This is a genomic window from Oligoflexus sp., from assembly GCF_035712445.1.
In the GTDB taxonomy this organism is placed as follows: Bacteria; Bdellovibrionota_B; Oligoflexia; order Oligoflexales; family Oligoflexaceae; genus Oligoflexus.
Window position 1 is genome coordinate 1 of sequence record NZ_DASTAT010000108.1, and the last position, 115,343, is coordinate 115,343.

A 115,343-nucleotide genomic window follows, 5' to 3' on the forward strand; every position below is an offset into this window, starting at 1 on the left:
AAGATCCGTCGGGAATACTGGCTACTGGCTCGGGAGGCGGAGTTCCAGCAGAAAATGATCGCCATGTACAAGGCCATGCAGGGGCCTCGAAATATCACACAAACCTAACCGATTTCATACGAGTTCAGAAAAAGCATGACACAAGAGTAGTCGAACTCGCAAACTATTTGAGTTGTCTGGAAGCTTCTCAGAGTTTCCATGTGGGAATCGCTAAAGATAACGTAAATGAACTTACAGCGAGCCGTGACCTGATCGAGCTGGGGCAACCCTCAGTCCTCCTTGATCTCGATAAACAGCGATGGAAAAGGAATTCATGCTTTCTATTCCCAAAGGTTCATCTCTACCAGTTCTCTGGAGTGAATGTGAAACTAGGGGAAGCCATTGAAGGACCTGATGGGCAAGAAGTTAAAAGCTTCTATACCGATTGCTTCGTTGTCGCCAAAGACCCCCATGCTGCTTGGGAAAGACTGTCGGTATATCTTCGCGAACAAGGCAATGCCTGCGACGACGCGGGAGAAATACATCAAGTTGAGTTTCCTGATATCTTTGAGGGCGAAATGATGTGGTACAGTAGCCGCTTGTTTTACTCGAAGGAAACTACCTGAGGCCCAACCCAGTGCGGCTTGAAATTCATAAGCTTGTACACTTAATCAACGGCGAAACACTTGTAGAAGGTGACACAGGACTTGGATTTATCTCGGGTGTTTGGAAATCCAAACATCCGCCTGTCATAGGCGAAGACTACGATGTTGAGCTGACTCTTCCCGATCCAGCGGTGATCCGGTTGCTTTCTGATTCTAAAGAGCATCAGCCAAGCGTCACAATCACAGGGGTAGCGGACTACCAATTCCGGGGTGAGTGTGAAGTGGTTTATGAAGATGGCGTGATTGCAGTCCGATTCGCAACCAATTGGATCGATTTGGGACGCAGAAAACTTTACATGCATGGTTGGAGATTGGGTGGAATTTATGATTCCACAGAATCAAATAGAAATTTATGCCATTGGCAGTAGAAGCGCGAAGAGAGATATGGGGCCAAAGGGCTTACCAAATCCCTCTCAAGTCTCAAAAGTCGAGATCGAAAGTTTCAGCGGGCAAAAATCGTCGTAGAATAAACTTCGCGGCTATAGTTGCCCTCGTTGAAGCGTACTTCAAGGCGGTATGCCAGACGAAGACTAAGCGTCTGATTGATATTCACAGTCACTTGATTGTAACCCGGAGACAATGTCAGGTACTGCTCGGCTACAACAGTGTAGTTTCCGCCATCCTCTTTGACATAAACAACGGCATTCACGCTGTTACTCTGATTCAAATAGATATCCAGGGAGAAGCTGCCAGACTGTGGAACAGCGGCCGGTATAATAACGTCCACGGCCGAGCCACCATTCACGGGGGCAGGTGTGCTAACTACTGAAACTTTACAAGATGCGTTATTTTCCCAGCCCCAGCCATCGCCGTCAGGATCCACACTCGAACTTGAACATACTGGAGTATCCGTAGGCTGAACAGGCAAAGGGATGGGGCCATCATCGTTCGTATCGGATGAACCATCTTCCACACTGCCTGGTGCGGCGGGACAATCGTCTTGACCGCGTGACAGTGAGCCTTTTAAATCGCCGTCAACGTATTCCCAACAGTAACTCTCTTTAACCTGTAGAATTCTTGAGGCCTTGCCGCAATTGGAATTCGGTACTTTGGCAAAATTCGGCTGACTGTAGCAGTAGCTGTACTCTTCATTCCAAACGTAAGTTGTTGGGGGCGGTGTACTCGAGCTGTAAACGACAGGGCAATCTTCCTGCCCGCGATTGAGAAGACCTTTATAAACACCGTCAACTGTCAGAAGGCAATAGCTCTCCTTGATTTCGAGCTGCCGCGAAGCTTTCCCACAGCGGTAGTTAGCCACCTTTGCAAACGGGGAAGTCTGGTAGCAGTAGAGGCCTGTTTCGTCCCATTTGTAGACAGGAGCTGGGGTCGTTGTGCCTCCAGAATTTGATGAGCAGCCTCCACTAGCGGGACATGAATGAGTTGCCCAGTACATGGATTGGAATCCGCACCGGAGTTGCGCATCAACCTGGGTCAAAGCCCGGTCACGTAGAGTAGGAGTGTATTTTGTATAGCTGCCGCCACCCAGGCACGAAAGGTTTTCCGTTTCGCAGCATACGAATTTGGTTCCGAAAGTCTGGGCGCTCACTCTTTCCGTGAAGCCCAAAATCCCCAACAGACATAGGAAGAAAATACGAGGCATCATCATGCAAAGCTCCTAATTATAGCAGATTACGTAGCAATGACGTGTTTTGCGAGGCGTCAAGATATAGCCGAATAGTTTTTTTGAAGCAACTTAAGTTTTGTGTAGAAACAAACAAAAGCGGGCAAGGACGATCAATATAGAGATTAGCTATTCAATCATGAGGTACTGAATTTTCTGCAATATAGTCGCTTCTGGTGGTTCCATAGCATGGTTCATTGGATAACTGTTTCAAATTCCTGGAAATATTCGGGGATCGCACCAACTTTTCACTACAAGAGAAGACCATGTCCTGGAAAAACAACGTTCTTAAAGCGGTATGTTTGGCGGCTCTTATGAGCTGTGATGGCGCCACTGAAAGCGGCTCGGAGCTCAAGCGGGAGGCGACGCCCGAGAGCCCAACGTCCAACCTTGTTAGGGTTCGTGATGGAAGTCGCATTGATTTTGTTATGGTTTCGAACAACAGGGGCTACAAGTTGGCCTGTGACAATCCACTCAAACTCAACAGATTGATTGAAGCCACTGGCTATCCCGCAAACCTGATTTCCACGACTCAGGTCCTCGAAATGGACTCGCAGGCCTACCTGGACCTGGCGCCCAACGAGCAGCCCGTCCTCAGCTGCGTGTCTGATAAAAAGGTCCTCTATCGAGCCAATATAGATCAAACCACAAAATACTTCTTTTCAGACCCCGTCAAGGGCAAGACTCGACTTTATATGTTTGGGTGCCAGGCTCTGGTGGATGCCATGGGGTTTCAATTGGCTAATGCCACGGAGTTGAGTGCCAATTTCATCGACGATCTGAACATTTTCTCGGTTGCTAATGATGATGACATCAGCTGTATCAGCGGTGTGCCTGTTGGCGCCGGGGTGAAGTGGAAATCGGGAGCAAATACAGAGAAGCTCGTCGCTCAAGGAACGGACATAGGATTCACCAGCTTTGAAGCCCTTCTCCCCAACGGAACGACCGCGCCTTTGACGATTACCAAGGAGGTCGGCCGTTGTGATTGGATTCAGAAAATCTTCTTGGGTTCGGGCCTGCTCGTGACTGGGAAGTCGCCAGACGATTTTTACAACCAATCCTGTGAATTGACCATTACGGCCGCAGCCAAGACTCCGCTCGAGACTAGCCTGAAATTTAACGCCGCTACGGCTAAGGTCCAGCCCGTTGTAACAACGGATTGTTCGTTGAACCGTAAGTATTCCAAACCTTCAGAATTTAATCCCTGCAGCGTGACAGCTGATAAAGGGACCGTGACCTTGACGGTCAAACCTGAGGCAAACTGCCAGGACGTATTCAAGTTTGATGCTTCGACCCGCAAGCTCAGTCTAAGCGATTTGCCGCTGCTTGGAGTATCGTGTCATGCAGAATTCAGTGCAGAACTCAGTGGAGTTGTCTCCGAACCTAAAACTGTAACTGTGGAGCGCGTATGCGCGTTAGGGACTAAACCTAATGCTACAGGGACATGTGAAGTCGTAGCGTGTGATTCCGAGCATAGGTATCAGGATTCCTGGACCGTTCCATCGGATGAAAGCAAGGGGTACCGTTTGATGTATTGCCCGGCTACAGGGATTGCGGAAGATCGTGGACTTGGTTCGTGTTTCGCTGGATATGAAAAGCGCATGGATCAGTGCCGTAAGGCCTGTGCTTCCGATTTCCTTGAAGGCGATGTGCGGACGTCCGGAATTGCGAACGGATCTTTGACTGAGATCTGCAAGAATGGTGATATTTCCAGTATCAGAACCTGTAACGCTAATGCACTTTTGCGGGATAATGTTTGTCTTTTGACCTGTGACAAGGTTCATGTGGATGGCAATAGTTGGGACGTTGGGATTACGAATGGTACGCAGAAAAATAGCTGTGTGGGTACGACTTTGACGGCTGGGCCTATCACCTGCTCGAGCGGGTATCTCCTGAGGGCCGGGAGTTGTAAGATTGCTTGTGATTCGCAGCATGTGGAAGGTGATACATGGTCAGAACCTATCGGTTATGGAAACAGAGACAATCTTTGTAATGGCCAAGGGCAGATTGTAAGTTCCGTCTCGTGCATTGCTGGCTATGAATTTAAAGAAGGTGCATGCAAAGCCAATTTGCCTCCGCCCCCTAAAAACTGTGGAACTCGACTTCACGATACAACCTGGACGATTACAGATTGTGGGACGGGAGGTGAATACCGTGTGCGTCAGCGCTGTGACAATGGAAACGTAGTTGTCGTTTCATCGACCAAAATCGGCAATATTTGTCGTTAACATTGAGAGCATGCCAAGGACGGCGTGCTTGTCTATTTGCTATGAGGAAGCAGCATGTCTCGGAACATCAAAGTAGGGATCTTCTCCTTATTGCTTTTTTTTCTTGGCTTATCCTGCGGTCGGAACGATGATGCGAAAAAACCTACTGGAGAAACGAACGAATCCTGCTTAGCCAAGCAAATGATGCTCCTGGGTGAAGAGTGCATTCCCCGAAACGGTGATCCGGGAAAATCTTACCAGACATATCTCGGAGCATATGCTCCATTCATCCAGTCGCTGCAAAAGGATGTGATTGATGTTTGCGTCCTTACGCAATCTGACAGCAGTTCTCTTCGCGATCAATTGGAAAGTGGTACGAAGAAAGCTCTTGCTGCGTGGATGGAGCCTCTTCAATTTGTCGCAGATAGGCTTCCTAAGCTCATAAATTTTCACTTCGCGCTAATCACAAGAAGTGTGACCTCGACAGACTTGCCAACAGGCGAGCTGTGCCCGAAGAGTACAGATTTGACAATCGTCCACCTTGATACTCTCAAACAGGTCTTCAGTGAAAATCGGGCATTCGTAACATACGAAAAGATTTGGCTCGGTAAAGGGCAGGATGCAGATATTGTCATACTTCATGAACTTGGTCATATCATGGGTCTTAATGATACCTATATCGAAGGCGGATCTGGCTGTCGTAAAGGCTTTCGCGATTCCGTTATGTGCCAAGCCTACAATTGGCAATCTCTTCAGGCTAACGATTGGGTTGGTGTTCAGAGGAGCTATTGCCTGCAGACTGATGGTGTCCATCCTAACTGTTTCAATCATCAAAAGGCAGAGCTTCTGTCATTCCTTCCGACGCGAGGCGAGGTTAAAGACTATACGTCTTACAATTCCTATTTTTATTGCCACAACAAAGATTTTGATTTGGAATTTTCGCCATTTGGCTTTTACATTGCACCCAATAGTGCCTTAGCTTATTCAGCTCAGGAAGTATTTGGATTGCTTTCCACTGATCGCGGATCTTTAACAGAAGCTTATTTCGATAAAGTTTTTCAATTCACTTTCAAGATCGACGATCGAAAACTGAAAGAGTTTAAGGATCACCGAGAGAATTCCGTTGTGCTCACATTGGAAGATAACTCTTTAAAGGCCCATTTTCCTTACAAAGGAGAGTGGCATGACCAGATCTTCACGTCTTGCATTTTTGATGATAGAGCAGCTGAGTATTTGGCCACTAGGAGTATTGATGTTAACAACGTCTTTACCAATCAGACTTATATCCGCCTTTTGAAGGGCTCAAAGAATAAACTCGCGACCACCGATTCCGGAACTGGGATTTTCACAGTCGGCATAAAAGCCAAAGCCGACACGAAACCCGACAGCATCTCCGTTTATGCGGGAGCCGAGCCCGTCCTTCTGGCAAAAAAACCATTTGATGAGATCGCGCGAATTACAAAAATGCTGGATGACGGATACTTGATAGAAGTTGATATGAGCCTCGTCCCACCGAGCACGGAAGATCTTGAGCTTTTCGTTGAAGGACAAGGCAAAGTCTATGTCCACGCGAAATTGAAAAAGCATAGGTCAGAACCTTCGCTTTGACCGTACGAACCCACAAAGGCAGCCAGGCCGCCAGTTCCGACCCTCATTATTGGTGTCATTTTGGCTGTATTATCCTCAAGTTTTTCTGCCCTACCCTGCAGGTAATCGCTCACCAATGCGTTCTACCTGTGACCCTCTATTTGTTTTTTTGAATCATCGTCACAGGAAGGATCCGAACCCCTATGAAATCACTGTCTTCACTTATCTCAGGCGCCCTCGTCCTCAGTGCCATGCTTGTGGCCTGCGGGGCAACGGACGAAGATTCCCAGGTTAAAATGAATGCGGTTCCGACTTACGAAAGCAACAGCGTCGTGAGGGTTCGCGACGCGGAGTCGATCTTCTTCGCTTATGTGACAGTGAATCCTCAGAGCGGGGCGAGAAAAGGCTATCGCTTTGATTGCGATACTATTCCGAAGTTGAGACGCTTGATTTCATCTACGGGATTTCCCACTGATTTTCTGAGTTCGACTCCTATCTATGACTTCGATAGCAAGGATGCCCAGGATCTTAAACTGGATGAGCAGCCACGACTCAGCTGCAGCAATCCGGACAAGGCCTTATATAAAGTCGACTTTGCCGATAAAACCCGCTTCTTCTTTGCCGATACCAGCAAATCCAGGACCCGTCTTTACAATCTTGGTTGCCAAAGCCTTGTCGACAACATGGGCTTTCAGATCGATGCCGCGACGACCGTAACTCCGGATTTTATTTCAAATCTAAAGATATTCTCGGCGGATGATAACGACGATATCAGCTGCATCGGTGGCATTGAGATCGGGGCCAAACTCCAGTGGACCACTCCGACGAACAGCATTCTGACCCTGAAGAAGGCGGATCGTTTGCCCTTGACGACATTTGCGGCCCGGAAAGCCGATGGAACGCAGGCGGCATTAACCTTGGCCCGCACGGGAAAATGCGACTGGGTGGAGAGCACCGCAGTGAACGGCGCTCTTCTGATCACAGGTCAAACTCCTTATGATTTCCAAGGCCAGGTGAGCTGCACTCTGGAAATCAAGGCCGAAGAAGGAAGCTCGCGCGCCGAAAGCAAAACATTCCAAATCAATGCACTCCCCCTTCCGGTTGAAAGCAATGGTTGGATCCGTGATCCTCTCTCCGATACTGGTGTCGGCGGTGCTTTGGGTGAAGCTGGTGATGGCCTTTGCAACGGCAAGGAAAACTGCGTGTATAATGACCCACGTGGCCGACTGTGGTCGAGAGTTGATAACACCTACCGCAATTTCGATGATGCGCAAACCTTTTGTTTCAAACTGGTCTACGGCGGCTACAGTGATTGGCGACTACCCACCGTCGCAGAACTCAAGCAGGCCGTCACGGACAAGGTCTATGACCTGGCGCCCATCGACAAGTTGGATCTCTATTCCTATTCGTGGTCAGTCAACGTTGTGCCAACGGATACCACCCAGGCCTACTATGTGAGCCTAATCGATGGAACGGATCGTCCCCTCACCAAGAAGACAGTTCTCATGCATAACTGCATTCGCTGAGGGCGGGAATTAGCCCAGCTTATGGTTTCGGCAGGGCCTGGGCCCTGCCCGGTTTGCCAGACGGCCAAACTCCGATAAACATTGGCCTGAACTGTCTCCAATTGCCTACTGTTAACTCTTGCTTCGCTTCCGATTAGATGATATCGGTAGGTCGCTTTGTTTCCTATGTATGGCATGGACTGCAGGCTCTTTCCAAGTAAGGGACCTAACGTGTTGCGATCACCATTCCTTTTTATCGTCTCAGCTTTAATGTTTTCCTGCGGTAAAGATTCCAACAGTGAGCTGAAAAGATCCGCCACCCCCAATGATCCAAACGTTCGCGTTGTTCGCGTGATGGACGGCTCTGTCATGAAATTTGTGATGGTGTCCGGCAATAAAGGCTACGAACTTTCCTGTAGCGACCCTCTTGGTTTGCTTCGACTTGTCGATGCCACAGGCTTTCCCAGCGTGCTTCTGAACGCGTATCCGCCCATTTCAATGGATAACGCTGCCGATTTGAAAATTGACCAGCAGCCTAAGATGACCTGTAAATCGGACGACAAGCTGCTTTATAAAGCCGACCTGGATGGCAGGACCAAATATTTCTTTGGGGCCAAGGGTTCGACCAAACTGTACATGTTCGGTTGTCAGGGCCTCGTCGATGCCATGGGTTTTGATATCATGAAAGCACGGACCCTTGATCCCATGCTGATCGATGAAAACCCTATTTTTGATGTTTCCGACGAACAGGATCTGAACTGCCTTCAGGGTATTGCGATCGGCAGCAAATCCAGCTGGGACACAGCCCGCGAAGGATCCATCGTCGTGACGCCAGGCAAGGAATTGCCGGTCCTGACCTATTCGGCGAAGGACCCCAATGGTGTGAATGCACCCCTGACTTTGACGCAGGAAGGCAAGTGCGATTGGCTGAATGTTGTGAACCTGCCGACGGCTCTGGTGATCAACGGCACTGTTCCCCTTGAGTTCACAGAGCAAAGCTGCAAGCTCAAGGTCACTGCAGCGGCAGGCACTATCACAGAAGATTCCAAAAACCTTGTGATCGAGACCTGTCGACCCAATACCATCAACGTGGGCGGCGTGTGCAAGGGAATCGCGGCAATACCCAAGGTCTATAAATGGTCCGCTACAGAGAGCGTCTATACTCCGGGCGTTGATTTTGCCAGCGAACAGCTCGGTTTCCGCGCTGCCATGGACCGCATCTATAGGACGACCGATGGCGGACAGAGCTGGACCAGCATCATCAATGCTCGGGCCGAAACCATGTCCTTCAGCAGCCCTACATCGGGTTGGTATTCAGGCGAAGGCAACGGCTTTGTCTATCGGACGAACGATGGCGGCGCGACCTTCAACCCGGTTGCCATTCCCTTTAAGGTGATGTGGAAACAGCTTTTTGCGCCCGGTGAAACCAATGTATGGGTGACGGGCTATTACAATCAGATGGTCCGGACGCGTGATGCGGGCTCCACATGGCAGGAAGTCCGCCTTCCCATATTCCCCGATTACAGCATTCGCTCTTTGGAGTTCGTTTCTCCGTCCATAGTCTTCGTGTATGTCAATACACCTGGCTCGAACGCAGCCAACCAGGTCTGGCGTTCTTTGGATGGCGGTGAATCCTGGCAGCAGGTCTTGACCCTCGACTACAAGGAAGGGCTCAACGACCTTCATGCCCGCACGGCGAACCATGCCTGGGTCGCAAACCGCTTCACTATTTATCGAACTGCTGACGGGGGCAAGACCTGGGAAAAACCCAAGTTTATGCCTGCTGTAAGCGGCGTAGATCAGGTGGCCTTTTACGATGAGCAGGTCGGTTGGGCCATCGCCACCCTTCCCGACGCAGCCTATAAAAGTCTGCTTGTCACCCGCGATGGGGGTGTCACTTGGACTGTTTCCAGTCAATCTAAAATTGAAGGGATGACGAACTTTTTGAATCTGAAAGTTCTGAACCCGTCTCTCGTGGTCGGCTATGACGACCGCGGTAATACCCTACGTATCTCAGCTGATTAGCATCGGCCCCCGGTTGTCTCAGTGCATGGGTGTGTTGCGACCCGGAAACGCTTTAGCTTATTTTTTAGCGTTTCCCTGCAACATCTTCATGAGCTGAGCATCCGTATTAAGCCAAGCTTGACCATTATATCGAGTAGCCAGGAGTGTATGCGTGTTTAAAAGGAAAGATTTCTGTGGATTAGGCTTTGTTGCAGCCCTCTTGTCGGCATGCAGCGCCGCGCCTTCGGACAGTGTGCTGTCGCAAAATGCCAAGGCCGAAGATCCCAACACCACTGTGATTCGGGTGCGTGACAACGATTTGATTCGTTTTGTCATGGTATCCAACGGCAAGGGTTACGAGCTGACCTGTAAAAACCCCAGCGGTCTTCTCAAGTTGGTGGACGCTACGGGCTTTCCAAGCAGCCTTTTGAGCAACTACCCTGCGAAATCCATTGATAGCGAAGAAGTTCTGGCGCTCAAGATTGATGAGCAACCGAAACTTGACTGCGAAGCCGGCCCTCGGATCCTCTACAAGTCAAATTTGGGTGGTCAGGACAAATACTTCTTTGCTGAAAAGCGCGGCTCCAACACCCTTTATATGTTCGGTTGTCAGGCACTCGCTGACGCCATGGGCTTTGATCTGAGCAAGGCTCGTGCTCTGGATCCGACCCTGATTGAAGACGGAATCTTCGACGCCAGCGATGAATTCGATATCAATTGTCTTTCCGGTGTTTCCATCGGCGCTAAAGCCCGCTGGGACCTTGGCGATGACAAACAGGTTTTCGTAGCTCCCAAACAGAAAATCCCAACGTTCTCGTTCAGCGTCCGTAATCCGAATGGCACCCAGGCTCCTCTTACAATGACAACCGAAGGCGCCTGTGAATGGATTCAACCCACACAGCTTCCTACTGTTCTCTTGATCAATGGCGAAGTGCCGCTATCGTTCCGCGGCCAGCAATGTAAAGTCACAATCACCGCCTCGGTGGGTACTGTGATGGAAGATAAGAGAGTCCTGGAATTCAAAACCTGCGCGAATAATGCAATTTTGGGCTCCAATGGTCAGTGCTACGCGTTGGTCAGCCGCTTGACCACCGACAGCAGCCCTGCCGACAAGGGCGGAGTGATTTATTCACCAGCACTTGATATGGCTGATGCTCAGAACGGGTGGTTCGTGGGCATGGTGAATAACGATGGCGTCGTCTTTGGGACCAAGGACGGAGCAACCTGGAGCCAGATCCTGAAAACTCCAGAATCCATCGATGACGTCGCAGCTGTAAACAAGGACATCGTATGGGTTTCCGGCGGACAGGGCCTTGTGGCCAAAACCGTGGACGGTGGTAAAACCTGGACGACCGTGAAAACCGGCTCCAATGAATTCACGCCTTTTGTCTCCGCAGTCGATGCAGACTCGGCCTGGGCAGCTACTTATAACAATGTTTATAAGACTGTGAATGGCGGTCAAACCTGGAGCAAGCTCAATCCTCCAGTCGGGACAGGGTTTGGTAATATCAACGACATGAAATTTGCCGATCGCAGCAACGGTTATGTGCTGACGAAAACTGGTATTGCGGCTTTGTCTACTCTGTTTGCGACAAACGATGGTGGTTTGAGCTGGCGCGCCCTTCAAATCCCACGTAATTCGCCTAACAATGCGGCGGAATTCCTTTCGATGCACGTCCTTGACGCCAACGTGATCTCTCTGATTTCGTCTGCTGGTTATGTTTACCGTTCGGAAGATGGCGGTCTCACGTTCAGCCAGTCGAAAGTTTTTGGTCAGGGTGAAGGTAGCATCGGCTGTTTCAATTTCGTCGATTCTCAGACGGGTTTTCTGGCACTGGGTACTCGCATCCTTTCCACTCGCGACGGTGGGCGGAGCTGGGGCCAGCTTCTGACCGGCGAAAACGCGGACAATCTTGTTGTCTGTGATTTCGTCGATCCATCGAACGGTTGGTTTATCAACAACTGGGGCACTGTTACCAAAGCATCTGCGCTTTAATTGCTTAACAATAGGTTTGAGACCATGATGAAAACGCTGAAGAAATTAAGCTTCGCCCTGCTTTGCTTAGGAAGCCTGGGCGACGCACAGGCTGCCTCCGAGCAGTTCTGCTCGAGCAGCTATCTGGCCAGCTGCAGCTCGTTGAATAACGATGAGTGCCTGACCAAGTATCATGCATGCGGGCAGTACGATGCGATTATCCAGCATTTCGCGGCCGAAGATGGCAGCGGCGGTGCGGTTGCCAGGTATTTCAAAGGCGTTTCCTATCATGGTCTTTATGTTCGCAATCGGGCCAAGAGTCTTCAGTGCCAGTTCGCGAAGTCGGCCCGGACTGAGCTGGCCGCTTATCTTTACATGATGAAGGACAAAGGGTTGGCCGATCCTGTTGATTTCGATCGGGTCTATCTTGCTTCCAAAATCATCGACAGTCTGCGCACCGTCTCCGGCTGTTTGGAAAATGGTGTGACCGAGGATGAGATTCGCTTCCGCGTGGCTGACTATGCGGATAAGCGCCTCAAATCACTCTTTATCGGCGGATCGTCCAACGACGCACTCGGTGTTGCGATCCAAAACACCAAGTCGAATCTTCAAACGACCATCAGCGGTTTTGTCACCAAAGCCGTAAAATTGGAAACTCAGGTGGAGCTGCGCAGGACGGCACTGGTGGCGTCGCAGGAGCGCCTGGGCTTAATCGCCAAAGCCTTTGAGGAAAACCTGGGTACAATTCAGGTGACCCGCAATGAGAGGGGTGACGTGAATGGACTCGGATTGAAGGTCGATTCCTCCCGGGGCCTTGTCCAAGCCCAAATCAAATCCGGGGCTTGGCGGGAAAAAGTCGAATCCATCGAGCGTCAGCTTCTTGCGGCCTTTGACGGCGTCAACGTCAATGACTACGAAAAAGCTCGTCAGAACTTCGTCATTCGCGGCCGCTATACCCGCGAGGAAGCGACGAGCAATCTGAATCTGAACACAAAAATCACACAAACTGCGCCCTTGGCCGCAATCAAAACTGAAATCCAGAGTCCTCTGGATCAGAATGGACCGGCTGCCACCATAGCTCGAATCGAAAAAAGCCTTCGTGAGTCGGCTAATGGTTCCGCGGAGTGCGCCTTCTATAGTCCCTGGTACTGCCAGGAATCCGCCGAGTTGATGCGAGCGATCCCTAATACTGGAGCATTCCCATGAGATCAAAAATTTCGAAAGCCTCAAAATCGCGCCTTTTGCTGTGGCCGGTGGTAGGCGCGAGCCTTTTAGCATCTCATATGGCCTTCGCCTTCAACGGTCGGTATACGTTCAATGATCTTGACGTTTTCTGGAAAAACACCTTGAAAGGTGAGCAGGGTCCTCGTTTGGACCTTTATCAAGGCGTGCTGAAAGATATGGACAACACGCCACCTGAGCAAAGATCACGGCAGGAAGGATCCTGGCAGAAAGATCAAAATACTGTCGTCAAGGTTCCTTACTTCGTCGAACCCCTGCCGTCCGACAGCGCGGCTGAGCTATCGCGTCGTGAGTTGACGCTTCACCTTTACATGAACCGCGAATCCGCCTATGAGGCGCCCGCTCCTGCGACACCTACTGAACTTTTGGCTACCAAGGCTTTGGTGCGGAAGCAGCAGGCGACACTTGCCGGCCGGCGTCTGCAGGCGGCTTATGAACTCTTCGTCATCAAACTCATTCGCTATCGCGAAGGTGGAAGTTTGATCCAGAAATGCCAGGCTTTGGAAGAGGCCGAGCGCTATCTGAAGCTGGGCGATGGCCAGGTGGTTACGGACACCAGCAGCTACGACCCGACGGCTTTGAAGAATTATGCCGATCTTTTGGCCAACCGCTATAACAACGATCTGAGCACCAAATTGGTGTGTCTTGCCAAGCCGGCTCAGGACCGAGCGGAATCCCTGGCTCGTATTGAAACTCAGGTGAATCGCCGGATTGTTGCTTCGCTTGAAAAAGAATCCACACAGACCCTTGCCCCTATTCAGGCGATGGTGGCGGAGACCTTTGAGCCCATTCTGGACCGTGTTTATAAAATTGATCCTTTGACGGGACCTCTTCTGCAATTCGAGCAGGATGTCCGGGCCGCAGGAGCCAGCCTTACCCTGGTCAACGACGATCTCTTCAAAATTCAAAGCGTGATTCCGACTCTCGATAAGATTGATTTCAATCTGATTCGTCAGACTTCCAAGGTGGCTTTTGTTCCTGAAGCCATCGAAAAGGTGAATGCCAAGCAGAAGATGTTGAATGACTTCACTCGGCAGTTCCTGGTGAATCTGGAGAAGCTTCAGGACCTCGTGCCCACTACCGAAAAATCCAACTTTGCAGGTTGTGCGGGACTCAGCCAGGAATTCGATCGCATCCTGCCCAAGACGCCGACCAGCTGGGGTGCCCAGACTCTTTATCCCGGGCTGGGGCCTACGGATACACTTTTGACCAAACTCGATGGCTGCTTGAGCAAGTCGCGCGAATACCTTCTTAGGCTCAATCAGAAGAATAGTCAGGAAAAGATGGTTGAAGTTTTTGCCAAGCACCTGGAAGCGCTGACCCAGGAATACATCCGTGTATCGAACTAAAAGGACAGGAAGAACCAAGATATGAAAAGCTTGATCAAAATGAAGATTGTCCTGGCTCTCGCGCTTGCCTTCGGCCAAGGTGAAGCTTTTGCGATCTGTAAGCGGGCCGATATCGATATCGCAGCCGCTCAAAATATGGCCGCAAAGTTTGTGCAGAATATGAAGGTTTCGAAGGCTCGTGGTGATATCGAGACGATGACTTCGTCCTATCAGACCTTTGGCGAAGCCTTTTATAATCAATGCCAGCCCGAAGAAAAGTTGAAGTTCTGCGGTTTCGATTGCCACATTGAATTGGCGGAATACAATCTCTTCATGGCCAATGACTTGGCGTACTATTACAAGTCGTCAAATTCGGCCTTGAAGACAGAAGGCTTCCTGGCCTTTGCCCAAAATGGCATTTCGATCGTGGAGACCGCCAAAGAGCTTCTGAATAAACAGAAGTCCTCTGATTTCCGTGACTACGTATTCCAGAGCGGCCGATACACATTGATTTTGGCTCAGCTCTATATGACTGCGGGCGACCATTGGTACCAGTCGGTCTCGGAGACCAAACTGGAAAGGCTGCGCTTTCTGATTGGCAAGACACTGAAAGACTCGGAAAACGCTGAGTCGGAATCCGATAAGAAGACCAAGACAGCATCCGAATTGGCGCGCGATAACTATGAGAAGGCTAACTGGGTCCTTCAATCCGCAGCTCTTGAGATCCCCGAAGATGATCAGCAATTCAGTTCGCTTTCAGCCGATCTTTTCTCGAAGCGCTATGCTATTGAACAGCGACTTACTTCACTGGATAAGGGCTATATTTTCCTGAATATCGATCCTGAAGAATTTTCTCAGATCTCGTTTGAGAAATTGAAGACCGAACTCGATTCCCTCGTCGGTCGTATCAATGAAGCGGAAAAGAACATCGAAAACCTCATGGGCAGCTGGAAGCAGTCGAAGCTCGGCCGTGACACAGAAGAGATCAACGAAGAAGCTCGTCGCAAAGACATCTCGATCGCTCAAAGCTCATATCGGATCGCCAAGTTGGAGCAATCCGCTCAGGCCATGAGCAACACCATCGAAGCCAAGCTCCTGGAAGTGGGAAGTCAAAAGCAGACGTTTGAATATGAGCGTCAGAAGTTTGAGTATGAATTCGGTTTGAAAATGAAGCTTCAGGAGCTGAATGACCGTCAGACTCTTATTCAATCCAGGAAAGAAGCGGACATCATCCAATTCGATCTCTCGGACCAGGATCGCAAACTGAACGATCTTCGTTGGCTCATGGGCTGGGAATTGTCCAAAACCAACCTTGAAATTCAGGTGAGTCAATTTGAATCTGAGATTGCCCGTCTCGAGTCTGATATTACGATCAAGTCCAATCAAAAAGATCAGACCGGCAACCGGAAGACCATTAACTCTGAACAGATTAAGATTGCGAACGCAAATATCCAGACTTCGAAGAACAACCAGAAAAGCCTGGAATTTGAGCGTGACGAGTTGAATAAGCAGCAGATCGGCTCCCTTGAAGCCCAGCTTTGTTCAGTTCGTAACCGCATGGCCTTTGTAGGAGAAGCCCTGCCCGCTTATGAAGCGAAAGTATACTCCTGCCAAGTGAGTACCGTCGGTCAAACAGAAACGTCATATCGTGAGAAGATGTGCGGACCAAACGGCTTGCGTCAGCGCGTCAATGCTCAGAATATCAACTCAGTCGCTAAGGCTCTATGTGCGATCGGCTATGATTCTTTGCCCCCTGAGCTGAAAAACGATTCCATAGTCAAGCAGAGCCTGACCCAATGCGAGGGCGTCACTCCCACGACTGAACTGGCATTTGCGCGCGAGATCTTCAAAAAAGAGATGGAATTGGCTGATAAGGAAATCGAGGCGTCGGAAGCCAATCGCGCTCGTCTGTATGCCTTGCTTACGAACTTTTTAGCACAAACTTCGATCGCGGCAACTACGCAAGCAACCATGGAAACTGTCGTCAAGGCGCTCGAGGCTTCTCTTTCAGTTGCAGCTTCAATACCGACGACTTCAGTGTGTGCCTGCGGTTTGTCATCCGGGGCCATCACGACCATCGATGTTAAGGCTTCGATGAGTGTAGCAGTGGATTCAGCGCGTGAGTCGGCGAGCAGATTTATCACCTGGTCGAAGTTCGTTCTTGAAAACCTTGAGAAGGCTCAAGAGCTCGAGATTCGTATCAAGAACATCCTCGCTGCCATCGAGCAACAGAAACTTGCGAAGGATATCAAGAATTTCCACGCCATGCAGGCAATTGCGGGCATTATGGGCCGCAGCGAGCAGTTCCAGCAGGATATCATCAGCAAACTGATCGAACGGGAAACCATCATCGTCGACTGTGATCGCGAAGGAACGAATTTGGACGAAACCAAAGCCAGCCTTCGTATCGAGCATGATCGCCTTGTGACAGAGATTAAGAGTGTGGATCTTCGCGCAAACAACATCAATCGCTCGATTCAGAATGAAGTGCTGTCTCAGCAAAAGGAACTGTCCAGTATTTCCGTTCTGAATGCAGAGAATGCCAACCTTAATATCGAATTGAACTCAATTGATACGGAATTGGCCACTCTACGTCGACTTCGCGAAGATACCAAGACCCGCAAGGATCTTGTTGCGAATCTTCAGATTAAAATCAACGGGTTGGAAAGGCAAGCGACGGCTGCAGAAGAGGCGGTCGCACGTTTGACCAAGATCAAGAATGATAAGTTGATTGCGATCGCTGATGATGAATACGCTCAGGTTGAACGCGTTATCAATCAGAACAATACCTTCACCAAGAAGTTGGTGGAATACTCGGACAAGCTGCAAAAGCTGGATGTTGTCGATCAAGGTCTGCGCACCGAAATCAATCAGTTCAAGATCAGTATGGACAAGCAGGTTGCGGATGAGCGCGAGAAGTTGATGAACACCTTATATCTGCAGGCTGCTGATGCCTCGAATGGCCAAAAAGAGAAAATGTTCATGGCGACCCAGGAGCAGATGGCCGCGTTGAGCAAGAGCGTGCCCAACTTCATCGAGGAGAAGCGTGAGCTCCTGCAACAGGCAAACCGGATCCTTATCCTTATGCGCAATCAGATCAAGTCGTTGACGGCTCTCCAAGGTGAAAGTGCTCTCTCGCTCGGCACTTCCAAGAGTGCTCCCTACGTGAGGACCCTTGATGACCTTTCCAAGCTGAAAGAGGTCATTAAAGCGCCTCTCTTGGCTCAGCAGCAGCCAATCACGATTCAGACGACCCGCATCGTGATTCCGTCAGGCAGTGGATTGGCTCGCACTTTGGCAACTGAGCGCAAAGCCAGCTTTGAAATCAATCCCTTTGCCCGTGGGCAGATGGAGCGTCTTGGTTATTTCTCGCTTTGGTCCTCCAGCTTTGATGCTGACACCCTGAATGGTCTGACACAAAATCTTTTGCTCGTTGACGTCAACATAGTGGTTAACTTTTCGGCTTGTCAGAACGCAGAATCCAAAGTTTACGTACTCAAGCATACTGGAAACGGCTTCGTGTTCAAGGAAACGTCGGAACTCGATGCCACACCAGTTCCCATTATGGTTGTAGCTCAGGCGCGCAAGGATCTTGCTAATTACGATATCAAGACCACAGGCTCGATTGCTGAAGCTTCGGAAGCCTTCTGGATGAAAAAGTGGCGCTTGAATAACTTCCTGTCGACTGCCATACCCCCCAATGTGGGTGACGGCGGGACATTGCCACCCCTTTTGGGCTTGCCACTGTTTGGAACTTATGAGTTGACACTGCCACCGCCCAGCGAGGGCTGCGGCTATGATAACGCAACCTACGTCCTGTACCTGACTTATTCAACAAATCAGCGTCCTTCATAGGTACGGATAAGGAACCGATCATGAAAATTTCAAGACCTCAAAGAGGAACGCAAAATATGAAGACGTGGGTTCGCCTTTTCGCAAGCGTCCTGATCATAGGCACCTCAGTCGCGCAAGCTGAGACCCCCGAGCTTTCCATCGAGCAAAGCTGGGTGGAAGGGATCGGTGGAAACTGCGCGGGGCTTCGCGCAAATCTCGTGCCGGCCGAAGCGGATTTCCGTGAGGGGCTTTGCCAATATCATAGCGATTCGCGCCCCAGTGCGGCGGATGAAGTCACGGCCCGTGTTGAACGCTGGCAGAGACTGCAGAATCAGGGACTCGATGCTCCACGGCAGGTCGTTGCGAGTTTGATGGAAGGCCTTGCTCACTGTCAAAGAGCACGTCTGGCCTTGCCTCAGATCAACCGCGACGTGAGTGAGCGCGCTGCTTTTTGCCAGGCCCGTGAAAACGGACTGGCGTCTCTGCGCTCGATTCGCTGGGAATATGCACGCGTGAATTATGCGGCGGATACTGGTCGCGATGTGACGCAACTTATTGAAGAGGTCGCCTCGTGCCAGGACGTGACCCAGGGTCCCTTGAACTCCCGCTTCAACTCCATCTGCGGTATCGTCGAAGGGGTCACCGCGGAACGTGAGCAGGCCGTCGTGGACGCTACTTACGCCGAGGTATCGAGAAAATATTTCGGAGGAACCTCCCCGATCACTCAGCTCCTGGTCGAAAAGAAGACCATGACCGAGAAAGTGGTCGAAGGCATGGAAGGCCGTGTACAAGCCGGTGAAGCCAAGGCTGCCGCTACTGCACAAGCCTATCAGCCTGCCCGGGCTTACTTTGACATCAATGTTGCTCCTGCTCTCGACAAAGTCGTTGAAGATTACAAGTGGTCCTATTCCACAGCTAAAGCCATCCTCGCGCGTTACGATGAATGGCAGAAGGGTCTGCTGACGGACAAGGATGACAAGGGCAACACAGTGGATCTCAGCAATGTTCTCGCCGGCGATGCACCGACTTCTCTGGCCAAGCTTCTCGACAGCCGCATCGACGATATGGGCCCCATTACTGGCTATGCAGGGACCATCAAGCTGGCTGGTGAGCGCATGCAGAAGCTCCAAGGGCTCAAAGCTCAGAATACCCAGCTCGCCAGGAAAATGTGTGCGATGTACTACTGCTACATCGCAGTCGGTCCGGAATCGGACAGCTTTTACAAGCGCGCTTGCAATACTCCGGCTCTTTTCTCGCAGCAGAAGAACCCTCTTTGCGAGAACACCAAGCAGAAGCTGGTGGTCGACGGAACGAGTCAGACAGCACGGGAATTCTGTGCAGCTTATGGATTCGATGTCGCGAAATACGGAACGGTCGGCCTGAGCTTCGATCAGGTCAGCAGCTGTGAAATCAAATGAGAAGGATGCATGATATGAAAAAAATTTTTGCTTTGAGCGCGATTCTGGTCGCGGGTTTTCTGAGTGCATGCCATTCGGAAGAAACGAGTCAGTTGAATGTGATTCAGGTAGGTGATGCCGGCGGCGTGGCTGAAATCCGGGTTGTGGGTTACGACACCTTGGATTCCAAGAAGCGCTATTTCGTGGCTGCTGGCCGCAATCTTCATGTGGTGACGGGTTGTCAGTCCCTGGGCGAGCTCGACGCGCTTTTGGATACCAAAACTGGCGCTGATCTTCCCAACAAGGATCTTTTGACCCTGATCTCTCCATTGGAAGATAACAGCCAGCTAATCTTGCGAAGCGAACTGTCGTGCCATGGTGAATTTCTGCCTAGGAACTATGATTCGAAGACCCCAGATGATCCCATTCTTTACATCGACGATAACCGTTATTTCCTTGGTACCGGTGAAGCCGGTGAATACTACAGCATCGACAGTACGGCCGCGGGCTGCGTCTATAACTTCGCCAATCAACTTTTTGGTTTTGAAAAGCGAACTCCTTATCTGGCTTTTGGTCGTCCCGAAGATGCGAACCAGGTACTTGATCTGAGCTGCGCCAGCGCTGATACCACCAAGTATCGCCTGTCCGTCTTCAAACCTAACCCTGCCCGTCCTCTGCCTTTTGGAGCTTTGGTATTCCTCGGCTATCAGGATGTCGATTCGAAGAGTACGAAGGTTGACACTATCCTCCGCTTTCATCGGGTCAATGGGCAGCTGATCAAATATGCGAGTCCTGAATACGATGCTTTGATCACCGAGCTGTCAACGCAATACAAAATCAAGCCGGAAGATATCAAGTCGGTGAATATTTCTGAGGTGAATCTTAGTGCAGACAAGGTTTTCTTCGATTACTGTCAGGGAACCTGTACAGCTTTTCAACCCAAGATCGAAACGCTCGTCGTTCGCCCCGCGCCCCGTCTTGCAGCGTTGCCTGCAGCACCTGTGGTCAATACACTGGCTGATGTTGAACTCGATGCCCAGCAGGCAGCAGAAGCGAAGCTGGACAAGTCGAACAGCTATCGTTTCGTGGGCTGTGATGACCTGATGAAGAAGATCGGCCTCGCGGGAAGCAGTCGGGAATGGTTCAGTACAGTTCGGGCCCAGCTGATGGGTCAGCGCAAGGTGAATGGCAGTGTCTTCGCTTGCCCCAAGGTGGCCCAGCAGGTTTCCTGTGAAAAGATCCTGGATCGTTCGCTGTACACCGTTGCTGATTTCAATAAGGTTCTGGAAGATAAGACCCGTTGTCCGAGCGGAACCACGCAACAGATTATTAAACTGGATTCCAACGTGGTCGTGGAAGGGGTGGATCCGATTCGTATCGGTTCCAACGTGGGATATTCCGATACCCGCTTTCAGCCTTTGGTTCCTTCGGACACTCGGGCTTTGACCTATCGTTTCCTTTGTACCAGCAAAGACAAGTGCATGCCGGCCTCACCTACCGACGTAAGGACGTTTACGATATCCGGCCGCAAGAACGTGCTGATACAGGGCGTGGAGCTGAAAGCAGCTATTAATAGCGGGAGCTTTCTGTCGGACAATGAAAGCAGCACGCTACGATTCAGCGGCATTGAAGTCAATGATGGGGCTGTCCTGACTCTTCTCAAGTCGTCTATCAAACGCAGTGAATACAAGAGCCGGAACCTTTGGAACATGGGCTCCAGGATCCTTACGACCCTGACCGATGAAAACGGTTTCCCCATTCAAAACGTGGAACGTTCGAAACTTTACTGTCTGGATTGCGGCATTGAAGTGGAAAACATTGCTGTCGACGCCACCGACAGTCAGGTCTTCATCCAAGGCCGTGAGAAAGAAGCTACTGTGCAAGGCACCAACGTAGCCCTGGCGCTGCGTGGTTCGGCGGAAGTGCTGACAGCCAAGACCAGGCTGCAGGGTGATAATCTTTCGCTCATGGGCGCGACAAGCCGGCAGTTCATCAAAGACAGCCAGCTCAAGATCACGGGCAATACACTTGTGAAACCTGTGGCCGCCTTTAAGTTTCTGAGCCGCAGTGTGACTCAGCCCTTCACTCTGGAGCTGCAGAACAACGCGATCTCGGGTTTGCCTGCTGAACAGGTGAGCAACTTCCAATTTGCAGACTTCTCCGGTTCCGATGGATCGGCTGTTCTGCAGATGGGTCCAGGCCAGTTCTCGCGCCTGAGCGAGGATCGGAAGCAGGACTTGCCCATTTCTGATGATGAGGTGGGATATTTCCTGCGCTGCTCGGGCAAGGGCAAACTGATTTTCAAATTCAAGAACTATTGTCTTTAAGGATCTGTGATGAGAGCGAAGCGATTCATTGGACTGTTTCTTCTTTGCAATGTGTGGACCTCGCTTTCAGCACAGGACAAGTCCGGTGCCCGCTCGGGTCTGGTGAAAATACCGGAAGCGGGCGGAACGGTCGGGACAGAGGGTGGCTCGTTCAGCGTCAGCAACAATAAAGGCGCCAGCCAGTATACTCTGCCACTGCCGGATCTTCCAACGCGTGCGGGCTTTGGCCCGTCCGTTCAGCTTATCTATGACCAATTCACAGGTGATCGTGGCCAGGGCTTTGGTATTGGCTGGTCTCTTTCCGTGCCCTCCATCGACGTGTCCCTGGAACTGGGCATTCCTTTGAAGGGGCAACTCGAAACGGGTGAATTCCGCAATTACCTCACAATGCAGGGCCAAAAGCTGGCCTTCATGCGCCGCGACGCCGATACGTTGATTTATAGGCTGGAAGCGTCGGAGGAGGAAGTACGGATCACCTGGCACAAGAATGCGTATAGCCTTCCCTATGCGAAGGGTGATGCTTCGATACCCTCAGGTTTTGAGGTTCTCTATTCGGATGGCCGACGTCAGCTCTTCAGTGGTGATGTCTCTGTGGCGGAAGGCAGTGCTGAGGTGATCACGCGCTATCCCCTGGTTGCGGAAGTCGCACCTTGGGGTGAGGTCATTCAGTATTCCTATCTTAAAGACGGTGGCCGGAGTTATCTGTCTGATATCACCTTCGCTGGTGGCGCGTCCCGTTATCATTTCGAGATGTTTGATGGCCTCGGTCACCTGACCTCCTATATGATGGGCTATCCGCAGCAAAGCCGTAAGCTTTACAGCAGGCTCGTGGCCAGCTTCGGCGATGCCGTCCAGGCCCAGTGGTGCTTCGCGTATGTCGGACGCAATAGTCTGGATCGCCTCGACTTTGCTGTGAAAGCGCATCCTGATTGCTCCGCCCAGGCGGCTCGTGATCTCTTTCCCGCGATTAACAACGATTCCTTGTCCGTGCTCGATGAGATGCGAGCCATCTATCGGTTCGGCAGCGACTCGAAGCTTCAGAGCAATACCGATCGTCTTCCTTCCATTACTTTTCAGTATTCATCCTGGACCGAGGACAGCCTTGCCAAACGGGATCTGGTCTATCCGATTCCGCAGCTGGTGAGCGAGACAGGGTTTTCTGTCGAGAATTATGAGCTGGCGGATGTGAACCATGATGGACTGGTGGATGCCCTTCGTCGCAATAGCAATGGCACCAGCGATGTGTTTTATGCGACAGGTGATCTGAAGCAGCCTTTTTCTGCCCCAAGTTTCTGGACAGTGAAACGCGGATCGGTACAGGTTTCGCCGGATCTTTCGTCACCTGGGTTTCACTTTGCTGATTTCAATGGTGACTCCTATGTGGACCTTCTGCAGATCAATGCCAGCGGAAGTGACAGCGCTATTTATTTGGGCGAAGTCGGCGGAACTTTCCAGTGGACCGGGCAGATGTTGCGTTTGAGTCAGGACAATGCCCTCGGTGTTTCCTCGTTCGAAAGAGGTCGCGCTCAGTTTCACGACATCAATGCTGATGGTCTGACTGATATTCTGACAACGGATTTTGACGCATCCGGTGCCACCGTTTGGAAAGTCTATCTGAATACGTCCACGAAAAATGGCAATCGCTGGAACTTCCGCTTTTTGCCCAAGACATTTCGCTTTCCCTTCAGCCGCACAACCATGAACCTCGCGGATCCCAATTTCCGTTTGGTCGACGCGAATGGTGACCAGCTTCCGGACGTTATCTATCTTAGCGCGTCCCCTGAGGCTGATAAGAGTGGACTTTGCCTGTATATTAATAACGGGCGCCTTTATGCCAACAAGGCTCAGGATCTGCTCTTCGGCACTCAAGAGGACGCCGATCCGCGCTGTGGAGAAGGCGGTCGTTTCCTGGGTTTGAAGGGACTGCGCGGGCAGCCTAATCTGTCCGGTCTCTGGCTCATCGATGTGAACGGCGATGGCATCATGGATGTTACAACTCTTGGGGAAGCAAGCACAGAACTCCTTGTCTGGCTGGGTTATGGTGATCAGACTCTGGCTGACGTGCCTTTGAATTTGCAGTTGAATCTGCCCTTGACCGTATCTGGCGGTGTGGATGCCTCGCGAAGCCGCGTGGCAGATATTGATGGGGATGGCCAGCTGGAAGTCCTTCTGTTCGAAGCTGGAGCCGACGCCAAATCCAAGGCCGTCATGATAGATTTCAACCGTCAGGCAGATCGTCAACTCATCAAATCGAACCTTATGACTACCGTCGCCTTCGAATCCGGCCTTCGGTATGATATCCGCTATGCGACTTCGACGACCGAGCGTCTGCGTGATCAGCGACTCGGATTGCCGGTCTCACCTCTGCATTTTCCGGTTGTATTGGCCAAGCAGCTAGTCATTTCGCAAGGCGTGCCGTCGTTAGCTCGGGAATCTGTGGAAGTTCAGGAATTTTTCTATCACAAACCCTTTTACGATGCTGATGCCAAAGAATTTCTTGGCTTCAGCGATCTGGAGATCCTGCGTTACGGCGATAATTACGCTGAAGAGTCTTCACTGATCCGAGAAAGCTATTATACTTTCGGCGAAGATCGGGCCGCGCGGAAGCTTGCCGGCAAGCTTAAGGAAAAGCTGGTATTCCGCGTCGGAGACGATGCGCAGTATAGGGAAAAGGCGGCGCGCAGCAATCGATTCGATCCCACCGATCCGGCCACTCATTCCTGGCTGGATGAATCACAGCGCCAGGGGCTTCCTGTTGGCAAGCAGCTGGTGAGTCGTGAGAGTTCCGTATGGGAGACTGTGCCCCAGAGTGGAAGCTGGCTGTTTTTAAGGCTTTTGGAGCAAAACTCCCAGCGCAATTCAGACGAGGAAGGGGAAGGCACGGCTTCACCTTATAAGAAGAAGGTCGTGTATGAGGACTTTGATTCCTACAATTTTCCCAAGATGATTCGTGAAAGCGTGAGCGCAGTCAAGGCGCCTTTTGATCAGACTCTGCCCGAAGTCGTGACGGAAACCGCCCTGGATTATGAAGACTCGCGGCGCAAGTTAAAGGATCTGGGTATTCTGTCTTTGCCTGACTATCAGTTGGTTCAGCGCGGGGGTGAAGTACTTTCATACCGGCGCTATGCCTATGACAATCGCGGGCTGACTGAGCAGGAGACCGATTATGTTCAGAGTCGCCTGACCCAGGATATACCCGCTTTTTCTGGTGAACGTTTGAAGGAATACGACCGAATTGTGAACTTTAGCTACGATGACTTCGGCAACCGAGCCAGCGTTCGCGATGGTCTGGGTCTCGTGGAGTCCGTGGATTACGATCCCCAGGGGATTTTTGCCATTCGCCGCACCCTTCCAAAAGCCAGCCCGAATGCGGACGACCTTGTCTGGAATTTTGACTATAAGAATGGTCGACTCGACTCTTTCACTAGTCCGCTCGGCTATAAAATGTCCATAGCCTACGATACCCTCGGCCGTCGTACTCAGTTTCTAGGGTCGGATGGCAGTGAACAGCGCTATGAATACAGACAAGGCCTGAAGGGGCAGCCGACCTTTATCAAAACACGTGTGCGGCGCTATGCAGATCAGGCGAAGCCAGACATTGGCGAAACCCCATGGATTGAACGACTCGAAGCCTATCGGGCAGACGGTCAGCGAATCGCGTCTGTGGAAGATGCCAGCGAAGGTTTCAAGAACGGCCGCAAAGGTATTCGTGTGAAAGAATATGCGGCCTATGATCGTAATAAGCGCAAAATCTTCACCTGGACGCCTTATACGATTTTCGATGGCAGTCCTTCGGTCACCAAGCTGTTTGCGAGCGGTGCAGCTATCCCCATACCGTCTGATCAGATTGGTCTGCGCACTCGTTATGATTATTTGGGGCGCGTGGCCCAGGAAAGTTACCCGTCGGGCATGGAAGTCCGTTATCAGTATGCACCTTGGGGTTTTCTGACGAAGCAAACCTACGATCGTCGTGGCAAGGCGGTGGAAACTGTCAATTATCAAATTCAGCATGGCCTTGGCCTCTATGCTTCCGTTGAACAGGATTCCAAAGGTGGTGAGACACAGGTTACACGTGTCGAGCGCGATGCCCTTGGCAATCTCACGAGGATAAGCCTGCCGGGGGACGTGGCGCGGACCCTGGTCTATGACAACCGTGGGCTTTTGGAGCAGCAAGTCATCCCGGGCCTTGGGCAAACCTTTTATCTTTACGATCAAAGGGGGCGGATGACGGCCACGGTGAAGGTCGACGAGTCCGGGAAGAGCACGAGGACCGTGGAAAACGTTTACGACAATCAGAATCGCCTGACTTCGCAGATCCAGGACGGCCAGTTAACAGTCAGTAACACCTATGATGTCTATCCAGATCAGGCCGTACCTCAGAGCCGCTACCACATAGCCGTTCCGCGTCCCTTGGGTTTGATCACCGGCAGCAAGCGCTTTGATCACGAGCATAAGCTTTTTGATCATGAGGAAAGACTGTCTTATGCAGCGAACGGATTGATGGTCGCCAAATCAGTATCTGTCGGAGGCCGTGCCTTTGCTGAAGAATATTCGCATCTGCTCGATGGCACTGTAAAAGCGGTTCGCAATCCGAGTGGGACAGAGGGTTTCTACACTCTGGATGAAGCCGGCCTTCTGAAGACCGTTAGAATCCGGCTTCCGGGTTCCAATGCCCTTGAGTCTGTCATTGATGGCATTGGCTACAATGGCAAAGGTCAGCTGGATGAAATACTTTATCGTCCTGTGAATGGAACGCATTCCATCACAGACCTGGAGTACGACCCGAAAACACTGCTGATGAAGTCCATTCGCTCACAATATAGTGCGAACGGACAGGCGATCGTCCTGCAGGATCTGGCTATTCAGATGGATGGTTATAACAATATCCTCGAGATCGACGATCGCAATACAGAAACAAGCTACGGGCACATCAACCGGTCGGCTCGCTTTGATTATGACTGGAAGAGCCAGCTGATCATGGCCGAACGCTATAAGAAAACCCTGCAGTATGCCTACGATGTCGCAGGGGTCATGACGCGAAATGATGAGCATGGGCCAGGCGAGATTCTGCCCCAGGCTGCTTCACCGCTGATCCCGCAGGGTCCGGGTATGCTTCACTATCAGTTTGATGGCTTCGGCCAGCTCATCAAGAGTCCCAAGGTCCTGAACGCGGAGTATAACGCTTTGGGCCAGCTCGTGGGAGTTGAAACGGCCAAATACCGTTCAGTCTTCGGTTACAATGCCCAGGGCGAGCGGATTTATAAGCAGGTTACGGATAAGGCACGCGGTGAGGTTCGCCTTTCGCTTTATCCCATGGAAAGCGTCGCGGTCGAACCTGCCGGAACTCAGTCCTATATTTTTGTCGGGAACTCGCGGCTCGTCCGGTTGGAAGAGAGCACGGGTGAATGGTACTATTATCTGAAGGACCATATCGGCTCGTCGGATATCGTTATGCATTCCAGTGGGAAGCCGGTGGAGCAGATGCTCTATCAGCCTTATGGCAGTGAAGAGGACCCTGATACCATGTCGAGCGCATGGCGTGAGCATACTCAGACGAATAAAGCCATTACGCCCAAGGAGAAGACCCATCACCGGTTTACGGGGCATTATTTGGACGATGATTCGGGGCTTTATTATATGAAGGCTCGATTCTACGATCCGTTGCTGGGACGATTTGTGCAACCTGATCCTTTGTTTTTGGATCAGCCTCAGCTTTGTCTGAAGAATGTTATTGAGTGTAATCTTTATTCGTATGCGCGGAATAATCCGCTGAAGTTCAGCGATCCGACGGGGCAGGATGCGGTATTCATTGCTTTCCCCGAATATAAAGTGAGTGTGGAGCAGCAAACAAAATGGGTTCCCAGCGCCCTGCGGAGTATCGTGGGCCTTGATAACAAGGGACGATTGAGCGGCCTTGGCCACGCTGGGGTTCTGCTGATTGAGCCTAAGACAGGCAAGACACGCTATTATGAGTACGGACGTTATAAAAGCAGCCAGGGGAATGTGAACGATACTTATCCTACGCCGAACGTGAGATTTGATAAGGATGGTAATCCAACTCCTGAATCGCTTAAAAATGTCCTGAGTGTGATATCAAAGAAGTCAGGCCAGCAGGGGCGTGTGGAAGGAGCCTACTTCAAGAATGATAATTTCAAAGCTATGAATGATTACGTTAAAAACAGGCAGGCGCAAGACAAGGACCCTAACCGCGAGCCCTATAGTCTGAACTCCAATAACTGTGGGACGTTTGCCCGTGATACCGTTGCAGCGGGCGGGGTGGACATGCCAACGCAGGTCGATCCTCGTCCGAATAGTTATATCAATGAAGCGCAAGGAGCCGCGGATGCGGCCGTATCCTATGATCCTAAGAAGAATGAAGTCACATACAAGAGGAACTGAAAAATGAAGCCATTTCTGAAAAAGAGTCTCATTGGCATCGTTGTTGGGATCTCGATTCTGGCTTTGGCTTTCTTGTTTTTGCTGAGACAATTCTCTAAGCCTTACGATCCCAAGGATATCGTTCCTCCAGAGCGCGCAGCTGGGATACCGGCTGACCATGAATGGATAGGTGGCCCTGACGGTGGCACTTGGATTCATTGCAAACCTGAGAAGGAATATAAGGAATTTCGCTGCTCCGTTTACGGGGAGTCAGGGGAACTTTACGCGAAAGGCCTCTATTTGCCCTCGCGTCCCGTCGTGCCGCCTTATGAGCTCATGCATGGTGGAATGGGGCGAATCATCCTGAAAGATCAGCAGCAGGGCTTGATGGTGGAAATCAAAGCTGAGGGCTGGATTGAATACGCTGACGGGACGTCGCTGTACAAGGATGGCGAGCCCGTTGACGGCCCTTAAACCTAAGGCTTGCAGTCCGTTTGAAACTCCACGTGATAATGCTCGTCGTGCCGGACCCAGACTTTATTGGGATAAAGCGGAAAGCTTAGCTTCTTCCACGCCGGCGCAGCGCGTAGCATACCCTGATACTCGGGCTCAAAAATCACATGCCGAATGCGCAGGCCCGCTTTTTGTGCGGCTTCGTCGAGAGCCTGAAGATGCAGAGCCACAGCATTGAAATCGATCGTCAGATCACCCAACCGCCCTTTGGCATCGAACTCCAAACCATAGCCCCATTTATTCATTACGCTGGATGGGAATTCCACAGCTTCGCCTTGGGGATTGCGAAGCGGAACCATGAAATCCACAGAAAGACCATTCTGGTGTGTCTTATGCGGGGCGAAATCCCCGCCCTTGGGCCATCCCGTTTCCCCGTAGACAAAGGTTTGGTCCGGAAGTTTCTTTTCCAGAAGGGCATAGGCAGCGACGACCACATCCCGCACCTTTTCATGGACATAGTTGCGTCGCAAAGTGACACCAACCAGGCTGTAGGCTTTAAAGTTTGGACCATCTGTCGGAAGAGCGACTGCCCCTTCAATTCGACCTTTCCTGGGCGTGCCAAAGCAAGTGCTGGCCTCAATGGACTGCGAAGTCACGCTTAAAGAGGCCAGCAGAAGCAGTTGGAATGAGCATATGTTAGGCATGATGCTGTCTCACGATAAAACATGGATCACCCGATCATACCCTGGAATGCCCTCCACCTGGCAAGTATTGAGGATTATCCCTCAGCGCCGATTCCAACAGCTCAAAGGATACTGCTGGCCGCGCCAGGTGGTTTTGCCAACTGCCGTGATATTCTGAGAGTTGAAGTCGAGATACCAGTTGTCGGGCTCCTGACCCATGTAGCGAATGCCGAGGCGATTGCTGTCCCAGCCGTAGTTGATGCCGAGGCGAACCCAGGGGCCGCCGTTGTCGCTGAACCAGCCGATGGTTTTGACGCCGGATGTGGTCGAGCAGATATCACCGCTGCAGGTGGTCTTGGAATCATCGACGACTTCCCAAACCATCCTGGCTGGACGTCCATCAATATTGCAATCCCACCAGCCGTGATACCACTGTTTGGCCACCAGACCGGCGAATGCCGAGGAGGATGCGGAGAGAGCGAGCACAGGGAGTAAAAGAAAACGTCCATAAGGGATTTTGATCATGGTGTGGTTCCTTAAGATTTGCATACCGACATCCTGAAAACGTTCCTTGGTCTCGCTTGCTGCATTAATTTTTTGGCGCGGGAGTACGGGCCTGACTATCATCACGTCCGGTGCCCTTGCACTATTCTTGAAAAATAAAGCGGTTCTGAATGAAGTTCGGAATGGAGAAGGATTGGGGAAAAGGCTGGTGAGAAGCATGCGCTTCTCAGCAGGTAAGGCCTTTGCGACTGGCAAAAGCCCTGGGGTTCACTTGCCGTTCAGTTTATCTAGACCGTCCTGAACGGATTGAATCGTGGATTCATCCGCACCGAATTGCTTGGCCAGATCAATCAGAGCGCTGGGATTCGACATCACAGTCATCAGAATCTGCTGCAGCACTTCAGGGGGAATGCCGAGTTCCTGGACTTTGGACATGGCTGCAAAAGGGTTGTCCTGGGCAGCTTTCGCCAGTTCCTGCAATTTATCGGGAGACACATTCAACTTTTGGATCAATGAGAGCAAGTCTTGCATGGGAAACTCTTTCCTGAATTAAAAAATACCGAATCGCTTGGGACGACTCAGTGATTTCAGATCCTGGGCCAAACGCCCTTTCGCCAAGGGTGGAGTGTAGATGACCTGCCATTTCCCTTCCGGGTTGATCACATAATACTGAGGATTATGGGCCATCGTATAGATGCCGACCTCTCCCTGGCCTTCCTTGGAAAATGTTGCATGAACCAGGCCAGCGAATTGTTTGATATCGTCCAGACTTCCTGTGACAGGACGAATGGCTGTGTGAAAGGCCTGCACGTAGTTTTTCAGAACTTCCGGAGTATCGCGCTCGGGATCCACAGTCACGAAGACGAATTGAATCCGATTCCGACTGTTGAGCGGCAGAGCGTTCAGTTCATCACGGAAGTTGGCCAGCGTCACAGGACAGACATCCGGACAATGAGTGAATCCGAATGACAGAACAGTCCATTTGCCAAGGACATCGGCTTTCCGAAAGGGCTGGCCATAGACATCGACCAGATTGAAGTCACCAATTGTCTGAGCCGGGATCAATTCCGTGCCGCCGATGGCAGGATCATTGCGCGAGCCGTTTTGAAAGAACAGGTAGAGAAAGAGGGCGATCAGGATACCCGCAAGTGCCAGCGTCCGATGGGGGATTTTTGGCATTCCAAACTCCGTCAAAAACCGTTAATGAGCGACCCAGAGGTCGTAGCATAGCGTCTGATAAAGACCAAGTTGATAATTGACGCCGAGCGGCATCCAGGCAAGTATAAGGGCCACGTAACACGCAAAAGGAGTCCCTTATATGCAAAGCCGCCAAATCAAAAGCCGTCTGATGCTGCCTGTCCTGCTCTTTTGTGGTCTCCAGACGGCCTGTGTCACGCGTGGCCGCGATTTTTCTTCCGACCTGAGCTGGGTGAAGAAAGGCCAAACGACTCAAACTGACGTAACCCGTCTCCTGGGCGAACCGACGGCCATTGGCAATACTGGCGGTATCCCCACCTGGACCTATGGATACTATGACTATCGCCTCTTCGGTGATAGTGATACGAAAGAACTCAAATTCTATTGGAACGGGGACAAGATCCAGGACTTTTCTTTCAACTCGAGTTTTCCGCAGGATCGTAAACGTCTGATGTTTGGCAAGTGACCCGAAAGCCCATCGAGGGAGGACGCCATGGAAGCCACTTCAGGTTCTCATTTCCGCATGATCGATGTCAGTCCCAAGGCGATCACGCACAGGCGTGCTTTGGCCGAAGGACGCATCTACTTGAGTCCGCTGGTATTCGAGAAAATCAGCCAAAAGACGCTGCCCAAAGGCGACGCTCTTGTGCTCGCTGAGGTGGCTGGAATCATGGCTGCGAAGAATACGGCCCTGCTGCTTCCGCTCTGCCATCCGCTGCCCATCGAAGCCGTTCAGGTGAAGTGTGAGCTGGAACCTGAATCTCAGGCTGTCCGGGTGCGCTGTGAAGTGACCACGTCGGCGAAAACCGGCGTGGAGATGGAAGCTCTGGTCGGTGTGCAGGCGGCGCTGCTGTGCATCTACGATTTAAGCAAAGGCACCGATCCCGTGCTGCAGATCGGTGATGTCGCGCTCCTGGAAAAAGAAGGCGGCAAGTCCGGTTTCTGGCAGCATCCGCAGCACGCGAAACGCGTGATGAAGGAGCGGGAGAAAAAGCCGGAGACGCAGCTGAATAATATTCGCGCCACCATCGTCACCATCAGTGACAGCTGCTATGAAGGCTCGGCGGATGATACGTCGGGCACCTGGCTGACGGAACGCTGTGAAGCCGCGGGCGCGATGATCAGCAAACAGTATCTTGTGCCCGATGAGGTCGATTCGATTCGTCAGGTGGTGATGGAGTCCGTGGAAACCCATCGCGCGGATCTGATCGTGACGACCGGCGGAACCGGCCTTTCGCCGCGTGATATCACGCCCGAAGCTTTGAAAGGCATTTGGGATCGTGAGGTGCCTGGCTTCGGCGAGCTTCTGCGCAGTTCCGGTGCGCGGCATACGCCCCTGGCTTTTTTAAGCCGCTCGGGTGCGGGCATGATTGGATCGAGTCTTGTCATCATGCTGCCAGGCAGCTTGAAAGCCGTGAAAGAAGGATTGGAGGCACTCCTGCCTCTTCTGCCGCATGCCTTTCATGTGACGCGCGGTGGACGCCACGACAACCAATCTTGACGAGGATACGCGCATGCTGAGCTATACCAAAGCCCGGGCGATGGTGGAAGAACGCGGTCATGAGCGACAGGCCTCACGGTTTGAAGATCGACGCGCTGTGCCGCTATTTTCAGCCCAGGGTTTGATCCTGGCTGAAGACATCGTGAGCCCCGAGGCCGTGCCCTCCTTTGATAATTCCGCTATGGATGGCTACGCGGTAAGAGCCGCGGCGACCCATCATGCGAGCCCGGAAATTCCCGTAGAATTCGATGTGCTCGGAACAGTCGCGGCCGGTGATCAACCAGGAGCCTTCGATGGCGATGGCGTCGTCGAAATCATGACGGGCGCGCCCGTGCCCGCGGGTGTGTTCGATGCTGTCATTCGTGTGGAAGATACCGCGAAAATTCCCGAGGATAGTAAGGTCCTCATCAAACGCCCCGTTCACGCCGGCGATAATATCCGGCGGCGCGGTTCGGATTTTGAATGGAATCAAAAGCTGGCGGGTCCGGGCCAGGTGGTGACGCCGGAACTCATGATGAGTGCTGCGAGCCTTGGCCTCGATACGCTTCCCGTTCAGGATCCGGTGCGTATCGCGCTCCTGATCACCGGCCGTGAACTGAGTCGGTTTTCGGACAAGGATCTGGCGCCTGGTATGATTCGTGATGCCTCGGGCCCTTATCTGCAGGCGGCTTTGAATCGGCCTGATTTTGATCTGGTCGCGCATAAGATGCTGATTGATGATGCTGCGCTTTTCCAGGCGGAGGCTCTGAAGATTCTGGAGCTGCAGCCGGATATCATCATCAGCACAGGTGCGGTGTCGATGGGCAAATACGATTTCATCAAAGACAGCCTGATGGAGCTGGGCGCTGAGCTGCATTTCCATAAGGTGGCCATGCGTCCCGGCAAGCCTTTGCTCTTCGCTGAGTGGCGCAATGGACCGGTGTGGTTTGGTCTGCCTGGCAATCCGGTTTCGACCGTTGTGGGCTGGCGTTTTTTCATCGACCCCTATGTGCGCGCTCTCAGGGGCCAGGGCCCGGAAAAGCCCATGCCGGCGCGTCTTGTGAAGCCCTATAAAAAACCAGAGGGATTGACCTGCTTTTTGAAGGCAAGGTCTGAACTTGTGGAAGGGACTTTTCGGGTCGAGATCCTGGAAGGCCAAGGGTCATATATGCTGAGCCCGCTTTTGAAAGCCAACTGTTGGGTGGCGCTTGAAAGCGAAGCTGAGTTTTTGGAGCAGGATGCTCTGGTTTCTGTTTATCCTTTATCGGCTTTAAGTTGAGGACTATCCCATGCTGGAAATCAATATCCGACTGTTCGGAGCCTTTCGTGATTTCGCTCAGAATCCGCTGGTGTCGTTTGAATGCGCCCCCGGCACGAGCATAGCGGAACTGCGCCTGCAGATGGAGTCACGGCTTGAGAATATGCGGCCCGGTGCCGGTGTCTCGGGTCTTTTGAAGCAATCGGTCTTTGCTGATGAGCGTCAGGTCCTGGGCGAGGAGTTTCGTTTGGAGCGGAGTCAGGAACTGGCGATTATTCCGCCCGTGTGCGGGGGCTGATCACGCGCGGCGTTCCAGAATCGCGCGGATGCGGTCCATGACCTTGGCCGCTTCCATGACCAGAAGTATAAGGTCACGGGCTTTCACTGGTTTTTCAAGGTAATCGAAGGCTCCCATGGACAGCTGCTGCTCGCGGGCTGTCTCGTCCGGTTTTCCAGTCAGGAAAATCACCGGAACATAGATGGAGCGCTGGCGAATGATGCGGAAGAATTCGACGCCGCTCATCTCGGGCATGTGATCATCGAGGATGATGACGTCCACCGAATTATGAAAGAGCGCTTCCAGCGCTTCCCGGCCGTTGGAGGCCGTCAGCACTTTGAATTTGGTGAAGCGCTGCAAAGCAGTCTTGGTGATTTCAACAATATCGTCATTATCATCAACCACAAGAATGGTTCCTGTGATGTCCTTGTTTTCTGCAAGGATCTGATCGAGGGTCTTGTTTTCCTTCCGTGCGCCCATGGCTGCACCTCCAAACCATGCTTCGGTAGGAATTCCGAAGAATTGAGACCTCACACAAGAGTCCGAATTCCTAGGACGACAGATTTGGCACGAATCCCTTGTGTTAGCGTTTTATTTAGGAATTTCCGAGAGTTGCTAGTGGGTAAAACTATCCCATCATCGGCTTTTTTGCGCCATTCCGGTATAATGGAAAGGAAAAGTAAGATTTTCCGTTCGGACACAGGTGGGTACATGAACCGTTCAAGGCGCTTGTCCTTTATTCTCGGATCGTTTGCGACGCTGCTTGTGGGCAGTTGTGAATGCCAGCGTGCGGAGTCTCAGGCTCGCGCTTATGCTGCGCGCACAGGACCCGCGATCTATGCCACGGACCTTGTGGAGCTCGAGGATATCCGTGATTTCTATAAGCGGGTTTTTGGTTTGGATAGCTACACCACGGCCTGGAGCGAGCTGGATAAGTTCCGCAGCGGGACGGTGGCGACCACGCGGATTCCTTATCAGGATACCTGGTATCCCGAGCGCACCGGCGGTACCAATGTTCCCGCGGGAACGAACAGTGCGCTCGCCAAATATGATGCCGCCTTCAACGGTGGGCAGAATAAGGCGGTGCAATGGGAGCGCGACAATCATAATCGACCAACTCCCAACTGGTATGGGCATTGTAACGGCACCGGGGTCACGGTCACCCGCTTTCAGAATCCGGTCCGCAATGTAACGCGTCCCCGGGGATGTACAGCGGGGACAACGGGCTGCGTGGAGTTTACGCCGGCTGATATTCGCGCTTTGCTTTCTGAGATGAATATGAATGCGAAGGCGAAATTCATTTCCGGCAATCGTTGCCGCGCGACCTTTGATCAGATCAGGGCACGTCCTGTGCAGCGGGCCAATCCCCAGGTGATGGATGAGTGTGATGATGTGAACCCGGGAAGCTTTCATGCGGCTCTGGTGAATTTCATCGGCCGGCAGAAGCAGCCTTTGGTCTTCGATGAGCATCAGGATGAAGAGGTCTGGAACTATCCGATCTATTCCTATGATTACACGGCCGAAGGGCCTTTGACAGCCGATCAGGCGATCGCGGCCTTGCGAAATTCGATACGCGATCCCAATAATACCGCTGTTTCCGCTTTTCCGCCGATGGATAGCTGGATTTTCAATCCGCGCGCAGTTTCCTTTATGCGGGTCAATCTGAATCTTGCATATCGCGAGGCCACCTTTGATAATGCGGGGGCTGGTACCAAACCTGCGCCGCGTATTGCGAGCTATGAGTATCTCCTGGAGCTGGATGCGAACAACAATGTGATTGGTGGCGAATGGATGGGGCCGTCCCGCACCTATCATCCCGACTTTGTGTGGATGCCCTTTGAGCCGTCGGAACCGACCGGAGATGATTCACGGGGGAATGCTTTCCTGAGTAATACGGAAGTTGTGAAAATTTGGGCGGATTCGGTTGGGTTTAATCCGGATGACCCTTTCCATGATAAGCCGAAGAATGCTTATGATGTGCGCTTCTTCCCGCCGAGTGACCTTGTCTGGGGGGCGGTGCGTGGCTATTATAGATTGCTGCTGGATGGGCGGACCACGGGAACTGCGTTTTTAGGGAAGAAAACCCATCTGCGTGTGGAGACTCAGGATATTTTGAAAGGCGATTCCACGGTTGAAGTTTCTTTGAACGGGCAGCCCCTGCCAGCCGGGAGTTTTCAGGATGGGAAGATGGATATACTCTTCGATGCACCGCCTGGGATCAATCTTTTGACTTTGAGGTGGACCTCGGGTCGGGTGGATACGAGTGAGTTGAATTGGGATTTCCGGTTCTATGCTATGTGATATGTGCTGGTGATGGGATGAGAAAGCCTGCGGTGTGAATCGCAGGCTTTTTGTTTGGTGGTTGGCTTTGGGGGATTTATGCGACTCTATGCGATGGCACGGCCTGAGCGTGGAGCGAGGGTCTGTGCGAATCCTGATTTTTGATGACGACGTTCCATTTACGGCAGGGAAATGATCATAGGCGTGTGCTCGCTTTCGCATTGCGGAAACTGTGATTAATGAATAGGATCGGGAGGCTATTTCCATAGGAGCCTATCATGATCCGAACAATCTTAATGGTTCTGCTCGCGCTGTTTATGATCGGCGGTGGAATCAATCATTTCCTGACCCCCGAATTTTATATGCGCATGATGCCGCCTTACATTCCTGCGCCGGAGTTCATGGTCGCTTTGAGTGGTGTCATTGAAGTGGCTCTGGGGGTCGGACTATTGATCCCCAAAACGCGGGTGTTGGCGGCCTGGGGAATTGTGGCTCTTTTGATTGCGGTGTTTCCTGCGAATATCCATATGTATGTGAATCGGGACCAGTGGCCTGAAGTCCCAGGTTTTGTCACTTTGATTCGCCTGCCGTTTCAGTTTATTTTTATAGCCTGGGCTTGGATGTTCACGCGTAAAGGGCAGCGAGCATGATGCGGATAGTTTATGGTTTGGGTCTGATGGCCGGGCTTTTGTCGTGCAAAACGACCCATCCTTCGCAGCTGCAGCACGATGAGGGGCGGTTTTTGAATCACCCGAGTGGCTGGCAGTGGCTGGCCGTGGATCGGGCGGAGTTTTTGGCGATGAATGCCTATCGCCTGAATTTTTTGGGCAAGGTGCCGGTTGGGGCCGAGGACCCCAGGCAGAAGAGGGCGGAAAGACTGCTGCAGGAACTCGTGACAGGCGTGATGCAGAATCATCCTGAATTGGCTGCTGTACCGCCTCTGAATGTGATCCTGCTGGCCGAGCGGGAAGGACCGCCTGATGGGAGTTTGAACGCAGCGGCCTGGGATGGGGAGCGTTGCTATGCTATTCCGCTGACGCAGATGGATGCGCCGGCGGACGCGGGAACAGGGGATCTGCGTTTAAACCCGGCAGCTGGAATGATAGAGCAGCAGTGGAGCGCTTGTGATCAAGCGGTTCCGGTGCCGTCCACGCAATTGGACTCGCTGCGCGATTGGCTTCAGTTTCATGTGCCTGGCTGCAAGCTGGATGTGAAGGGGAATGGCCTTCAAACTCAAGGCTGCAATCTTTCGCTGGCTCAGGGTCAATCCCTTTCTTTGCCGCAGATGGTGAACTGGATCAGCGTTGATATCGGACTTCTGGCTCAATTTACTGATGCCGAGGTCAAAGGGGTGCTGGCGCACGAGATATCGCATTATTACCTGGCTCACAGCGTGCAGCCGCCGCGCCTCTATAATTATTTTTTCAAAAGCGACCAGAAACGCTTGCAAAAGCCTCTGCCGGATCCAGGATCGCAGGATATTGCGCAGCGATTGCGTGCAGCAACCAAAGCTCTGCGGCCCGATCGGCCGGTGACAGGGGCGCGTTATCATCCCCTGGTTTTGGCGATCGCGGGGGAATCGTATCTCGGTTTGAATTTTGGTAGCAAAGGATACTGCCGCGGACGCTGGTTTAAAGATCTTGCGTGCACCAAAGAGTGCGATGCTCTGCAGGCTTTGGGTGAAGATCGTGGGTATTTTGATCTTTTGGATGCGATTCAAAATTTTGAAGGGATTTATGCCCCGGCTTCCTATCTGAGCGCAGAAAAAGTCGCGAACAGTTGCCTTGCGTCTTTGAAATTCAAGAGCCTGGAAGCTCAGCAGGGTTTTTTGAAGGCTTTGAACGGACAGCAGAGTGTGTTGGAACTGCCGATTGATGCAAAACTGCATCCGAACCTTGATGCCTATTTCCAGGATCTTGCGCCGCGTTGGTCGAACCTTATTGAAAAGCATAATGAGTCCCCGTCGCAGCTGATTCAAAGTGAGGCTATAGATCAGGATCTTGGCTTCTACACGCGTGAAGTGGAAGCCGATGAGCTGGGACTTGAGATCTATCGCCGCATTGGAGAAGACCCCCAGGTCATGATCGAAGCCTTTATCAAGGTGGCGGAGGATGATGAGGCCGCCGGAGTCTGGCCTGCCTGGGGCGAGGTCGGCGGTCAGCAGTGCCGCCGTCTTCTGAAAGAGCAGTGGCCGCAAAGGCCGCCCATTGCTCGTTTTACGGACGATCATTTGTCACCGTGCTACCGCGCATTCAATATTGCGGCTGAGTTGAAACGTCACCCTGTACTGAAGCCCTGATCTGGCTGAGGGGCACTTGCATCACCCCCTGATATCTGTTATCTCCGCAAACCCGGGTTCAAAAAACCGGGTTCACTAAGGAAAGGATGACAGATATGAAATTTTTATTCGCAGGGATTCTGATAACCAGTCTCGCTCCTGTGGCGCTTCATGCTGGTGCTGTAGAGGATGCGAAGAGCATTTGCTCGATCGTGGATCGCTACACTCAGGGCAGCTATCATTACTTTGAATGCCTGGATCGCGCGGAATTAATAAATACGAAACTGAATGTGACCGACACGATTGATTATGTGTGCTCGGTGGTCGATACCTTTTATAACCTGGATGCTGAAGACAAGATCCGGTGTTACAAGGATGCCCAGGCTTTGTTGAATCCTGAGCCTTTGGCCTGCTATCCTGAGCAGGATGTTCTGAGCAGCAAGTTTGAAAGTCCCGAAGGTTTTGATCCGGATCTGGTTGCCGGTTTCCGCGCTCTGGCGATTGAATCGGATAAGGAATACAGCGCAAAAGTTTACGGCAATAACGGTCTGGTTTCGGATCTGCAAAAAGCCGAAGAGGGATGTTTCAGCGAGGCTTATGCGGTTTCTCTGGATGGTCCCAACCCGTTTAAAGACGCTTTGAAAGAGTGCGTGTTCACGGATATCAATGCCTATTCGGGACCTGCTGTAACAGCGGATGATCAGGAAGAGCTGGCGGCATCTTTTGTGAAGAAATACTGGGAGCTTTACCGCTTCCGGAAGATCGTGAATGCAAGCCTGCAGAATGATCCGATCACGGCCTTCAACACCCGTTGTGTCGTGGAGGTTCGCAGTCGTTCAGCCGGACTGCAAAACCAGAGACTTTACCTGGCAGGTTATACCATCGACTGATCAGGATACCTTGGGGAGGCGCTCATCCCAGCTGCTTTCCGGCCAGCTGAGGCGCATTTCAGTGCCAGGGCCATCGGGATTATCGGCAAGGCTGCAGTGGCCATCGAGCTTCTGACAGTTCTGCCGAATCGCGGAGAGGCCAAGCCCACGGCCGCTTAAGGTACTCACCATCTGGGTGGTGGAAATTCCGTCTTCGAAAAGCAGGGCCGCGAGCCGCTCGGGATCATCAGTGGAAAGCCCACGTTCGCGCGCCATTTTTTTAATGTGGTCCCAATTCAATCCCGATCCGTTATCGCGAAGACTGAGATGGAAGGCCCCTGCGTTTTCATAGGCCTCGATTTGCAGTCGCGCTTCATGCTTTTGACTGCGGATAAATCCATGATCGAAGCTATTGGTGATGGCATGGACCAGGATCTCTCGCAGCATTTTTAAACGCTTTTCCGTCCACGCCTGATACCGATCGACGACCTGAATCTCCTTCAGCGTAATCCCATGCTGCGCAAGAGTGGGGCGCAGGCCACCCAGGATTTCACTGCTGAGGGCCAGAAGATCCTGACCGGCTTCGGGCTGAATCTGAGGGCCGATTTCCTGGGCCACGGCAAAGTAATTCTGAAGAGTTTCTTCCAAGGGATTAAGAGCATCCCGGATCAAGGGGGCTTCGCTCTCGATGACGGATGTTTCAAGCTGATGGATGGCATCACTGAGTTTTTGCAGGCCCAATGTGCGCGCTATACCCTTTTGAGTATGAAGCCAGACTTTGTCTTTCAGAATATCACGGTTCTGGAGACGGGCCTGAATATCCTTCAGAAGGTTCAGAGCCCTTTGCATTGAAACCCGACGTAGCTCGCCAATCAATTCATGGAAGGCGCTGTTTTTCTTGCGTTCCACCCGCACTTCCTCTTCCAGCTCCAGATGCCGCGAGATATCGACGATGGTCAGAATCAAATCCTCGACCTTCTGATGCCTAATGGTCGGTTGCCAGGCCAGCGACAGAACCTTCGTCCCGACCTTGATCTGCTGGGGCAGGTGCACTCCGTTGAATTCCCAGTTGTCGGCATGTTCACCGAGTATGGTGTTGAGGCACTCTTCGATCACCCGGATCTGATCGGTGGGAAGCTGCGCATGACCGAGGAGGATAGGCAGAATCTCCTGACCGACGAGGCTGTCGTCGCGGCCCAAAAAGGTGCTGGTGGCGCGGGAATAATAGGGCAGAATCTTGCGGCCCTTGCCGATGCGCACAATCCCTTCGTTGATGGTGTCGAGAATCTCCTGGAGGACCTTTTGTTTTTCCAGGGCCTCGTGGCGTTTGCGAATGTAAAGCAGGGCCAGAACCAAAAGACCGAGGATCAGGATGGACAGTAGAATCAAAAGACGCTGAATACGCTCGACGCGTTCCAGTTCCAGGGTTTTGGCCTGGTTGATGAGTTCGAGCTGATTTTTCTGTTCTTCGATACGCTTCAGATCGAACTGAGCGGCCATCTTCTGGCTGATGTCGGCGTTTTGCTCTTCATGATACTGGTTGGTGAGTTCCACCAGCTTACGCAGAGCCCGCAGTTCTTCAGATGGTTGCGCCCGGTGGCGGGCGAGGTCTGCCTGGAGCTCATACCAGGTGCGCTTATTGCTGAGTGACGCCTGGCCCGGGAAATCACGGATCTTTTCGCAGGTTTCCCATGCCTTGTCGTAGTCCTTCAGCTTGATGTAGGTCTGGCAAACATTGAACATGAGTTCGGAATAGTAGAGTTTGTTATCGCCATTCCCTTGCCAGAATTCTGCGGATCGACGGAAATAATGGAGGGCCTCGCGGTAGTTCTGGAGCTTGAAATACGCTCCCCCTAGGCTGTCGGAAACGTACTTGGAATAAGGCATATCAGGCGTGTCGGGGAATTTTTCGATCAGCTGCAGACCCAGGCGAATGGCTTCCTCGGGTTTGATCAAGGCGTATAGGCCGGTCAAGGAGTTATTGTAGTTAAAGGCCAGGAAAGTTTTGTCATGGGTTTCAAAGTAAGCGATGGCTTCCTTGATCAGGGCTATTCCTTCATCGTGACGTTTATAGAAGTCAGAGGCGAAGAAGGAACCAACGGCAGCTCTGGTATTGTAGTAAGCGAGGCCACGCGGAAGTTGCTGATAGATTTCCTGAAGGCGCTTGACGTTCTCCACCACGGCGCGATAATCGGCTTCGCGGTTGGCGAAGTAGGTGAAAAGTTCAAGGGCGTAGGCTTCCATCGCAAGGTTTTTGTGGGCGACTGCGGTTGCAATGGCCTTCATATGTGAGGCCCGTGCGTCCTGGGACTTCCCCTGAAATTCCATGGCGACACCTGCCAGGGAATAAAGTCGAATCCGCTCGACCGGGCGATCGACTCTATCGATCACGGCCTGGCCCCGCTGCACCCATTCCCAGACTGTTTCGGATTTGCCGTAAAGACCAGCGGATTCCGCGATGACAACGCTTAGTCCTACGATATCTTCGGGAACCATGGATGCGCCCTGGGCTTTCCATAATGCAGTGCCTTCACGAACAACGGCCGCAGGGTTGATGAAGGTGCGTTCGTCAAAGTCGGCGATTTTATCGGCAAAGGGAGTGGGCTGGCCCTTGGCCTGCAGCAGCATGGGCCCGGCCCATAGCCAGGTGATCCAGATCCAGCGATAGATAAACGCAGATTCGTGCAAAGCGTTCGCTCCCCAAAAGGACTCTTTCTTTTCGGTATGAAACGTACAGGTATGATTGGAAACGGAGGGGGGGTGCGGAAGGAGAGGGGAAAAAGCAGGATTTTCGCGTTTTTTTAAGGCGGTCCCCTGCCGGGGATGACGGCACGCAGGAAGAGGTCCCCTGCCGGGGATGACGACACGGGGATGACGACACGGGGATGACGGCACGGTCCCCTGCCCGGGATGACGAGAGTCGCATGCCGGCAGGGGCTGGCCTATGAAATCAAAGCTGCATCTTGCCGAGAGCTTCGTCATCAACCTTGACCTGAGCTTTGTCACGCAGGCTTTTCACAAGGTCGGTGCGGGCATTCATACGAATTTCCTGCTCGACGTCAGCTTTCTTGTCTTCGAATTTCACGCTGTCACCACCGCGAACGTCCACCACCTTGATGATGTGATAGCCGAACTGGGTTTTGATCAGCTGAGGATAAACGTTGCCTTTTTCCGTGCCGAACGCAGCTTTTTCAAACTCAGGAACCATGCGGCCCTGCTTGAACCAGTTGAGGTCGCCACCTTTGGATCCGTTTTTCTCGGTCGCGTATTTTTTCAGGTTGTCATCGAAGTTGTTCTTCGCTTTGACTTCCTTCAGAACTTTCTCAGCTGTGGCCTTGTCTTTCTCAGGGAAGAGAATGTGCTGAGCCTTGACTTCCTTCTCGGTGAACTTGGCTTTGTTCTTCTCGAAATATTCTTTCAGCTTGGCATCAGTGCTGTTGTCGGCGATGTATTTTTCCAGATAAAGCTTGGCGAGGATATCGCGCTTGGCGGTCTCGACCAGAGCCTTGAAGCGATCGCTGTCGTCGATGTCCTGGTTCTTGGCTTCCTGGGCAAGAAGGGTGCTTTCGATGATGTGATCGAGGAATTGTTTTCTGATTTCAGGGTTACCCTTGACCATATCGGCCTGAGGACCCAGCTGCGCAAGAGCCTCCTTGTATTGATCTTCGGACAGACCTTTGCCATTGATGGTGGCAACGTCTTTGGCCATACCGATCGAGGAGAAAGCCCAGGCGGCGAGGGTCAGCGTTTGCAAACTTTTTTTCATGCACATTCCTTTCCTATATTATCGAATGTCAGCCGAGAGTTCCTCTTTCAGCTGGGTTAGCAGGGCTTCCACTTCCTTTTCCACGTCTTTATCGGTCAACGTCTTGTCGTCAGCCTGGAAAACGAGACTGAAGGCCATGCTTTTCTTGCCAGCAGGGATATTGGTGCCCTGATACACATCAAACAGATGCTGTTCACGCAGATATTTGCGGCGCTTGAATCCTGCAAAACTTTTCATGAAAGCATCGTAAGTGACGGCTTCCGGAACCACCAGAGCCAAATCACGGGCAACCGCTGGGAATTTGGCAGAGCCTGACGCGTAGCTGCGTTTGACATGCCATTCTTCCAGCAGGACCTCAAGATCCACTTCAAAGACCACCGGCGTATGCTGGAAGTCGAGACCATAAGCTTTCGCCGTCCTGGGATGCAATTGGCCCAAATACCCAAAGAATTTGCCGCGTGGTGTCCAGATCGCAGCGGCCGCGCCCGGATGCAGCCAGGGAAAGTCCTCGGCCTGAATCGGTTCAAAACGCAGGGACTGGACCCCGAACGCCGACGTCCATTGCATTAAAATTTGTTTCCCGTGGAAAAAGTCGACCTTCTGTTCTGGCTGATTCCAGGTCTTTTCCGCATAAGGCTGATCCAAAATGGCTGCGACGCGGTTACGTTCGATCGGCCGTTCGTCGTCACGAGCCTTGGACGGAACATGACCACCCTGCTCCTGAACATGAGCCCAGGCGGCGGAGAACGTGCCATTGAATTTCTGCGGCTCATGGAAGGTGCGGGCCGCTTCGAAGAGCTTCACGCCCTGACGCCCGTGCCGGCGGTTTTCCAGAACGGACGCAATCAAACCGGGAAGCATGGTGGTCCGCAAAAGGCCTTGGGTTTCGACCAGAGGATTCGCCAGACGCACAGCCGCAGCCAGCGGATGACTGTCTTTCACGCCCATGTTTTCCAGGTCCCCACCATGCATGAAGGGGAAGGTGATCACTTCGCTCAGGCCTGTGGTGGCGAGCGAGATCTTATTCTGGTCCAGGAAGTCGATCAGAGGATGCTCAGGCAAATGACTGATCTGCATCTTCGGAAGCTTCAAAGGGATTTTGTCAAAGCCGTAGACGCGGGCGAATTCCTCGATCAGATCGATTTCACGCTCGATGTCGTGACGCCAGCTCGGAATGTTGAAGAGCAGACGTTCGTCCTTGTGATCGATGAGTTTGCAGCCAAGCGATTCCAGGATGCCGACGACAGTGTCCTTGTTTACAAGCGGCAAAGCGGTGATCTGCTTCAAGCGCGGCAGGCGCAGGGCCACAGTCCCTTGCTTCATCGTCTGCGGATAAACGTCCACGGCCTGGCCTGCGATCTCTGGCAGGGGAACGTCCACGCCCAGTTCGCGAAGTTCTTCGGCGCCCTGATAGATCACTTCCGCCACGCGGCGCGCGACCCAGGGAAGATTCTGAACATCAATACCACGCTCGAAACGATGCGAGGCCTCGGTGTGCAGCGCGTAACGTTTCGAAGTCTTGCGGACCAAAGTCGGATTGAAATGCGCGACCTCGATGATGATGTTCGCGGTGTCGGCTTTGACTTCTGAGTTCTCGCCGCCCATGACGCCGGCAAGGCCCACAGCCTTTTGCGCATCGGCTATCACGATATCCGTGGCAACAAGCGTCCGCTTTTGTCCATCGAGCGTGGTCAGCTCTTCGCCTTCCTTCGCCCGACGCACCTGAATGACTTTGCCCTGCAGATCGCGTTCATCGTAGGCATGAATGGGTTGACCCGATTCCAGCATCACATAGTTCGTTGCGTCGACGATCAGGTTGATCGGCCGCATGCCCGCATGCTGCACGCGTCTTTGCAGCCATTGAGGCGAGGGAACGGCTTTCACGCCGCGCACATAAAGAGCGCAGAAACGCTGGGATTCCCCATTGCTGCTCAGCTGGACGGTGACATGCGAGGAGCTTTGCAGAGATTCCTGCGAACGCTTCGCCACTGGAGCTGGAATTTTCAAAGGACGTTTGAGGCGCGCGGAAAGATCACGGGCCACACCGATGATGCCGAGGCAATCACTGCGGTTTGGCGTCAGACCGATTTCGATCACCGTATCATTCATCGCATAATAATCCTGGATCGGCGTGCCGAGGGCAGCCGAAGCCGGCAGCTCGATGATGCCATCATGCGACTCGGAAAGTTTCAGCTCCTGCTCACTGCAGAGCATGCCGAAGGAACTTTCCCCGCGGATTTTACTTTCCTTGATTTTGAAATCACCCGGAAGAACAGCGCCGATGCGGGCGACCACGACCTTGATGCCATCACGGGCATTGGGAGCGCCGCAGACGATTTTCAAAGGTTCGCCGGAACCCACCGACACCTGGCAAACACGAAGTTTGTCCGCATTCGGATGCTGCTCCGCTTTCAGAATTTGCCCGACCACGACATCGCCTTTGAGAGGTTCGATGCGTTCGATGCCTTCGACTTCAAGACCGAGCTGGGTCAGTTCGTGACCGAGTTGTTCAGGAGTCAGATCTTTGATATCAATATAATCATTCAGCCATTGCAATGAAATACGCATGTCTTGCGAGTCTCCGCTCAGGGATGGGTCGGGAATTGGCCAAGGAACTGCTGGTTGCCCTCGAAGAGCTGCCGGAGATCCGAGAGGCCGTAACGCAGCATGGCGATCCGATCGAGGCCAAAGCCGAAGGCGAAACCCGTATAGGCTTCGCTGTCGTAACCCACCGCTTCGAACACATTGGGATGGATCATGCCGAGGCCGCCGATTTCCAGCCAGCCGGTATTCTTACAGATCCGGCATCCCTTGCCACGGCAGCTCACGCACTGCAGATCGAACTCCGCGCCGGGTTCCACGAAGGGAAAAAAGCTTGGACGGAGACGCGTGGAAAGATCCTGGCCGAAGACGGCTTTCAGGAGCTGATCGATCACGCCCTTCATATCGCCCATGTCGATGTTCTCATCGACGATGAAACCTTCCACCTGATGGAACATCGGCGTGTGGGTGATGTCGCTGTCGCAGCGATAGGTGCGGCCCGGGGCCACGACGCGCAGAGGCGGCTTTTCATGCATCATCGCATGGATCTGGATATTCGATGTGTGCGTGCGCAGAATCGTTTTCGCGCGATCGCCGATAAAGAAGGTGTCCTGCATGTCGCGCGCAGGATGATCGTCCTTGAAGTTCAAAGCGCCGAAGTTATAAAAATCGAGATCGACTTCAGGACCGTCGTAAACGGTGAAGCCAAGACTCCGGAACGCATCGAGAATGATGCGGCGCATCAGGGTCACAGGATGCAAGGAACCTTTGTTCTGCATCGCCGCGACCGGCAGGCTGACGTCAAGACGCTGCGCGGCCAGGGATTGGTCGAGTGCGCCTTCTTCCGCGGAAGCCCGCAGGGTTTCGAGCTTGTCCTCGATGCCTTTGCGCAGTTCGTTGATGATTTTACCCGCGCCTGGTTTGTCTTCCTTGGACATTTCCTTCAGCGTTTCCATCAGGGCCGTCACCAGACCCTTGCGCCCCAGATACTTGACCTTCAGATCTTCCACCGCGCGGGAATTCAAAGAAGCGTCCTTCGTATCCTCGTGAAAGGCACTCTTGATTTCCTCGATGCGCTGTACGCATTCATTGAGCTTGGACATTTTTAACTTTCCAATAGTAAAACAGCGGGATATGGCCTTACCGGCCACGCCCCGCTGGATCTTGCGATAAGAGAGCGGCTGCTTTCACACGGCCTTAAGTGCTTCGCCCAATCGCTTCAAACCTTCAATCAACTGCTCATCGGCAACAGCATAACTGAGGCGCAGGAAACCAGGAGCACCAAAGGCCTCGCCCGGAACCATCGCGACATGATGGGCTTCCAGCAATTTCGCACTGAAAGCGAGGCTATTATCATTGGCATAGAGAGGGGATTTTGCAAGGACTTTTCTGATGTCGATAAAGATGTAAAACGCACCATTTGGCGGCATCATATCCACCCCTGGCATTTCGCGCAGAAGCCGGATCGCCATGTCCCGACGGGATTTCAGAAGACCCATTTTATCCTTGGTCGCATCTGCGCCCATGCTCAAAGCCTTGACTGCGGCTTCTTCAATAAAGGCGGGAAGACAGGTCGAGGACTGGGTTTGCAGCGTGCGCACCATGTCGGCGACCTTGTTCGGGCCGGCCATGTAACCGACTCGCCAACCGGTCATGGCGTAACCTTTGGAAAGGCCGTTGACCAGGATATAGCGGTCTTTCAGCTCGGGGCAGAGGGTGGCCATGGATACGGCTGGAAAATCGTAGGACATATACTCATAGATTTCGTCCGCGATGATCCACCAGGGTTTGTCGGCCAGGTACTTGCCGAGCTGGCGCAATTCGGCCTCGGGAATGGTATAGCCGGCCGGATTGTTGGGCGTCGTGATGATGATGGCCTTGGTGCGCGGCGTGACATAGCGTTCAATCATGTCAGGCGTCAAACGCGGCGCATTGTGATCTTTGGGATAGGGAATCACCACCGGCGTGCCGCCCGCAGCGATGACGTGTTCTGTGTAACTCACCCAGTAAGGTGCGGGAATCAGAACTTCGTCGCCTTCGTTGATCAGGGCCAGGGCCAGGTGGAAAAGAATTTCCTTGGCGCCGACACCGGCCACGATTTGGCCTGGCTGATAGCTCAGTTTGTTGTCTTTTTCGAGTTTCTGACAGATCGCCTTGCGCAGAGGCAGGCTGCCCCCCGCGGCACTATATTTGGTTTTGCCCTGATTCAGAGCCTCGATCGCCACGTCGACGATGGGCCTTGGCGTGGGAAAGTCCGGCTCACCCACTGAAAAGTTGATGACCTTATGACCTTGATCCGCCAGTTCCTTGGCTTTGGTGTTAAGGGCCACAGTTGGGGACGGTTGAAGCTGCGAGATTCGTTTTGAAAGGGACAATTCCATGGTGAAAACCCTGTGCGCGGAAAGGTTTTTGTTGCCCCTATTAAGCAGAGGTGCAGCGGGTCTTACAAGTGCTTTCCGGGGAGGACGTTTTGGCCAGCTCCGAAGCGGTGGCTCGCGTCTGAAATCTGAAGAGGGAAGAGGAGGAATGCGCCGGAATACGACGTATCTGATTTGCCAGGGAACCCACCACTCACTAGGTGGGTGCCTTACCACGCGCTTCAGGCTTCCTCAAATTGAAAGAGGCATGCTCACCACGAATGGACCCAGGCTCCCTGATTTAAAAGCATCGGTTCACCTGCATCAACCAGTACGATGCCGACACATTCCAAGCGAGTTTCTAACACAAGATGAGGGTCGGGAGTATAGTTTTTTTTTGAAGGAAAATTTTCGCGGCTCAGCAGGCCCGATATGTCCTCTGGAAATTTAGGAATTTCTTAGAACATTGAAAAGTGAGACCGCTCATGTTCAAATACTTCTTTACAAATCAATCGCGATTTTTCTCGAAACAGGACTGCCTGCATAAAAGAATGGAGCTGCGCGCATGCAAACCCAGGTCGATCTTTTTAATCCCCGAGCCTTGCAGATGTCAGTCCTGGTTACGCCCGATATGGCGAATTTTTCGGGCCATATGCACGGTGGAGATCTGCTGAAATATCTTGACAAAGTCGCCTATACCTGTGCCATGCGCTATGCCGCAAGCTATGTCGTCACGCTTTCGGTCGATAAGGTTTTATTTAAACAGCCGATTTACATTGGTGAGCTTTTGACGTTTCTGGCCCTTGTGAATTATACGGGCAAGACTTCGATGGAGATTGGAATCAAGGTGATTGCGGAAGATTTGGTGAAGAAAAGCCAGAGGCACACCAACTCTTCGTATTTCACCATGGTCGCCCTGGATGAACAGGGTCATCCGAAGCCGATTCCACCTTTTGTTCCTGGGACGCCGGAAGAGGCGGCGCGATTTGAGCGGGCGAAACAGCGGAAAGAAGCCAGTCTGAAAGAAAGCCGCGATTAAAAAAGAAAGGCCAGCATGCGCTCAAGGATTCTGGTGGGGTGTCTGATTTTTGGGATGTTTTCGCAAGAGGTCAGGGCCTACGAATGGGGCCTGGGAGCTGGACAGATTCAAGGCTGTCTGGCCCGTGCGGTGGATGAGGAGGCGCTGTGCTCAAGGGGACCGGCGGTGTCCGTGAGCTTCGGCCTGAACCTTTGGGGAAAGGGCTATCAACCCGATAGCCATGAGGCCGATGCTTTGCGCAGTGGGCCGAGCCTTTCCCATCTCGATGGCAACAGCTTCGGCAGTTTCTACACCAGCGCTGATCGTTGGGAAGAGGTCGTGCTCGTTGTTGTGGTTGGCCTTTTGCTGACGAGCGTGGTCTACGCCTTCATGTATCCTTTCTCATCGCGGGTGGATGTCGGAGTGGTCGGCCGCAGCGGTTGGCAGGAGCAATCCGGTGATGAGCTGGAGCTTTGGAGAAACGAAGCCGGCCTTTATATGCGGGCTTATCTTTCGCAGCACTTTCCTATGTATATTTACGGCAGCGGGCTCTTTTCCTACCAGAGCGTGACGCTGGGATCAGAAAAGGAAAGCCATCAGGTCTTCGTCAAAGGCCTCGGCCTTGGCTTCATGAGCCCAACGGCAGGCGGGTTTTATGCGCAAGGCATATGGGAGCGCAGCAGTTTTATAGATTCGAACCCGAAGGAAGTTTTGAAAGACTCGGGTGAGGTGAAGCTCTTTAAGAATTCTGTCGCCGAGATTCTGGATGGGGCTTACTTTGAACTCGGCTATATTTGGTACCTCTAATGACGCATCTATGGCATCATGGCGGACTTGCCGTGCTTGGGTAAGCGTCTTCCAATTGTGTTCGGGATTGACTCACGCTAGATTGGGGACCGCCTGATCGGGGGCTTTTGAACCTTTTTACGTGTGAGTCAGACATGACCGAGGCCTCGCAATCCATTGCCATCTATGTCGTGGCCACTCCGATTGGCAATCTCGACGATATTTCGCAGAGAGCCATGAAGATCCTTAAGAATGTGGACCTGATCGCCGCCGAAGACACCCGGCGGGCGCGACAGCTTTTACAGCAGATCGGCCGTGAGAAGGTCGAGCTGATTAGTTATTACGATCATGTGGAGCAGGAGAAAGCGCCTGTGATCCTGGATCGCCTGCAGAAAGAAAATCTCTCGCTGGCTCTGGTGTCGGATGCCGGGACGCCCTGCGTCTCGGACCCCGGATATCGGCTGATCCGCGAAGCGAAAAAGCGCGGGATTCCCGTGCATCCTATTCCAGGGCCCAGTGCTCTGACGGCTCTTGTTTCTGCGTCCGGTCTTCCGAGCGATCGTCTGCTCTTCGTCGGTTTTCTGCCGACCAAGAAAGCGGCCTTGGTGCGGGAAGTCGCGAGCTGGCGGATGATGCGGGCGTCGATTGTGTTCTATGAAGCGCCGCGGCGCCTGGATCAGGTTTTCAAGGTGATCGAGGAGCTTTATCCCAATGCCGAGCTGGTGGTCGGACGTGAACTGACCAAGCTGCACGAGGAAATTATCATGACCGATATTCAGGGGGCGCGGTCCTGGTGTCATGATCATGATTTTCTGAAGGGGGAAGCCACCGTGATGGTTTCGCTCGGCAAGGATAGTGAAACACCGGAAACTCAAGCGGCCGAAGCGGCGAGCGAAATCGCGTCGGAAGCGATGCAGCTCTTCCGCACAGGCGCGACGCTGAAGGATCTGCTTCAAAAATTCAAGGATCGGGGTCTGAGCCGCTCCGACCTTTACCAACTTTTGCTGGAAGCCAAGGAGGCAAGCGATGACGATACGTGATGGACAACCGAGTCCCGAGCAGGCCCGGAAAATGGCCCGGATTTTTGTGATTGCCACCCTTGTCGGTGGGCTTATGGTGTTTTTGAATGTGGCCATGCGGAGCTATAATATTCGGATGCAGCAGGCGGAGTTGAAGAAGCAGCAGGGTTCTGGAGAGATGACGACTCCGGCTTCGCCAACGGCCGTCCCCCAGGAGCAGGGGACTTCGGCGTCACCGGCGCCTGCCTCGCCATCGACTGTCCCCCAGGAAAAGGGGTCTTCGGCGTCACCGACGCCTTGAACGGAGGTCGATATCCCTTGGCATCCGGCAAGGGACGTCACCCAAGTTTACTATGACCTAAGTCGAATGCTGTTTCCGGCTTTGAAAAGAGCTGAACAGCATTTATTTTTTTCTTCCATCATTTCACGGGCCGTCGCCTCGGACTTAAGACCTGGTATCAGAAAATCATCAATCATTTCCATGCGCATGCCTTAAATCCTATGCAGTCTTCGCCGCCGCGCACCGAACAGGAAAGCAATCCGCTGGTGTGAATGACGAAACTTCTGACAGGAAGGTTTTTCATGGAAAAATTCAGGGCACGCAGTCTTTTGGAAGATGTTTACTTTTATAAAAAAGATCGAGAGCTGATCGAAAGGCTCAAGCAGCTGGTCATAGAGGAAGACGCGCTGCTCGCAAAAAGCCGGCATCATGCCCTGGAGGAAGAGCCGATTCTGAATCGAATCGAGACTTTGAAAAACTCAGCTTGAGTGTTTCACTTTGGGAGTGCCTGGCATGATTCAAAGCATTGCTTGCGGCTATTGGCAGCCGATTCTTTTACTTTTGGTATGGCTCTTCGGTTCGGCATGTTCTGACAAATCCAAATTCAAGAGTCATGTCGCAGAGGAGGCGACAGCCCCCGCTTTGCCAATGCCTCAGCCTCCCCCTGCTGCTGATTCAGGAGATTCGGGGAAAGAAAAGCCGCTGACGCTTCAGGATACGTTCAAAGTCTCGCTTAAGGTCGATATCGTTTTCGCTGTGGACACAAGCCCCACTATGGATGGCGAAATCGAAGCGACCAAGATGAATCTCGGGCGTCTGATTGCGGCCCTTAATGCCGGCAAGCTGGATCACAGGATTCACCTGCTCATGGATTCGGTTTTCCCATTGCCTGCCGGAGCCGATCCCAGGAAAATCGCGTTCGTTGCGCAAAGAGTCTATTCCAACGATGCCATATCCCGTTTGAATGCGCTGTTTGATGGACTCTTCGTGGCATCCTACGTCAATGATCAAAATATGCCTCTCGCAGCCCCTATCCCCTTCCGCGCCGATGCAAAGCCGGAAATCGTGGTCATCACCGATGACAATGGTCAGGGGATGGGAAATCTCGCGACGGACTTCAACACGAAATCACTTCTGAAAAACTACAGCTTCAATTCCATCGTGGGTCTTCCCAACTCCACTGTCAACGATAACTGCCGCCTGGCTTCAGTGGGCACAGAGTACATGGCGCTGAGCCAGAAGACAGGGGGATCCGTCCTGGATCTTTGCAGCACCGATTGGTCCAAGCTGATCACGCGGCTGTCGGATGACATCGTGAAGCGAAGCGTAAGTTTTGTCCTGAGTCAAACCGCCAGGAGCGTGCAGGATATTAAGCCGACGCTCGATGGGAAGCTCTTGGCACCCAATGAATTTTCTTACGATGCGGCCTCAAAGACCCTGACCTTGACGGCTGTGAATTTGATCAAGGATGGCTCGAACCTTACGGTGAGCTATGTCGTGAAATGAACCCTGAGCCCAAGTATCCGCCGCTCATTCCATAACCCTTGCTGGACTTTTGTCCCATTCAGCACTCCGGCTTAACCTGCAACGCCGGAGTGCTTTTTTATTTTCGGGATTTCAATGTGAATTCCTGCGGGGTGGAGTATTCCGGACAGCAAGGGGACGTCCGGAATACCGAGATGCGAGCCTTGCGACGGACGGGTTGGTGGGCTGCTTCCTCCTTCAGTTCATGGTAAAATCAAAGGACTGGGGCACCAGTCATCCCCCATATTCACCGTATCGGGATGAAAGCCATGCTTCTGCATGGGACAAAGGTCTTAATGGGTCATAAGCACTAGCGTTTGAGGGATTGTCAGGCACCATGAGCGATAAATTTGCAAGAAAGCAAAAATGGGCTTTGATCGAACTCTCGATCCTTTTCCTCATCCTATTGATCGGAGATCTTTGGCTTGACCTGGCCAATGGCATCACCCATTCGCATCTGGTCATTGAAGTGTTTGCAGGACTGACAGGTGGTGCCATCACGATTACCATATGGCGACGGCGCGTCGCTCCTTTGGTCGAGGAGCTTATTTCTTCGGAAAGGGGTCGGCAACACCTGGAGTCCCGTCTTGATGTCTGGAGCACGACGCTTGCCAATTACTGCCGCGATGTCCAAAAAACTATCGATATGCAGTTCGAACTCTGGAAGCTTACGCCGGCCGAAAAGGAAACGGCCTTCCTTCTGCTCAAGGGACTGAGTATCAAGGATATTGCGAGTGTCCGTAATGTTTCCGAGAAAACCGTTCGCCAGCAGAGCCAGGGAATCTATAGGAAATCAGGGCTTAAAGGCCGCGCGGAACTGTCGGCCTTCTTTCTGGAAGATATATTGAGCGGTGTGCCCGCGGCCAGCTGATCTGCCGTTTTTGGACTTGCCTCGACTCAGGATTATCCCTAGTATGGAAGACTGATAGGGAGTAGTTAATCGGGCCTGCCGATTGTGACGCCGACATACTGGAGCCATAGCTTCCGGCGTTACAGCAGAACTTTTTCAGTATCTGTCAACGAGACTGTCACAGCACATCGTGCCGTGGGTCTCGTTTTGTTTTTTTTGACCCACGGCTTATCACTAAGCATGGGAGTTTTTTTTCGATGGAAGCATTGTTTCAATCCTTCGGCCTCGTCGTCGCCTCCGAAATGGGTGACAAGACACAACTTCTGGCCCTCGTCCTCGCGCTGCGTTTCAAAAAACCCGTCATCGTCATGCTCGGAATCCTGGTGGCGACTCTTTTGAACCATGGACTGGCCACGGCCCTGGGAGGCTGGATCGGAAGTCAGATCTCGGAACGAACTCTGCACATTTCGTTGGCTGTCATATTTTTTGCCTTTGCCCTTTGGATCCTGGTTCCTGATAAATTGGATGATGATGATTCCGCGAAAACCGATCACGCGGCGAATGCTTTCTTCACCACCGTCGTTCTCTTTTTTCTGGCGGAAATGGGCGATAAAACTCAGCTGGCAACCTTGGCCCTGGGCGCTAAGTTTCAGATGCCGATCGCGGTCACCATCGGAACCACTATGGGTATGCTGGTGGCGGATGGACTGGCTGTTGTGTTTGGTGAGCGGCTGATCAAGGTGATTCCGATGAAGGCGATTCGCATCATCTCGTCGCTGCTTTTTGCAGCGTTTGGTGGCCTGATCCTCTGGCAGATGGGGAATTGATTTTCACTTCGCCGACGCGCGCTTGATCATGCGACGTTCGCTGTGAAACTGTTGGCGCAAATCTTCGGTTTCACGTCGATCCGCATCGGGTCCATAGAGGACATCCTGATATTTCCTGGACAGCCCCTCGATGCTTGCTGCTCTTTCAGGATAGTTCTGCGCGACCCTCGCAAGAAAATCCCGCATACCCTCATGGCTTTCCCGTTTGATCCCATGTTTTTCCAGATCACGGAGAAAAGCTTCCATCGCGGATTGCCAGATCGGGCGATTCAGGCGCTTTTTCTGCATGCGATAGATTTGAATCGGCAGGATCACCGTCATGATCGCAATCAGTATCATCCAAAGATATTCAAACTCCTGTGTCCACTCGCGGAGTTTTATGACGGCAAGGCGCAGACCGTAGGCGAACCATGCGGACGGCAGGGCGGTAACCCACACGCGATCTTCCGGTGGGACCTCGGAACGCGCCACGAGAGTCGGATCCACACGACGCCAGCGGCCGTCCCAGAAGACTTCCACCCAGGCATGCGCATCGCTGTCACGAACGAGAAGGAAATCACTGGCGCCGATGAAGACGCCGCCTTCATAACCTGTGACGACCCGGGCCGGTGTGCCGGCGAGCTGAAGCAGAGTTGCAAAAGAGGCCGCGAAGTGTTCACAGAAACCGCGGCGCTTCACAAAAAGAAAGTCATCCAGAGCATCCTCGCGATTCAAGGTCCCCGGCTTCAGGGTGTAGGTGAAGTCGCGCATCCTGTGTAAAAGGAAACGAACCTGCTCTTCGGCTTTCTTCGCTTTCAATTCGGTAACCAGATCCCGGGTTCGCGGGGAAATCTGGATTCGAAGGTCCTCCTGAACGGGAGGCTGTTCCACAAAGAAGCGATCCATCGGCGCGGCGCTGGCTTCGATCAACTCGTTCTGGGTTTGATAGATACGAAGATCAGGATGCCACCAGATCTTCGTGGCCTGGGTTCCTGCGCCGTGAACAGCAATCGTATGCTCCAAAAGCGGAAGACCCAAACCAAGGCGAACCTCAGGAATCATTTCATAAGTTAAAGGGCCAGCCGTGGCCCGCGGCGTATAATCCTGCATCTCGATCTTGCGTTTTTTCCGCCAGATCATGCCGAAGGATTCTTCGAGCACATTGCTGCGCCAGTAAAGTGGCTGTTCTCCCGGTTTTTCCTGCAGAAAACGCACGCGAAAAGCCACGCGATCCGAAAGGGCGAGGTTCGCAATACGACCGGGCTCCAGAATATCGGAGAGACCCGTGACAGCGTAGTCGGATGTCTGCGGGCGGATTTCCGGGAAGAAAAAATACACAGGTAAAAGCACAGCCGATACCGGCAGGGATATTTTCAGAATGTTCCGACCCAGAGGCCAAAGGGACAATAGAGCGGAAGGCGGCAGATGATGCAGGAGCAACGAGAAAAAGATGAGGACGGTCATGAAAAAGTACACGAAAAGAGGCAAAGGCGCCGACCGCATCACCAGAAGGGAAATCAGCATTCCATAGAACGCGCCATGCACCAACATCACCTGACGCAGGTGCGGTCGATCCATGATGAAAAGCATGGCGGCGATGCAGACGATCGACATCATGGATTCACGGCTGAAAATAGGAGCGCTGTCGAGAAAGACAAAGGCCAGGAGCAAGGATCCCAGCACGCTCAAAAGAATGCGCGAGGGCTGGCCCGTTCCCGAACGGATGATCCACCACTTCCAAAGGCCGAGTGTCGTCGCCGCGATGACAAGCCATAGGGGAAGCCCCTGCATCAGAAGAATGATGAGAAAGGCAAAGACGATCAGCGCGAAATTCTGCACGCCCATCATGCCGGCTCCTCGAAGCTGGCCAGACGAAAAAGCGCCGCCCGCAGCTGTTCTCGGCCGGATCCTTCTGGAAGGGTGAATTGAGGCAATTCCAGGGAAAACGGTCGATTCTGGGAGGCGCAGGCAAAGACCCAGACCGCAAGCTGCCGTAAACGCGCTTCGGTGTCGGTCGCGAGCACATCCTGATAGCGTAAATGAAGCGCTCCATCACCACGGCTGCCAAACTCCTTCAAAAGCAGCGGCTGACCGCGCGCATAGGCTTTCCAATCCACCTGTTTCAAAGACGCGCCGGGTTGATAAAGGCGATGGCCGACAAAATCCTCGCCGGTCAGATAGCGAAAACGTTCGCCTTCATCCGCCGCAGGCAAAGGCTGCTGACCCTCAGGCTTCGGGTAAACGATCAGTTTTGCATCCGTGAAAATCCATTTCCACGCGGAAAAAAGCCCGTAATAGCCGCGACTCTGAACCTTGATGCGCTGCAGGGGATAGACGCCGCGTGACTGGCATTGAATATCCAGAGGCACAGTCATGCTCGTCTTGAGTTCCTGAACAAAGGGCATATTGAGAAGCTTGAGTGTTTTCAGGGTAACCAGCGAAATGTTATAACGCGCCGGCAGCTGCCCATTCCGCAGAACGACCAGCACGCGGGCCGTTCCTCCCTCTTCACCCGGCTCGCTTTGAATGATGTCAGCGGTGACGCTATCCATGTTGCTGTTGGTCTGGATCATGGCCACCATACCCAGGACGATCAGGGTCAAACCCACAGTGTGATAAGGCCCGGAGTTGCGAAAAAAACCGAGGGCGAAGACATCGACGATGAGGGTGAAAAAAGCGAAGCCATAAACGGTCGGCAGTATGCCCGGCCGATCCGTGGGAATAAAAACCTTTTTCATGGTCGTACCGGAACCTGATGCAGCAATTCACGCGCGCGTTCATTGCCGATCTCAGGCCTGAGTTCATCCCCGCTGACAAGGCGATGGCTCATCACGGCGATCGCGACGGCCTGCACGTCTTCGGGGATCACATACTTGCGGTTATCGAGCCAGGCATAGGCCTGGGCCGCGTGCAAAAGGGCAAGGGACGCGCGCGGGGAAATTCCATGCGGCAGACGCCGGGATTCCTGGGCGATATCCACGATGTAATGAGCGATGCCGGGGGCCACATGCAGACGGCGGATTTCATCCTGCCGAGCCATGATTTCACCCGGATCCCAGATCGGCTGCAGATCCGCCAGGGCTTTGGACGATCCTTCATTCAAAAGGATACTGATTTCCGCGTCGCGACCGGGATAGCCTAGAGCCATTTTCATCATGAAGCGATCGAGCTGCGATTCCGGCAAAGGAAAGGTTCCTATGCTCCGGCGTGGATTTTGAGTCGCGATGAAAAAGAAGGGGCGTTCCAGCGCATAGGTCTTGCCATCGGCTGTCACGGCCTGCTCCTCCATGGCCTGCAGAAAGGCGCTCTGGGTCTTGGGCGAGGCGCGATTCAATTCATCTCCGAGGACGAGCTGGCTGAAGATGGGGCCCTTTTGAAAGATGAAACTCTGCTTATCCCGATCGAAAATGGAGACCCCGATGATATCCGCGGGCAGCAGATCCGAGGTGAACTGAATGCGACTGAAATCCAGATTGAGCAGCCGGGCCAGAGTCTTCGCAAACGTGGTCTTGCCCATGCCGGGTTCATCTTCCAAAAGAAGATGGCCGCCTGCCAGAAGACAGCTCATGGCCAGCTTGAAGGACTCCGCTTTGCCGATGACGACTTTTTCCGCCTGCTCAAGAAATTTTTGCAGCATGTACGGGCTTCCTTTGCGGCAGCGTTTCCAGTTCCGCCATGGCATGGAACGCGGCGATCTTATAGCCTTCCGCCAGCGTTGGGAAGTTGAAGATGGTCGAATGCGCAAACTGATGAATGGTCATGCCGGCGATCATCGCCACCTGCCCGATGTGAATCAGGTTCGCAGCATCGGCGCCGACGATGTGAACACCGATGATCTTGTGCGTATTCTGGCAGACGATGATTTTCATCAGGCCATAACTGTCGCCGCGAATATAACCACGGGCGATCTGATCATAGCGGGCTCGACCTACGACGTAGGGCTCTTTGGTCTTGATGAGGTCCTCTTCCGTCAGACCCACGGAGGACATTTCGGGTATGGTATAAACGCCGATAGGAAAAAATTCCGGGAAGACCACATCCGTGATGCCAAAGGCATGGGCCGCTGCAAGACGACCCTGTTCGGCCGAAGTGCTGGCCAGGGCTGGGGGGCCGATGACATCCCCGACGGCGTAGATAGTGCGGACACTGGTTTGAAAATATTTATTCACGTTAATCGCTTTACGATCGTTGACTTCAATACCGACGCGTTCGAGGCCCAAATGATCGCTGCAGGATTCACGGCCTGCTGCGAAGAAGAATATATCAGTTTCGAGAATGAGATCATTATAAGTTGTCCGTACGGATGGGCCGTCGACTTCCATTTTCTGCATCTGGCGGCCCAGCTCAAATTTGACACCCAGTCCTTCCATCGACTGCTTCAGCTCTTCGGCGATTTCCTGATCCATGAATTGCATGATGCGGGTGCGGGCATCAATGATGGTGGTTTGCACGCCCAGCGCGGAAAATATACAGGCGTATTCACAGCCGACCACGCCGGCGCCGAAGACGGTGATGGATTTCGGCAAGGATTCAAGGCGCAGGATGTCATCGGAATCCACCACGCGCCAGCCGTCAAAGGGCATATCCGGGGGACGGCGCGGACGTGAGCCGGTCGCGATCACCACGATTTCGGTGTGAAGGACATAGCTCTCGCCATTCAAGGGATTGATGCGGACGATGTTGGTATCTTCCAGAAAAGCCGTGCCGTGAATCAGATCGACCTTGTGCTGAGCCAGCGAGGCCCGCACGATTTTTTCTTCGTCCATGGAAGCCGTACGCGCCCTTTCAGTCAGGCGATTGGTGGAAAGCGTATTGACGAGTCGTTCGACCCAGTGAGCCCCGACGTGGGAATGCACACTGCGAATGGCAGCCATCACTTCGCGCAGAGTCTTGGATGGAATGGTGCCGGTATGCAGCCATGTTCCGCCGAGACGCTCGGGATGCTTTTCGATGACTGCGACGCGCTTGTTCAAACGCGCAGCCTGGATCGCGGCCTGAATCCCGGCCGGTCCGCTTCCGATCACGACCATATCATAAGCTGCTGAACCCACAGGTCACTCCCTGAATGCTGACACCACGGTAAGAGGATCGGTTCTCCGCGAGACTTCTTTAGGTCGGGCCCGGCTGGCACTGGGCTTTGGCTGTTTGGGATTGTCGGGACCAGGTCAATCCGTTTATCATCAAATACTGGTAATTTTGGGAGTCGGCATGAACGCTTCGCTCGTGATCATGGAATTTCTACCCCTGATCGTCTACATCGGAGTCGATGCCTGGAAGGGCTTCCGTGCCGGAATCATAGCCGCGATGATCTGCACCCTCGTGATGCTGGGCTATGACTTCGTCCTGTTCAAAGAACTCGATAAGTTCATCCTCGGTGAAGGGATCATGATCCTGGTGCTGGGGGCCATCAGCCTCAAGATGAATAACGATCGCTACTTTAAATTTCAACCGACGGTCCTGGCCCTCGTTTTCGCTGGAGTCTTCGCCTGGTTTCAGTTTTTTGACCAACCCCTCATGCTGCATTTCGTGCCGCATATGGAAAAACTTTTTCAGTCCCAGCCGACCGAACTCCGAGCCCTGGATAGCACTCAGCTTGCCAGCGCCGAGGCGTCGCCCATGCTCGAAATGCTCCACTCCGAGCATTTCAGAAAAATTCTGAGCCGCCTGTCGGGACACATGATCTGGCTTTTCATCGCTCATGGCCTGATCATGACCTATGCAGCCATTCGACTGAAAACGGCCGGCTGGTTCGCCTGGCGACTGGCCATCTATCCCGCGCTTTTCATCCTGGTCGTGATCAATCAACTTTTCGCGTGAATTCCATAAAACACCAAACGGACCTGTCACCTTTCGCCTGCATGAGTTGTGTGCTGCGAAACGATAGGAATATAATGAAAGCTGAAGGGATCTTACCCGCATCAGAAATCCATTCAGCACAATCTGAACCGATTTCCTCATTCAGGATGGGCCATGTTTGAAATCAATCCCCGATTGAAGCAGCCGAGTCCCACGAGCGAAGGCGACGTCAGCCAGTTCGTGGCCACACATTACACCAACTGGAAGGCTGGCCTTTCGTTCGATGCCCCCCTGCCTCTTTCACGACAGATGCCCGCGATCGTTGCCGTGGGAGGCGGCAAAGGTGGTGTGGGTAAGAGTATAGTGAGCGCCAACCTCGCGGCGACCCTGGCCCAGTTCGGCTACCGCGTGCTGGTCGTCGACCTTGACCTTGGCTGTTCCAACCTACACAGTCATTTCGGGGTGTCGATGCCCAAGCGCAGCCTCGTCGACTTCCTGATCACGAAAAACGCAGCCTTCCGCGATGTGATCCTGCCGGCTCCTGTGCAGGGGGTGGCCTTTGTCGCGGGTGGACGGGAAGAGGCCTGGGCGGAATATCTGGATCAGCCGACCGAATACCTGCTTCCGCTTTGGCAGGCACTGCTGGCCAGCCGTCAGCAGTTCAAAGTGGACATTATCGTCCTGGATTTGGGGGCAGGCACCCATCGCCACACGATGGATTTTTTCTCGGCCGCCCACCTTGGACTCGTGACGGTGCTGCCCGAGCCCACGTCGATCGAAAATGCTTATGTATTTTTTAAGATGACCCTTTGGAAGTTGATAGACAACCTTGGCTATCGGCAGAAGCAGGTCGAGGTCGCCCAGGATATCAAAGCGGCCCTGTCGTCCATGGCCGGCAGTACCTTGACCAGCGGCTACGCGAGCTGTCTGAAGGAACTGCAACGGTCCTATCCGCAATTTATTCAGGATCTGCAGAAGGTCATCCAAGCGCGCTGTCTCGGGATCGTCGTCAATCAAACCCGCGACCAGGGTGATATTGATCTGGGCTCTTCCATGGAGCATATCTGTCAAAAGTACTTTGGATTGCCCACGCGCTACCTCGGCTATCTCAACTACGATGAAGCCGTGCTGAAGTCTTTGAAAAATCGTCGTTTGCTTGTTTCCGATTTTCCTCATAGTATGATTGCTAAACGCCTCTCAGTCGCAGCGGCTCAATCCCTGAAAATTTTAGGAATGCAACGGAGAAATTGATGAACGAACAGCTTGGGTCGGAATTCAAACCATCGAAGCTGCAGAGCCAAGGCAAGTCCGGGCTCGGACCGTCGTACTATGAAGTTTTGGATGTCGCGCCTAACTCCAGTCGACTGCAGATTCGCGAAGCCTATATAAGGCTGCGGAGTACATATTCCTCGGGCAGCCATGCGCTTTATTCTTTGGTGTCGGATGAAGAGGCGCGTGACGCCCTCGATAAGATCGAAGAGGCCTATCGCGTGCTCGATGATGAAACGCAGCGCAAGGACTACGATGTCTCGATCGGCCTTGTGAAAGAACCCCCCCAGCGGTCCCATGGTGCAGAATTTTTCGGCGACAATGCTGATGGAACCCCCTCACGTCTGGGTGGCATCCGTGCGCCGGATAGTATGAAAGACAGCTTCAGAGGCGACCTGGGTGGTGATTCGGAGAACTGGCAGGACGAACCTGCGCGGACCGCTCCGCGGCGCCCCGTAACGTTTGGCAAGATCAAGAAAGCCGCGACGCGGGCCACTGACCCCGATGTTTTAGCCTCCATGCAGGCCATCATCGCGAAGCCCCAATCCTTTGATGGCAAGGGTTTGGTGCAACTCCGCGAGATCGTAGGCATCGACCAGGCCGAGATTCAGGAGCGAACCAAAATTTCGATCGAATACATTAAGGCCATGGAAAATAACGACTTTCAAAAGTTGCCTTCTCTCGTGTATGTTAGGGGCTTTCTGAAGATCTACCTGCAGTACTTGGGGCTTCCCGAGGCCGGCACGCTGATCGAGGCCTACACGGAGAAATACAACCATTGGCGCGAGACAACCCGACCCAATTCATACTGACCGCAGAAGGTGCCGCTGGCAGCCGGCTTGATGCTTATTTGGCTCAGGCCCTGCCGCGATTCAGTCGTTCGGCGCTGCACCGGCTGATCAAAGCCGGTGATGTGCGCGTGAACGGTGCTCCCGCCAAAGCCAGCTATAGGGTGGAAGACGGCGACAAGCTGGAACTTCTGAACCTGCCCCCGGAAATGGAAAAAGCGGAAGACCTTGTTCCGACTCCCATGCCCCTCAGCATCCTTTACGAAGACGCTGCACTCATCGTCATCAACAAGCCGGCTGGACTCATCGTGCACCCAGGTGCGGGAACACGCGGCAAGCCCACGCTCGTTGCGGCTGTGCTGGCCCATCTTGGTTTGCAAAGGGCCGAGGACCTGCCGGGTGAAGTGGATCGCCCCGGTGTCGTTCACCGCCTGGATAAGGACACGTCCGGCGTCATCGTGCTCGCAAAAACCGCGTCGGCGCATCGGCATCTGGCCGCTCAATTCAAGAACAAGACCAACCTTCGTGAGTACGTGACCCTTTTGAATGGGGCCATGGATCAGGAAGAGATTGAGATTGAAAGCTACCTTTACCGCGACCCCCGCAATCGCACCCGCTTTGCTTCGATGAGCATGGAAGATTATCTCCTGAAGCAGAACGAAGGTATGGAGCTGGAGTCGTATCGTTACGCGAAAACCAATTTCTCGGCGCGCAAAGTCTATGGCCGCAAGCTGACCCTGGCTCTGGTGCGACTCACGACGGGTCGTACGCACCAGATTCGGGTGCACGCCAAGGCCCTCGGCTGGCCTGTGGTCGGAGATGCGGTGTACGGTCCGGAAGTGGTGCGGCTGCCCCCAACCTTTCCCGAGCCCATCCGTCAGGCTGTGGAAGATGTCTCCCGTCAGCTTTTGCATGCCAGGAGGCTTGGTTTCGAGCATCCGGAAACCGGGCAGAAAATGGCTTTTGAAGCTCCTATACCTCAGGATTTCCGCGCTGTGTTAGAATTATTGGAAAAGCATAGGGATCAGTGACTTCATTTCTGAAGTCGGACAATCTCCGCCAAGGACGGGACTTTATGTATCGCCGAATTCTGAGTCTTGCATTGAGCCTCTGTGGTCTGGGATTCATAGCGAACCAGGGCCGGGCTGACGAAGCCCACGTTTCCGCGGAAAGCATTCGAGTCAAAGCCCAACGGGAGATGGTGTTCCTGTTGGTCGACAAAGCGAAGCTGACCGCCGATCTGATGACCATGCCCGAAGACAATCAGCAGCCGGAGCATCTTATTTCCTTCAAGATTGCCATTGGCAAGGAAGAGGGAGATAAGCAAAAGGTCGGTGACAATCGCACGCCCGAGGGCATCTACTTCAGCCAGCGCATTCTGAACGGACGCAAGCTGGGTCGCAAGTATGGTCCTTTTGCGATTCCCATAGATTTCCCCAACCCCCTGGATCGTTTCCTCGGCAAAACCGGTTACGGCATTTGGCTGCACGGTGTGGAAGCGGACCATCGCATCGATGCGGCCAAGGTCACCGAAGGCTGCGTGGCCTTTTACAATGCCGATATACAATCCCTGACCCAATGGCTGGTACCGGATCAATCCGTGGTCGTCATTGCCAAGGATGGATCACAGGTGAATCGCCCTGAAAACGTCGCAAAAGTGCGACAGCTGACCCAGGAATGGATTGATTCCTGGGCGAAGCGTGACATCGACCATTACATCAGCCTCTATCACGATAGCTTCAAGATGGATGGCAAGAACAAGCAAGCCTATTACGAATACAAAAAGCGGGTCTTCGGTTCGTATAAGAACATGGACCTTGCAATGAACAACATTCGCGTCTTCACCCACGATCGCTATGCGGTGGCGGTGATGAACCAGGACTTCAATGGTGATAATCGTTACCGCAGCTACGGCCGTAAAATTCTTTATTGGCAGCTGACGGGTGATGATGAGTGGAAACTCTTCCACGAGGAATTCGATGAGAAGCCGCTGCAGTTCGTGAACCTGTCCCGCGAGAAGATTGCGCAAATCATCAAGTCTTCGCCCAGCACCAAGGCCCTTCAAGAGAACGTGGAATCGCGGCTCTAAGCTGCGGTTCCCCGCCCTGGGGCCCTCCCGCTTCCTTCCCGGCACTTTTTTCCCATTATGCTGCAGCGCCAATCGCCGATCGACCTTCTGCGACTCTTTGCGGTCGCAGAAAAGGAACGAGATGCGGTCCTGGCTTTCCCTTATCCTTGGCGCGATGCTGCTCGTGAGCATGACCCCTGGTCATGCCGCGGAGCCTATCAGCGATCGCATTCGCCGTGTGCAGGCGGATACAGGGCGGGACGCAGCGCAGAAGGTGCAGACCGTGCTCGACCGTTATTGTTCGCAGCATTGCCAGCTCCTTGAAGTCAAAGTCGAGGTTCACGAAACCATTCCCGACAGCGATGAACTCGGCTTTGAATCGCAGAACACAGCCCAGGATGCCAAACTCGAAGTCCAGAGCGTGGTTCCCGTCATCCAGATCGATAACCGCGTTCTGCCCGTCGATCGCGATCGACTGGAGCAGCTGCTTCGCAACAAGATCAAGGGCATGGCGCCTGAGCATGGCATCAAATGGGAACCCGTGGATCTGCCGGCCATTGGCAGTTCCGCACCGACACCGAGCGAGGATCTGAGCGCGCAGCTGGAAAATCGCCTGCGCCGGGTATTGAATTCCATAATCGACCGCTACTGTCCCGATCAGTGTCTTTTGGAACGCATTGATGTCGATGCCCAGCCGGTTGGTCCTGAGCAGTTAAGCTCGTTCCCGGGTGATCAGGTCGTGGTCGGGAAGCGAGCCGAGGGCGGCCTTCGCATCCAGGACATTCGCGTTTATCTGACCCTGGATGAAAACCTGATGGAAGACGAGCAGAAGCGTATACTCCGCCTTATGAAGGCCCAGACCCGCTTTGTGAATCCTGTGGACTTCATCGTCGATGCCACCGCCTTTCCGGAAACCGCCCTGGACAAAAAGAGAAAGGCCCAGGAGGAATCCACCGATCCCTATGGCCTGGAAAAACTGCGGCAGATGCTGACTCTTTTCCGTGATCTGGCCGGCACCAAGGAAGTCATTCAAACGATGACGAGCGAATCGCGCAGCAATACGGAAAGGGACACCGAGTCCCGCAGCAGCGCCGAACGCATGGAAAAGCATGAGAAGGATTCGGAATCGTCAAGCCGCACGGAAAGCGAGTCGTCGCGGGAATCGCGTGAGCAATCCTCGGAGTCGAATACCCAGAACAAGGAAAGCCTGGAAAAGGAATCGGATCGTCGCACTGACAGCAACAGTGAATCGTTAACGAACAAGACCATGAGCACCGAGGAAATGGCCGCCTATGCTGCCGGTTTTCTGCTTCTTGTGACTCTGGCCGCCATCGTTATCATGAAGGTGTCTGCGACCAATAGAACGGCGCGTGAAATGGTTCTCGCATCGGCGGGAACTGGGCCGGCCCGGCGGCGGGCGGCACAGGCCTCGGCTGAAGAGGACGGCGCCTATGCAGAAGGTGTGACGGAAGGGAGCGAGGACAGTCCACGCAGCCCAGGCGTGCGCGTGTCCACAGCCCAGGTGTCCCAGGAAAAAGCCATGCTGGCTTTGAAGCTGGCGCAATTGAAGCAGGACCTTGTCCAGCAATTCGTCGAGCAGCCCCGCATTGCGCGTGAGACCTTCACCCGGCTTTTGAAAGACGACGGCGTCGCAGAGACGGCCAAGTATGTTCATATCCTCGGCCAGCTCATCGTCTTCGAACTTCTGAATGATTCCAGCCTGAAGCGCGATCTTTATGAACTGAGCGAATTCTATCACCGCTCCAATTTCAAATTCGATCAGGCGACCGAACTCGGTCTTCTGGAACGATTGAAGACCATGGTCACAGCCAGCGAAATACGCCTGCTCGCCAGTCAATCGAGCGATCGCTTCGGCTTCCTCAATCGTCTGGATGCGCAGCAGATCTTCAATCTCATCGCGGATGAAAAGCCTCGCGTGCAGAGCATCGTGCTGACCCAGCTGGATCGCAAGCTCCGCTCGTCGGTCTTTGAAATGTATGAAGGCAATTCCAAGATCAAGCTCCTTGAGGAGTTGTCCCAGGCCGAGGCCATTCCACGCGAATTCCTTTTCAATGTGGCCCAGGCCCTTCAAAAGAAAATCCAGTCGCGCTCCGAGTTCGATACCGAGCAGCTGCGTTCGAGCGATATCCTTCTGGATCTTTTGGAGCGCTCCAACCTGCGTGATCAGCGTCGATTGATGCAGACTTTGGAGCGGAATAATCCTGAAACCGCGCGCGGTCTGAAGCTTAAACTCGTGACGGTGGAAATGCTGGCCTATCTTAAAGACGGCCACCTGCTTGAAGTGATACTGGGCATGGAACGCGAGGATCTTCTGGCCTTTTTGGTCGGCTGCCCCGAGCATATCCGTGACATCCTCCTGCGAAAAGCTCCGGAAGAACTGGCGCAAAGCTGGATCGAGGATATTCGGAATATCGCGGGCATTGATGATAATGCCTATCGCACGGCCGAGGTGAAGATCAAGGCGCGCCTGCGCGGTCTGGCCAACAACGGGGCCATCAGCATGCTGGATATCAACGAACTTATTTACTCCGGTAAGGATTCAGAAGTGACCGAGGAAGAGGAAGACACCATCTTCTCCAAGGGCGCGTTCGCGGCTTGAAGGAAGGGCTGAAAGCAGCCTTCACAGCCTCGGATATGCGAAAATCAGAGCCAAGACGAATCGCGTAAGAATTGATTCCAGCCGCCAAGGCCATGGAATGCTTTCATTTTTCATATTGATTCCAGTCGCGACCACAGTGCACCGATAAACTCTTTAGAACTCAGCTTGTCATTTCTAGGAGCCACTGTGATGCGATTTCACGTGCTATTCATGGCATTCATAGCATCAGGCCTTGCCTGTAGCGGTGCCGATTTGAAAAAGGCTCCCTTTCTTACCGCAAGTACATTTGTGGAAGAAAGCGCCAAGTCCGCTGATGTTCAGGCCAAGGAAGAGGTACTGGAACCTGTTCCCATGCCGTCCGAACCCAAAACCGCAGAAGAAAGCGTGAGCCCACCGGCGAACATCTCGGGAACCTATTTGATCTGTTCGGAAATGAAAGCCGCGACGGCAACGTCTCCGGAATCAGTCGTCAACTGTGCTCTGCGTGATCAGACCACCAATAACAAGGTGAATATCGACGCCAGCTATGGCGCCAAACTTTGGAGCTATCAGGCCAGTTCATCAGACAGCAGTCTGATCGTCTCGATGGTGGAGCTGCCCCAAAGCCTGGAGTGGCACATAGCCATCACTTTGAAAGCGCCCTCGATGGCTGAAATCCAGGCTGAGCAGGGAACCCTTCGCTTCTTTGTCAGCGTGACGAACACTGCAGGTGTGCGCTTCCAGGAATGGGCCAGTGTGTCTTCGCCTTTTGTTCGTTGGTTATCTTTGAATGGTGCCGCGGTTCCCAGCAGCGCTGCGATCGGGGGCACGGAAGATCAGGGGCGCGACACGCTTTATCTTTGCCGCGTCTATCATAACGGCGAAGTCATCCCTGGAAAAATGCAGGTGCATAATCGCGATACGAATAAATCGCAGTGCTGGACCACGTTCAACAACTCCAAGCTGCAGTCCCAGAGCGATGACGGCAACACCAGTCTGCGCAATACGGATGTGCTCGTCATCACGCAGGGCGTCTTCGATGATTATTTTGAATGGGTGCCTTCTGCCAATGGTCTGAAACCGGACCGGGCCATGATCACTGGAAAGGATGCCCTGGGCAATCCCTTCTATACCTGCCGCAACCTGCAGGTCGATCAGGGTGTCGCCGAACAAACTCCGGGCGTACTGAGGCCGGGGGCCGCCGGATGTCACCATGAATTCTATGGCTTTCAGTCGAACACGGTGTATCAGGTGCTGGCCTGGAAGACGACGGCCACCCAAAAGATTCTGGATACACGTAAGGTCACGGGACCTTAGTCTGATGCCGACATGACTTAGGCGTCCAGGAGCTTTGACCCCTGGACGCTTTGTCGTTTCGCTCTTTTCACTTCCCTGGCTCCTGCGGTTAGAGTAATTACTCTAAATCGAAAATCCTTGAGTCAGGACATAATTGGCATGGTATCCCGACGGAAAACATCGGACGTCATTATCGAAGGCAGCATCGCGCTCTTCAACCAATCCGGTGTGTCTGAGGTCACGACCAATCATATCGCCCAGCATCTGGATATCAGTCCAGGCAATCTCTACTACTACTTCGCCAACAAGGAAGCGATCGTCCGGGCGATCTTCGCCCAGATCCAATCCCAGGTGGAAACGCTTTGGAACGAAAAAGATAAACCTGCACTGTTCCTCCTGGCTGATTATGTGAACGTCGTCTTCAACATCATCTTTGGCTATCGGTTTTTCTTCGCGGAGTTGACCCTGATCCTGAGGCGCGATGACAAGCTACGGGCGGATTATATAAGGCTCCAGTCGCGTTTCAAAGTAGAGCTCGCCGAGCTTTTTCTGCAGCTCAAGACCGCCGGAATTCTTCGCGGTTTGGAGGAGCCTTCGCAGCGCATGGCCATGGCCAATAGCGTTTGGATCGTGACCATCTATTGGCACTCCTATTTGGAATCGGCGCCTGATAAGAATCAGCCGTCCCGCGAGCTTCTGAATCACATCATCTTTCTTTTGAAACCATACATCGAGGCCCTTTATCTCGATGTCGTGCAGGGGATATTCACGTCTTTCTTGGAGGCCAGGGGTCAATGATACATTCCATTTTAAGCCGGCAGAATCATCGGCAGCAGGCGCTGATTTACTGCGGCATCTATCTCTTTCCGGTGCTGACTGTTTTAGGCTTCTATGGTGGAGGGCTTTGGATCTATGCCAGCGTGATCGCCGGTTATGTGCTGGTGCCGCTCGCGGATTTGATCTTCGGCACCAGTGATGCTAACCTGGATGCCGACAAGGAAAAGCTTGCAGCGAAGACAGGGCTTTTCCGCTTTGTGACCTTTGCCATCGCTCCTGTTATCGTGGCTGTTGTGCTCTGGGGCTCATGGGTTGCGAGCCTTTATGAACTTGCCTGGTATGAATATCTGGGGCTGGTTCTTTCGGTGGCCCTGGTGTCCGGGGGGATCGGATTAACTGTTGCGCATGAGCAGTGCCATAAGGTGAATAATCCCTTGGATATGTTCCTGGCGCGTCTGACTCTGATGTGCACCTGCTATATGCATTTCACGATAGAACACGTCTATGGGCATCATGCCCGCGTTGCAACTGCCGAGGATCCAGCCACGGCGCGGCTTGGTCAGTCGCTCTATGCCTTTTATTTCCAATCGGTGTTCGGCGGCTATAAAAGTGCCTGGGAATTGGAAACGACCCGCCTGCGCAAACGGCGCCTTGGTTTCTGGAGCCTGCATAATCAGATGCTCTGGTATACGGCTGTGCCGTTGGCCTTTATGGGACTTGTGACCGCTCTTTTCGGTGTGTCGGGCTTGATCTTTTTCATACTGCAGGCCATCGTGGGCTTCAGCTATCTGGAAGTGATCAATTATGTCGAGCACTATGGGCTGGAGCGGCGCCGCACGGCAAAAGGCAATTTTGAAAAGGTTAAAGCCTTTCATTCGTGGAACAGCGATCATGTGGTTTCGAATTATCTGCTCTTTGGTCTGCCGCGGCACTCGGATCATCATGCGCATGCCGCGCGTCCTTATCAGATTCTGCGTTCTTTACCGGGTTCCCCGCAGCTCCCTTTTGGATATACACTGATGATGCCCATCGCCTTTGTGCCGGTTTTGTGGCGCCGCATCATGGATCATCGCGTGGTCGCGGCTCGGGCGGTGATGAATCAGGTTCCGCTCCAGGAATAGGTTTGGACGTTGACGCAAGGAGCCTTTTCGCAATCACCATAACCGCATCTGAACGTTCGCTGGATGCTTCCAAAGCTCGCCGCCTATGTCGCCCGTGGTGAAGCGCGGCCCGCCTATAAGCGGGCTTTCGCTGCTCAGGCAGCGATCAATGCGGTGAAACCACCAGTCGGTTGAGGATTCACAGCGTTTCCAGTTTGCCTGAAGCGGTCGCGCTTTGGTGTCCGAGGTGAACTTTCAGCTGCGGAACATTTTGCGACAGGCCTTTCAGAACTTCGAGACTCTTCAGGTTGCTGGCCTGATCCTCGCTGAAGTTACCGGGCGGAACAGTATTCTCCCAGCCCCAGCGTGTGTGACAGGTATCACCCACGATCAGCTGCGGGCCTGTGCTGGCATTGACCACAAAGGCCAGCGACCCCTGTGTATGGCCGGGCACGGAGAGGATGAAGAGAGATTGATCACCGAAGAAATCAATCACGGCAGGACCATCCTTGGCTTCAGGGAAATTCAATTCCGAGAACGTCCGTGGTCCTTCCAAAAAGTCATCTGTCACGCCGCGTACGAACATATTTTTGAATTGCTTATGCGTGGACTCCTCGGGACCGATGAAAATCGGAATGCCCGGATCGAGGTCCGGCATGCCCATGATATGATCCACGTGCATATGAGTCAGGAAAATGCCTTTGATAGGACCGGGATTCGCCTGGGTCCACGCCCGCGTCGTCTGGTGGATCACGAGTTTATCCATGTGCAGAAAGCGGGATATGAAACCGCCGATCGGCGATTTTTCAGGATTATCCTTCATGGTCGATTCCACCCCGGTATCGACGAGGTAGCGGCCGAAGCGAGGATGTTCCAGCACATAGAAATAAATCTGGATGTCTTCCAGCTCATCTTTCAAACCTGCGGCCTTGGCTTTGGGGTCGTCCAGATTGATGAGGCCGCCCCGGTCCACAGCCCAGTTGGCAGCCACCACTTTTTGGAATTGAATGGGGCCCGGCGTTTGAAGGGCGGGAGCAATGGCCCCCAGCTGTGAAGGCTGGCCGACGTCCACCAGCTGAGCCGGATGACTCGTCACCGTACAGGCCGTCAGCAGCGTTGTCATGATAAGGGAAATCAGGTGCTTCAAGGGTTGTGTCCTCCGTAATCCATACTTTGCGAAAGAATAGCCGTCTTCCGTGAAATCTGCCTGCCTGAAATCATCGGGACGAAAGAATTTTGAAATCTTTAATGAACCCTCCTTTGTTCTTTGAATGACTTAAAAAATCCGAAAAGCTTTTCCTGCTTCCCCATCTGTCCGAAATAAAGGTAGGGGAAGACGTTTATGGAGGAGCAACATGCGACTGACAGCCCACAAACAAATTCCGGAAGCACCCATGTCGGATACAAGGCATCTGGCCGATTTGAAATTCGATGAAAGGCCTTTGAGCCGGAACCCGGACTTTCAGGTTTCAGGGCAGGTCGCGGCCGGACCGCAGACGGATATGATCATGCTCCAAAGGGCTGATGCATGGATAAGTCAGTTCAAGACGCGACTCAACATCAGCATCATCGCCTTGGTGGTGATGTGGGGCGCGGTGTCCTATTTTAAAAGTACCGGAATGCAGATGGCAGCCCGGTCCGCTCCTGAGCCTGAAAAATTCCTGGCCGATGGATCGGCGGATGAAGCCGGCATACCGACCATGGATGTGGATTCCGTGAAGGGAAGCGGCGAGGAAATTCCTATTCCCACTGTGGAGACGGTGGAAACTGTCAGTGCCTCGATTCCTGCTGCCGAGGCTCCGGCCAAGGTTGACGCTAAAGGGGAAGCGGCTCCGCCCGTGGTTAAGAAAACCGCAGCGCCGAAAGCTGCAGCGAGCAAGAGTGCAGCACGGAGTCAGAAGAAAATGAAGAAATCCGTGGCGTCGAAGTCTTCGCCCTGATCCCAACAAAAAAAATCCGCGGTAGCCTGGCTCCCGCGGATCCCCATCACATTATGATGACCTCTCTCGCCTGTCTTCTTACCAGCCTGGAATTGAAATTCGAACTAGGTCGGCATTCAACTCGAACAGGGTGATTGCTAAGTCTCGAGTGTTCTATTTCTGTTGTAACCGATTATTGACTGGCTGGCCAGTACCAAGTTTAGTTGAATCCGAAAATTTTCAAATTTTCTTAAAAAGTTAATATTTTTAAAAAGTTGAGAAATCTTTGTCCCTTAGATTTTGACATGGTTTTCTGGCATTTGTGCCTTACTGATTTGTGTGCTAATCCGAAGAATTCTTTGAGGGATTTTGAGTGCTCAATACCCATCTCTCCGCCCATGAACGGTACGATAAATTGGCGCGTTTGCTGCGGCCCTGGTCGCTCTGCTGGGGGCAATCCGTCCTGCATCACTGGCCGTCGTGCCGCGATGCTTTGCCTGAAGATTGGTGGCAGGGGCTGATGTCCTGGTCGCTGGCGGATATGCATCGGCTGGATGATGCGATTGCGGGTGCTCAACTTATTCCTGACAATCTGATATTGCCGCCCGGCCTTCAGCGATTCATGGAAGCACTGCAGCCCTTGCTGGCGTTTCCACAATTTTCTGATGCTGAACGCATGTCCGAGAAAAAAAACCTGCATATGACAGCTAAAAAGCAGCATGAAATTGGTGCGCTTCTGCCCTTTCTGAAAAGGCAAAAGGAGGCGCTCGGAATTGAACGTGCGGTGGATATCGGTGGTGGTGTTGGACATCTGGCGCGGACCTTGGTCACAACGCTCGATATTCCCATGGTGACCATAGACAGGGACGAGGCTCTGCAAAAAGAGGGGCGCTCCCTTCTTCATAAACTCAAGCTCAAGGATATTCCCCTTGAGTTCGTTGCGGGAACGATGGAACCGGGACCGCAGCATGAACTCGATCCCCATTTTCAGGGAGCGTGTCTGAGCCTTGGCCTTCATACCTGCGGGCCTTTGGCCTGGACGCATCTGAAGAAGAGTCAGGCGAGCCGCGCGGTGTTGAACTTCGGCTGCTGCTATGATCGCATGGATGTGGAGCGGGATTGCCAGCAGAGCGCGTGGGCCAGAAAGCATCCCGTGCCGTTGACGTCGTTCGCCCTTTTTCTGGCGACCCGAGGCCGACGCCGCAGTCTTCAGGAACTCGCCATGCAGGAGAAAGTGAATACCTACCGGCTGGCGCTGCATTTGTTTTTGCAGGAGGAAGGCCATGCGGATGGATTTCGAGCGGTCGGTGACGCGTCGCGTGCGACTTATGATCTGGGATTCACGGCGTATGCGGCGGATCGTTTCCGTTTTCTGGGGCTGGATTGTTCATCCCATCGGGCGCAGGCCTTTATTTCCAGGCCGGATGTGCAGCGATCCATGCGGGAATTTTTTGTGATCAATGTCGTGCGGAATGTTTTTGCAAGGCCGCTGGAGGTGATCCTGCTCCTCGATCGCGTGCTCTGGATGGAAGAGCAGGGGCATGCGGTGGAGCTGCTGGCGTTCTTCGATCACAGCCTCTCACCGCGGAACCTCGGACTTTTTGCAGAGATCAAAAATTCATCTGCATCACAGCCTTCATGATCTGCCGCGCGTAATGCACCTTGGTCAACTCCCCATCGGCGCGTGGCGTATTATCCCCGTTGTAGCGTTCCAGGCCTGCGCGTATCCATTCCGCATCTCCCATGGTTTCCGTTGTGCAGCGTGAATTCTGGGCACAGACATAAGCGATCGCTGCTTTCAGAATGGTGGCGCCTGCTATGATCTGGGCTCCGTATTGATCCGGCTGCGAGAAGATGCGTTCCTTGCAGGACCGGGCCCATTCGGTGCGTGCGGTGAAATCCGCGAGCGTTTTTCCCACGGGAAAACTGGTCCAGTGTTTTTGAATGGCGTCCTGAAAATAAGTGGTCCCGCTGCCGGCATAGACGCGATTGCCGAGGTGTTCATACACGACACCGCTTTGATCCAAAAATTCATTGATGCCACTGATCGTGAGCTGGGTCAGACCCACAGCGCCAGTCGGAGAAACCGCCCGCGCATCGAAGGCCGATTCCTGAGCGATCATCGCCGTCAGTATCCTGGCATCCAGATCAAAATCCATGGCCAGGGTGCGAATAGCCGAAGCGAGAAGCTCGGGACTCTGAGGCCGAAGCCCCCAGACGGGAACCTGACGGCGGATAAAGGCGGCAAGGTCGGACTCAGTTGGTTGACGGCTCGCCATCATCACAGGAGCTGAAGCATAGGCAAGGCTAACGGGATAACCGGACAGTTCGCTGGACGCAGGAGGCAAAGGATCGGCGCAGGACACGCAGAGCATAAGCACGGCGGTCCATGCAGAACGCAGCATGGGCATAAACGTCTCTTTGTTTCGAGGGTGATGTCAGGCTTGAAATTTTAGGGGAGGGTGGCGAGGAAGTCAAATCGGAGAGGCAGGGGCCGCGTGGGCAGCCCTGCCTGGCTCAGGAATCAGAAGCTGTAGGAAACGCCGATCTGCATTTTCCAAACCGATTCCAGAAGACGGACGGTATCGGGTTCGGTTGTGCGCAGCTTGCTATAGATGTAGCGATTCGAAGCGGCATCATAGCCAACGTCGGCAACAGCGGCCATATAGGGGAAGTCGACCTGCTTCACCTGGCCCCATTTTTTATTCAGGAAGTTGGGCAGGTTTTCGATATCCAGCGCGATACGGGCTTTGCCGGTTGCACCGAAACCAGGAAGATCCTGGGCGAGGCGCATATCGAGTTTTTGGACCCAATCACTGAAGAAGGCATTGCGAGGAGCGATCTTGCCGCGATATTTGTCGAGGCCGTATTTATTCAAGAAGGCATTGAATTCACCTTCGTCGATCCCATTCAGGATCACGTCGCTGCCGTCACCTTTGGGAACGTAGAAGAGCATGCGGTTACGACCCGAGAAGGCCGAGCTTTCGCCGTACATACGGCCGAGGGTATCGCGGTTGCCACCCATGGTAAAGCTATAGGGCTGACCCGAGCGGCGTTCGAAGAAGAAGTTCACGCTGGACGTGAGGTCTTCGAAAAAGCTGGTTTCATAACCTGTGCTCAGCGTAATGCGATGCTTGGTTTCATAGATCGAACGGTCGAGACCAGGGTCGTTAGGATCATATTGAATCGCAACCTGACCGTAGTTACTGGTCGACACGGAGCTGGTACCGGGGTTCACTTCCTGAACGTCCTGCCAGGCGTAGCCAGTGGAAACGTTCCAGCCGTTATTGAAACGCTTGTAAAGGCTCATGCTCGCGGTGTGACCGTATCCTTTATCGGTGTTGGTCATCAGCATATCGTAGCCGCGAGCGACCTCAAATTCCTGGCCAGCGGTGCCAGCTGATGGAGTCGTATCGTAGATCGCGCGACCGTCCGGCCCCGTGGCCGTCGGAAGGTTATTGGCAAAGGAAGAATTGTTGCGACGCAGGTCCTTCCAGGTCAGGCCGTAACGGGTCTTGGTGTAGGTGTAGCTCAGGTCGAACTGAACATCGTCCACAACGTCCGGAATATCGAAGGTGTAGTCGAAGCCAGTTTGGAACTTATAGGACTGTGGAATCTTGAAATCAGGATCAAGGGCATCGACATTGCCGTCACCGGCAACCAGCTGCGAGCTGATGGCTGGAGGAATCTCACGACCATTAAAACCATTCATGAGCGCAGGATTACGCGTGTCCACATCATCTGTGCTGACGCCGGTATTCGTATAGCTGTTGGAAATCCAAACCCCAGGGGTGCCGCCGCCGAAGAGGCCGAAACCACCGCGCACGCGAAGATCGTCGTTGGCTTTATAGGCAAGACCAAGCCGCGGGAGGATCGCCTGCTTGCCGGACAGATCCTCGGTGTTGCTGAAGCCATAGCGATTGACGAAGTTCTCGTTGCGTTCAATGCTGCCTTTGGCGCTATAGAGTTCCGTGCGCACGCCGCCCCTTGCGGTCAAACGCGGCGTCAGCTGCCACTCATCCTGAAGGTAAACAGTGGAGACGCTGTAGCCCCAGTCCGCAGCCGCATCTTTTACGTTGTTGGTGACGGCATTGGCATAGAGGAGGCGCGAGGGTGTCTGGGCTTCGAAAGCCGCGATGCTATCATAGGTCGCAGAACCCTGGCTGTTGGGAACGAAGAGGTTATAGATATCGATCTGCTCGACTTGAACGCCGCCTGTGATGAGATGCTCATCGAGCAGGTAGTTGGCTTCCGCGCCGATGATGTTGCTGCTGTTTTCCAGTTCATTGGCATGACGGCTGCGGTCAGGTCCCAGATAAATGGAACCACCAGCCGCGGTTTTAACCTCAGCCTCCATAAAGCCATTGCCGTTCAGTGGAGTCTGCTCGGTCTTCACCTTTTTATTGCTCAGTTCGAACTTGGTGGAAAGAGCATCCGACCAGTCCGAGAAGAGGCGCACGGAACCGCTGTCCATCGTGTCCTTACGCTCGTAGCCGTAGGATGTGAGGTTCAGGCGGCGATCATCAGATCCACCAGCGTTGATATTGGTGCCCTGGGCTCTTTGATATTTCAATTCCAAACGGTGATCATCGTTGATCGTATAATCGAGTTTCAGAAGGGCTTTCAGATCATCTTCCTTGCCGCTTTTCGAAGGCACGCCGGCATCGAAACCATAAACCCGCCTGGAGATGTCCTGCACCTGCGCGACGTCATCGACAGTCACGCGCTCGACTTCAAAAGGTTTTCCCGAACCCAGCGCCCCTACCGATGCCGGTGTTGTGGACTTAAGACCTTCGACGTTGGCGAAGAAGTAAAGTTTATCCTGGATGACAGGACCGCTCAGCGAGACGCCGACCTGATTTTGTTCGAAATCAGATTTATAGCTGCGATCCTTGGTTTTCTTTCCTGTCAGGCCATCGGTTTGGCGAGTGTAACTCACGGAACCTTGGAATTCATCGGTACCGGATTTGGTGATGACGTTGATGCCGCCGCCCAGGAAGTTTCCATAGCGAACATCGAAGGGCGAACGCTCAACCGAGATTTCCTGAATCGCGGCGAGCGAGATGGGGCTGCGTGAGGTCGGGTAACCGCTGCTATTCAAACCAAAGGAATCGTCCTGCCGCATGCCATCAACCGTGATGCTGTTGAAACGGTTGTTGGCACCGCCGACGCTCAGACGGCCGTTGTCGACCACAGCATCCGGCGCGCGACGAATGACGTCCTTGATATCGTTGCGAATCGTGGGAGCGTTTTGAATATCGCTCGCAAAGTAAGCGGACTTGGTGGAAACCTGCATTTCCCGAGCCGCAGTGACTTTGATCACTTCAGCCTTACCCAAAGTGATGACGTCACCCGTGTTGTTGCCGGCATTCAGCTGGATGCCTTCTTTGGTGGACGTCTGCAGACCGGCTTTGGATGCTTTCAGAGTATAGGGGCCGCCGACGCGCAGACCGCTGAAGGCGAACTGGCCGCTGGCTGTGGATTTGACTTCCTTCTTGACCTGCGCGGAAGGCATTTCCAGCACAACGTCGGCATCCGCCACAGGTTTGCCTTCAGAATCGAGCACAGTTCCGCGATAGCTGGCCGAAGTCATCTGCGCCCAGGCTTTTTGAGAACCACCGACCAGAACAAAACAGCTTAGTAAAAGAGAGAGCCAGGTCCGGGCCGCTGGCATGATCCTTCGCAAAAGATAAATACGTCGATCCTGAAGCATCAGACTTTCCTTCATAACTGAAACAGATAGAGAGCGGGCTTCTTCTTACAAGATCCTCATTCAAATGGAAAGTTGAAAACCCTGGTGATTCCATGGCCCCTAGGCCAGTTATCAAGCGTCGCCGCATGTACGATGATTGTGCTTTAAATTCCTTACGACTTTTGCGTGCAGGCTAGCGAAGTTCGGCGACTCTTCATCGCGCCTTTACAGAAAATTGTTCAACTTCCACGCAGCATCCTGCTTCGTTTGCATGCGCCAAATGAGTCTTGACCCCGGGAATGAAAGCTCTGGTCAGCTGTCCTCCTTTTCTCTAAAATTCAGCCGCTACGCAGAGCCTTGTCCCACACGTTTTCGTTCGTGCGAGGAGCGGCAGCGGGCTTATTCATCCGACGCAGGGCAGACATAAGGACACAGACATGAGCAACTCCTATCGCACAGGCAGCCAGGACCCATCCGCCTGGGAGAACCTGGCTCGCAAGGATCTCGGTACGGCACCTCTCGAAACTTTGACCCGACAGACTCCAGAAGGTGTGCCGATCAAAGCACTGTATACCGCCAAAGATCTGGAAGCGGTGGAGTCTTTGGATACCCTGCCAGGCTTCGCCCCTTATACGCGCGGGCCGCGAGCCACGATGTATACGGTAAAGCCCTGGACCATTCGTCAGTACGCGGGCTTCTCCACAGCCGAGGAATCCAACGCTTTTTACCGGCAAAACCTCGCTGCTGGGCAGATGGGTCTTTCGATCGCCTTCGATCTGGCGACCCATCGCGGTTATGACTCCGATCATCCGCGCGTGATGGGGGATGTGGGAAAAGCCGGTGTGGCCATTGATTCGGTCGAGGATATGAAAATACTCTTCGATCAGATTCCGCTCGAAAAAATGAGCGTATCCATGACGATGAACGGCGCTGTGATTCCGATACTCGCGGCCTATATCGTCGCGGGTGAAGAGCAGGGCGTGAAAACTGAACAGCTGTCGGGAACGATTCAGAACGACATTCTGAAGGAATATATGGTGCGCAACACCTATATCTATCCGCCCGAACCTTCGATGCGCATAGTCGGGGATATCATAGCCTATACCGCGCATCGCATGCCGCGTTTCAACAGCATCAGCATCAGCGGTTATCACATGCAGGAGGCCGGCGCGAATTCGGCGATTGAACTGGCCTTCACTTTGGGTGACGGCATCGAGTATGTGCGCGCGGCGATCGCTCGCGGGCTGAAGGTGGATGAGTTTGCGCCCAGGCTCTCGTTTTTCTTTGCGATCGGCATGAATTTCTATATGGAAGTCGCCAAGCTGCGGGCTGCGCGTACGCTTTGGTACAAGCTGATGAAACAGTTCGAACCGAAAGACCCGCGTTCATCCATGCTCAGGACGCACTGCCAGACTTCGGGATATTCACTGACGGAACAGGATCCTTATAACAACATCATAAGGACCACGATCGAAGCCATGGCGTCGGTCTTCGGGGGAACGCAGTCGCTGCACACCAACTCGTTTGATGAAGCGGTGAGTCTTCCTTCGAATTTCTCGGCCCGCCTGGCCCGGAACACGCAGCTGATCATCCAAGAGGAAACGGATATCTGTCACGTCGTCGATCCTTTCGGTGGCAGTTATTTCATGGAGTCCCTGACCCAGGACCTTATGAACGAAGCCGAGCGCATCCTGCGCGAAGTGGAAGAGGCGGGCGGGATGGTGAAGGCCATTCAGCAGGGCATGCCGAAGCTCAAGATCGAGGAGGCTGCAGCGCGGAAGCAGGCGCGTATCGACTCCGGGCAGGATGTGATCGTCGGCGTGAACAAGTATAAGACCAAAGAGGAATCCAAGTTCGAAGTGCGGGATGTGGATAACACCAAGGTGCGCGAGCAGCAGGTGGCCCGTCTTCAGGAGATTCGTAAAAAACGGGACGCGGCTCGTGTGAAAGCCACACTGGATGCCTTGGAGGCTGGCGCGCGTGGGACCGGAAATCTTTTGGAATTGGCGGTCGATTGCATGCGCGCCCGCGCGACCGTCGGCGAGGTGTCCGATGCCATGCGGCGCGTGTTCGGGGAGCATCGCGCACCGATTCAATCCGTAAGCGCGGTTTATGCAGCGGAGTATAAGATGAAGTCTGATTTCGAGGATGCGCGCCGTGCGATCTCTGCCTTTGCCGAACAGGAAGGACGTCAGCCGCGTATTTTGATCGCCAAGCTTGGACAGGACGGACATGATCGCGGTGCGAAAGTCATTGCAACCGGCTTTGCGGACCTCGGTTTTGATGTCGATATCGGACCTTTATTCCAGACGCCGGAAGAGGCTGTAAAACAGGCCATTGAAAACGATGTGCATGTCATCGGCATCTCGTCCCAGGCGGCGGGTCACAAGACGCTGGTGCCGCGTTTGATTGAACTCCTGAAACAGCAAAATGCCGGTGACATCGCGGTCGTGGTGGGTGGTATCATTCCCCAGCAGGATTATGATTTCCTCTTCAAGAGTGGAGCGGCTGCCGTTTTTGGTCCCGGAACTCCGGTGCCAACGGCGGCGGTGGAAACTTTGGATGCGATCAAAAAGAAGAGGAAGGGATGAGCATCGACATTCAGGCTCTGGAAGCGGCGCTGGTATCCGGAGAAAGCCGGGGTCTGGCGAAGGCTCTGACTTTGATCGAAAGTCGGCGTCCCGAGCATCGACTGCTGGCCGGGAAACTGCTTTCCGCCATCTATCCCAAAACCGGCCGGGCGAATCGCATCGGAATTACAGGTTCACCGGGCGTGGGCAAGTCGACTTTCATTGAAGCTCTGGGGAAATTTTTTCTGGAGCAGGGGCACAGGCTCGCTGTGCTGGCGATCGATCCCAGCTCGCCGCGATCCCATGGCAGTATTCTGGGCGACAAGACCCGCATGGAAGAGCTGTCGGTGAATCCGAACTGTTTTATTCGACCCTCGCCATCCGGGCTTTCCCTGGGCGGCGTCGCAAGGCGCACGCGGGAATGCGTGCTGCTCTGTGAGGCGGCGGGCTATGACACCATCATCATTGAAACGGTGGGCGTCGGCCAGTCGGAGACTCTCGTGAGTTCGATGGTGGATGCCTTCGTGTTTCTGCAGCTGCCCAATGCCGGGGATCAACTGCAGGGCATCAAGAAGGGTATTTTGGAACTTGCCGATCTGGTGGTGGTGACCAAGGCCGATGGTGCGTTTGAACAGGCGGCCCGACGCGCGGTTGTGGATCATGAGTTGGCGCTTCATTATATGCAGCCCGATCCTGATCGACTGCCGGTGCGGGTGATGTCCTGCAGCGCAGTGGAAAAAAAGGGCCTGCGTGAGATCTATGTAACGCTTCTCGGGAATCTAAAAACCCTGGAGACGGATGGGCGTTTGCAGAAGAGGCGACGGCAGCAGCGCGAGGAATGGTTCGATTCCGAGCTGCAGGATCAGTTGATGGACCTTTTGCTCCGGGATCCGAATTTCAAAAAAGATACCCAGACGCTGAAAACAAAGGTCACGGGCGGATCGCTTTCCCCAACGGAAGCGGCCCAGCAGGCGATTTCAAGCCTGCAGCTCAAAGGTTTGCAGGGTGTGCCGAGGTTCTGACTCCAGCTAGGAAGGGTAGCCTTATGATAGCAGCGAGCTTACTGAATCTTATCCGTCCGAAGACGCCTGATTTCGTTCCCGGTCCCCAGCGCTATGCGCCCTTGCAATTCTTAACGGAGATGTCCCGCGATCCCTTGGGTTTTTTGAATCTGATGCAGAAGGAATACGGGGATGTCGTGCGCATGCCCTTTGCACCGGCTCCGATCTATCTTCTGACTCAGCCTGATATGATCGGCCGCGTGCTCCTCAATACCGAGAAAACCAACCGAAAATCCTTTGGCTACCGACGCCTCAAACTCCTTTTGGGGGATGGGCTCGTGACGAGTTCGGGCGAGCTTTGGAGGACGCAGCGCAAGCTCGCCACTCCCGCGTTTCATCAGAAAGCGATCCATGGTTTCTTTGAGGTCATGCAGGACGAGTGTTTGAAACTGGTGGAGGACCTGGACCGTCGCATCAGGATCAATCCTTTGATCAATATCTCAGAAGAGATGTCGCGGCTGACCTTTACCATCATCGTTCGCATTTTATTCTCCATCAATATGCAGAGCCGATCCCGCGAGGTGCAGGATGCGATGCGGGTTCTGCAGGACTACGCGCATGTCCTTTTCTATTCTGTTTGGAGGCTGCCCCTCGCGGTTCCCACGCCAGGCAATAGAAAGCCCAACAGGGCGCTTAAAAAACTGGATCAGATCGTATATCAGCTGATCCAGGAGCACAGGGAGAATCCGGATCAGTACGATGATCTGCTGTCGCATTATCTGCAGAGCGTCGATGATGAATCCGGTGCGGGGATGACGGATAAGCTTCTGCGGGACGAAGTCATCACCCTGATGCTGGCCGGGCATGAAACCACGGCGGCGACCCTGTCCTTTGCCTTTGAGTTGCTCGCGAAGAATCCACGATGCCTGGAGAATCTGGATCGCGAGTTCGCGGCGCTGCCGGATGCGAACCTGAAGCTCGGTGATCTGAGCAGGCTCGACTACACCCAGCAGGTTTTTTCCGAGGCGATGCGACTCTATCCGGCAGCGTGGGCTATCGGGCGTGAATCGACCGAAGATATCGAATTCCAGGATTATCGCTTTAAAAAGGGCAGCACCTTTATCTGTGCGCAGTATCTGATGCATCGGCATCCGAAGTATTGGACCGAGCCTGAGCTGTTTCGCCCGGAACGATTCTCGGCGGAAGAATCGAAAGGGCGTCATCCCTTTGCGTACTTTCCTTTTGGTGCCGGTCAGCGTTCCTGTATTGGTTCCAACCTGGCTCGATTGGAAGGTCAGGTCATTCTTTCCACACTCCTCCGGCACTTCAGGATGGAACCGGTTCCTGAGGCGCCCTATACGATCAAACCCCTGATCACACTCGTGGTGGATCCAGGGATCACTTTGCGTTTAAGTCGCCGTTGAAAAGCCCTGAAATGGCCGTAGTTTTGCGCTCCGCGCCTTTTCCCATAAGGAAAAGACCTGGAGTGTCCGATACGTATTAAAGCCTATGTTTTTGAAAACTTACAATCGGTATGAAGGTGGAAATTTGAACGCACACGTCTTCACATTACTGGCCCTCCTCGGCGTACTGTCCTCCTGCCACAAGGATCGCGTCATGAAGCAGGAAGTGAATCGCACAGGTCGGGTGGAGGGCAATGCGGAGACTCAAACCGAATACGAAGCGCCGGTGGATGAGAGCGTGAATATTCCCGCGCAGATTACCGGGGCGTACCTCGTTTGTCTGAAGCTCAGTTCGGATCCTGCCGCCTATCAGCAGAAAGTGGGCTGCCGCGTGGAAGCGGAAGGCGGTGTGGTGGTCGAAGACTTCAAGGATCGCGTCGATCGCATGACCTGGACCCAGAAAAAGCAGGGTTCGGCCGTGGATATAAAACTTCTGACAGCCGAGACGCTCAAGGGTTGGGTGGCGCTCTTCAGCGTTCAAGCCGATCCCACAGCCATTCAATCGAAAGTGACTTTTGATCTGTCGTTTACCATGGACGGCGTGACGACGAGCGTAAAAACGGATCTTGTGATGGTCTGGAATGAAGACTGCGCCTTGCCACCCATTCAATTTGAAAGCATCGGTGACAAGCAGGGAGCGGGCACCGCGATCGCGGATCAATTCCGGGAAAGCCATGGCGTTCGCTTCTCGACGATGAGCGGAACGCCTGTGGTCCTGGCTCAGTTCAATCAGACGAATCCCAACCCTATCGGGTATTACGGAGGACCGACCAACGTCGGGAATTTCCTGGCGTCGGATCAGAACGGTGGCCGCTTCTTTATCACCGATCGGCATAAGCAGGCGGAGATGACGGATACGCTGGTCATTGAGTATGACAAGCCTGTGAAAGAAGCGAGTATGGACCTTGTCGATATTGATTTCTCGGAAACCTATGTGATTCGGGCGCTCAATGCTCAGAATCAGATTGTGAATGAAGTGCAGGTCGCGGCCCAAACAGTCGGGGCACGCGATGGACAGCTGAGCCATCACGTGGTGAGAACCCCGGACGGCTCGGCCACCATCACCAGACTTCAGATCTTTGGTTTCAATCCGCCCGGAGCCCTCGGCATTGGCTTTGGCATTGATAATATCGCTCTGCGCTGCGCGCGCTAAACCTTGAAGACAGACTTCAGTCCCGCTATAAGGAATGGCCGCCCTGTGCGTTGGTTCCGGTGGCGTGACTGAATCCCCGTCTACGAGGTGAATAACCCATGAAAAGTTTTGGCAGCGACAACCATTCGGGCGTGCATGCGGACGTGCTTGCGGCTATCCACGAGGCCAACGCCGGTCATGAGCCGGCTTATGGTGCGGATGCTGTAACAGCGAAAGCAAGGCAGCTTTTTCAGAATACCTTTGGACCGGATGCCGAGGTCTTTTTCGTCTTCACAGGGACTGCGGCCAATACCCTGGCCATTCGTGGGCTTTGTCATCCTTTCGAAGCGGTGGTGGCGACGTCATGCGCGCATCTGAATGAGGATGAGTGCGGGGCTCCCGAGTTCGTGGCGGGCAATAAGATCCTCAGTTTTCCGCCTGTGGATGGGAAGCTTGCCTTGGATGTCATCGACCGCCTTAAGATCAATCCAAGCGATCCGCATCGCGTGGTACCGAAGCTCGTGACACTCACCCAGGCTACGGAGCTTGGAACGGTCTACAGTTTAAGCGAACTGCGGGCCATCACCGAGCGTGCTCATGCGCGCGGACTTTTGGTGCATATGGATGGGGCGCGACTGGCGAATGCTGCGGTTCATTTAGGTTGTGAACTTGGAGATGTGACGACGGCTGTCGGTGTGGATGCCCTGAGTTTTGGCGGGACGAAAAATGGACTTTTGTGTGCTGAGGCTTTGGTGTTTCTGAAAGAAGATCTATCCCCTTCGTTTGCATTCATGCGCAAGCAAAGCATGCAGCTGGCCTCGAAGATGCGTTATCTTTCCTGTCAGTTTATTCCCTATCTTCAGGATCAGCTGTGGAAGAAGAATGCCACGCAGGCGAATGCGATGGCGCTTTATCTGCGGGATCGTTTGACTCAACTGCCAGGAGTTGAAATTCCTTATCCCACTCAGGCGAACGAAGTGTTTGCGATCCTGCCTCCTGCTATCGGCAAGCACATGCAGGTGCAGGCGCGAGCTTATGCCTGGGATGGGGCCTTGCATCGGTTTGTGTGTTCGTTCGATACGACCCGCGCGGATGTGGACGAGTTATTCAAGGGGCTTTGAAACCTAGGCCCAACTCATGACAGATCCCTTGACTGCAGGGATCTGTTCGAGGACTTTCCCTGTCAAAATCTTCGACGTTTTTTCTAGCCTTCTTCCCTGAAATTTCATTAGATTCGGCCTCGCGGCTTTGGTTTTAAACTTGCTTTATTAACCTTGGCCGATATTGGATCTAACCTTGGAAGTGATCATGACGATTTTTGGTATTGATTTGGGAACCACCAATAGCCTTATCGCGCTCTATCGCGACGGTCGCGCCGAGCTGGCTCCAAACCGTTTCGGTCAGGTGCTCACACCGTCGATAGTCAGCCTGGATGACAACGGCGCCCTGATAGTCGGGTCTTTGGCTAAAGAAATCAGTATATTACAGCCTCATAAGGCGGCTCGGGTCTTCAAGCGCGGTATGGGGTCGACGCAGCGTTACAATGTGGGTTCAGCTTCCTATACGGCCGTGGAACTCTCGTCATTTGTTCTGCGGTCCCTTAAAGAGGACGCGGAACACCATTTTAAAATACCTGTCACCCGGGCTGTTATCAGCGTGCCCGCATATTTCAATAATCATCAGCGCCAGGCCACCATTCAGGCTGCTCAGCTGGCTGGAATAACCGTGGAACGTCTGATCAATGAACCCACGGCTGCAGCTCTGGCTTATAGCCTGCATGATCAGGAGGAGGATGCGCACATCCTCGTCCTCGATTTAGGCGGCGGCACCTTCGATGTCAGTATCATCGAGAAATTCGACGACATCATGGAAATTCATGCCAGTGGTGGGGACAATTTCCTCGGCGGCGAGGATTTCACCAAGGTGATGGAAAAAATTCTCGGCGAAAAAGCCGGACACCTCGCCCAGGACGCTGCCTTCGTGCGCAAGACCCCGCAGTATGCTGAACAGCTGAAAGTGGCCTTGGCCAATACAGACATGGCCAGTCTCGAAATTGTCGGCGCTGCTGATCGGAAGCGGATCGAAGTTTCAAGGCAGGAATTCGAGAAGAGGGCCGAGGAACTGATCGAGCGCATCAAGGCTCCCATCCTGCGTACGCTGCGCGATTCGGGTCTCAAACCTCAGGACATAACTCATGTGGTTCTTGTCGGCGGCAGCACGCGCCTTTTCTTTATGCGGCGGCTTGTGACCTCGCTTCTGGGCAAGATGCCCACCTCTCACCTCGATCCGGATACCGTGGTCGCGATCGGTGCGGCTTCGCAGGCTGCGTTAATTTCGAAGAATCAGGGTATAGCTGACAAGGTCCTCACGGATGTCTGCCCCTATTCCCTCGGTGTGGAAATTGCCCAATCGAGTGGTTCGGGTCAGTACGAAGCGGGCATTTTTTCGCCCATCATCGAACGCAATCAACCCATTCCTTGTTCACGCTCGGAGCTTTACAGGCCCATCCATCCGAAACAAAAAGAACTTAATCTCAGGATCTTTCAGGGGGAATCCCTCAAGGTTGAAAATAACATCCTGATCGGGGAGCTCTCAATTTCGCTCGGCAGGAAAGAACCCGAGAAGGAAAGCATTGAGGTGCGCTTCACTTATGATATTTCCGGGGTCCTGGAGGTCGAGGCCACGGTGGTGAGCACAGGAGCCAGGCATCGGATCATAATTAATAACAGCGCCTCCCATCTGAGTGATGCAGAGTTGAATCAGCGCTTTTTGGAGCTGGCTGCGCTGAAGATTCATCCGCGTGACCAGGCGGCCAACCAGCACCTTCTGACCAAAGCCGAAAGACTTTATGAAGAGACTTTGGGTGATGTCAGAAATTATCTCAGTGAACTGATCATCACCTTCAAAGGCATCCTGAATCAGCAGAATCCCCAAGAGATTGAGAAAGCGCAGCAGGACTTCGCGGAGCGGCTGGCCGAAATCGAAGGGAGATTGTGAAGTGAAGTATTGGGAAGTCCTGGGGCTTGCTCCAACCGAAGACATTAAAGAAATCAAACGCGCGTATGCCAGGCATTTGAAAACTCTTGATCTCAGTAAGGATGCGGCCGCTTTCCAGGTTCTGCGGGAGGCATATGATCAGGCCCTCGCAGCTGCCAAAGGTGTGAAGCAGGACGTTGCTCCGACCACGGCTCCCCCTCTTGTGATGAAACCCGTCGCAGGGCCCGGTACATTGGAGCCGCAAGACCCGGATATCAATCTTGAGGCTGAAATCAGGACTCGCAACTTTCAAACGGCTATGGACGCGGGGCTCGCCGAACTCTTCAAGCGCCTGATGCTGGACTATGGAGAGAAGGCCTGGAGTGTCTATATACGGCGCAGAAGCGAGATGGGGGAGCTTGGGTTTGATGGGTGCTTGCAGTGGGATCACAGGGTTTTTATGTGCCTTGTGCATTGGTCGGGGTCACCTTTTCCAGGAGCCTTTGCCGAAAGGTTCGCGCAGCATGCAGAGATTTTTCAGGACATCAAGTATCAGAAGGCTTATCCGTATGCCTTCTTTCTTTACTATGGGAAGCTGAAGAGTTATCGCAGCCTGCTCGAGAAGATCCGCAGAGATTCCAAGGATGCGGCATGGACCTATATCCTGGCCGCTCGGAGTGAGGCGTCGCATGAGAAAGCGGCTCGCAATTTGGTGACGTGGGCTGCTATGCGTCGACTTTTGGTTACCCTCGAAGACGAGAGTCCGGAACTGCTTCACACCATGTTTCACCAGGATACACTGGCGTTCTGGCAAAACAAGACCCGGGGCCTACCTCCGATATGGACTCCACGCGGCTTTCTTTGGGGGCTTTGGGGTGTGATGTTTCTTCCGGTCATTCTCACGACTTCTCTGGGTTGGGATCTGCGCAAGGATGATGCCGGCCTCAACCTCCTTGGCACCTTTGTCTTTGGCTATTTCCATCGCTGGTTTTTCTATGCGCTCGCCAACGTCCTGCGCTACCGTCGCATCGGGCGGCTCGACGATAGCCTTGCGAAGGTGCTGATGCGCCCCAAAATGCGCGTGGCCTCCCTGGTGACGGCGGTTATCGCTGCTGTCGGCTGCTACCTGCTGCCGCTTCCATGGGCCGGCATCCTGCCCATTCTTTCTCTTTTTGCGTTCTGGCTCGCTCTCGGCCCTACTTATTTCCAGATGGCGATACCGAACGGGATTGTAGCCATGCTTGTCATCGTGGATCTCATCCAACGAATGCCAGAGAATAACGTGTTTCTGGCGACGTTCGTGCCGGTCACGTATGTGGCGCTGGGAGTCTTGTATGTCGTGCGACTCGGTTACGCCCGCGTTGTTGATCGTGTCCCGTCGTGGATTTCACCGACAGTTCGAGGTTTGATCCTGTTCTTTGTTTCAGGATTGATTGTGAGGTTCGGTCTTCAGTTGATTCTGAGGTTGACGGGATCCTGATGAGTGGGGGGCGCTTGCTGTCTCATCCTGATAGCCCCATCAGGCATCCATGAGCCATTGAACGATCAGTAGAAACTTGATATCAACTTGGCCAAGAACGAGAACATGTCCTCATACTATCCATTGAAAAAATGAACCTTGGTCTCGGCCTGGAATCGCCAAATTCCACCGAATTCTTACTGCCGATATTCCCAACACGTCCATCCAAGTCTTAAACAGATTTGGAGCAATGGATTCCATGTACTACGCGAGGCACAGTCCATGCATCATGGACTGCCATCAACCAAGAGGACAGATCATGACTTCAAAAAGCCTGACTATGATCGCACTCGTCGTTTCCCTGGCTGCCTGCAAAAAAGACGCTGATTCAGCGTCATCTCCATCGAAGCTTGAAAACGGGTTTTACATGGAAGAGACCTTTTGTGATGAAGATCAGTTTATAACCGCCACATATGTCTCTGGCGAAAACTATAGCTTCGCTTATCTCTATGTGACCCCCGAAACATGTGAAGCTTCCAATATTTCAGAAGCCAACGTGATAGCTTATAGTTTGGAACCGGCCGGAAAATTTTCTGACTTCGTCAAAGAAGCTGCCGAAGCCGGTTACACTGTTCGTGAAAAGAATGGGGCCATCCAGATCGTAGCTAACGATGGCAGTATGGAAAGTATTCGAACCAGGAAGATCGGTGCAGTGGATCGCAACAAGGAAATCAGTCTGAACGTGTCTGACGTTAAGATTGAGAAGCAGGATGATATGAGAAATATCAGCCTCAGGGTGAGCGTCAACGGCCCTGTGCTGAGTTATGAACCCTCTGTGTGGTGTGATTCATCGGTTGAGGCAGGAACGACTTCGCGACTTGATAAGGTGGAGTTCCAAGGACAAGGCACGTCCTTTACGGTGCAGGCCGTTGTCAATGATCCCACGGACTCCAACCGATATACCTTTCCAGCCAAATGCCAGGTATCCATCGGAATCTATATTGAGTCCGAAGATACCCCTGGGACAGCATCCCGCACTCTTCTTGATATAGCCTTTGGAAATAAGTTCGGAGTTGAGTAGCAAGAAACCGCGGCCCCACTGCGCAGAAGCTTGAGGAATCGGGCTTCCGCTGGTGGAGGAACCGGGCTGTAGGGATCATTCTGAACTCGCCTTGCACCCTTCCCGGACTAAAAAGACACTTTTTACATTTTCCTGACCATCCGGCTTAATTTGCGGCATCCGCCTGCAACCCGCGTGTTTGGGTCAGCAAGGCTTTTGTCGTGTTGATGTTCTACCCCGTGGGATTCGATGGAAATATGGCTACTATATCATGCCTAAGCATTTTGCTCAGCAAAGTGGGCTTGATAGGAGGTATTACTGATATGTTTCCTGAAAATTGATACTATTCCATGTCATTGCATACTGTCGTGTCGTCGTGGAACCATTCGATCCCAAATCCTAATTCCGTTTCCCTTGGGCAGCCTTTTCTCATGACGTCGTATTCCAGATCAAAGCACGACGCGGATTTTCCAGTGCAGTCTTCGGGTAGAGACTCCCGTCCTAAACTCCCAAAATAATCCATGCAAGTATCAGAGGTTTGCCTATAACAACCGCCTATCAGCTTTTCCTCAAAATACTCGTCAGCTAAGAAAACTTCTTCAAGACTGATTTTGGGGCAAGAGCCATTACGGTCTCCGATTGTCCTGGTAACTGGAAAACATGTGAGAGTCGAGCTGCTGCCATCCGGATAGTTCGCTTTGGTGGTGAGATCGTCCACTTGTTGGAAAGAAGCGGAGCTGCCTTCCAGCACACAAGACTTGTCAGCTGCATTGCCAACTCCTTTAACCATTGCCAAACTGCTATCGCGCATTTCCCATGAAAAGCAACCGACCAAGTTATCCTCAAACAAAATCTTGCCATTCTTTTCATTCGTACTTTAGCTTTCGACAGACGCCCGCAATTTTTTGCTGCGGAATGGATGGCGAAGGTTACGCAGGGTCTATCCGCTGTCATTCTATCGGTTGGTGATTCTCCACGACCCAGAAAAACCTGAGCACGGCCATGGAATTGGCGTGAAGGTGTTGCTCCTCGGCATGAAAGCTCCGCCGAACTATGGTGAAAAATTCCCGAAGGATTTCGAGTCGAGCTTTATCAAGGTGGAGGATAAATACAAACCGGCCTTCGTTCCTTTCTTTCTGGAAGGCGTCGTGGGCATGACGGAACTGAATCAGGCCGATGGCATTCACCCGAACGAAAAGGGTAATGATATCCCAAGGTCAAAGAACTTCTTTAACACTCGCATGAAAAATAGGAGGCCTCTATGGCGTTGGTTGAAGTCAGGCAGGTATCGAAGCAATTTCAGCAGGGAGAAACGGTGATTCCCGTGCTGCGTGATCTCAGTTTCGGCGTTGAGGCCGGAGACACCGTGGCCATCGTCGGGCAATCCGGTTGCGGAAAATCCACGAGCGGGAACCTCGATACCGCCACAGGGGGCAAGGTGATGAATCTTCTCTTCGATGCTGTGACGCAACGCGGCATGAGTCTCATCCTCGTCACGCATGATATGCAGCTGGCGTCCCGCTGCAAAAAACGTCAGCCTCTGGTTCAGGGCCAACTGCAAACACTCCGCAGCAAACTACTGAGGCTCTGCCGCATGCGAGTCTCGAAGTGCTATCAGCGATGATGTGCGCGTCCGGGTTGCTGCGCTCGGATCAGCTTCGATGGTGCCGCGAGCGTTTCGATCGAGGGTTTCGAATCCACAAAAATCGAAGGGGAAACTGCGTTAAATTGCTTTCTTCCAAAATCGGAAAGCTCCAAGTTCAGATAAAAATGCCATAGAAATATTCAATTTTCCGTCCGCACCGGTTGATTTCACTGGCGGAATGCCGAAACCTCTACTGGAGGGGTGAGCTTTCATGTCGCATTCAGCCCTAAGGATTATCGAAGATATAGACCAGACGCCGCGCACCGTTATCTGTCTCGTTGAGGACAGCGTAAGCGGACAGCGCTATGCGTTTAAGCGTTTGCGAAATCCTTTGCCCAACCCCTATGAATTGGCCCGCTTGCGCCAGGAGTATTCCACGCTCCAGGACCTCGATTCCGATCGCATCATCAAAGTCAAAGACTGGGAGCGCCTGGGTGAGCACTACGGCATCCTCATGGAGTTTGTCCCGGCCAGCAACCTGCAGCGGTATTTGGCGTCCCAGCCGAAGCTCGATCTGGGTGCGAAGCTCAAAGTTGCCGTTGAGATCGCCAAGGCTCTGCTGGACGTTCATCAAAAATCCATAATCCATCGCGACATCAATCCCCGGAATATCCTGATTCTGCCGGAAAGCCTGACGATCAAACTCATTGATTTTTCGATAGCGACTCAGGTGCAGTTCGATAGTCTGAGCGGGGAATCCAAGGACAAGGGTTTTGAAGGCTCACTCGCTTACATGTCGCCTGAACAAACGGGACGCATGAACCGCCAGGTGGATGCGCGCAGTGATCTTTATTCATTCGGAGTCACTTTTTTTGAATTGCTGACCGGCAGCCTGCCTTTTGCTGCTGACGATCTGCTCGGCTATATCCACGCGCATATCGCGAAAAAGCCTGCGCCAGCCTCGTCTCTAGTGCGTGAGCTTCCGGTGGTCCTGGACCGCGTGCTTCATAAACTTCTGGAAAAGAACGTCGAGGACCGCTATCAGACCGCGAAAGGACTTCTGGCTGATTTGGAAAACTGCCAGCGGCAGTGGACAGAGACGGGAGACATCCAGGATTTCGAGCTGGGATCCCAGGATTGGAACGAGATCTTTACGGTCAGCCCCAAGCTCTATGGACGTGAGCGGGAATGCCAGCAGCTATTGAAAGCCTATGATAAAGCCGCCGATGGAAGCTTTCAGATCGTGGCCGTCGCGGGTCACTCGGGTATTGGCAAGACCTCGCTGATCAAAGCCGTGGATCCCTTGATCGTGGCTCATCGCGGTTTTTTCATCAAAGGCAAGTTCGATCAGTTTCAGCGCAATCTCAGCCTGAGCGCGGTGCTGGCTGCCTTCAAGGATCTTGTAGCCCAAACCCTGCTCAGACCTGAACATGAAGTGATGCGACTCAAGCAAAGACTCGACGGTGTGCTGGGACCACTGAGCACGGTGATCCTGGATTTGGTGCCGGATTTCAGCGTGCTCCTTCATGCGGCTGGACCGATTCCTGCCTTGCCTGCTGCAGATGCCAGCCGCCGGACCTTGCGGGCCCTGATGGACGTGCTCCGCGCCTATGGCCTCGAAAACTGTCCTGTAGCGTTTTTTATGGATGACGTGCAGTGGGCGGATCAGGCCAGTCTGGAATTTATTCGGGAACTCAGTTCGCTACAGAATCTGAAAGAAGTCCTTTTGATTCTGGCCTATCGGGATAATGAAGTGAGCGTGGCCCATCCTCTGAGTTTGATCTTCGATGATGTGGAAAAAAAATGCCCGATTCGTCGCATTACCATAGGGCCTTTGTCCGAAGCGGATACGAGGCTTCTGGTCGGGGATGCCGTCCATCGGCATGATGCAGCCAGCGCGGAGCTGGCCCAGTGGATCCAATCCCAGTCGGAAGGCAACCCCTTCTTTATCACCGAGGTGCTTAAGGATATCGCCCATCGCAACCTGGTCACGTTTGCGAGGGACCGTGGTCACTGGACCTGGAATATCCAGACGATTATCAGCCAGCGATCATCGGACAACGTCGTCCAATTCCTTTTGGATCGGATCAACGATCTTCCCGCGAGCTGTACGGATCTGCTTAAAATCGCCTCGTGTATCGGGCATTCCTTTGATCTTAAATTCCTGGCCGTCCATACGGGATCAACCCCCATTCGTGTTCTTGAACAGCTCATTCCTGCGCTGAATAGGGGGCTCCTGATCTGTGTAACGGGCGATGTCCCCGTCCTTCTGAATAATAAGGACAAGGACCTTCAGCAGATCATAGAACTGCGCTTTCGACATGACCGCATTCAGCAGGCCGTCGATTCCATGCTGAAGGTTGAAGATAAAGCCAGCATTCATCTGCAGCTGGCACGGATGACAAAGTCCTTGCCTCAAACCAGGCGAACGACAATGGAATTGGCTGCTCATTACTTCGAAGCCAGTTCTCTGATCACCGATCCGGCTGAACGCGATAGCATGCTCGTGGCTTTGAGTGACGCCGCTCAGGTGGCAAAGCTTTCGAATGCTTATGATAGCGCCTATCGCCTGCTGAACCTGGCGAGACAACTGATGCCCGAATCCTACTGGACGCGGCAGCACGATCTTGCCTACAGGATCTATAGCAGTTTCTTTGAGGCCACATTCCTGACCTCACGGTTCCAGGAATCCGAACCCTGTGGACTTCTGCTTCTGCAGCACTGCGAGACTTTGCAGGAAAAAATCGAAACCCTCTATAACCTTTGCTTTCAGTATGCCGTTCAAGGACGTGCCGAGGACTCGCTGAGACTGGGCCGCCAGGCCCTGGGTCTTCTTGGGGTCAAGATACCGAAAAAGCCCAAGCTCTATCATACCGCGATCAACCTTATGCGCTTTCGTCGTCTTCTGAAGCAGACGAGTTACGAAAATCTAGTCAATGCACCCGAGATCACCGATCCTCTGAAACGCCTGACCCTGAAAATCATGTTTGAAATGACAGCCGTCGGCGTCAATACCGGCGAGAAGCTCCTGCTCGGCTTTCTGATCAGCCGGTCGGCGGAGATCGCGATTCGCTATGGCAACTGCCCGGAAAGCGCCTACGCCTTCGTTCTTCAGGCCAGTATTCTGCAGATTGCATTCAATGATAATGAAGGGGCGAGGCGCATTGCGCTCACGGGTCTCGCGATCATGGAAAAAATCCCCGGGGTAGCCCTGCGCGGCCGCATTCTCGGTTGCTATGCGAATTTTGTTCACAGCTGGCACCTGCCCTCGTCGGAATATGCCGGACATGTGAAGCGCGCTTTGGAAGCTGCGTTTGAAGACGGTGATCTGCTCTGGATCGCCGCGACCGGGGTTTCCGTCGTGAATGCGACGCGCGGATTGACTTTACAGGAATCGATTCGGGAACAAAGCAAATACCTTCTGATCGTGAGAAATACGAAGCATCGGGAGTTTATCGAGTTCGGCATGGAAGCTTTGGGCTATATGCTCTGTGTGTCTGGCCAGACCGCAACGCCTGTGTCTTTGTCGTTTGAAGGCTTCGATGAACAGAAATTCGAAGAAGAGTGTGAAGCCTCACGCTATTCTTTGAACCTGGCCTTCCACTATATGAATAAAGTGGACGTGCAAATGTCCCAGGAGCAGTGGGTCGAGGCTCGCGCCTACCTTAAGCGCATGGACAGGCACAAGGAATCTCTGAACAGCCTTGTCACGGTTTTTGACTATCATATGTATCACTGCCTCCTCATCGCGCAGGAGGCTCAGCATGGGTCCAAAGCTCAAAAATTCGTGGCTGCGACGAGAATCGCGAAGATCCTGCGCTTTGTGAACGCCTGGGCGGATTATAATCCCGAGAACTTTGAATTCTATCGCCTCTTCCTGACTGCCATTCAGAATAATGTGAAGGATCAGTTCTCGGAAGCCGCGCAAGGTTTTGAGAAAGCTCTGGCCTCGGTGCGGAAATTCAAGATGATGCGGCAGGAGGCCTTGGTGCTGCAGGTTACCTTCAAGTTCCATCAGAACCGGGGAATCCTCACAATTGCCAAGGTCTATCTGCAGAAGCTCCTGCATGTTCTGCATGTCTGGGGAGCCAAATCCAGAATAGACTTTTTAAAGAAGAGCTATCCGGAGTTGATTGATGATGAGGGCAGTCAGATGCCCGAGACCTATACGGCAACGCTTGCGCCCGCGCGTGGATCTCAAAATTCCCTTCATACGATGGCAGGGCAGTCGAATCTGGATATTGATAGCATGAGTCTGATCAAAGCCAGCCAGGTGCTGGTGGGCGAAGTCAGACTGGAAGCCCTGCTGCAAAAAATCGCCGTCACTCTTCTGGAAAATGCAGGGGCCGACCGTGCCGCCTTGATTTTAGGTCCGAACGCCGAGGGGCGGTACCAGGTGAAATTTGTCCAGCAGGCCGGAGATAGCCAGGTCTTGATCCTGGAACAGGATCTTGAGACCTGCACAAACCTGTGCCAGAGCCTCGTTCGATCGGTGGCGCGCAGCGGGAAAATCGCGATCATCAGCGATGGTCCCGCAGCCTCGGAACTGAAAGATGACCCCTATATGCGGAAGGAAAAGCCGCTGTCGCTGCTCTGCGTCCCCATGCGCAATCAAGGGCGCCTCGGCGGTGTCATCTATCTGGAAAACCGCATCACCCGCGGAGCTTTTACGTCCGATCGCAAGCAGATAGTCGAGGTTCTTGCCACGCAGGCCGCGATGTCGATAGAAAAGGCTCAGCTCTATAGTCATATGGAGCAGAAGATCGAAGAGCGAACCCGCGATATCCGTTCGATTCTTGCGAACATCCAGCAGGGTATTTTCACGATCAAAGGCCCCCAGCTGACCGTGGATGATGATTATTCGATCTATCTGGAGACTCTGTTCGAACGCAAGGGTTTGGCCCGCATGTCCATGGAGCAGCTGCTTTTCTCCCAGTCCAACCTGGATGCGGATCGGAAAGCTTTGGTGAAGAATGTTCTGCTCTCCAGTCTGGGCGAGGATCTTCTGGCATTCGAACTCAATGCCGCGCATCTGCCTTTTGAAATGACGATTCATGCGGGTGGAAGCATCAAGCAAATCGAAATGGACTGGCATCCTATTTCAGGGCCTGATAATCGGGTCGCGCAGATTCTGGTGGCCGTTCGCGATGTCACCACACTGAGGGCCCTGCAGGCCGAGACGACCCGCAGGCAAATGGAGCTTGAGAGAATTGGGGAACTGCTCAGCCAGCCCGCGCCCCATCTTATCCGCTTTTTTGCAGAGGCCTATCAATTGCTGGAGGAGTGTCTGCAGACTCTTCAGCGCCCTGAAATGGACCCGGCGCTGGGCAGCCTGAGTCGATCGCTTCATACGCTGAAGGGACTGGCCCGAGGCAATGGTCTTAAGAATCTCTCGGCGGCCGTGCATCATGTCGAAGATGAGCTTGTCCAACAAAATGGCGTCAAGGGTTTGCAGGATCTCATAGCCTCCATCCAGTCCTTAAGAAAAGTCCTCGACGAGTACCAGGAGCAGTTTAAAAAACTGGTTCCGGCGCTGAAGCAGGATGGTCTGGACACCGACGATTATGCTGCTCTGGTGAAAGACCTGTCGAAACTGAGTCAGCTCAATCTGGGCGCGGACATGCAGGCGAGAATCCGCTTCTGGCAATCGCGGCTGGCGGGTTCCGATGCGTCTCCACTGGATCAATGGTTGAAGGCCTATCAGCCGAAACTGGCCGAAATCGCAGGAGCCCTGCACAAGAAAGCCCCGGCTTTGGTCGTCGTGGCTCCGCCTCTCCATCTGTCTGAGTCCGGTGCCCGGACCCTTGAAAGAATTTTAACGCATCTTTTCCATAACGCCGTGGATCATGGACTGGAGTCGACGGAAGAGCGAATCAAAATTGGCAAGACCGAGCAGGGGACGCTCACCATTGTTGCGAAGATCGAGCATGAGCGGTTCATCATGCGATTCGAGGATGATGGCAGAGGGTTGGATCTCGATGGCATTCTGGCGAAAGGCCAGCGCATGGGTCTTTGCTCAGCCGAGGAAAGAAATCCAGACAGGATCGCCCAGCTTATCTTTCATCCAGGATTTTCCACGAGCAAGAGCTTGACGGAAATCTCCGGTCGTGGGGTCGGGATGAATGCCGTGGAAGCGGAAATCAAAGCGGCTGGCGGATCTGTTGAAATTCAGCTGCTGGGAAATCCTGAAGCCCGGTTCCGCCCCTTCGTGTTCGTCATCGAGCTGCCGCAAAGCGAGATGCTCGACCCAAAGGATGCTGCCAGCGAACGCAAAGTATCCTAGCCGTCAGGATCTTTTCACTCTCATCTTATTCGCAATCTCAAGATCGACCAGCACCTTGCGCAGGGCCAGTTCGCCTTGCAGGCCGCGCGCCGACCAGCGAAGCGCATTCAGCAGAAGCTTGTCTTTCGCAGCCGCGGGCAGTTCAGAGCTAAGCTGATCGCCATCAAGCCTGGCCTTGAACATCGTGCAAAGCTCCTCATGGTTTTCCAGGCTCTCGCTCAATAGGTTCAGGCTGGCCCGTGACCAGGCATCCGCACCGCCGACCTTCAGCTTCATCAGATCACCAAAACCGGCCTGAGAGCCCATGCGATTCAACTTTAAAATATCAGGGCGAAGCGGCTTTCCATCCGCTGTCTCCGTCACGGCAAGGGATGGAAGCGGTTCGGGATCCGGCATGCGTATCACACCGAGCTGGCGATCCATCTCTTCATTGGCAATGCGATCCGCCTCGGCGTTCTCTTCCCGACGAATCCAGCCGATCTGCCAGCGAGCGATCCCGCGCAGGGCCTCCAAGGCTTTTTGCTTCAACTCATCCATGCGGGGATGTTTGGCCTGCCATTCGCCCGAGACCTGCATGACGACCAGCTTGCTGTCACCAAAAAAATGAACATACGTCAGACCCAGGTCTTTAGCCATGGCAATGCCCATCAGGAGTCCATGGTACTCGGCTTCATTATTGGTTGCCGATTCCAAAAAAAAGACCCGCTGTTGGCCACCTTGCCAGTCCGAATACGCTGCGCCGGCTGCAGGGCCGGGATTTCCACGTGATCCACCATCAAAATATATTTTCACGGGATCGAGCGACATGCTTGGGCTTCCTTCAATCGAATGGGCGAGTGCTCAGACTATCGCAAATTCAAAGAGGAAGCGCGAGGAATTTGCGCTACATCGCTGCATTCTGAGTTAGGGACGCTGTCCAAAGTCTGGTCAGATCAAGGGGCGGAGCCAATCAAAGAAACCGCGCATGCTCTCAATGCTTCTTCTGACGCTATGGGGATCATCCAGTCCATGATCGCCGTTGGGAACCATCCAGATCCGAAAGCCGTCCTTCCGCAGAGTATCCACGCGATCACGCGGGGCGCAGGAGTCGGATTCGCCGATCACGAAGACCGTGGATTCCGGGAATTTGCGGAAGCGGTGATATTCTTCATCCAGATGAAGCTGGGGGCTCAGGGAGATGATGAGGTTTTTGGGATTGAGTTTCAGGCCGGTATTCAGAGCTTCGGCCAGGATATTGTTGCCGAAGGAATAGGCGGCGATGGTCTGCTTGTGTTTGATCGTCTGCTGCGACCAGTCCGTGCAGAGGCGGCTGACGGAGCGGCGCAGAATCGGACGTTTGCTGGCATCGCTGATGAACTCGGGTTTATAGCCGACGCAGGTGGCGGCGAGGCCGACTTCGAGATGAAGATTGGTGAGATAGTAAAGCCAGGGCCGGTCGTAGCGATAGCCGCCGCCGCTGAGGACGAGCAGTGATCCGCGTTCCTCTTTGCTGCTGAGCGTTTCCGAAAGAGGATCGACCCCATCATAGCGACTGAAATCCAGACTGATTTTTTTCATGGCCGTCTTCACGACTTTATTCCTTGGTCTTGCGCAGAGCATATTTCCAAAGAAGCTGCTGCGAGCTTATGTAATCCGTATTGAGGACGCGAAATTTTTCACTGAGGACGGTCGCGCAGTTCTTATAGAACTGGGCTTTGGTTGCATCGCCTTCCCGGTCCAGGAAGCTTTCAAAAAGTCCCGCTTCCAGCGTGAAAAGATAGGACTGCGCATCGGCCGATACCGTCGCCGATCGCGGCGCCTGATCGAAGAGGCTCAATTCACCGAAGCTGTCACCGGATTTTAAAGTGGCGAGTCGATGGGCATCGCCGGTAAGAGTGTCGCGCTTATAGACGGACAACTGTCCACCGAGAATAAGGAAAAGACCGCGGGATGGTTCACCCTCGATCACGGCATGGGCGGATTTTTTTACCACCTGGATACTGCCAAGGCTCCAGATGCGCCTTCTTTGCTCTTTGGAGAAGGTGCGAAAAAGGAAGATCGCAAGCAGCTGCTCGGCGCCCCAATCGAGGTCCCGATAGAGGTCGATTTGCGGTATCGAGAACGGTTTAGAGAGATCTTCCATGTCTGCTTTGCTCCAGAGTTCAGTCTAGCAAAGCCCTGAAGGAAAAGAGACGGCACGGTTTTGCCTGGTCCCGCAGCTTTTGGTATTTCCTTGAAATTCATCCGCCATGTGGCAAGATTCAGGCACATTTCCTGGAGGGGCCCGATCATGTCACAGAGCGTTAAACGGGTGTGTAATCTATGCGAAGCCATGTGCGGCTTGACCATCGAACTGAGCGATGACCAGTCCATGACCATTCGCGGCAATAAGGCTGACGTTTTCAGCCAGGGGGCTTTCTGCCCCAAATCGCAGGGTCTCAAGGACCTTTGGCAGGATCCGGACCGCGTGCGCGGACCTTTGAAAAAAGTAAACGGCCAGTTTCAACCGATCGCCTGGGAAAAGGCCTTCCAGGAGATCGCCGACAGGGTCAATGCCCTGCAAAAAAAGTACGGTCGTTCGTCGATCGCGACCTATGCCGGCAACCCCAATACCCATAATTTTGGGAACCTGATTCTGCTGCCCATGTTTTTACGCGGGATCCGTTCGCACAATAAATTCTCGGCGACTTCGGTCGATCAGCTGCCGCATATGCTCGCGAGTTATCTGATGTTCGGGCATCAGCTGCTCCTGCCGATCGCGGATGTGGACAATACCCGCTACATGCTGATGTTCGGTGCGAATCCGGCCGTTTCCAACGGCAGTCTTCTGTCCTCGGCGGGCCTTTCCACAAAATTGAAAGCCATTCAGCATCGAAATGGAAAGGTCGTGCTCTTCGATCCGCGCTATACCGAGACCGCCTCGCTCGTATCGGAGCACTACTTTATCAAGCCGGGAACGGATGCCTTTTTACTCGCGGCGCTGGTGAAAGAAATCTTTGCCCGCAAGATGGTGAAGCCGGGTCGGCTTTCCTCCATGATCAAAGGCCTGGATCAACTGGAGCCCTTGTTCAAGGACATCGACCTCGATCAGGTCAGCAGCATCACAGGCGTTCGGCGTGATGTGATCGAACAGGTTGCGAAGGATCTTCAGACCTATGAGCCCGCGCTCTGTTACAGCCGCATGGGCGTCTCGACCCAGGCTTACGGAGCCGTGTGCCAGTGGCTGATCAATCTGATCAATATCCTGACCGGGAACTTTGATAAAAAAGGCGGCGTACTTTTCACAAAGCCTGCCGTCGATGTTGTCGAATTCGCCACCCGCGCCGGCAGTCGCGGGAGTTTCCGGCGCCGCAAAAGTCGGGTGCATCAGCTGCCGGAATTCGGCGGCGAGATGCCGGTCGCCACGCTTGCCGACGAAATCCTTACGCCCGGCGAAGGGCAGATCAAGGCCCTGATCACGATCGCGGGCAATCCCGTGATCAGCACACCCAACGGCCGTAAACTGGAAAAGGCTTTGGGTGAACTGGAGCTGCAGGTCGCGATTGATTTCTATCAGAATGAGACAACCGCGTTGGCTGAATATATCCTGCCGCCGACATCCTCGCTGGAGCATAGTCACTACGATTTGATTTTCAATGCTCTCGCTGCGCGCAATATCGCCCGTTTTTCACCCGCCATCGTGAAGTCACCCGAGGGGAGCTACGAGGATTGGGAGATCCTGCTCGAACTCTGGGCACGTATCGGTTATCAGGACGGCCTCGTCGATCGCTCGAAGAAGTTTCTGGTTAAAAAATCCATGCAGGCCCTGGGCATGGAACGCATCGTGGACCTTGGCCTGCGCATCGGGCCCTATCGCAAGACGGGACTGAGCCTGAAAAAGCTGAAGGAAAGCCCCGATGGCATTGACCTCGGGCCTCTGGAACCGACCCTGCCCCAGCGCCTTTACACCAAGGATAAGAAGATTGATCTGTGCCCGGCGCCGATGCTCGAAGCCTTTCAAATCTTCCGTAATGACCCGGCGTGGAAGCAGACTCAACAGGATGAAGCGGACGAGCTGTATTTGATCGGCCGGCGCAATCTGAAGAGCAACAACTCCTGGATGCATAACCTTCCAAGCCTCGCCAGGAGCAAGAACCAGTGCTATCTGATCATGAACAAGGACGACGCCAGCCGCAGGAATATCGTCGATGGCAGTCAGGTCCAGGTCAGCAGTTCGGTGGGCAGCATTGAAATTCCGGTGATGCTGAGCGATCGCATCATGCCCGGCGTCGTGAGCATTCCGCATGGCTGGGGACATGACAGAAAGCAGGTAAAACTCACTCTGGCCCGGAAATCGCCGGGAGTGAGCCTGAACGATATCATGGACGATCGGCAGGTGGATCTTTTCTCAGGAAATGCGATTTTAAATGGCCAGAGGGTGCGCGTAGCCAGCCTTGTCCAATAAAAGCATGGATTTTGCAGGAAAAGACTCGATTTTACTCCTGCATCCGTTTTATGATGGGGAGATATATCCAAAAAAAATCGAGAGGACGATGCCATGCCAATGGTCAAAATGCGGGACGGGAGTTCTGTTTTTGTTCGGGTTCTGGGTCGTGGTCAACCCGTTCTTATGCTCCATGGTTTCGCCCTGGACAGTCGGCACTGGCTTCCTCTGATTGCTCCTTACCTGAATTCCTTTCGCTTCATCATGCCTGATTTTCGTGGACATGGCCGCTCCGGGATCGGTGAACTGCACCGCTCCCGGGTGCTCGATACCCTTTGCCATGACATCGACGATATCCTGGATTCCTTGCAGATGGAGAAAGTTCTGCTCTGTGCCTATTCCATGGGCGCTCTGGTCGGACTGGAATATGCCCTGCGCCGCCAGGATCGGATTGCACGTTACCTGCATATCGAAATGAGCCCGCGCTTTCATAATGCAGAGGACTGGACTCATGGTTTCAACCCGCAGCTGATCGAGCAGGCCAAGGCTCTGGTCGATCTTTGGGGGCAGAAATCGTCTGATGCCGGGGGCTCCTATCGCGCTCTGGTGCAGGAGCTGGTTCGCCAGGCCTTTCCCCAGCGCTGGATCATGCAGATGGTCGATGCGCTGCCGCTTCGGCTCCTGGAACCCATGCTGCCTCACCCTGAATTCACCTATGAAATATTCTGCTTTCTTCTGGAAACCGACTTTGATGTGCGCCCGCGCGTCCCTGAGTTTCAGATTCCTGGGCTGATCATGAGCGGCCGCCATTCCCGTTATTTTCCCTGGGAAGGCTCGGACTGGCTGCATCAGAACTGGGAGCAGAGCGAGCATATGGTCTTCGATCATTCCGGGCATGGGCTCATGTATTCGGAGCCTCTGAAGTTCCGGAGGGGCTTTCAATGTTTTCTGAACAATGAATTGCAGCGTATTCATGAGATCCGTAGCAGTCGCAACTGGCTGCGTCTGCGGACAGCTGGATAATCTCACTCACATAGATTAAGCTCAGCAACAGCACGCGGGGTATGGCCTAGGCCTAACCCCGCGTTTGCTTTATGGGCGGCATGAGGTGCAGGCCCCTGGCTCTGGCGCATAACGGAATATATCTTGCCTCCGAAGTCCATGATGCTATAGTTAGCGCAACTTCTCACAATATGTCTTCCTGTCTTATGCAGAGCCAGAAGGAGTCCGAGCCATGTTTGACGTCCCAAGCAAAACGCTCGAAACAGCGCCACTCTCCATGATTCCCACGCTGCCGGAAAGCATCGTGGAAACGCAGCAGTTACTGGAGATCATGCGAAGACAGGATCAGTTTTTCGCCACGGGCATGACTCTGAACGAAGAGTTTCGCCGGGCTCAACTTGTGAAACTACGCAAGGCCGTGGAAAAGCACGAAGGCAGTCTTCTGCAGGCCTTCGCCAAGGATCTGAGAAAATCAGGGACAGAGGCTTACTTTGCCGAGATCGGCGTGACCCTGGCCGAGATTCGCCATGCGCTGCAGCATCTGCGGACCTGGATGAAACCGGAGCGCTGCCCAACGCCCATGGCACTGGCTCCGGCGCGTTCGGAGATTCGCCGCGAGCCTTTGGGCCGCTGTTTGATTTTGAGTCCTTGGAATTATCCTTTGCTCCTGACCATCACACCCTTGGTCGCCGCTCTTGCAGCCGGAAATACCGTGGTGCTCAAACCATCCGAACTCGCGCCGGCCATGTCTCAGGCGGTTCGTGAACTTTTGGAAGATACCTTTCCTCCTGAACTCGTATGCGTTCTGGAAGGCGGTGTGGAGATGAGCCGTCTGCTGCTGGATCAGCGCTGGGACCTTATCTGTTTCACCGGAGGTACGGAAGTCGGTCGATCCGTGGCGCAGGCCGCTGCGAAGCATCTGACGCCTTGTATCCTGGAGCTGGGTGGCAAGAGCCCCTGCCTTGTCAGCCGCACTGCGGACCTTAAGGTTGCGGCACGGCGGATCGTTTGGGGAAAATATTTGAACGCAGGTCAGACCTGTCTGGCTCCTGATTATATTCTGGCTGAAGAAAGCATACATGATGCCCTGGTTGCAGCCCTGCGCGCCGAGATTCAGCTGCGCTTCGGCCCCGAACCCTTGAATAATCCGCAGCTGCCGCGCATCATCAATCATCGGCATTTCCTGCGGCTGCAAAAAATGATCGCACCCGGCACGGTGATTCACGGCGGACGCTGCGATGCCGAAGCCCTTTTGATTGAACCGACCCTTGTATCCGCAAACGATCGCAGTTCACCCGCCATGCGCGAAGAAATCTTTGGCCCTGTGCTGCCGATCCTCAAGGTGAAAAACCTCGCGGAGGCCAAGGCCTTCGTCAAGGCCGGTGAAAAGCCTCTGGCCCTTTACCTTTTCACAGAAGAGCGCGGGGAACAGGACGATATCCTCCGCACCATTTCCTTTGGCGGCGGCTGCATCAATGATGTCCTTGTGCATGCCGGCAATCCCGAGCTTCCGTTTGGAGGCGTGGGTGAGAGCGGCATGGGCGCTTATCACGGACGCCATGGTTTTGAATCCTTCTCGCATCGAAAAGCGGTAGTGCGGAATAATACCTTTATGGATCTTCCTCTGCGTTATGCCCCTTGGGGGCGATTCAAGGACAAGGCCTTCCGGCTGTTTCTCAACTGAGGCGCGGATATGCGGCGTGAAGATTGGGTTGCCATTCGCTATGTGAAATCACTTCTGGCCACCGCATTTGGTCAGGAGCATCGTTCCTCGCTTTTAGCCAGGGCTCAGATTGATGAAGCGCTTTTGAATGATCCGGGCGCCATGGTCACCACGGCCCAGTATTCACGCCTCAGCCGCCTTCTCATGATGGCCTCGCGCGATGAAAGTTTCGGCTTTACCGCGCATGGCCTGAAGCCAGGCACCTTCGCCATGATGTGCCAGACCATCATTCATGCCGAAGAGCTGGAGCAGGCGATCAAAACCTGCACGCGCTTTTATCGGCTGGTGACCGAGGATTTCAGTCTTCATCTGAAGCGGCATCAGGATACGGCCGTGATCGAGCTGCGTATCCACGAGCCCTTGAAAGGCCCGGCCGGTTTTTTTACGGAAGCCATCTTTGCGATGCTCATGCGGCTTTTTTCATGGCTTATTGATAAACCGATAGTTCCCCTGCGCGTGGACTTTGCCTTTGGTCCCGAGGACAGCGGCCATTCCTTTGAACGGAAAATACCGGGCGAGGTCTGCTACCGCCAGCCCTGTTCGCGCCTCCATTTCCCCTCGCAGCTACTGCGTGAGGTTATCAAGCATGATCGCATTGAACTGAGGGAGCTTTTGGAAAAGGAAACGCATCGCTTCCTCACCGATTTTCGGAAAGAAGATAGTTATAGTGCCCGCATTCGTCATTCGCTGATGCATGATGAGGACGTCATGAACAAAAGCCTGGAGGCCTTCGCGCGTGATTTCGGCATCAGTCCGTCCTCGCTGCGCAGAAAGCTTCGGGAAGAGGGTCAGAACTTTCACGACCTGCGCGAATCCATTCGCAAGCAAAGATCGCTTTATTTCCTGAATCAAACGCACAAGAGCATCGACGCGATCGCCGCCGCCACAGGCTATTCGGAATCGTCGACCTTTCATCGCGCCTTCAAAAAATGGACGGGACTGACGCCTCAGGCCTATCGGCAGAAACCTCAAAGCCGCCATGACATGGGTTGATCAGCCCTTGACGTGACCATTTCTGCCAATGAAGGTGATCACTCCTGCCATTGCCATGAGTCGGGATTCTTCCTACAGTTCGGCTAAAGCACGCTCAAAGACAGCCAGACAGGGAGTATCAATGACTGGACATGCCTATATCTATGATGCCGTACGGACTCCAAGAGGCAAGGGCAAAGCGGATGGGAAGCTTTACGAAGTCAAACCCATCAGTCTTCTGACTCAGCAGCTGAAAGCCCTGCAAAAGCGCAACAATCTTGACACCAGTCTGGTCTCCGATGTGGTGATGGGCTGTGTGACCCCGGTCGGGGAACAGGGGATGAACATCGCGAAGTCTGCAGCAATGCTGGCGGACTGGAATGAATCTGTCGCGGGTGTGACCCTGAATCGTTTCTGTGCATCCGGTTTGGAAGCCATCAATCTGGCCGCCGCCAAGATTGCCTCGGGCTATGAAGATCTGGTTGTGGCCGGTGGCGTGGAATCCATGTCGCGCGTTCCGATGGGCATGGACGGTGGCGCCTGGGCCCAGGATCCTGAGACCAACCTGCACGCAGGATTTATGCCCCAGGGTTTGGGTGCGGATCTGATTGCGACGCTCGAAGGTTTCAACCGTGAAGCGGTGGATCAGTTCGCAGCGCATTCGCATGCGAAAGCAGCTCGCGCGGAAAAGGAAGGCCATTTCCAAAAATCCCAGGTCCCCGTTGTGGATCAAAATGGTCTTGTGATCCTCGATCGCAATGAAATGATCCGTCCTGACACCAATCCTTCCACTCTGAATCAATTGAAAGCCTCGTTCGCAAAAATGGGCGACATGGGCTTCAGCACCGTGGCCTATCAAAAATATCCCGCGGTCGAGCGCCTGAATCATGTGCATACCGCAGGCAATTCCTCGGGTATCAGTGACGGCGCGTCCGCAGTCCTGATCGGCAGCAAGAAGATCGGTGATCAGCTGGGCCTCGCTCCCCGCGCGCGCATTCTGGCCACGGCAGCCATCGGCTCCGAACCGACGATCATGCTCACAGGTCCTGCGCCTGCAACCCGTCTGGCACTGAAAAAAGCCGGCCTCGATTTCAAGGACATCGACCTCTTTGAAGTCAATGAAGCCTTTGCCTCGGTGGTGATGAAATTCCAAAAAGACACCGGCGTTCCCTTTGAAAAAATTAATATCAACGGCGGCGCGATCGCCATGGGCCATCCGCTGGGAGCCACCGGCGCGATTCTGACCAGCAGTCTTCTGGACGATCTGGAACGCCTGAATCTGCGTTACGGTGTGGTCACGCTTTGTATCGGTGCCGGTATGGGCATCGCCACTGTCTTTGAACGAATCGGATGAGGGGATAGTCCATGAATGATATTCGTTTGGAAAAAGATTCGAATCAGATTGTCACCCTCACCTTTGATGCTCAGGGACAATCCGCCAATACCATGAACGCCGCGTTCCGTGATTCGCTGCGTGCGGTCACCCAGAAAATCGTCGCGGATAAGGCCAATATCAAGGGTATTCTCTTGACCTCCGCGAAGTCCACGTTCTTTGCCGGCGGTGATCTGAAGGAATTGAGCCAGATCGGTCCAGAAGATGCCGATAAGGTTTTCGCCATGGTGGAAGGCATCAAGGCCGACCTGCGCACGCTGGAAACTCTGGGTGTGCCCGTGGTCGCTGCGATCAATGGCACCGCTCTGGGCGGCGGCTGGGAAATCGCGCTGGCCTGTCACCACCGTTTGCTTTTGAACGATCCGAAAGTTCGCATCGGTCTGCCTGAAGTTTCGCTCGGCCTTTTGCCCGGCGGCGGCGGCGTGGTCCGCATGATTCGTCTGCTCGGTCTGGAGCAGGGCATGCCCCTTCTGATGGAAGGGAAGCAGCTGGCTCCTGACGCCGCTCTGAAGATGGGTCTTGTGCATGGACTCGGAAACTCCACCGAAGACCTGAATGAGAAGGCGCGGCAATGGATTCTGGCCAACCCCACATCGAAGCAGATCTTCGATCAGGAAGGCTATAAGGTTCCTGGTGGCAACGCCAAGACACCGAAGCTTGCCGAGATGCTGCCCATCGTTCCCGCGATGCTGCTCGATAAAACCAAAGGCTGCTATCCCGCACCGGAAGCCATCCTGGAAACAGCTGTGGAATCCCTGCATGTGGATGTCGATACCGCTTTGCGGATCGAAAGCCGCTACTTCGCGAAACTGGCCACGGGTCAGGTTGCGAAGAATATGATCTCGACCTTCTGGTTCCAGCTGAATGCGATCAAAGCCGGGGAAAGCCGTCCCAAGGATTTCCCGAAACAAAAATTCCAGAAAGTGGCGGTGCTCGGTGCCGGCATGATGGGCGCGGGCATTGCCTACGCTGCGGCGAAAGCAGGCATCGAAGTTTATCTGAAAGACGTGAGTATCGAAGCCGCGGAAAAAGGCAAACAGTATTCCGCGAAACTTCTGGATGGCCGCCTGAAAAAAGGCCAGATCACCGAAGCCGACAAGGCCGCGTTCCTGGAACGCATCAAGCCGGTTGATAACTATGAAGCACTCGCCAACTGTGAACTGGTCATCGAAGCGGTCTTCGAAGATCGTCAGGTGAAAAAGGACGTCACGGAAAAGACCATAGCCGTTCTGCCGAAGAATGCGATCATGGCCTCGAACACCTCGACGCTGCCGATCACCAGTCTGGCCAAGGCTTCGCCCTATCAGAATCAATTTATCGGTCTGCACTTCTTCTCGCCTGTCGACAAGATGCAGCTGGTCGAAATCATCCTGGGCGCGGAAACCTCGCCGGAAACTCTGGCCCGCAGCTTCGATTTCGTACGGCAGATCGATAAGATCCCCATAGTGGTGAATGACAGCCGCGGGTTCTATACCTCGCGCGTCTTCGGACTCTTCACCCAGGAAGGCATCGCGATGCTGGCCGAAGGTCAGGCTCCGATGGCCATCGAGCGCGCGGCTCTGCAGGCCGGCATGCCGGTCGGTCCCCTGGCTGTGTCCGATGAAGTCAGTCTCTCGCTCTTTGATCTGGTGCGCAAAGCCACCGAAGCGGACCTTGCCAAACAAGGCAAGCCCGCACCGAAACACCCGGCGAATGCCGTGGTCGACCGCATGCTTCATGAATTCGGACGCAAAGGCAAGGCCGCCGGCGCCGGATTTTATGAATATCCGAAAGATGGGAAGAAATATATCTGGCCTCAACTGAGCAGCCTCTACCAGGGATCACCGCTGCCCTTCCAGGACCTGAAGGATCGACTCCTTTTCATTCAGGCTTTGGAAACCGTCCGCATCTATGAAGAAAAGGTGCTGATGTCGGTCGCGGATGCCAATATCGGCTCGATCTTTGGTTTTGGTTTCGCGCCCTGGAGCGGCGGAACACTGCAGTTCATCAACAGCTATGGAGTGCGTGCCTTCACGATGCGCGCCCATGAGCTGGCGGAACGCTACGGTGAACGTTTCACGCCGCCCAGGCTGCTCATTGAGAAATCTGAACGCAACGAAAAATTTTAAGGAAAGGAGTCACACGTGTTTACGAAGCGAACGATCTACACGCCTGAACATGAAATGTTCCGCGAAAGCTTTAAAAAGTTCCTGCACAAGGAAGTTCTTCCCTATCAGGAAGAGTGGGAAGCCGCTGGCATCATCCCACGCGAAATCTATCAAAAGTGCGGCGAGCAGGGCTTCCTCGTGCCCCAGGCGCCCGAGGAATACGGCGGGCTCGGCATCCACGATTTCCGCTATGAAGCGATCATGCTGGAAGAGCTGGCCTACTACAACGAATTCGGTCTGATGCTGGGCCTGCACAATACGATTTGTGCTCCTTATCTTCTGACCTACGGCAACGAAGAGCAGAAAAAACGCATCATTCCCAAAATCGTCAGCGGTGAAGCGATCCTCGCCGTGGCGATGACCGAGCCCGGTGCTGGTTCGGACCTTGCGGGCATGAAGACTACGGCGGAAGACAAGGGTGATCATTGGGTGCTGAATGGTCAGAAGACCTTCATTTCCAACGGGATCAACTCGGATGTGATTCTGGTCGCGGCCAAAACCGTCCCAGGCAATCCGCATGCGATGGGTATCTTCATCGTCGAGCGCGGTGATATCGGACTGGAGCGCGGCACGCCTTTGAAGAAGATCGGTCTTCTGTCGCAGGATACGGCCGAGCTTTACTTTGAAAATCTCAAGGTGAAGAAAAGCAACGTCCTCGGCGATCCGACCAAGGGTTTCAAATACCTGATGGCCCAGCTGGCCACCGAACGTCTCTCGCTGGCCGTCGGTGCGGTTGCCAACTGCCGCGGCGCCATTGAATCGACCATCAAGTACGTGAAAGAGCGGAACGTCTTTGGCAAGCCGGTTGCGGCCTTCCAAAACACCCAATTCAAACTTGCGGAAATGGCCACCGAAACGGACATCGCCCAGGTTTACGTGGACCGCCTGATCGAAGAGCAAAACAACGGAACGGTAAGTCCCGAGCAGGCCTGTGCGGCCAAGTACTGGACCACGGACCTTGCGTGCAAGGTGATTGACGAGTGTCTGCAGCTGCACGGCGGCTATGGTTATATGAAGGAATATACCATCAGCAAAATGTGGCTGAACGCCCGTATCGGCCGGATCTATGCCGGCGCCAATGAAATCATGAAAACGGTCATCGCCCGTCAGATGCAGCTCTAGGAGAACGTCATGCAGCCCTTCGCTCAGCTTAAGGTTTTGGATTTCACGACCCTTTTACCAGGGCCTTTTGCGACCATGTACCTTGCCGATTGGGGGGCTGATGTTCTGCGTGTGGAAGCTCCCGACCGGGAGGATATGTCGCGGACCATGCCGCCTTTTGTCAAAGGCGTCAGCACCACGCATGCCTTCCTCAACAGGTCGAAGAAGTCGATCGTCCTCGATCTGAAGGAAGCCTCCGCACGCGCGAAGATTCTGGAGCTGGTTCAGGACTATGATGTCATCGTCGAGCAATTTCGTCCGGGGGTGATGGCGCGTCTGGGTCTTGATTACAAGGCTTTGTCCGCCGTCAACCCTCGCGTTATCTACTGCTCGCTCACCGGCTATGGTCAGACCGGCCCTTACGCGGATCGCGCGGGGCACGATATCAACTACGCGGCGCTCAGCGGTCTCGCGGCCATGACAGGGACCAGGGCGAGCGGCCCTGTGATTCACGGGGATCCTGTCTGTGATCTGGCAGGATCCTTTCATACCCTTTTTGGTCTTTTGACGGCGCTTTATCATCGGGAGCGCACAGGGGAAGGCCAGGCTGTGGATATTTCCATCACCGATAGCAGCCTGATGCTATCCGGTCTTTGGCTGTCGATGGGACTCGGCGCGCAGCAGTTCCCTACATGGGAAGGCACGCTGCTGAATGGTGGCTCGTTTTACGGCTACTATAAGACCAGCGATGGCCAATATCTGAGCGTCGGTGGGCTGGAACCCAAGTTCCTGCGTGGATTTTTGGAAGCCATCGAGGCCCTCGATCTTTTAACGGGCGATCTGAGCCGGCCGGATTATCTGATGCGCATGCGGATCGAAATCCAGGCCCGCATTCAGCTGAAGACGCTCGACACCTGGCTTGGGATTTTCTCGAAGCTCGATGTCTGTGTGGAACCCGTTTTAAGCATGGATCAGGTGATCCGTCATCCCCAATTTCAGGCGCGGCAGATGTTTGTCGATGTGCCGGCCGGTTACGGCGGTCAGCAGAAGCAGTTGGGTTCGCCTCTTAAATTCTCGAGCTTCCAGCCTATCTATCGCTTCGTCGGAGCGGCTAAAGGCGCGGACAACGACCTTCTGAAGTAACAGAACCTAACAAGTATGGGCAAGCGGATGTGGGCTCACATGCGATTGTTGTGATACTACTGTCTTAAAGATCCCCTGCTCCCCGGGGGATCTTATTTTGTTTCCCGAAGAATTCCACAAAGCGCGTCACGGCCGGCGGATGAAACCTGCGACTCGGGTAAACGATCCAGCCTTTGGCCGGTTCAAACGCATACTGCGGAAGAACCCGGACCACGCTTTCGGCCTTGAGTTCCTTTTCGATCAGAAACGAGGGCAGTAGACAAAGGCCCTGACCCTGCATCATAAGATCCTTTAAAAAAAGACTGTTATTGACGGCCACAGACGGTTCAAAGACATGCGTATGGGTTCGGCTCCTATGGGTCATGACCCAGCGATTGCGCTGCTTCGCATGGGTATAGGCGAGGCAGCGATGGTCCTTCAGATCCTCGGGCGATTGAATCGCGCCCATCTCCTTCTTATAGGATTTCGAGCAGACGAGATGATGCGGAAACTCGGCGAAAAGACTGGCCACGAGGCTGGAGTCCTTCATCTCGCGCTGGATGCGAATGGCGATATCATAGCCCTCTTCGACCAGATTCACGGTGGCATCTTCCAGATGAAGGGAGATGGATACCTTGGGATAAAGGCGATTGAAGTCTCGGACGACTTTGGATAGCTGGGTCAGGCCATAGGACATGGGCGCCGCGATCTTCAACCGACCCTTGACCTCCTGCGACAGCTGCGAAAATTGCTGATGCACATCCTCAATGTCCTGCAGGATCTTCACGCAGGCTTCATAGTAATGCATTCCGGCTTCGGTCAGCTGCAGCCGCCTTGTGGTTCTTTGCAGAAGCCGAATGCCAAGACTTTCTTCCAGATCCCCCACGATTTTACTGACCGCGGCCGGGGTCAGCTGCAGATCCTCAGCAGCATGGGCCATGACGCCGTGATCAACGACCTTGCAGAAGACGGACATGGATTTGAAGTTCATGAGGCTCCCGATTATTAACGTTTCGTTGAGAGTCCATCAAAATAATAAGCATTTTTGTTGGGAATGAAAGTGACGATAACTGAGGCTATCGGACGCCACCCTAACGGAAGGACACTGACCATGAATCCAAGACTTGCAATCCTGACCTCAGCTTTTCTCTTCGTTCAAATCGCCCACGCCAAGGAACCCGACGTCGGGATCAGTCCCTGGGGCAAGGATGATGAATTGGGACGCTTCAATCTAATGACCGATGCTTCCAGGGCGGCCATCCTGGGGCGCATTCTGGGGGGTAAAAGCTATGACCTCTCGGTCGAGTATTTCATTGGAATGCCCAGCTGGCATGCGATCGGTGACCCACGCTACCAGTTCTGGCTCACTCATACCCCACGAGGCACTGTGATTGACGATCCCATGCAGGTGGGGGACTCGCAGAATCATCATGTCGGGTATACAGGATCGGCGTTTTCCATGTATTCCCATATGGGAACCCACATCGATGCTCTGAATCACTTTGGATTGAACGGCAAAATTTGGAACGGCTTTCGAGCTGATGAATTCTTGGGCGACCGGGGCTGGAAGAAAACCGGCGCCGAGACGATACCGCCGATCATTGCCCGCGGCGTTCTTTTGGATATAGCCGGGCTCCGAGGCGGCGACATGCTGCCGGATCAGTATCGCATCACAAGGCAGGACATCCTGGATGCTCTGAAAAAGCAGAAGATCGCGCTGCAGAAAGGCGATGTGGTTCTGATTCGGACCGGCCGCATGAAGATTTACCAGGATGAGAAGGCCTACATGAATAATCCGCCGGGGATGAGCCTCGATGCCGCCCGGCATCTGATCGAAGAAGGTGGTGCGATGATCGTTGGCGCGGATAATTTAAGCTTCGAAACCTTCCCCTCCGAAGTCCCGGGGAATTACGTGCCGCTTCATACCTATCTTTTGGCTCAGAAGGGAGCACCCATCATCGAACTGGTTTTTCTTGAAGAGCTGGCGCGGGACAGGATTTATGAGTTTGCTTTTATTGCCGGATCGTTGAAACTGAGAGGCGCGGATGCTGCTCCCTTGCGGCCCATCGCGCTTCCCATCCGTCGCTAACTGAAGGAGTTGGATATGGCTTTTGAAATGCTCGTTGGCCTTAATGTGGTGGATGACGAGGCCTATAGCGCCTATCGCCGTGGCATGACGCCCATCATGGAACGATACGGGGGCAGTTTTCGCTACGATTTCAGGGTGGAAAAGACTTTGAAGAGTGAAGTCTCCCACCCGATCAATCGGGTCTTCATCATCAGCTTTCCTGATTTGGATGCGCGAAAGGGATTCTTTGCGGATCCTGAATATCAGAAAGTCAGGAAGGAATTCTATGTTCCCGCTGTGAAAGATACCGCGATTCTTTGGGAACATAACTCGTGACCGTGAAGGCCCCGGTTTCAGGACTGGGGCTTAATTCACTCCGTATCGCGCTTTGATGCGGTTGAGCTGCCCGCTCTTTTTCAAATCCTCGATGCCTTTATCCAGGACCTGCCGCAATTTCTTCCGAAGCTCCGGCTGCTGGGTCGCGATGCCCACATGCAGATCGGTGTAAAGATGCTCCATCGGTAGCTCACCCGCAATCTGCACGCTGTTTTCCAGTCCGTGGCGCCGCGCGTGATAAAGAAAGGCATTGCGATCGGACGGCACAATAGTCACACGCTGACTGGCGAGCATCTGCACCTGCTGATCGGTGCCCAGATCGCTGGCCAGGGTCAGGATATACTTTCTCTGGGCCGGATCATTGATCAGGGCACTGATCACCGGGGGATAGCCATAGTCGCGAATAACGGCCATGCTCTGCCCCTTCAGCGACTCCTCGCCTTTGAACCGCCAGCTGCTGCTTTTATGGGTGAACAGGCGTCCCTCGATTGTCCCGAGAGGCAGGCTATTGCGCTCAAGCTTCAGCTCTTCCGTCTCGTAGCGCGTCAAAGGAACGACGAGCTCCAACTGACCTTTCTGAGCCATGGTCTTTAGGCGTGCCCAGCTGCCCTTGATGGCCACCACCTTATAACCCTGGGCTTCCAGGACCTGTTGAACAGTATCCACGAAATAACCATTTTTAGCGTCTTTCAGACAGCTGTAAGGACAGAAATCGTCATAACCAAGGCGTATAGATTCAGGGCCGTCACTGAAGGCGAGGCTGGAAAGTCCAAGAAGCAAGCAGCCCAGGCGTAGGTTCCAGGACATGATGGGATACTCCTGAGTGAGGCGGAATTTGCTCATTCTAGGAGACTTGCTCGGTAAAAATCACGCAGAACTTTGGGGAATTTATGTAAGCGTTGGAGGGTAAGGGACAGCCCGGTGCTGAGCCCGGGCTCTGAGTTCACTAAAGCAGATGCTGCTCGTAGACGATGGTCTCTTCCGTTGTCATCGCCTTCGAGATCACATGACGGTACTTCGCTTCCACCTGATGCCTTTTGACCTTCAGAGTCGGTGTCATCATCCCGCCATCCACGGTCCAGTCCTCATGGATCAGAATGCAGCGGTTGATGCGCTCATGCTTATCGAGTTTTTTGTTCAGCCTTTTCAGGGACTCGGTGAATTCCCTTAGGATCAGATCCTGCGGCTGCTTGCGCGCGGATTCGGTCAGTACGCAAAGCGCCACGGGACTTGGCAGCGTGTTGCCCGTGATGCAAAGCTGCTCGATATAGGGGTTATCCGCCAGGAAATGGTTTTCAATCGGCGCTGGGGCTATGTATTTGCCGGTATCCGTCTTGAAAATCTCCTTGATGCGGCCGGTAATCTTCAGGCAGCCGTCTTCATCAATCTCGCCCATATCACCGGTGCGGATGGCGCCATCGAAAAGGACCTCCGCTGTGCCTTCGGGATCCTTGTAGTAGCCGAGCATGGCGGCTCCGTTTCGGATCCAGATTTCACCGTTCTCGGCGATGGTCAGCTGCGTGCGTGGCTGGGCCGGGCCCACGGTGCCGATCTTGTTTTCACCGCTGCGATTGGCGGTGGCGTAACCGAAGTTTTCCGTCAGGCCATAACCTTCCAGGATGTCGATACCGAGTTTTTTATACCAGGCCTGCAGCGAAGGGGCGATCGGCGCGGCGCCCGAACCAATCGAACGGGCCTTATGCAGACCGAGGCCCTTTTGGATTTTCTTTTTGATCAGAGTCGAAACCAGAGGAATGCTCAGAAGACGATCGAGTTTTTCCTGCGGAACTTTTTCGAGGATGCCCTGCTGGAATTTCTTCCAAAGGCGCGGCACCGAGAAAAATGCAGTCGGAGCCACATCCCGAAGATTCTGGGCGAAGGTATCGAGCGACTCGGCGAAGCTGATGGTCGCGCCCGCATAGATGCCGTTCATCTCCACCAGCACGCGCTCGGCGACGTGGGACAAAGG

Annotated in this window: 86 protein-coding genes, 1 other RNA gene and 1 pseudogene (1 of these 88 running past the window's edge); 62 read left to right on the forward strand and 26 right to left on the reverse strand. The window is 53.5% G+C overall.

Annotated elements, in window-relative coordinates; genetic code table 11:
• The coding region (locus VFO10_RS23400) for a hypothetical protein (RefSeq protein ID WP_325144413.1) at positions 1-605 on the forward strand (605 nt) is incomplete at its 5' end.
• Positions 606-616: 11 nt separating this feature from the next.
• The gene (locus VFO10_RS23405) at positions 617-1,012 is read left to right on the forward strand and encodes a hypothetical protein (protein WP_325144414.1); all 396 of its coding nucleotides are present in this window, start codon (positions 617-619) and stop codon (positions 1,010-1,012) included.
• A 74-nt stretch (positions 1,013-1,086) separates the two neighbouring features.
• Here the strand turns inward: VFO10_RS23405 and VFO10_RS23410 are convergent, their stop codons facing one another.
• On the reverse strand, positions 1,087-2,250 hold the full coding sequence (locus VFO10_RS23410; protein ID WP_325144415.1) for a carbohydrate-binding domain-containing protein: 1,164 nt from the start codon (positions 2,248-2,250) through the stop codon (positions 1,087-1,089).
• Between the two features lie 281 nt (positions 2,251-2,531).
• Here VFO10_RS23410 and VFO10_RS23415 point away from each other — a divergent pair, with 281 nt between their 5' ends.
• From VFO10_RS23415 to VFO10_RS23470, 12 genes are all read left to right on the forward strand, one after another.
• On the forward strand, positions 2,532-4,493 hold the full coding sequence (locus tag VFO10_RS23415; protein ID WP_325144416.1) for a hypothetical protein: 1,962 nt from the start codon (positions 2,532-2,534) through the stop codon (positions 4,491-4,493).
• Between the two features lie 54 nt (positions 4,494-4,547).
• A complete protein-coding gene (locus VFO10_RS23420) occupies positions 4,548-6,080 on the forward strand; it encodes a hypothetical protein (RefSeq protein ID WP_325144417.1) in 1,533 nt (510 codons plus the stop codon).
• Between the two features lie 182 nt (positions 6,081-6,262).
• Positions 6,263-7,585 (forward strand): DUF1566 domain-containing protein, encoded by a 1,323-nt coding sequence (locus VFO10_RS23425; protein WP_325144418.1) that lies wholly within the window; start codon positions 6,263-6,265, stop codon positions 7,583-7,585.
• 348 nt (positions 7,586-7,933) lie between these two features.
• Positions 7,934-9,589 carry a WD40/YVTN/BNR-like repeat-containing protein gene (locus VFO10_RS23430; RefSeq protein ID WP_325144419.1) on the forward strand — a complete coding sequence of 552 codons (1,656 nt, stop codon included), beginning with the start codon at positions 7,934-7,936 and terminating at the stop codon, positions 9,587-9,589.
• A 151-nt stretch (positions 9,590-9,740) separates the two neighbouring features.
• On the forward strand, positions 9,741-11,564 hold the full coding sequence (locus tag VFO10_RS23435) for a hypothetical protein (protein WP_325144420.1): 1,824 nt from the start codon (positions 9,741-9,743) through the stop codon (positions 11,562-11,564).
• Positions 11,565-11,588: 24 nt separating this feature from the next.
• Positions 11,589-12,749: a hypothetical protein gene (locus VFO10_RS23440; RefSeq protein ID WP_325144421.1), complete on the forward strand. Its 1,161-nt coding sequence runs from the start codon at positions 11,589-11,591 to the stop codon at positions 12,747-12,749.
• Positions 12,746-14,134, forward strand: coding sequence for a hypothetical protein (locus tag VFO10_RS23445; RefSeq protein WP_325144422.1), 1,389 nt, complete (start codon positions 12,746-12,748; stop codon positions 14,132-14,134). The genes VFO10_RS23440 and VFO10_RS23445 overlap by 4 nt, the downstream gene beginning before the upstream one ends.
• A gap of 21 nt (positions 14,135-14,155) precedes the next feature.
• Positions 14,156-17,968 (forward strand): hypothetical protein, encoded by a 3,813-nt coding sequence (locus VFO10_RS23450; protein WP_325144423.1) that lies wholly within the window; start codon positions 14,156-14,158, stop codon positions 17,966-17,968.
• A gap of 56 nt (positions 17,969-18,024) precedes the next feature.
• Positions 18,025-19,365, forward strand: a complete 1,341-nt coding sequence (locus VFO10_RS23455; protein ID WP_325144424.1) for a hypothetical protein — start codon at positions 18,025-18,027, stop codon at positions 19,363-19,365.
• A gap of 14 nt (positions 19,366-19,379) precedes the next feature.
• On the forward strand, positions 19,380-21,671 hold the full coding sequence (locus VFO10_RS23460) for a hypothetical protein (RefSeq protein WP_325144425.1): 2,292 nt from the start codon (positions 19,380-19,382) through the stop codon (positions 21,669-21,671).
• A 9-nt stretch (positions 21,672-21,680) separates the two neighbouring features.
• Positions 21,681-28,070: an RHS repeat-associated core domain-containing protein gene (locus VFO10_RS23465; RefSeq protein WP_325144426.1), complete on the forward strand. Its 6,390-nt coding sequence runs from the start codon at positions 21,681-21,683 to the stop codon at positions 28,068-28,070.
• Between the two features lie 3 nt (positions 28,071-28,073).
• The gene (locus tag VFO10_RS23470) at positions 28,074-28,523 is read left to right on the forward strand and encodes a hypothetical protein (RefSeq protein WP_325144427.1); all 450 of its coding nucleotides are present in this window, start codon (positions 28,074-28,076) and stop codon (positions 28,521-28,523) included.
• Positions 28,524-28,525: 2 nt separating this feature from the next.
• Here the strand turns inward: VFO10_RS23470 and VFO10_RS23475 are convergent, their stop codons facing one another.
• From VFO10_RS23475 to VFO10_RS23490, 4 genes are all read right to left on the reverse strand, one after another.
• Positions 28,526-29,206, reverse strand: a complete 681-nt coding sequence (locus VFO10_RS23475; RefSeq protein ID WP_325144428.1) for a penicillin-insensitive murein endopeptidase — start codon at positions 29,204-29,206, stop codon at positions 28,526-28,528.
• Positions 29,207-29,287: 81 nt separating this feature from the next.
• Positions 29,288-29,734, reverse strand: coding sequence for a DUF6006 family protein (locus VFO10_RS23480; RefSeq protein ID WP_325144429.1), 447 nt, complete (start codon positions 29,732-29,734; stop codon positions 29,288-29,290).
• 222 nt (positions 29,735-29,956) lie between these two features.
• Positions 29,957-30,220, reverse strand: coding sequence for a DUF2999 family protein (locus tag VFO10_RS23485; RefSeq protein WP_325144430.1), 264 nt, complete (start codon positions 30,218-30,220; stop codon positions 29,957-29,959).
• Positions 30,221-30,238: 18 nt separating this feature from the next.
• The gene (locus VFO10_RS23490; protein ID WP_325144431.1) at positions 30,239-30,868 is read right to left on the reverse strand and encodes an SCO family protein; all 630 of its coding nucleotides are present in this window, start codon (positions 30,866-30,868) and stop codon (positions 30,239-30,241) included.
• A 139-nt stretch (positions 30,869-31,007) separates the two neighbouring features.
• Here VFO10_RS23490 and bamE point away from each other — a divergent pair, with 139 nt between their 5' ends.
• Genes bamE through VFO10_RS23510 form a run of 4 tightly spaced genes read left to right on the forward strand, consistent with a single transcriptional unit; the run spans position 31,008 to position 33,922 of the window.
• Positions 31,008-31,352 (forward strand): outer membrane protein assembly factor BamE domain-containing protein, encoded by a 345-nt coding sequence (bamE, locus tag VFO10_RS23495; RefSeq protein ID WP_325144432.1) that lies wholly within the window; start codon positions 31,008-31,010, stop codon positions 31,350-31,352.
• A 27-nt stretch (positions 31,353-31,379) separates the two neighbouring features.
• Entirely contained in the window at positions 31,380-32,387 is a 1,008-nt protein-coding gene (gene moaCB, locus VFO10_RS23500) for a bifunctional molybdenum cofactor biosynthesis protein MoaC/MoaB (protein ID WP_325144433.1), read from the forward strand.
• Positions 32,388-32,400: 13 nt separating this feature from the next.
• Positions 32,401-33,645 carry a gephyrin-like molybdotransferase Glp gene (glp, locus tag VFO10_RS23505; RefSeq protein WP_325144434.1) on the forward strand — a complete coding sequence of 415 codons (1,245 nt, stop codon included), beginning with the start codon at positions 32,401-32,403 and terminating at the stop codon, positions 33,643-33,645.
• 10 nt (positions 33,646-33,655) lie between these two features.
• The gene (locus tag VFO10_RS23510; RefSeq protein WP_325144435.1) at positions 33,656-33,922 is read left to right on the forward strand and encodes a MoaD/ThiS family protein; all 267 of its coding nucleotides are present in this window, start codon (positions 33,656-33,658) and stop codon (positions 33,920-33,922) included.
• Here VFO10_RS23510 and VFO10_RS23515 read toward each other — a convergent pair whose 3' ends face one another.
• Complete coding sequence (locus tag VFO10_RS23515) at positions 33,923-34,381, reverse strand: response regulator (RefSeq protein WP_325144436.1); 459 nt, start codon at positions 34,379-34,381, stop codon at positions 33,923-33,925.
• 231 nt (positions 34,382-34,612) lie between these two features.
• Here VFO10_RS23515 and VFO10_RS23520 point away from each other — a divergent pair, with 231 nt between their 5' ends.
• From VFO10_RS23520 to VFO10_RS23535, 4 genes are all read left to right on the forward strand, one after another.
• Positions 34,613-36,202, forward strand: a complete 1,590-nt coding sequence (locus tag VFO10_RS23520) for a hypothetical protein (protein WP_325144437.1) — start codon at positions 34,613-34,615, stop codon at positions 36,200-36,202.
• A 257-nt stretch (positions 36,203-36,459) separates the two neighbouring features.
• Positions 36,460-36,831, forward strand: a complete 372-nt coding sequence (locus VFO10_RS23525) for a DoxX family protein (protein WP_325144438.1) — start codon at positions 36,460-36,462, stop codon at positions 36,829-36,831.
• Positions 36,828-38,480: a M48 family metalloprotease gene (locus VFO10_RS23530; RefSeq protein WP_325144439.1), complete on the forward strand. Its 1,653-nt coding sequence runs from the start codon at positions 36,828-36,830 to the stop codon at positions 38,478-38,480. The genes VFO10_RS23525 and VFO10_RS23530 overlap by 4 nt, the downstream gene beginning before the upstream one ends.
• Positions 38,481-38,575: 95 nt before the next feature.
• Positions 38,576-39,349, forward strand: a complete 774-nt coding sequence (locus VFO10_RS23535) for a hypothetical protein (protein ID WP_325144440.1) — start codon at positions 38,576-38,578, stop codon at positions 39,347-39,349.
• Here the strand turns inward: VFO10_RS23535 and VFO10_RS23540 are convergent, their stop codons facing one another.
• From VFO10_RS23540 to ssrS, 6 genes are all read right to left on the reverse strand, one after another.
• Positions 39,350-42,016: an ATP-binding protein gene (locus tag VFO10_RS23540; RefSeq protein WP_325144441.1), complete on the reverse strand. Its 2,667-nt coding sequence runs from the start codon at positions 42,014-42,016 to the stop codon at positions 39,350-39,352.
• A 262-nt stretch (positions 42,017-42,278) separates the two neighbouring features.
• The gene (locus VFO10_RS23545) at positions 42,279-43,094 is read right to left on the reverse strand and encodes a peptidylprolyl isomerase (RefSeq protein WP_325144442.1); all 816 of its coding nucleotides are present in this window, start codon (positions 43,092-43,094) and stop codon (positions 42,279-42,281) included.
• A gap of 18 nt (positions 43,095-43,112) precedes the next feature.
• Positions 43,113-45,662 (reverse strand): phenylalanine--tRNA ligase subunit beta, encoded by a 2,550-nt coding sequence (pheT, locus tag VFO10_RS23550; protein ID WP_325144443.1) that lies wholly within the window; start codon positions 45,660-45,662, stop codon positions 43,113-43,115.
• 17 nt (positions 45,663-45,679) lie between these two features.
• Complete coding sequence (gene pheS, locus VFO10_RS23555) at positions 45,680-46,738, reverse strand: phenylalanine--tRNA ligase subunit alpha (protein ID WP_325144444.1); 1,059 nt, start codon at positions 46,736-46,738, stop codon at positions 45,680-45,682.
• Positions 46,739-46,822: 84 nt separating this feature from the next.
• Complete coding sequence (locus VFO10_RS23560) at positions 46,823-48,016, reverse strand: pyridoxal phosphate-dependent aminotransferase (RefSeq protein ID WP_325144445.1); 1,194 nt, start codon at positions 48,014-48,016, stop codon at positions 46,823-46,825.
• Between the two features lie 143 nt (positions 48,017-48,159).
• Positions 48,160-48,352: non-coding RNA, 6S RNA (gene ssrS, locus VFO10_RS23565), on the reverse strand.
• 205 nt (positions 48,353-48,557) lie between these two features.
• Here ssrS and VFO10_RS23570 point away from each other — a divergent pair.
• The 8 genes from VFO10_RS23570 (at position 48,558) to VFO10_RS23605 (ending at position 54,296) form a co-directional block, all read left to right on the forward strand.
• Positions 48,558-49,031 carry an acyl-CoA thioesterase gene (locus VFO10_RS23570; RefSeq protein WP_325144446.1) on the forward strand — a complete coding sequence of 158 codons (474 nt, stop codon included), beginning with the start codon at positions 48,558-48,560 and terminating at the stop codon, positions 49,029-49,031.
• Positions 49,032-49,046: 15 nt separating this feature from the next.
• On the forward strand, positions 49,047-49,817 hold the full coding sequence (locus VFO10_RS23575; RefSeq protein WP_325144447.1) for a hypothetical protein: 771 nt from the start codon (positions 49,047-49,049) through the stop codon (positions 49,815-49,817).
• Positions 49,818-49,951: 134 nt separating this feature from the next.
• Positions 49,952-50,836 (forward strand): 16S rRNA (cytidine(1402)-2'-O)-methyltransferase, encoded by an 885-nt coding sequence (gene rsmI / locus VFO10_RS23580; RefSeq protein ID WP_325144448.1) that lies wholly within the window; start codon positions 49,952-49,954, stop codon positions 50,834-50,836.
• The gene (locus VFO10_RS23585) at positions 50,823-51,116 is read left to right on the forward strand and encodes a hypothetical protein (protein WP_325144449.1); all 294 of its coding nucleotides are present in this window, start codon (positions 50,823-50,825) and stop codon (positions 51,114-51,116) included. The genes rsmI and VFO10_RS23585 overlap by 14 nt, the downstream gene beginning before the upstream one ends.
• Before the next feature lie 281 nt (positions 51,117-51,397).
• On the forward strand, positions 51,398-51,583 hold the full coding sequence (locus tag VFO10_RS23590; RefSeq protein WP_325144450.1) for a hypothetical protein: 186 nt from the start codon (positions 51,398-51,400) through the stop codon (positions 51,581-51,583).
• Positions 51,584-51,608: 25 nt separating this feature from the next.
• A complete protein-coding gene (locus tag VFO10_RS23595) occupies positions 51,609-52,601 on the forward strand; it encodes a hypothetical protein (RefSeq protein WP_325144451.1) in 993 nt (330 codons plus the stop codon).
• A 355-nt stretch (positions 52,602-52,956) separates the two neighbouring features.
• Positions 52,957-53,490 (forward strand): helix-turn-helix transcriptional regulator, encoded by a 534-nt coding sequence (locus VFO10_RS23600; RefSeq protein ID WP_325144452.1) that lies wholly within the window; start codon positions 52,957-52,959, stop codon positions 53,488-53,490.
• A 236-nt stretch (positions 53,491-53,726) separates the two neighbouring features.
• Positions 53,727-54,296 (forward strand): TMEM165/GDT1 family protein, encoded by a 570-nt coding sequence (locus VFO10_RS23605; RefSeq protein ID WP_325144453.1) that lies wholly within the window; start codon positions 53,727-53,729, stop codon positions 54,294-54,296.
• A gap of 3 nt (positions 54,297-54,299) precedes the next feature.
• Here VFO10_RS23605 and VFO10_RS23610 read toward each other — a convergent pair whose 3' ends face one another.
• Genes VFO10_RS23610 through sthA form a run of 4 tightly spaced genes read right to left on the reverse strand, consistent with a single transcriptional unit; the run spans position 54,300 to position 59,326 of the window.
• Positions 54,300-56,123, reverse strand: a complete 1,824-nt coding sequence (locus tag VFO10_RS23610; RefSeq protein ID WP_325144454.1) for a DUF3488 and transglutaminase-like domain-containing protein — start codon at positions 56,121-56,123, stop codon at positions 54,300-54,302.
• Positions 56,120-57,013 carry a DUF58 domain-containing protein gene (locus tag VFO10_RS23615; protein ID WP_325144455.1) on the reverse strand — a complete coding sequence of 298 codons (894 nt, stop codon included), beginning with the start codon at positions 57,011-57,013 and terminating at the stop codon, positions 56,120-56,122. Before VFO10_RS23615 ends, VFO10_RS23610 begins: the two co-directional genes overlap by 4 nt.
• Positions 57,010-57,912, reverse strand: a complete 903-nt coding sequence (locus VFO10_RS23620; protein ID WP_325144456.1) for a MoxR family ATPase — start codon at positions 57,910-57,912, stop codon at positions 57,010-57,012. The genes VFO10_RS23615 and VFO10_RS23620 overlap by 4 nt, the downstream gene beginning before the upstream one ends.
• Positions 57,893-59,326 carry a Si-specific NAD(P)(+) transhydrogenase gene (gene sthA / locus VFO10_RS23625; RefSeq protein ID WP_325144457.1) on the reverse strand — a complete coding sequence of 478 codons (1,434 nt, stop codon included), beginning with the start codon at positions 59,324-59,326 and terminating at the stop codon, positions 57,893-57,895. The genes VFO10_RS23620 and sthA overlap by 20 nt, the downstream gene beginning before the upstream one ends.
• Before the next feature lie 157 nt (positions 59,327-59,483).
• Between sthA and VFO10_RS23630 the strand changes: the two genes are divergently transcribed.
• The 10 genes and pseudogenes from VFO10_RS23630 to VFO10_RS31505 form a co-directional block, all read left to right on the forward strand.
• Positions 59,484-60,092, forward strand: a complete 609-nt coding sequence (locus VFO10_RS23630) for a septation protein IspZ (protein WP_325144458.1) — start codon at positions 59,484-59,486, stop codon at positions 60,090-60,092.
• Between the two features lie 153 nt (positions 60,093-60,245).
• On the forward strand, positions 60,246-61,322 hold the full coding sequence (locus tag VFO10_RS23635) for a MinD/ParA family ATP-binding protein (RefSeq protein WP_325144459.1): 1,077 nt from the start codon (positions 60,246-60,248) through the stop codon (positions 61,320-61,322).
• Positions 61,322-62,152 (forward strand): helix-turn-helix domain-containing protein, encoded by an 831-nt coding sequence (locus VFO10_RS23640; RefSeq protein WP_325144460.1) that lies wholly within the window; start codon positions 61,322-61,324, stop codon positions 62,150-62,152. The genes VFO10_RS23635 and VFO10_RS23640 overlap by 1 nt, the downstream gene beginning before the upstream one ends.
• Complete coding sequence (locus tag VFO10_RS23645; RefSeq protein ID WP_325144461.1) at positions 62,119-63,159, forward strand: RluA family pseudouridine synthase; 1,041 nt, start codon at positions 62,119-62,121, stop codon at positions 63,157-63,159. Before VFO10_RS23640 ends, VFO10_RS23645 begins: the two co-directional genes overlap by 34 nt.
• Positions 63,160-63,203: 44 nt before the next feature.
• Positions 63,204-64,217, forward strand: coding sequence for a L,D-transpeptidase family protein (locus tag VFO10_RS23650; protein ID WP_325144462.1), 1,014 nt, complete (start codon positions 63,204-63,206; stop codon positions 64,215-64,217).
• Between the two features lie 121 nt (positions 64,218-64,338).
• A complete protein-coding gene (locus VFO10_RS23655) occupies positions 64,339-66,816 on the forward strand; it encodes a FliG C-terminal domain-containing protein (RefSeq protein WP_325144463.1) in 2,478 nt (825 codons plus the stop codon).
• A 189-nt stretch (positions 66,817-67,005) separates the two neighbouring features.
• Positions 67,006-68,112, forward strand: a complete 1,107-nt coding sequence (locus VFO10_RS23660; protein WP_325144464.1) for a DM9 repeat-containing protein — start codon at positions 67,006-67,008, stop codon at positions 68,110-68,112.
• Positions 68,113-68,250: 138 nt separating this feature from the next.
• The gene (locus VFO10_RS23665) at positions 68,251-68,889 is read left to right on the forward strand and encodes a TetR/AcrR family transcriptional regulator (protein WP_325144465.1); all 639 of its coding nucleotides are present in this window, start codon (positions 68,251-68,253) and stop codon (positions 68,887-68,889) included.
• On the forward strand, positions 68,886-69,989 hold the full coding sequence (locus VFO10_RS23670; RefSeq protein WP_325144466.1) for an alkane 1-monooxygenase: 1,104 nt from the start codon (positions 68,886-68,888) through the stop codon (positions 69,987-69,989). The genes VFO10_RS23665 and VFO10_RS23670 overlap by 4 nt, the downstream gene beginning before the upstream one ends.
• Before the next feature lie 69 nt (positions 69,990-70,058).
• Positions 70,059-70,163 (forward strand): annotated as a pseudogene (locus VFO10_RS31505) (glutathione S-transferase family protein); the annotation flags it as partial.
• A 4-nt stretch (positions 70,164-70,167) separates the two neighbouring features.
• On the opposite strand, the gene VFO10_RS23675 reads toward VFO10_RS31505, so the two are convergent.
• Positions 70,168-71,115, reverse strand: a complete 948-nt coding sequence (locus tag VFO10_RS23675) for an MBL fold metallo-hydrolase (protein ID WP_325144467.1) — start codon at positions 71,113-71,115, stop codon at positions 70,168-70,170.
• Between the two features lie 208 nt (positions 71,116-71,323).
• Here VFO10_RS23675 and VFO10_RS23680 point away from each other — a divergent pair, with 208 nt between their 5' ends.
• Entirely contained in the window at positions 71,324-71,908 is a 585-nt protein-coding gene (locus tag VFO10_RS23680; RefSeq protein WP_325144468.1) for a hypothetical protein, read from the forward strand.
• A 352-nt stretch (positions 71,909-72,260) separates the two neighbouring features.
• Positions 72,261-73,529 carry a methyltransferase gene (locus VFO10_RS23685; protein WP_325144469.1) on the forward strand — a complete coding sequence of 423 codons (1,269 nt, stop codon included), beginning with the start codon at positions 72,261-72,263 and terminating at the stop codon, positions 73,527-73,529.
• Here the strand turns inward: VFO10_RS23685 and VFO10_RS23690 are convergent.
• Complete coding sequence (locus VFO10_RS23690; RefSeq protein WP_325144470.1) at positions 73,498-74,298, reverse strand: transglycosylase SLT domain-containing protein; 801 nt, start codon at positions 74,296-74,298, stop codon at positions 73,498-73,500. The genes VFO10_RS23685 and VFO10_RS23690 overlap by 32 nt on opposite strands.
• Before the next feature lie 113 nt (positions 74,299-74,411).
• Positions 74,412-77,600 (reverse strand): TonB-dependent receptor, encoded by a 3,189-nt coding sequence (locus tag VFO10_RS23695; RefSeq protein ID WP_325144471.1) that lies wholly within the window; start codon positions 77,598-77,600, stop codon positions 74,412-74,414.
• Between the two features lie 416 nt (positions 77,601-78,016).
• Between VFO10_RS23695 and scpA the strand changes: the two genes are divergently transcribed.
• The 8 genes from scpA to VFO10_RS23735 all read left to right on the forward strand — a co-directional run bounded on the left by scpA (position 78,017) and on the right by VFO10_RS23735 (position 89,261).
• Positions 78,017-80,170: a methylmalonyl-CoA mutase gene (gene scpA / locus VFO10_RS23700; protein ID WP_325144472.1), complete on the forward strand. Its 2,154-nt coding sequence runs from the start codon at positions 78,017-78,019 to the stop codon at positions 80,168-80,170.
• A complete protein-coding gene (gene meaB, locus VFO10_RS23705; RefSeq protein WP_325144473.1) occupies positions 80,167-81,171 on the forward strand; it encodes a methylmalonyl Co-A mutase-associated GTPase MeaB in 1,005 nt (334 codons plus the stop codon). Before scpA ends, meaB begins: the two co-directional genes overlap by 4 nt.
• 23 nt (positions 81,172-81,194) lie before the next feature.
• Positions 81,195-82,574: a cytochrome P450 gene (locus VFO10_RS23710; protein WP_325144474.1), complete on the forward strand. Its 1,380-nt coding sequence runs from the start codon at positions 81,195-81,197 to the stop codon at positions 82,572-82,574.
• 124 nt (positions 82,575-82,698) lie between these two features.
• Positions 82,699-83,766, forward strand: coding sequence for a hypothetical protein (locus VFO10_RS23715; protein WP_325144475.1), 1,068 nt, complete (start codon positions 82,699-82,701; stop codon positions 83,764-83,766).
• Positions 83,767-83,864: 98 nt separating this feature from the next.
• Positions 83,865-84,866, forward strand: coding sequence for a threonine aldolase family protein (locus tag VFO10_RS23720; RefSeq protein WP_325144476.1), 1,002 nt, complete (start codon positions 83,865-83,867; stop codon positions 84,864-84,866).
• 187 nt (positions 84,867-85,053) lie between these two features.
• Positions 85,054-86,742 carry an Hsp70 family protein gene (locus VFO10_RS23725; RefSeq protein WP_325144477.1) on the forward strand — a complete coding sequence of 563 codons (1,689 nt, stop codon included), beginning with the start codon at positions 85,054-85,056 and terminating at the stop codon, positions 86,740-86,742.
• 1 nt (position 86,743) lies between these two features.
• Positions 86,744-88,201, forward strand: coding sequence for a hypothetical protein (locus tag VFO10_RS23730; RefSeq protein ID WP_325144478.1), 1,458 nt, complete (start codon positions 86,744-86,746; stop codon positions 88,199-88,201).
• A 268-nt stretch (positions 88,202-88,469) separates the two neighbouring features.
• Entirely contained in the window at positions 88,470-89,261 is a 792-nt protein-coding gene (locus VFO10_RS23735) for a hypothetical protein (protein WP_325144479.1), read from the forward strand.
• A 322-nt stretch (positions 89,262-89,583) separates the two neighbouring features.
• Here the strand turns inward: VFO10_RS23735 and VFO10_RS23740 are convergent, their stop codons facing one another.
• The gene (locus tag VFO10_RS23740) at positions 89,584-90,090 is read right to left on the reverse strand and encodes a hypothetical protein (protein ID WP_325144480.1); all 507 of its coding nucleotides are present in this window, start codon (positions 90,088-90,090) and stop codon (positions 89,584-89,586) included.
• A 411-nt stretch (positions 90,091-90,501) separates the two neighbouring features.
• Between VFO10_RS23740 and VFO10_RS23745 the strand changes: the two genes are divergently transcribed.
• Positions 90,502-90,864: an ATP-binding cassette domain-containing protein gene (locus tag VFO10_RS23745; RefSeq protein WP_325144481.1), complete on the forward strand. Its 363-nt coding sequence runs from the start codon at positions 90,502-90,504 to the stop codon at positions 90,862-90,864.
• A gap of 232 nt (positions 90,865-91,096) precedes the next feature.
• A complete protein-coding gene (locus VFO10_RS23750) occupies positions 91,097-97,108 on the forward strand; it encodes a protein kinase domain-containing protein (RefSeq protein ID WP_325144482.1) in 6,012 nt (2,003 codons plus the stop codon).
• A 3-nt stretch (positions 97,109-97,111) separates the two neighbouring features.
• Here VFO10_RS23750 and VFO10_RS23755 read toward each other — a convergent pair whose 3' ends face one another.
• The 3 genes from VFO10_RS23755 to VFO10_RS23765 form a co-directional block, all read right to left on the reverse strand.
• On the reverse strand, positions 97,112-97,915 hold the full coding sequence (locus VFO10_RS23755) for a ribonuclease HI family protein (RefSeq protein WP_325144483.1): 804 nt from the start codon (positions 97,913-97,915) through the stop codon (positions 97,112-97,114).
• A gap of 120 nt (positions 97,916-98,035) precedes the next feature.
• Positions 98,036-98,677: a hypothetical protein gene (locus VFO10_RS23760; protein ID WP_325144484.1), complete on the reverse strand. Its 642-nt coding sequence runs from the start codon at positions 98,675-98,677 to the stop codon at positions 98,036-98,038.
• A 4-nt stretch (positions 98,678-98,681) separates the two neighbouring features.
• Entirely contained in the window at positions 98,682-99,230 is a 549-nt protein-coding gene (locus VFO10_RS23765; RefSeq protein ID WP_325144485.1) for a cyclic nucleotide-binding domain-containing protein, read from the reverse strand.
• 147 nt (positions 99,231-99,377) lie between these two features.
• Between VFO10_RS23765 and VFO10_RS23770 the strand changes: the two genes are divergently transcribed.
• The 8 genes from VFO10_RS23770 to VFO10_RS23805 all read left to right on the forward strand — a co-directional run bounded on the left by VFO10_RS23770 (position 99,378) and on the right by VFO10_RS23805 (position 110,991).
• Positions 99,378-101,531, forward strand: a complete 2,154-nt coding sequence (locus VFO10_RS23770) for a molybdopterin-dependent oxidoreductase (RefSeq protein ID WP_325144486.1) — start codon at positions 99,378-99,380, stop codon at positions 101,529-101,531.
• Between the two features lie 93 nt (positions 101,532-101,624).
• Positions 101,625-102,533, forward strand: a complete 909-nt coding sequence (locus tag VFO10_RS23775) for an alpha/beta hydrolase (RefSeq protein WP_325144487.1) — start codon at positions 101,625-101,627, stop codon at positions 102,531-102,533.
• Between the two features lie 211 nt (positions 102,534-102,744).
• Positions 102,745-104,196, forward strand: coding sequence for an aldehyde dehydrogenase (locus VFO10_RS23780; protein WP_325144488.1), 1,452 nt, complete (start codon positions 102,745-102,747; stop codon positions 104,194-104,196).
• A 9-nt stretch (positions 104,197-104,205) separates the two neighbouring features.
• On the forward strand, positions 104,206-105,228 hold the full coding sequence (locus VFO10_RS23785; protein WP_325144489.1) for an AraC family transcriptional regulator: 1,023 nt from the start codon (positions 104,206-104,208) through the stop codon (positions 105,226-105,228).
• 121 nt (positions 105,229-105,349) lie between these two features.
• Positions 105,350-106,561 carry an acetyl-CoA C-acetyltransferase gene (locus VFO10_RS23790; RefSeq protein ID WP_325144490.1) on the forward strand — a complete coding sequence of 404 codons (1,212 nt, stop codon included), beginning with the start codon at positions 105,350-105,352 and terminating at the stop codon, positions 106,559-106,561.
• 11 nt (positions 106,562-106,572) lie between these two features.
• Positions 106,573-108,708, forward strand: a complete 2,136-nt coding sequence (locus VFO10_RS23795; protein ID WP_325144491.1) for a 3-hydroxyacyl-CoA dehydrogenase NAD-binding domain-containing protein — start codon at positions 106,573-106,575, stop codon at positions 108,706-108,708.
• A gap of 15 nt (positions 108,709-108,723) precedes the next feature.
• Positions 108,724-109,869 (forward strand): acyl-CoA dehydrogenase family protein, encoded by a 1,146-nt coding sequence (locus VFO10_RS23800; RefSeq protein WP_325144492.1) that lies wholly within the window; start codon positions 108,724-108,726, stop codon positions 109,867-109,869.
• Between the two features lie 9 nt (positions 109,870-109,878).
• Complete coding sequence (locus VFO10_RS23805; RefSeq protein ID WP_325144493.1) at positions 109,879-110,991, forward strand: CaiB/BaiF CoA-transferase family protein; 1,113 nt, start codon at positions 109,879-109,881, stop codon at positions 110,989-110,991.
• A gap of 64 nt (positions 110,992-111,055) precedes the next feature.
• Here the strand turns inward: VFO10_RS23805 and VFO10_RS23810 are convergent, their stop codons facing one another.
• Positions 111,056-111,961, reverse strand: a complete 906-nt coding sequence (locus VFO10_RS23810; RefSeq protein ID WP_325144494.1) for a LysR family transcriptional regulator — start codon at positions 111,959-111,961, stop codon at positions 111,056-111,058.
• A 120-nt stretch (positions 111,962-112,081) separates the two neighbouring features.
• Between VFO10_RS23810 and VFO10_RS23815 the strand changes: the two genes are divergently transcribed.
• Both VFO10_RS23815 and VFO10_RS23820 read left to right on the forward strand, forming a co-directional pair.
• A complete protein-coding gene (locus VFO10_RS23815) occupies positions 112,082-113,059 on the forward strand; it encodes a cyclase family protein (protein ID WP_325144495.1) in 978 nt (325 codons plus the stop codon).
• A 15-nt stretch (positions 113,060-113,074) separates the two neighbouring features.
• Positions 113,075-113,374 (forward strand): DUF1330 domain-containing protein, encoded by a 300-nt coding sequence (locus VFO10_RS23820; RefSeq protein WP_325144496.1) that lies wholly within the window; start codon positions 113,075-113,077, stop codon positions 113,372-113,374.
• Between the two features lie 30 nt (positions 113,375-113,404).
• Here VFO10_RS23820 and VFO10_RS23825 read toward each other — a convergent pair whose 3' ends face one another.
• A complete protein-coding gene (locus tag VFO10_RS23825; protein ID WP_325144497.1) occupies positions 113,405-114,181 on the reverse strand; it encodes a substrate-binding periplasmic protein in 777 nt (258 codons plus the stop codon).
• Positions 114,182-114,320: 139 nt separating this feature from the next.
• Positions 114,321-115,343: the 3' portion of an AMP-binding protein gene (locus tag VFO10_RS23830; RefSeq protein WP_325144498.1), read on the reverse strand. Its footprint extends 645 nt past the window's final position; the window shows 1,023 of its 1,668 coding nt (coding positions 646-1,668); the start codon falls outside the window, past its right edge; the stop codon is at positions 114,321-114,323.

Bases quoted from the DNA above. Each gene is read 5' to 3' on its own strand.
- VFO10_RS23485 (WP_325144430.1), bottom strand. From the start codon at position 30,220: ATGCAAGACTTGCTCTCATTGATCCAAAAGTTGAATGTGTCTCCCGAT.
- pheS (WP_325144444.1), bottom strand. From the start codon at position 46,738: ATGTCCAAGCTCAATGAATGCGTACAGCGCATCGAGGAAATCAAGAGT.
- VFO10_RS23440 (WP_325144421.1), top strand. From the start codon at position 11,589: ATGATGAAAACGCTGAAGAAATTAAGCTTCGCCCTGCTTTGCTTAGGA.
- VFO10_RS23755 (WP_325144483.1), bottom strand. From the start codon at position 97,915: ATGTCGCTCGATCCCGTGAAAATATATTTTGATGGTGGATCACGTGGA.
- VFO10_RS23785 (WP_325144489.1), top strand. From the start codon at position 104,206: ATGCGGCGTGAAGATTGGGTTGCCATTCGCTATGTGAAATCACTTCTG.
- scpA (WP_325144472.1), top strand. From the start codon at position 78,017: ATGAGCAACTCCTATCGCACAGGCAGCCAGGACCCATCCGCCTGGGAG.
- VFO10_RS23790 (WP_325144490.1), top strand. From the start codon at position 105,350: ATGACTGGACATGCCTATATCTATGATGCCGTACGGACTCCAAGAGGC.
- VFO10_RS23775 (WP_325144487.1), top strand. From the start codon at position 101,625: ATGCCAATGGTCAAAATGCGGGACGGGAGTTCTGTTTTTGTTCGGGTT.
- VFO10_RS23815 (WP_325144495.1), top strand. From the start codon at position 112,082: ATGAATCCAAGACTTGCAATCCTGACCTCAGCTTTTCTCTTCGTTCAA.
- VFO10_RS23640 (WP_325144460.1), top strand. From the start codon at position 61,322: ATGAACGAACAGCTTGGGTCGGAATTCAAACCATCGAAGCTGCAGAGC.
- VFO10_RS23425 (WP_325144418.1), top strand. From the start codon at position 6,263: ATGAAATCACTGTCTTCACTTATCTCAGGCGCCCTCGTCCTCAGTGCC.
- VFO10_RS23805 (WP_325144493.1), top strand. From the start codon at position 109,879: ATGCAGCCCTTCGCTCAGCTTAAGGTTTTGGATTTCACGACCCTTTTA.
- VFO10_RS23770 (WP_325144486.1), top strand. From the start codon at position 99,378: ATGTCACAGAGCGTTAAACGGGTGTGTAATCTATGCGAAGCCATGTGC.
- VFO10_RS23515 (WP_325144436.1), bottom strand. From the start codon at position 34,381: ATGGGCGCACGGAAGGAAAACAAGACCCTCGATCAGATCCTTGCAGAA.
- VFO10_RS23445 (WP_325144422.1), top strand. From the start codon at position 12,746: ATGAGATCAAAAATTTCGAAAGCCTCAAAATCGCGCCTTTTGCTGTGG.
- VFO10_RS23460 (WP_325144425.1), top strand. From the start codon at position 19,380: ATGAAAAAAATTTTTGCTTTGAGCGCGATTCTGGTCGCGGGTTTTCTG.
- VFO10_RS23615 (WP_325144455.1), bottom strand. From the start codon at position 57,013: ATGAAAAAGGTTTTTATTCCCACGGATCGGCCGGGCATACTGCCGACC.
- VFO10_RS23795 (WP_325144491.1), top strand. From the start codon at position 106,573: ATGAATGATATTCGTTTGGAAAAAGATTCGAATCAGATTGTCACCCTC.
- VFO10_RS23655 (WP_325144463.1), top strand. From the start codon at position 64,339: ATGCGGTCCTGGCTTTCCCTTATCCTTGGCGCGATGCTGCTCGTGAGC.
- VFO10_RS23455 (WP_325144424.1), top strand. From the start codon at position 18,025: ATGAAGACGTGGGTTCGCCTTTTCGCAAGCGTCCTGATCATAGGCACC.
- VFO10_RS23570 (WP_325144446.1), top strand. From the start codon at position 48,558: ATGCAAACCCAGGTCGATCTTTTTAATCCCCGAGCCTTGCAGATGTCA.
- VFO10_RS23780 (WP_325144488.1), top strand. From the start codon at position 102,745: ATGTTTGACGTCCCAAGCAAAACGCTCGAAACAGCGCCACTCTCCATG.
- VFO10_RS23475 (WP_325144428.1), bottom strand. From the start codon at position 29,206: ATGCCTAACATATGCTCATTCCAACTGCTTCTGCTGGCCTCTTTAAGC.
- VFO10_RS23745 (WP_325144481.1), top strand. From the start codon at position 90,502: ATGGCGTTGGTTGAAGTCAGGCAGGTATCGAAGCAATTTCAGCAGGGA.
- VFO10_RS23660 (WP_325144464.1), top strand. From the start codon at position 67,006: ATGCGATTTCACGTGCTATTCATGGCATTCATAGCATCAGGCCTTGCC.
- bamE (WP_325144432.1), top strand. From the start codon at position 31,008: ATGCAAAGCCGCCAAATCAAAAGCCGTCTGATGCTGCCTGTCCTGCTC.
- VFO10_RS23695 (WP_325144471.1), bottom strand. From the start codon at position 77,600: ATGCTTCAGGATCGACGTATTTATCTTTTGCGAAGGATCATGCCAGCG.
- VFO10_RS23450 (WP_325144423.1), top strand. From the start codon at position 14,156: ATGAAAAGCTTGATCAAAATGAAGATTGTCCTGGCTCTCGCGCTTGCC.
- VFO10_RS23665 (WP_325144465.1), top strand. From the start codon at position 68,251: ATGGTATCCCGACGGAAAACATCGGACGTCATTATCGAAGGCAGCATC.
- VFO10_RS23465 (WP_325144426.1), top strand. From the start codon at position 21,681: ATGAGAGCGAAGCGATTCATTGGACTGTTTCTTCTTTGCAATGTGTGG.
- VFO10_RS23420 (WP_325144417.1), top strand. From the start codon at position 4,548: ATGTCTCGGAACATCAAAGTAGGGATCTTCTCCTTATTGCTTTTTTTT.
- VFO10_RS23735 (WP_325144479.1), top strand. From the start codon at position 88,470: ATGGACTGCCATCAACCAAGAGGACAGATCATGACTTCAAAAAGCCTG.
- VFO10_RS23750 (WP_325144482.1), top strand. From the start codon at position 91,097: ATGTCGCATTCAGCCCTAAGGATTATCGAAGATATAGACCAGACGCCG.
- VFO10_RS23520 (WP_325144437.1), top strand. From the start codon at position 34,613: ATGAACCGTTCAAGGCGCTTGTCCTTTATTCTCGGATCGTTTGCGACG.
- VFO10_RS23410 (WP_325144415.1), bottom strand. From the start codon at position 2,250: ATGATGATGCCTCGTATTTTCTTCCTATGTCTGTTGGGGATTTTGGGC.
- VFO10_RS23470 (WP_325144427.1), top strand. From the start codon at position 28,074: ATGAAGCCATTTCTGAAAAAGAGTCTCATTGGCATCGTTGTTGGGATC.
- VFO10_RS23530 (WP_325144439.1), top strand. From the start codon at position 36,828: ATGATGCGGATAGTTTATGGTTTGGGTCTGATGGCCGGGCTTTTGTCG.
- VFO10_RS23765 (WP_325144485.1), bottom strand. From the start codon at position 99,230: ATGGAAGATCTCTCTAAACCGTTCTCGATACCGCAAATCGACCTCTAT.
- VFO10_RS23490 (WP_325144431.1), bottom strand. From the start codon at position 30,868: ATGCCAAAAATCCCCCATCGGACGCTGGCACTTGCGGGTATCCTGATC.
- VFO10_RS23810 (WP_325144494.1), bottom strand. From the start codon at position 111,961: ATGAACTTCAAATCCATGTCCGTCTTCTGCAAGGTCGTTGATCACGGC.
- VFO10_RS23825 (WP_325144497.1), bottom strand. From the start codon at position 114,181: ATGTCCTGGAACCTACGCCTGGGCTGCTTGCTTCTTGGACTTTCCAGC.
- VFO10_RS23430 (WP_325144419.1), top strand. From the start codon at position 7,934: ATGAAATTTGTGATGGTGTCCGGCAATAAAGGCTACGAACTTTCCTGT.
- VFO10_RS23510 (WP_325144435.1), top strand. From the start codon at position 33,656: ATGCTGGAAATCAATATCCGACTGTTCGGAGCCTTTCGTGATTTCGCT.
- meaB (WP_325144473.1), top strand. From the start codon at position 80,167: ATGAGCATCGACATTCAGGCTCTGGAAGCGGCGCTGGTATCCGGAGAA.
- VFO10_RS23670 (WP_325144466.1), top strand. From the start codon at position 68,886: ATGATACATTCCATTTTAAGCCGGCAGAATCATCGGCAGCAGGCGCTG.
- VFO10_RS23635 (WP_325144459.1), top strand. From the start codon at position 60,246: ATGTTTGAAATCAATCCCCGATTGAAGCAGCCGAGTCCCACGAGCGAA.
- VFO10_RS23585 (WP_325144449.1), top strand. From the start codon at position 50,823: ATGACGATACGTGATGGACAACCGAGTCCCGAGCAGGCCCGGAAAATG.
- VFO10_RS23535 (WP_325144440.1), top strand. From the start codon at position 38,576: ATGAAATTTTTATTCGCAGGGATTCTGATAACCAGTCTCGCTCCTGTG.
- rsmI (WP_325144448.1), top strand. From the start codon at position 49,952: ATGACCGAGGCCTCGCAATCCATTGCCATCTATGTCGTGGCCACTCCG.
- VFO10_RS23650 (WP_325144462.1), top strand. From the start codon at position 63,204: ATGTATCGCCGAATTCTGAGTCTTGCATTGAGCCTCTGTGGTCTGGGA.
- VFO10_RS23720 (WP_325144476.1), top strand. From the start codon at position 83,865: ATGAAAAGTTTTGGCAGCGACAACCATTCGGGCGTGCATGCGGACGTG.
- VFO10_RS23525 (WP_325144438.1), top strand. From the start codon at position 36,460: ATGATCCGAACAATCTTAATGGTTCTGCTCGCGCTGTTTATGATCGGC.
- VFO10_RS23610 (WP_325144454.1), bottom strand. From the start codon at position 56,123: ATGATGGGCGTGCAGAATTTCGCGCTGATCGTCTTTGCCTTTCTCATC.
- VFO10_RS23590 (WP_325144450.1), top strand. From the start codon at position 51,398: ATGGAAAAATTCAGGGCACGCAGTCTTTTGGAAGATGTTTACTTTTAT.
- VFO10_RS23415 (WP_325144416.1), top strand. From the start codon at position 2,532: ATGTCCTGGAAAAACAACGTTCTTAAAGCGGTATGTTTGGCGGCTCTT.
- VFO10_RS23690 (WP_325144470.1), bottom strand. From the start codon at position 74,298: ATGCCCATGCTGCGTTCTGCATGGACCGCCGTGCTTATGCTCTGCGTG.
- VFO10_RS23480 (WP_325144429.1), bottom strand. From the start codon at position 29,734: ATGCAAATCTTAAGGAACCACACCATGATCAAAATCCCTTATGGACGT.
- pheT (WP_325144443.1), bottom strand. From the start codon at position 45,662: ATGCGTATTTCATTGCAATGGCTGAATGATTATATTGATATCAAAGAT.
- glp (WP_325144434.1), top strand. From the start codon at position 32,401: ATGCTGAGCTATACCAAAGCCCGGGCGATGGTGGAAGAACGCGGTCAT.
- VFO10_RS23575 (WP_325144447.1), top strand. From the start codon at position 49,047: ATGCGCTCAAGGATTCTGGTGGGGTGTCTGATTTTTGGGATGTTTTCG.
- VFO10_RS23725 (WP_325144477.1), top strand. From the start codon at position 85,054: ATGACGATTTTTGGTATTGATTTGGGAACCACCAATAGCCTTATCGCG.
- VFO10_RS23620 (WP_325144456.1), bottom strand. From the start codon at position 57,912: ATGCTGCAAAAATTTCTTGAGCAGGCGGAAAAAGTCGTCATCGGCAAA.
- VFO10_RS23545 (WP_325144442.1), bottom strand. From the start codon at position 43,094: ATGAAAAAAAGTTTGCAAACGCTGACCCTCGCCGCCTGGGCTTTCTCC.
- moaCB (WP_325144433.1), top strand. From the start codon at position 31,380: ATGGAAGCCACTTCAGGTTCTCATTTCCGCATGATCGATGTCAGTCCC.
- VFO10_RS23560 (WP_325144445.1), bottom strand. From the start codon at position 48,016: ATGGAATTGTCCCTTTCAAAACGAATCTCGCAGCTTCAACCGTCCCCA.
- VFO10_RS23680 (WP_325144468.1), top strand. From the start codon at position 71,324: ATGCGACTGACAGCCCACAAACAAATTCCGGAAGCACCCATGTCGGAT.
- VFO10_RS23595 (WP_325144451.1), top strand. From the start codon at position 51,609: ATGATTCAAAGCATTGCTTGCGGCTATTGGCAGCCGATTCTTTTACTT.
- VFO10_RS23600 (WP_325144452.1), top strand. From the start codon at position 52,957: ATGAGCGATAAATTTGCAAGAAAGCAAAAATGGGCTTTGATCGAACTC.
- VFO10_RS23710 (WP_325144474.1), top strand. From the start codon at position 81,195: ATGATAGCAGCGAGCTTACTGAATCTTATCCGTCCGAAGACGCCTGAT.
- VFO10_RS23630 (WP_325144458.1), top strand. From the start codon at position 59,484: ATGAACGCTTCGCTCGTGATCATGGAATTTCTACCCCTGATCGTCTAC.
- VFO10_RS23605 (WP_325144453.1), top strand. From the start codon at position 53,727: ATGGAAGCATTGTTTCAATCCTTCGGCCTCGTCGTCGCCTCCGAAATG.
- VFO10_RS23820 (WP_325144496.1), top strand. From the start codon at position 113,075: ATGGCTTTTGAAATGCTCGTTGGCCTTAATGTGGTGGATGACGAGGCC.